Raw genomic sequence first — 109,684 nt, 5'->3', positions numbered from 1 at the left:
ACGATGCGCACATCGGTCTCGCATCGCTGGTTGAGGCGCAAGGCCAGCTCGCCGAAGCGGTCGCCGCGATCGGCGCGGGCTTCGACCTGTTGAAGGAGTACGCCGACTACATCGGGCAGGGCAACGACTCGGCGCCAGGCCAGCACGATGGAGGCGGACAACTGCCCGTCGCGGCGGCGTTCAATCCCCGCAAGTTCCACGCGACCAAGCTCGCGGGCCTGCGTCGGTACAGCGAGGCGGGCACCGCAGAGGGAAGGCTCTATCGCGAGGATGGCGCGCCGCACTCAGACCGTGTACTGCGGGCGCGCCCGCCTGGCTCATCCCCGTTTCCGCCTGCGAGTGTGCGCGAGCGCTACCGGAATACGACACCGAACCGCGGGCATATCGAGGGCGAAGTGGCCGCGGCGATGCACCGTGAGCGGATGCGGGAGACGACGCTCTACCTCAACGCCGAACCCTGCGACAATCTCGGGCGAGGCTGCAAGGAGAACACCCACGCGTTCCTGCCCGAGGGAAGCGTGCTCAACATCTGGGCTGTGAACGACGACGGCTCGCGAGTATTCAAGCGGATCAACGGAACAGGAGATGCGATCGATGGGACGGGCGGTCACGCGGGACCCGGAGCTGATGGCGGAGCTGGTGAGCAAGTACATGGACGAGGCGATGCCGGACCCGGACCTGTATGAGTACGCCCGCGCTCGGGGCGTCGAAGTTCCCGCCGACATCGACCAGCGGGACAAGCGGAGCCTGTTCTCGGTCCGCTTCCCGCCGGGCTCGGACGTCGGCGTGCTCGAATGGGACTGGTGGGCTGACGAACCGGAAGCCCCCGATTCCGACACCACGCGCGACGACCCGACCGGGAGCAGTCCCGACCCCCACGCATCGGCTTAACTCTGGGCGCACGCCTCGGAGCCGACGTTTCATGTCCTCCGCGAGGCCGCCACCGTGACGGCGAGGGCGGCGGCGCCCATCGCGACGCCGATCCAGATCGGGGCGGTGAGTCCCCAGTGGGCGTCGATGGCGAGGCCGCCGAACCAGGCGGAGAGGGCGATGCCGACGTTGAAGGCGGCGGCGTTGACCGAGGAGGCGAGCGAGGGGGCGCCCGCGGCGGCGTCGAGGACGCGGGTCTGGAGGACCGGGACCATCGCGAACCCGGCGGCGCCGAGGACGAAGACCATGATCGCGGCCGGGACCGGCGAGTGGACCGCGAACGCGAAGACGACAAGGGCGGCCGTGGCGGCGGCGAGCGTGCCGTAGAGGGCAGGCATGACGGCGCGGTCCGCGAGCCGCCCGCCGAGGAGGTTCCCGGCGGTGAGGCCCACGCCGAACAGGAGCATCAGCCAAGGGACCGTAGAGGTTTCGAAGCCGGAGACGCGGGTGAGCAGCGGCTCCAGGAAGGTGATCGCGGCATAGGCGGCGCCCCAGCCGAGCATCGTGATCGTCAGGACCAGCCACACCTGCGGGCGGCGGAAGACCGCGAGCTCGCCGCGCAGGCCCTCCCCCTTGTCGTTCGCGCGCGCGGGTACGAACAGGAGGATCGCGGCGAGCGACGCGGCGCCGATGGCGACGATCGCCCAGAACGCGGCGCGCCAGCCGAGCTGCTGGCCGAGGGCGGTGCCGAAGGGCACGCCGACGACGTTGGCGAGCGTCAGGCCGGTCATCATGAGCGCGATGGCGCGCGAGCGCTTCTCGGGCGCGACGAGGCTCGCGGCCATGATCGGGCCGATGCCCATGAACGCACCGTGGCACAGCGCCGAGACGACGCGTCCGGTCATGAGCTGGCCGTAGGTGACCGCGACGGCGGCGAGCACGTTCCCGGCGATGAACAGGGCCATGAGGATCACGAGCATCGTCTTGCGGGGCAGGTTCGCGCCGATCGCGGTCATGATCGGGGCGCCGATCGCGACCGAGGCGGCGTAGCCGGTGACGAGGAGGCCGGCGGTGGAGATCGAGACGTGGAGGTCCTCGCCGAGCGGCCCGAGGAGGCCGACCACGACGAACTCGGTGAGGCCGATGCCGAAGGCGCCCAAGGCGAGCGCGCCGAGGGCGAGGACGCGGCGGCGCTTGGTCTCGCGGTGGGCCGGGCGGGCCGGGGCGGTGGTGGTCGGCACGGGATTCCTTCCGGGGCGGGTGCGCGACCCCGGGGACGAGACGAGGTGTCCCCGGGGCGCCGCCGCCCAGTATTCCCCGCCGCCGGTAATTAGTCCAGTGGTTTGTCCAACCATCTCAAAAACTCACTCAGTACGCATCGAGGCCGGAATGTGCGCGCCGCGCTGAGCAGGGCCGTCGTAGGCTCGGTGCACCGCAGAAGGAGGCACCGCCATCAGCGATTCACCGTTGAACCTGAACGTCGACTGGCACGCGGGCTGGCCCTCGGCCAAGCACGACCCCGCTCCCGAGATCCAGATCCACGCCGCCGAGCCCCGCACGGTCATCATGCGGCAGAACATGTCCGTCAACTTCGAGGCCCCGTTCATGTTCCTGCTCTTCGGGAACGACCGGGCGCTCCTCGTCGACACCGGCGCGACCCCCGAGGCCGTCTACTTCCCCTTGCGCCGCACCGTCGACACGCTCATCGACGCCTTCCTGACCGAGAACCCGAACCCCGATTACGGGCTGGTCGTGGCCCACACGCACGGGCACGGCGACCACAAGGCCGCCGACGCCCAGTTCGCGGACCGCGAGCGCACCACCGTCGTCGGCCCGGACCTCGACGAGGTCGTCGCGCACTACGGCTTCGACGACTGGCCGCTCACCCCGCGGGAGCTCGACCTCGGCGGCCGCACCGTCGACGTCATCCCCGGGCCCGGCCACCACCGCTCGGCCACCGTCTTCTACGACCGGGCGACCCGCGTGCTGCTCACCGGCGACACGTTCTACCCGGGCCGCCTGTACGTGCAGGACTGGGAGGCGTTCGAGAACACAGTGGACAAGCTGGTGGCGTGGTGCGAGGCGCACCCGGTGTCGCACCTGCTCGGCTGCCACGTCGAGATGTCCACGCGCCCAGGCGCCTCCTATCCGCGCGGGTGGACCTACCAGCCCGACGAGGCGCCGCTGCCGATGACCGTCGCGCAGCTCCGCGAGCTCCAGCGGGTCGTCAAGGCGCTCCACGGCGCGCCCGGCGAGCACGTCTTCGACGACTTCGAGGTGTGGTGGAAGGGCGAGTAGCGGGGTCTTAGGACCTGCGGTGCAGGGGGAACCGGGACGCGGGACCGATGGCGGGCGCCGGTCCCGTTCCTAGCCTTGGGCGGGCGCGGACCGACCGGTCCGAGCGGACCCGAGGAGGAGAACATGACCATCCTGGTCACCGGTGCGACGGGCAATGTCGGCCGCCACCTGGTCGAGCGGCTGGCCGCGGCCGGGCATCCGGTGCGGGCGCTCACGCGCGACCCGGCGAAGGCGCGGTTCCCCGCGGGCGTCGAGGCGGTCGCGGGCGACTTCACGGACCTCGTGGGGATGGAGCGGGCGCTCGACGGGGCGACCGGGCTGCACCTGATGACGACGTTCGGGCCGAAGAACGAGACCGTGCCGCACAGCGCGCAGCTCGCGTCGGCCGCGCTCGCGGCCGGGGTGAGGCGGGTGTCGCTGCTGTGGAACGGGTACCGCGGGCCGGTCGAGGAGGCGTTTGCGGCGTTGAACCCGGTGGAGCTCCAGCCCGGCGAGTTCATGTCGAACGCGCTCACGTGGGCCGAGGAGATCCGCGAGCACGGCGCCGTCAGCGAGCCGTTCGCCCACATCGGGCACGCGCCGGTCCACGAGGCCGACATCGCGGCCGTCGCCGCCCTCGCCCTGACCACCGACGACCTTGCGGGGCGGCGGATCCCGCTCACCGGGCCCGGGGTCGTGACGGTGCCCGACCAGGTCGCGTCGATCGCCATCGCGAGCGGCCGCGACATCCGCTTCACCGCGCTCGACGAGGACCAGGGACGCCTGCGGATGCAGGCCCTCGGCTACGACGAGGGCGCCATCGACTACGTCATGGGCTGGCGCGCCGACCCGCCCGAGTGGACGCTGCGCGCCTCCGACACGATCGAGCGCCTCACCGGCCGACCCGCGAGGACCTTCGACGACTGGGCCCGCGAGCACGCCGACGCCTTCCGCTAGCCCCCGGCCGGGACGGCACTTCCCGGTACCGGACGGCGGAGCGGCCCGCAGACATCGGTCTGCGGGCCGCTTTTCTCCTGTCTTCGGTTGCGCTACAGGTTCTTCGCGCTCTGGGCGATGGCGTCGGCGATCGGCGTGGTCGGGCGGCCGATGAGGCGGGACAGGTCGCCGCTGGTGCCGGCGAGGAGGCCGCGCGAGATGGCGTCGTCGATGCCGGCGATGACCGGGGCGAGCGTCGGCGGCAGGCCCACGCTTTCGAGGATGCCACGGTGTGCCTCGGGCGTGACGCGGTTGACCGGGAAGTCCTTGCCGATCACGCGCGAGACCTCGGCCGCGAACTCCTCGAAGGACCAGGCCTCGTCGCCGCTCAGCTCGTACTCGGCGCCCTCGTGGCCCTCGCCGGTGAGCACCGCGACCCCGGCCGCCGCGTAGTCCGCGCGCGCGGCGGACGCGACGCGCGAGCCCTCGGCGGCGCTGGTGAGCAGGCCGCCGTTCGCCACGGACTGGCCGAGCGCCTCGGTGTAGACCTCGTGGTACCAGCCGTTGCGCAGCAGCGCGTACGGGACGCCGGAGTCGATGAGGTACCGCTCGGTGATCTGGTGCTCGCGGGCCAGCTCGAAGTCGGCGGCCGGGCCGCCGAGGACGCTCGTGTACGCCAGGAGCGCCACGCCCGCGGCCTTCGCGGCGTCGATGACCGCCTTGTGCTGCGGCACCCGCTGCCCGACCTCGCTGCCGGAGACGAAGAGGACCCGGTCCCCCTCGCGGAACGCGTCCGCGAGCGAGGCGGGGTCGCTGTAGTCGCCCTTGCGGACCTCCACGCCCAGCTCGCCGAAGCGGGCGGCCTTGGCCGGGTCGCGGACGACGACGGCGATCTGCTCCACGGGGACCTGGTTGACGAGGCCCTCGACCGCGAGGGTCCCGAACTTGCCGGTGGCACCGGTCACGACGTACATGTGCTGCTCCTTCAATGTCGGTTGCGACGATCATTTCACTTTCTAAATGAAAGCACAATCAAAACGAAAGTACTATCGCGGAGGTAACATGAACGGATGACCACCCGGCCCGCCCCGCACGTCCTCAGCGAGTTCGAAGACCTCAGCGACCGCCCCGACCTCGGCGAGTTCCAGGTCCTCGCCGAGGACTGCCCGTCGCGTCCGGTCCTCGACCACGTCACGGGCCGCTGGGGCACGCTCATTGTGCTGTCGCTCCACGACGGCCCGCGGCGGTTCAGCGAGATCCGGCGCGCGGTCGGCGGCATCAACGACAAGGCCCTCGCCCAGGGCCTGCGCCACCTCGAACGCGACGGCCTGGTGCTGCGCGAGCCCTCCGAGGGCTTCCCCTCCCGCGTCGAGTACCGCCTCACCGAGGTCGGCGCCGGCATGGAGGCGCGGCTGCGCGAGATGGTGTCGTACCTGTACGCGAACATGGGCGAGGTCCTCCAGGCCCAGGCCGGGTACGACGCCGCACGCCCCGGGGCCGCGGAAGGCGCAGTGTCCTAACGGTTCGCCCGAACTGCGCGAAACCGCAGGTAGAGCCGGACCGGGCCCCTAGACTCGGGCCATGGCTAGCACGCGGGCCACGTTCCTGGGAGGACTGCGTCCGGCCACGGCAATCCCGCTGTGGGTCCGGCTGCTGCCGCTCGTCGCCCTCTTCGGCGCCTCGTTCTTCATGCTCTTCCGGCCCGACCCGCTCCACGCCGGGATCGCGATGGCCGTCGTCCCCGTGCTCGCCGCGTTCGTGCTCGGCCCGGTCTGGACCGGGTTCATCGCGGCCTTCGCGCTCATCGTCGTGGCCGCCCCGATCCCGGTCGCGCGCCATTTCGAGGCCGACGACATCGTCGTCGTCGGCATCGTCTTCGCCACGGCCGTGGGCATCTCCTGGATCCGCCAGCGCTTCGAGAAGGGCCTGGTCACCGTGCTCTCGGTCTCGGAGGCCGCGCAGCGCGCGGTCCTGCCGGACCTGCCCGAGCGGGTCGGGGACCTCGCGTGCGCGGGGCTGTACCACTCGGCGCAGCAGGGCGCGAGCATCGGCGGGGACCTGTTCGACGTGCGGCCGAGCCCGTACGGGACCCGGCTGATCCTCGGCGACGTGCAGGGGCACGGCCTCGACGTGGTCGGCGCGGCGTCGATGCTCCTGTCGGTGTTCCATGAGGCGATCCTCGACGAGGAGGACCTCGGCGGGGTCGCGTGGCGGATGGAGCGGCGCATCCTGGAGGACGGCGCGCACGGGTACATCCCGGAGCTGTTCGCGTCGGTGCTGCTCGCGGAGTTCTCGGAGGAGTGCGACGAGGTGCGGCTGCTGTCGTGCGGGCATCCGCTGCCGCTGCTGCTGCGCGGGGAGCGGGTCGAGGAGGTGGACCTGAAGACCGCGCCGGTGCTGGGGCTGCGGCTGGCCGAGCCGGTGCGGCACCGCGCCTCGGCGGCGGTGCCGTTCGAGATCGACGCGACGCTGCTGGCGTTCTCCGACGGGCTGGTGGAGGCGCGGGACGCGGACGGGCATTACTACCCGCTGGCGGAGCACCTCGACGGCCTGGTGACGCCGTCGCCGCGGTCGCTGGTGGAGTTCGTGTGGGAGGACGCGTCGCGGTTCGCCTCGCGGATGGACGACGACGTGTCGATCCTGGCGGTGACGCGGGTGTACGGGAGCGGTCCCGCGGACGAGTTTTTCAATCGGTTATACGAAGGGTGTTTACAACCGTTCGGTTCTGTGTGAATATCCAAATGATTCGATTGCGACCCCCCGAAGGAGACGACGATGTCATCCCCCCGTCCCCCGCGTCCGCAGCGCTTGCGCCGCAACGGCTTCCGACGCGGCATCGCCGCCGTCGGCGCCGCCGGGCTCGCGGCGGCGGTCGCCGCGCCGAGCCTGCCGGTGCTCACCGCCAGCGCCGAGGAGGCCGCCGCGGACGCGGTCACGGTCGTCCTCGACCCGTCGTATCAGCAGGCGGCGTTCGAGGGCTGGGGCACCAGCCTCGTGTGGTTCGCGAACGCCACCGGCGGCTACCCCGACGAGATCCGGAACGAGCTGGCGGAGATGGTCTTCGGCGAGGACGGCCTCAACCTGAACATCGCCAGGTACAACATCGGCGGCGGCAACGCCCCGAACATCGACAACGAGTACCTGCGCGGCGGGGCCTCCGCGGTCCCCGGCTGGTGGGCCGCCCCCGAGGGCACCACCCAGGCCGACAAGGACTGGTGGGACCCGGAGAACCCCGAGCACTGGAACTGGGACGCCGACGCGAATCAGCGGTGGTGGATCGACGCGGTCAAGGACGACGTCACCCACTGGGAGGCGTTCTCGAACTCGCCGCCGTACTTCCAGACCGTCTCCGGGTACGTCTCGGGCGGGTTCGACGCGAGCCAGGACCAGATCCGCACCGACACCGTGGACGAGTTCGCGCTCTACCTGACCGAGGTCATGGAGCGCGTCGAGGCCGAGCACGGCATCGAGTTCGACACCGTGGACCCGCTGAACGAGCCGAACACGAACTACTGGGGCACCCAGCTCGGCCCGGACGGCGTGCAGCCCACGGGCGGGCGCCAGGAGGGCGCGCACGCCGGGCCCGAGCTCCAGCAGCTCGTCATCGACGCGCTCGCCGAGCGGCTCTCGGAGTCCGAGCTCGACGCGGTCGTCTCGGCGATGGACGAGACGAACCCGGGCACGTTCGTGCGCAACTGGAACGCGTACACGGAGGAGTCGCGGGCGAACGTCGAGCAGATGAACGTCCACACCTACGGCACGGGCCAGCGCACGAGCGCCCGCGACCTCGCGAAGGCCGCGGACAAGCCGCTGTGGATGAGCGAGGTCGAGGGGTCGTGGACCTCCGGCCAGGACTACACGTCGATGGAGAACGGGATCGGGATCGCCTCGCGGATCACCGACGACCTGCGGGAGCTGGAGCCCACGGCGTGGGTGCTGTGGCAGCCGGTCGAGGACGTCGCGGCGGGCCACAGCTGGGGCTCGATCCAGCTGCCGTTCGACTGCACCGCCGAGGACACGCTGGAGACGTGCCCGATCAAGGTGAACACGAAGTACTACACGATCCAGAACTTCACGCACTACATCGAGCCGGGCGACCACGTGATCGCCACCGACAGCGCGGCGGCGACGGCCGCGGTCGAGGCGGACGGCAGCGGCGCGAACGTGGTGTACACCAACAGCACCGACGCGGACATGGAGATCACGCTCGACCTCTCGAACTTCGAGCGGATCGCGCGCGGCGCCTCGGTGACCCCGGTGGTCACCAGCGCCGACGGCGCGCTCGTCGAGGGCGACGCGGTGCGGGTGCGCGGCGACGAGGCGACGCTGACGGTCCCGGCGAAGTCGGTGACGACGTTCGTGGTCGAGGGCGTCTCGGGCGTCGACTGCGACGCGGCGCTGTTCCAGGACGGGCACGTGTACCGCTTCGACGGCGTGCAGAGCGGCAAGTCGATCGCGCCGAACGCGGACGGCACCGGCATCGTCATCGAGACCGACGATGAGTACGACGGCGAGCAGCTGTGGGAGGTCGAGCGGCTCACCGACGGGTACTCGAACCGCGAGCGGTACGCGATCGTCAACGCGGCCACGGGGGCGCGGCTGGCGATCGGCGACGGGCTCGCGGTGCTGGAATCCGGCGACGGGGAGCCGTCGGAGGCGGCGACGTGGTACCTGTCGACCACCGGCGACGGCACGTACGTGCCCGTGAATGTCGGAACGGGCCTGGTCCTGGACGTGTGGGGCGAGGCGACCGCCGACGGGTCGCCGGTGCAGACGTACACGCCGACCTCGGCGGCCAACCAGCGCTGGGGCGTGGTGGACGAGACCGTGCTGCGGGCGCAGCAGGTGAGCGCGTACACCGTGCCGGGCTTCGTGCCGGTCCTGCCCGAGACGGTGCCGGGCGTGTACCGCGACGGCGCGCGCGGGGCGCTCCCCGTCGAGTGGGACATGCCGCGCGAGTCCACGTGGAACCGGGTGAAGACGGTGACGGTGTTCGGCGAGGCGGTCGACGCGCTCGGGAACACGTTCCGCGCCAAGGCGAAGGTCAGCGTCGACACGTTCTCCGAGACGGCTCCGGCGTCGGCGAAGACCTACCCGGGGTACGTGCCGCCGCTGCCGGAGACGGTGACGGCGCTGGGCGACCACGGGACCGAGGCCGCGGTGCCGGTGACGTGGGAGGAGCCCGCGGAGGGCGCGTTCGACGACTACGGGACCGTGCGGATCGAGGGCACCGCGGTGCTCGTCGACGGCACGGAGCTGCCCGCGGTGGTCGACGTGGAGGTCACCGACCCGGTGGAGGCGAACGCGGCGCTCGCCGACGGGACCGCGATCACCGCGACGTACACCGAGCCGGGCTATTCCACTGCGGCCCTGCGCAACGGGGTCCTCACGGACAAGGCCTGGTCGAACTGGAAGTCCGGGCCGTTCAACACCGAGGACGCGATCACGGTGGAGCTGCCGGAGGCGCGGGACGTGACCCGGGTCGTCTCCTACTTCTGGAGCGACGGCGGCCGTCCGTCCTATGCGGACACGCTGACGGTGCAGTACCGCGACGCCGACGGGAACTGGGTCGACGTGGGCTTCGTCGACGTGCCGACCGACGAGGTCCCGGTGATCGACGTGGAGGTGAATGCGAAGACGTCCGCCGTGCGGGTGGTCATGACCGCCGGTTCCGGCGGGACCGCGGGGTGGATCATCCTGAGCGAGATCGAGGTCTACGCGAAGGCCCCGGCCGCTTAGCGGACGGGTGGGAAACGGGCGGGGCCCGCATCGCAGGTCGGCGATGCGGGCCCCGGCTCGTTCGGGACCGTCAGGCGCCCACGGCGTCCGAGAGCGCGGTCAGGCGGTCGAGCTCGTCCTGCGAGAGGTCGAGTTCCGCGGAGGCGAGGAGCGGGGCGAGCTGGGACAGTTCGCGGGCGCCCGCGATCGGGGCGGCGATGCCGGGGCGGGTGCGGACCCAGGCGAGGGCGACCGTGCCGATGGCGACGCCGCGGTCCTCGGCGATGTCGGCGAGGCCGTCGATGACCGCGAGCCCGGCCGGGTTCAGGTGCTTGGCGGCCGAGCCGCCGCGGACGCTCTGCTCCAGGTCGGCCTCGGTGCGGTACTTGCCGGTGAGGAAGCCGCTCGCGAGCGCGTGGTAGGGGAAGACGCTGAGGTCCTCGGCGACCGCGATGTCGCGCAGGGCCGGCTCGAACGTGGCGCGGCTGACGAGGCTGTACTTGGGCTGCAACGCGACCGGGCGGGCCGCGCCGGTGCGCTCGGCGATGTCGAGCCACTCGCGCAGGCGCTCGGGGCTGTAGTTGGAGACGGCGACGTGCCGGACCTTCCCCTCGGTGACGAGCGCGTCGAACGCGGCGACGGTCTCTTCGAGCGGCGTCTCGGCGTCGTCGAAGTGCGCGTAGTAGACGTCGATCGCCTCAGATTGCAGACGCTGAAGCGAGGCGTCGGCGGCGGCCTTGACGGTCGCGGCCGACAGGCCCTTGAACTCCGGGTGCTGCGAGACCTTCGTGGCGACCATGAGCCGCCCGGGGTGCTTGGCGACCCAGGAGCCGATGACGGTCTCGGACTCCCCGCCGCTGTTGCCGGGGGCCCACGCCGAGTACGAGTCGGCGGTGTCGACGAGGGTGCCGCCCGCGTCGGCGAAGGCGTCGAGGATGCGGTGGGCCTCCGCCTCGTCCGTGGTCCAGCCGAACGTGTTGGTGCCCAGGACGAGCGGGTAGACGTCGATTCCGGTCCTGCCGAGCTTGGTCATGGCGTGCCCTCCGTGGGTCCGTTCCCGGGGCGCGCCGCGCCCCTCCGAATTTCCGAAGCGATCCTTTCACACACCCCGGGAACACCGCACGCGAATACGGACGACTGTGCGGTCCGTCGGCTGCGGCCTAGTTCGCCTGCGTCGTCGGCATGATCGTCAGCCGCTCGATGTTGACGCGGGCGGGCAGCGCGGCCAGATGCGCGACCGCCTCGGCGACGTCGGCGGGTTCGAGGACCTCCATCGTCTTGAACGTCTCGTCGAGCCACGCGGTCGCGTCGGGCTCGGTGACATGGCCCTGGAGCTCGGTGCGGACGATCCCCGGCTCCACGACCGCGACGCGCACGCCCTGCGAGCCGAGCTCGATGCGCAGGTTGCGGGAGTAGTGGGTGACGAACGCCTTGGTGCCGCAGTAGACCTCGAACGTGGGGAACAGGTTCTGCGCCCCGATCGAGGAGGTGTTCACCAGGTCCGCGACGCCCTTGTCGGCGGCGGCCTTGCGCAGCTGCGGCACGAACGCGGCGACGGTGTTGAGGAACCCGCCGATGTTCAGGTCCACCTGCTGATTCCACAGGTCCGTGCGCACGTCCGCGATCTTCGAGGGCAGCATGACACCCGCGTTGTTGAACAGGAGGTCGACGGTGCCGAACCCGGCCTCGATCCGGGCCGCGGCGGCCTGGACCGCCTCGGCGTCGGTGACGTCGACCGGGACGGCGAGCGCGGTGCCGCCGTTCGCTTCGATGCGCCCGGTGAGCGCGGCGAGGCGGTCGGCGCGGCGGGCGAGGACGGCGACCTTCGCGCCCCGCTGGGCGAGCAGCTCGGCGGTGGCCTCGCCGAGGCCGCTGGAGGCCCCGGTGACGACGGCGACGCGGCCCGCAAGGGGCAGAACGGTGTTCACAGTAGACATGTCGTGTTCCTTCGGTGCGTTCGGTTTCCAGGCGGTCCGGCCGCCCTGCAATCGAGTACAGCACCGGAGACGGGCCCGAAGCGCCGCTAGAAATCCCCTCCCGCGACTGGTACCGCCAGTACCAGTCAGGCGCCGCGAAGGGCCGGTCCGGCGGGGCAGAATTGGGGGCATGGACCAGCGCACCGAGATCTCGGACTTCCTGCGGAGCCGCCGCGCCCGCGTGCACCCGCAGGACGCGGGCGTGCCCGACGACGGCCGCGTGCGGCGCGTCCCGGGCCTGCGCCGCGACGAGGTCGCGCGGCTGGCGAACATGAGCGTCGAGTACTACACGCGCCTGGAGCAGGGCCGGGCCGGGAACCCCTCCCCCGAGGTGCTCGACGCGCTCGCCGAGGCGCTGCGCCTCGACCACTCCGAACGCGAGCACCTCAAGGACCTCGCGGGCCGCCGGGCGCCCAGGCGGCGCGGGCCGCTCGCCGCGCAGCGCGTCCGCCCAGGCCTGCTGCTGACGCTCCAGAGCCTCGAATCGGTGCCCGCGTTCATCATCGGCAGGCGCACCGACGTGCTCGCCGTCAACCGGCTCGCGAAGGCCGTCATGACCGACTTCGACGCGCTCCCGGCGAAGCGGCGCAACCTCGCGCGCTGGTACCTGCTCGATCCCGAAGCGCGCGAACGGGTCGTGGACTGGGAGACCGTGGCGCGCGACTCGGTCGCGGTGCTCCGCTTCGACGCCGGGCGCCACCCGGACGACCGCCAGCTCGCCGATCTCGTGGGCGAGCTGACCCTCGGCTGCCCGGAGTTCAGCGGGTGGTGGAACGACCACCAGGTGCTGCGCCGCACCCACGGCCGCAAGGCATACCGGCACCCCGTCGCGGGCGAGATCGAGTTCGCCTACGAGTCGCTCGAATTCCCCGACGACCCCGACCAGACGCTGTGCGTCTACAACGTCGAACCGGACTCGCCCAGTGCGCAGGCGCTGCGCCTGCTCGACTCCTGGACGGCCCCCGCCGCCCCGCACACTGGGCGCTGACCCGGAGACATAGAGTGTGATCTATCACCTCCTTCGCCGGAATTGCCCGCACTGGTTATGATTCACGGCCATGACGTACATCTTCGACGTGTGGACCTGGGGCCGTGAGGGAAACACGCTCGACGGGACGCTCACGAGCCTCATCGGCGATGGCGTCCGGCTCGGCGACGGCCCCGACCGCGGCACCGGGTTCGGGCTCAAACTGCTCATGGACGCCTGGTTCCAGGGTTTCGGCGCCACCGACATCGACCCCGGCACCGCCGCGGAGTTCGCGGAGTGCTTCGAGCTCATCCTCGGCAAGCGCGTGTGGATCGACGACGAGGGCTTCGTGCTCGACCACCGCAGCAAGGAGCCCGTGGTCCCGAAGGTCAACGCCTACAGCGTGTACGAGGGCCAGCTCGACGGCGGCCGGGGCACCTCCGACGGGCACGCGTACCTGCTGACCAAGCCGAGGGGCGAGGAGTTCCGGCGCCGCGCCGACGCCGTCATCGCCTCGTTCGCGGTCGACCCCGAGGCGGACGGCGACCAGGCCGGGTTCACGATCCGCGTCACCGACCCGAAGTACTTGGCGCACATGGCGAGCCATCTGAGCTTCCGGACCTCGTTCACCGGCGCCGAGTGACCCGGAAGGTGGAAATGCGCTCGGACGGCGCCGCGGCCGCCGGTAGCATCCCCGGGATGGACGCCTGGGCATGGGACGAGACGCTCTTCGCGGGCGCCGCCGCGCACTACGGGACCGGCCGGATGCCCTACCCCCCGGGCCTGGCCGACGCCGTGCGCGACGCGCTCGGCCTCGACGGGACCGGGCGGCTCCTCGACGTCGGCTGCGGGCCCGGCTCGCTCACCGTGCTCCTCGCGCCGCTGTTCGCCGAGGCCGTGGGCGTCGACGCCGACCCCGGCATGATCGCCGAGGCGCGGCTCAAGGCGCCGGGGATCGACTGGCGACTCATGCGCGCCGAGGAGCTCCCCGGCGGGCTCGGGACGTTCCGGGTCGTCGCGTTCGCGCAGTCCTTCCACTGGATGGAGCAGGACCTCGTCGCCGAGCGCGTGCGCGGCATGATCTGCCCCGCGGGCGCGTGGGTCCACATCGGAGCGACCACGCACCGCGGCGTCGACACCGCCGAGCCGCTGCCGCTCCCGGCCCCGCCGTGGGACGCGATCGACGACCTCGTGGCCCGCTACCTGGGGCCGGTGCGCCGTGCCGGGCAGGGCCTGCTCCCCCACGGCACCAAGGGGTCCGAGGAGGAGGTCATGGCCCGCGCCGGGTACGCCGGGCCCGAGCGGATCACCGTCGACGAGGGCCGGATCGCCGAGCGGAGCGAGGACGAGATCGTGGCTGCCGTGCTCTCCCTGTCGAGCTCCGCGCCGCACCACTTCGGCGACCGGCTTCCCGTGTTCGAGGCGGACCTGCGCCTGCTGCTGCGGGACGCGGCCCCCGGCGGGCGGTTCGCCGAGCGCATGCGCGGCGTCGAGGCCGTCATCTGGCGGCCGTAGACGCGGCGCGATAGGGTCTCGTCCCATGGCCGAACCCCGAGACGAGACGCGGACCCGGTACGACGAGGTCGCCCAGCTCTACTACGAGACGTTCAAGGACACGCTGCGCGAGCACCCGTTCGACCGCGCGATGATCGACGCGTTCGCCGAGCGCGTCAAGGAGGGCGGCGCGCGGCCCGTGGCCGACATCGGCTGCGGGCCAGGACATATCACCGGATACCTGCACGCCCTCGGACTCGACGCGCAGGGCATCGACCTGTCGCCGGAGATGATCGCGCTCGCGCGCCGCGAGCACCCCGGGATCGCGTTCTCCCTGGGCGACATGAGCGCCCTGGACCTGCCGGACGGCGGCCTCGGCGGCGTGCTGTCGCGGGCTTCGATCATCCACACGCCGCCCGAGAGGATCGGCCCGGTGTTCGCCGAGTTCCATCGGGTCCTCGCGCCCGGCGGGTTCCTGTCGCTCAGCTTCCAGGCCAGCGACCGCACCGACCGGCTCGCGTGGCCCTTCGACCACCGAGTGGCCCCCGCGTGGCAGTGGTCCTACGACCGGGTCGCGGACCTGCTGCGGGACACCGGCTTCGCGGAGGTGGCGCGGCTCGTGGGCGCGCCTGAGGAGGACCCGGTGCGCGGGTTCCACTTCTGCCACCTCGTGATGCGCAAACCCGGCGCCGAGAATCCGTAGGCGCGCTCCCACGCACGGGCAAATCGTGATATTTATTAGTATCGATAGATAAGCCTGTCCGCGGTCGGGTTGGGGTGAAGCGGATCCGAGCAGAGGAGTACCTGCATGGCATCCATGCCAACCCGGCCGCGGCGCCTCGCCGCGGCCGTCGCACTGTCGGCGGCGGTCGCCGCCGCGACGCTGGGGATCGTGGCGGCGGGCCCGGCGCACGCCGTCGGCTGCCAAGCGCTCGACTACAAGGTGGTGAGCGACTGGGGCTCGGGCCACCAGGCCGCCGTCTCGCTCACCGCCGAGGACGGCGCCGTGAACGGCTGGGACATCGAGTTCCAGCTCAAGCCCGGCGCGCAGGTCCAGAGCGCCTGGAACGTCTCCTGGTCCCAGTCCGGCACCACGTTCACCGGCTCCGACGTCGGATGGAACGCCGTCGTCGGCGCCGGGCAGACCCGCGAGCTGTTCGGCCTCGTCGTCTCCGGCTCCGGCGCCTCCCCCACCGCGTTCACGCTCAACGGGGTCGAGTGCGGCACCGTGGAGCAGCCGACGGACACCCCGCGCGAGACGGAGTCGCCCACCGACGACCCGACCGACGATCCGACTGACGACCCGACCGATCCGCCGGACCCGGGCGACTGCCCGGCCGGGGCCGTCTGCGACGGCTTCGAGGACCAGACCGGGACCGTCCCGGGCGGCGCGTGGAGCGTCGGCGCCCAAGACTGCACCGGCACCGGTACCGCCACTGTGGACACTGCGGTGGCGAACGGCGGCGGGAAGTCGGTGCGCGTCGACGGTGGCGCGACCTACTGCAACCACGTGTTCGTGGGCCGCTCGCTCCCCGCCGACGCCGAGTGGTTCCGGGTGTACATGCGGCACACCACGGCCCAGCCGCCGAACCACACGACGATGATCGCCATGCAGGACCGCAGCGACAACAACGCGGACCTGCGGCTGGGCGGCCAGAACTCGAAGCTCCAGTGGAACCGCGAGTCCGACGACGCGACCCTGCCCGCCCAGAGCCCCGCCGGGGTCGCGCTCAGCGCGCCCTTCCCGGTGGACACCTGGGTGTGCGTGGAGTACCAGATCAGCGGCGGCAACCTCGCGACCTGGGTCGACGGCCAGGCCGTCACCGGGCTCACCGTCGACGGCACCCCCACCCACGACGTGGACGAGCAGTGGCTCTCCAAGCCCGGCTGGGACCCCGACCTCGCGGACCTGCGGCTCGGCTGGGAGAGCTACGGGAACGACGCCGACACCGTCTGGTACGACGACGTCGCCTTCGGGCCCACCCGGATCGGCTGCTGAACCGCGCGCCGCCCCGCCGCGAGCGGCGGGGCGGCGCGTTCACCGCTTCCGGAGCCAGGGCGCGAGCTGCGCTGCGCCCCAGGCGGCTTCGACGGCCAGGAACCCCCACAGGAGATCCGGGCCCCCGTGGGCCAGCGCGTAGGCCATCCAGAGGGAGAACAGGACGCGCGCGGCGCCGTCGAACAGGCCGTGGACCCGCTGGGGGCGCAGCAGCCGCAGCAGCGACCACACGACGACGACCGAGCCCATGAGGTTCGCGTACAGCACCTGCATCGGGTCGAGGGCGGGGAACGCGGCGAGGCCGAGTGCGCCGCTGAGCCCGTCCAGACCGGCGTGGACCAGGGCGAGCGTCCACGGCGTGGCGAACCCGGCGGTGACGACGAGGTCGTAGACGGCGCTCGCGCGGACCACGGTGAGGTAGGAGTGCCGTTGCGGCGCGGCGGTGTCGAGGACAGTGGGCATGGAAGTGCTCCGTTCGTTCGGGTCGGGCTACCGTAAACGGTGGAGTGCACTCCAGTGTCAAGTCGCGAGGGAGGGTCCGTGCGGATCGGTGCGTTGTCGGAGCGGTCGGGGCTGAGCCGGGACGCGATCCGGTTCTACGAGAAGATCGGGCTGGTCGAGTCGCACCGGTCGCCGAACGGCTACCGGGACTTCCCCGAGGAGGCCGTGCCGTGGCTCGACTACGTGCGCACGGCGCAGCGCCTCGGATTCACGCTCGCCGAGATCGGCCGGCACGGCGAGGAGCTGCGCGGCGCGCCCGACACGGCGGCGGCGCTCTCGGCGCTGTTCGCCGAGCGGATCTCGGCCGTGGACGCGAAGATCGCGGAGCTGACGGCGCTCCGCGCGGAGTTGGCCGCGCGGGCGGACACCGGGTGCCCGCTGGAGCCGGACCGGGTCAGTCGACCGGGCTTCAAGCGACAGTGAGCACGGTCTTGCCGCGGGAGCGGCCGGCCTTGAGGCGGTCGAGCGCGGCGGCGGCCTCTTCAAGAGGCGCTTCGTGGTCGATGAGGAACCGGATCTGTCCCCTCTGGACCGACTCGGCGAGTGACGCGAGCGTGCCGGGCCGGGCGTTCGCGTAGAGGTTCGAGCCGCGCAGGCCCTTCGCCGCGAAGGCGTCGGCGTCGACGGCGCCGTTGGAGGAGACGATCGCGCCGTTCGGCTTGAGCAGCAGGGCGATCGGCTCGATGTCGGCGGGCCCGGAGACGAGGTCGACGACCGCGTCGATGCCGTCGGGGTGCGCGGCGCGGACCTGGTCGGCGGTGGGGCCCGCGGTGAAGTCGACGGTCTCGGCGGCGCCGAGGTCGCGCAGGAGGGCCGCCGTGTCGGGGTCGGTGGTGGCGATGACGCGGATGCCCTGGGCGGCGGCGAGCTGCACGGCCGCCTGGCCGACGCCGCCGGACGCGCCGTTGACGAGGAGCGTCTGCCCGGGCCCGGCGCCGGTGCCCTCCACGAAGTCGTGTGCGGCGGCCCCGGCGGTGGGGATGGCCGCGGCCGTCGCGAAGTCGAGCTTGTCGGGGAGGCGGGCGAGTTTGGCGGCCTTGGCGACCGCGTACTCGGCGTAGGAGCCGCGGCCGAGCTTCACGTCCATGAACTGCCCGAACACGCGGTCGCCGGGCTCGAAGCGGGCGTCGTCCAGGCCGGGTTCCCCGGCGCTCACGACGGTCCCGGCCCCGTCGGAGCCGAGGACGAGCGGGAACTCGTGGTGCACGGACCCGCGCATGGCGCCCTCGACGACCTTCCAGTCGAAGGGGTTGACGCCCGCGGCCGCGATCTTGACGAGCACCTCCCCCGGGCCGGGTTCGGGGACGGGCAGGTCCGCGAGGGTCGGCTCAGTGTGGAAGTCGGTGGCGACGACGGCGCGCATAAGGGGTCCCTTCGGTCCTGACCGGCGGACGCCCGGCTGCGCCCGGCCTGAATCTACACCGGTGCGTACCCGGAAGAGCCCGATCGGACGCGCCGAGCGCGGAACGCTTTCCACGCAACGGGATCGAGCCGCACTAATCGGGGCGTTTCGCCAGCGCACGGGGGCCTTGTACGCTTCACCGTGGACACGGCACCCCCTCCGCGCCGCGGCCTGCGCGCGGCGCGTCCGCTCCTGCCCTCGACCCCTCCGGAGGTGCTCCATGCGCGCTTGGATGGACCGCGGCATGCTGCGCGGCCGGATCCACGGGCGTTCGCTCCTGGTGCTCGTCGTCGTGGCGGCGCTGGTGTCCGTGGCGGCGGTGTGGCAGTTCGGGGCGCTGCGCGACGAGCACGACCCGGACCTGGCCGAGGCCGACACGCCCGGGGGCCCGCAGTTCACGGCCGCCGCGGAGACGACGAGCGCGAGCGCCCCGGCGTCGGCGCCGGAGTCGCCCGAGTCGTCCGCCGCGTCCCCGAGCGGTGATCCGACGACCTCCGCCGCTGCCGCTACGACTTCGGCGAGCGCGGCGGACGCCGGGCCGGAGTGCACCGCGTCCCTGTCCCTCGACACCGAGTGGTCGTCGTCGATCTCGGTGGCGGTGTCGGTGGCGAACACCGGGGCCGAGCCGATCGACGGCTGGGAGATCCTGCTCGCCCTGGACGGCATGGAGGTGACCGCGGCGTGGGGGCTGGAGCATCTCGAAGGGGACCGCTACGGCGACATCATGTTCAACGCCGTCATCGCGCCCGGCGAGAGCGTCGATCCGAGCTTCTCGGCCGATGTCGAGGACGGCTGGGTGCTGCCCGAGACCGTCCCCTGCACCCCGGCTTGAGGCCCGTCAGGACCCGGTGCGGATCTCGACCTCGTGGAGGACGGGGAAGTTCACGGACTTGGCGATGAAGCAGTCGCGGTTGGCGTCGTGGTGGAGTGCGGCGGCGCGCTCGGCGTCGGCGGGGTCGGCGATGGTGACGACCGGGTGGAGCACGACCTCGGTGAAGCGGCCGCTGTTGCCCTTCTCCTCGGTCATGGTCCCCGCGGCGGCGTCGGTGTAGGCGGTGACGACGATGCGCTCGCGCGCGCACAGCGCGAAGTAGGTGAGCATGTGGCATTCGGAGAGCGCGGCGACGAGCAGCTCCTCGGGGTTCCAGCGCTCCTTCTGGCCGAGGAACGCCGGGTCGGCGCTGCCGCGGATGAGGGGCTTGCCGGGGGCGGTGATGTCGTGGTCGCGTCCGTAGTCGAAGTACTTGGCGGTCCCGTTGCCGGTGTTGCCGGTCCATTCGACGGTGACCTCGTAGTGGTGCTCGCGGCCGCTCATGGCGGGCTCCTTCCGTTGCGGTGAGCCGAATCGTATCCGGGGCGCGGGCGGGCGCGGCGGGTCATCTCCCGGCGAGGACGACGGTCTGGTGGTCCGGGAGCTTGTCCCACCAGTGGTGGTGGCGGCGGTAGACGTCGCTTTCGCGGTCGGCGAGGAGTGCGGCGAGGCTCTTGGCCTCCTCGGCGAGGGCGGCCCAGACGTCGTCGGGGAGGGGGTGGAAGGCGGTGGCCTCGATGGCGCCGTCGACGGTGCGCCAGACGCCTGCGGCGAGGCCGTCGACGAGGAGCATCGGGAGGACGTCGCCGTTGTTGCGGATGAGGGTGGTGCGGTACTCGGGCGGGACGGTGCGGGCGCGGTCGTGGAAGGCGAGGAACACGTTGTCCCACATGGCCATCAGGCGCGGCGGGGCCGGGGTGTCCTCATCGGGGAGCGCGGCGCCGGGCAGGTCGTAGAGGACTTCGCCGTTCGGGCCCTGGTGGAGTTCGAGGTCGAGGGGCACGAGGGCCTTCTTGACGCGGCCGCGCTGGACCATGGCGAACTGGGCGACGTCGGCGACGGAGACGGGCCCGAAGCCTTCGATGTGCCGCAGGATGAGGGCGGCGAGTCCGGCTTCGGCGGCCTCGTCGTCGCGGAGGGCGGGCTTGTCGGGGGCGGCGGTGTACTCGACCTTGTCGGTGAAGCCCCAGGGTCCGGCGCCGGGGGCGCGCAGGAGGGGCGCGTACTGGCGGATGCCGGGCCACACGGCCTTGGCGGTGGCGGCGTCGAGGCGGTCGGCGAGCCAGGCCTCGCATTCGCGGGCGGTGCGGACCTCGCCGGCGGTGAACAGGGCCTCGTAGAGCGCTTCCGACAGCTCGTAGGCCTCGGTGCCGGTGATCCCGGCGGCGGCGATGCGGCCGCCGAGCTTCGCGGCGTACAGGGACGGCTCGGTGGCTTCGCGGAAGGTGCGGTACTCGTCGGCGGCGACGGTGTGCAGGGTCATGCGCACGGGGTTGCCGCGCAGGACCCGGCCCTCCTTGTAGGCGGCGTCGAGGTCGGCGGGGTCGAACCCGGCGACGCGGTTCCACAGGCCGATGTACCCGGAGACGGGCGACTGGGTCTGGAGGGCGACGGCACCGCGCACCGCGGACTCGACGTCGGCCTCGGCGCGGTGCAGGAGGGACTGGCGGTCGAGCGTGGCGCGGTTCAACCGCCGGGTCGTGAGCTGCATGGTCAGAGGCTAGCCGGAGGGACCGACAGGAAAACCTGCGCGCGGTCCGGGACCGGACCCTGGCCGGTCCGGTCCCGCGCGGGGTCACATCGTGGCGACGTAGGCCGAGCAGGAGTCGAGGAGCATCTGGCTGCCCTCCTTGGCCATGTCGTGCTCCTCCTGCGTGGAGCAGGTCTGGGAGATCACGAGGCGGGTACGGCCTTCGCCCAGGTCGGTGAGGTCGAGGCGCATGACCTCTTCGCCGCCGGGGATGTCCATGCCCATGACGAGCAGTTCGTTCTCGACGACCTCGATGTAGCGGCCGGTGATCGGGAACTCCTGGCCGTCGGGGGTCACGACGACCGAGGTGTACTTGCCGCCCGGGGTCGCGTCGAGCTCGACCGAGCCGGGCTTGGAGTAGCTCCACTTCTCGTAGTGGTCGTTCTCGGTCCAGGCCCGCCAGACGGTGGCGACGGGGACGTCGACCTCGCCGGTGAGCGTGTAGGGGAAGCCGGTGGTGTTCTCGTTGGCGGTCATCTCGATCCTCCGTGTTCGGGGTTGTCGGTGTCTGCACGTGTAGACGCGGCGGGCCGCGGGGATTCATCGCCCTCCCCCGGATGTTTCCAGAATTCTGTTCGGCGGGCCGGGGAACGGCGCCGTCGGCGCGGGTCTGGGAGAATCGGCCGATGGACGCCGAACTCACCGTGACCGGATCCGACGACCCCCGTGGGGAACTGGTGCTGCTGCGGAAGTGGCTGAACCGCGACGAGGACTACCGGGGGCGGGTCGACTTCAAACCGGCCGAGCCCCAGGAGGGCGAGCTCGGCGCGGGCACGGACATACTCCTCGCGGCCATCGCCGCGGGGGGCCTGGACGCGCTCGGGCAGACGATCGGCGTGTGGATTCGATCCCGCCGCTCGGAGATCGAGGTCGAGGTGAGCGCCGCCGACGGCTCGCGCGTGCGGATCACCGCGAAGGGCCCGATCGCGAAGTCGGTCGCGAAGCGACTCGACCTGGGAGAGTAGCGGTGCGCCTGCCCGACGGCGCGCGGTCGCGCGCCCTGCTCATCGGCACGACCTCGTACCGGCACCTGAAACGCGTCGAAGCCGCGAGGAACAACGTGGAGGCCATGCGGGAGGCCCTGGCCCGGGACGCCGGGATCACCGGCGGCGACTGCTTGGCGCTGACCGACCCGGACAGCCTGGCCGAGGTCGGCGCGGCCGTGGAGCGGGCCGCGAAGGAGGCCGAGGACCTCCTGCTCGTGTACTACAGCGGGCACGGGCTCGTCGACGACGAGGGCATGCTGCACCTGACGATGACGGGGACGTCCGACGCGCTGCTGCCGTGGAGCGGCATCCCGTTCCGGCTCTTGAACAAGGCGGTCCAGTACTCCCGCGCCGCAATGAAAGTGGTCATCCTCGACACCTGCTACTCGGGCATCGCGATCGAGCCGCTGCTCGGGGACGACCTCACCGGGCAGCTGCGGATCAAGGGCAACTTCACGCTCACCTCCTCCCCCGCGAACTCCCCTTCGTACGCGTTCGAGGGGCTGCGGCACACCGCGTTCACCGAACTGCTGCTCGACGTGCTCAAGGAGGGCGTGGCCGACGCCGGGGAGCTGCTGACGCTCAACGACATCTACAAGGAGCTGCTGCGCCGCACCCACGCGCGCGGCCTCCCCGAGCCGCAGAAGTGCGGCACGCACATCGCCGCCGAGTCGCTCGCGCTGGCACCGAACCGGCACGAGGGCCCGCCGCGGGAGGTCCCGGCCGCAATGCCGGAACCGCCTGTGCGCCAGGCGGTCCCGGCGCCCGCGCCGTCCACGGAGGCGGTGGTCACCGCCGACGAGGTCCGCAGCGTGAAGTTCACGGCCGTGCAGCTCGCCGAGGGCTACGACCAGGACGAGGTGGACGCGTTCCTCGACCGCGTGGTCCTCGCCCTCGTCGAACCCCCGACCGGCCCCCAGCGCCTCACCGCCGACGACGTGCGCTCCTCGATGTTCACCTCCACGCGCCTGCGCGAAGGCTACGAGGTCAAGGAGGTCGACGCGTTCCTCGACCGCATCGAAGCCGAATTCGAACGCCGCCAAGCGGTCGCGGCCCGCAGGCCCTAGGCTTCGAGCGCGGCGACCATGGCGGCGACGCGGGCGCGGACCCGCTCGGGGTCGGCCGCGGGGAGCACCGGCGAGCCGACGACGGCGCGCATGACGCCCATGCCGAGCAGGAGCGCGCCGACGAGCTCGGCGCGCAGCGCCGCGTCCTCGCCGTCGAAGCGGGCGGCCAGGTCCGCGAGGTAGCCGTTGCAGACCTCCTCGTGGAGTCGGGCGCGGACCTCGGGGCGCCCGGCCGAGCGGAGCATGAGCAGCAGCGGGTGCTCGCCGTCGTTCCCGGCGGGGTCGCCGAGGACGACCTCTCGCACGAGCGCGTCGGTGAACTCCACCGGGCCGGCCGCCCGCTCCCCCAGCCCTGCGGGCACCTCGGTGGCGAGGGCCGCGTCGAAGAGGTCCTGCTTGGAACCGAAGTAGCGGAAGATCAGCGTCGCGTCGACTCCGGCGTCGGCGGCGATCTCGCGCACCCCGGTGCCGTCGAAGCCGTGCTCGGCGAAGCGGCGGCGGGCGGCGTCGAGGAGGGCGGAGCGGGTGGCCGCGCGGTCGCGGCGCTTGGGCGCGTTCATGAAGTCAGCATAAGTCATCAGATGTTGACATATCGCGGCGCCCGGTCTAGCCTTGTCATCGATCGATGACTTACGACGAGAGGCGGCACCCCCGTGCGCACCTACCTGATCACCGGCGGCACCGACGGCATGGGCCGCGGCCTGGGCCTGCACTTCCTGGAACGCGGCGACCGCGTCATCGCCGTCGCCAGCGGCGAGGCGAAGGGCCGGGCCTTCACCGAGGCGGCCGCGCGGCTCGGCGCCGCCGACCGGGTCCGCTTCCTGCGGGCGGACCTGAGCACGGTCGCCGGGATGCACGCGGTCACCGCCGAGATCGAGTCCTCAGTGGATTCCTTGGACGGGGTGGTGTTCGCGACGCAGCGGTTCCAGCAGCGGCGCGTCCTCACCGCCGACGGACTGGAGTACACGTTCGCGCTGTCCTACCTGAGCCGCTTCGTGATCGGCCACGGCCTCGTACCGCTCCTCGACCGCGCGGAGGCGCCCGTGGTCTTCAACCTCGGTGCGCCCGGCGGGTTCCCCGGGCGGATCTTCTGGGACGACATCTCGTTCGAGCGCGAGCCGTACAAGGGCATGAAGGCCGCGACGCAGGCGTCCCGCTCCATCGACCTCCTCGCCGTCGACTTCCCGCGGCGCCACCCGGACACGCGCGCCAAGTACGTCGTCTACAACCCGATGTTCGTCAAGACCGGCATGGCCGACCCGCTCCCCCAGCCGAAGCGGGCCTTCACCAACGCCATGGCCGCCCTCTTCGCCCAGCGCGTCGCGAAGGCGATCGTCCCCATGGCCGCCCTCATCGACGGCCCGCCCGCCGCCCCCGTCACCGCCTGGCGCCGCACCACTCCGCTCCCCTTGACCGGCAAGGACTTCGACCCGGACGCAGCGGACCGCCTCCACCGGCTCACCGGGAAGATCCTGGAGCGGGTGGAGGCGGCGGGGGAATTGGGCTAGTCGACGAGGGCGTCGAGGTCGATGGCGTTCTTGACGGCGTCGAGGCGGCGGGTGGACTCGTCGGGGTCGACCTTCTGGCGGTCGATGTGGGCGAGTTCCTGGTTGGCCTCGGCGAAGGGGCGCATGCGGCGCTCGTAGCGGGCGAAGGCCAGCGCGTGGTCGGCGGTGCGGCCGAGTTCGAAAGCGAGGACGTATGCGCCGACGAGGGCGAGGCTGGTGCCCTGCCCGGAGAGCGGGGCGGCGCAGTGGGCGGCGTCGCCGAGGAGGACGGTGCGGCCCGCGGACCAGGCGTCCATCTTGATCTGCGCCATGGAGTCGAAGTAGAAGTCGTCGGCGGTGCGCATGCGCTCCAGGAACTCCGGGACCTTCCAGCCGAACCCGGCGAGGTGCTCGGCGACGAGGGCCTTCTGGGCCTCGGTGTCGCGGTAGTCGTACTCGATGGGCCCGGCGCCGAAGCCGAGGAAGATCCGCAGCTCGCGGTTGTCGCGGACGGTCATGACCGCGCCGCCGTTCACGCCGTCGTTGAACCAGGTCTGCCAGCGGTCGAGGCCCAGGAAGTTGTCCTGGCTGAAGACCGACAGGTAGGTGCCGAGGTGGTGGATGTAGTCGGCTTCGGGGCCGAAGGCGATGCGGCGGGTGTTGGAGTGGAGGCCGTCGGCGCCCACGACGAGGTCGAAGCGGCGCGCATCGGCGTGCTCGAACTCGACGGTGACGCCGTCGGCGGCGTCGCGGATGGCGGTGATGGAGTCGCCGTAGAGGTACTCGACGCCGTCGAGCTTCGCGTGGACGAGGTCGACGAGGTCTTCGCGGAGGATCTCGATGTCCTCGGAGTCGAGGGCGCCGGAGGAGAGCGCGAACTCCTCGGACCGCATGAGCTCGTTGCCTTCCGGGTCGAGGACGTTCATGCCCTTGGATTCGTTCTTGAGGGCGCGGGCGTCGGGTTCGAGGCCCATGCGGCGCAGGACGGTGAGGGCGGCGCCGCGGACGTCGACGGCCTGGCCGCCGCGGCGCAGGGCCGGGGCGCGCTCGACGACGACGGGGGTGAGGCCCTGCTCGCGGAGCCAGTAGGCGAGGGCGGTGCCGGCGACGGAGGAGCCTGAGATGAGGACGGTGGTCACGGTGTTCTCCTGGGATACGTTGTACTGCGTTGTCTGGGACCACCGTAGAAAATTGGGCCCTGACCTGCAAATACACTCCAAATCTGCCCTAGGACAGCAGGGTCGCGGGAGGCCGGTGCGCACTAGGATCTGTCGTAGGACAGCACGAGGGAGGGGCCGCCGTGGCCGCAACGATCGAACCGCCGTACGCCCGCATCGCCGCGGAGCTGAGCAGGCGCATCGCCGACCGGGAGCTGCTGCCGGGCGACAAGGTGCCGTCCACGCGGCAGGTGGCCCAAGAATTTGGCGTGGCGCTCGCCACAGCAACGAAGGCGCTGGACGTGCTGCGGACGGAGGGCCTGGTCGTGACCCGGCCGCGGTCGGGGACGGTGGTGGCGCCGCGGCGCGGGGCGAAGGCGGGCGAGCCCGCGGCGGAGCTGACGCGGGCGCGCGTGGTCGAGGAGGCCGTGGCGATCGCCGACGTCGAAGGGCTGGAGGCGGTCTCGATGCGCGCGGTGGCGGGGCGGTGCGGGGTGGCGCCGATGTCCTTGTACCGCTTCGTGGAGGACAAGGAGCAGCTGGTGGAGCTCATGGGCGACACGATGTACGGCTCCCGCGAGTTCACTGTGGACGAATCTGATCCGTGGCGCGCGCAGGTCGAGTCGATCGCGCGGGAGCTGTGGCGCCTGCACCGCGCGCACCCGTGGCTCGGCCGCATCCAGCCGCTGACCCGGCCACTGCCACTGCCGGGGATCATCCGGCTCGGGGACCGGCTCCTCGGCGCGCTCGAAGGGCTCGACCTGCCGCCGAAGCTGCACTTCGACGTGCACGTGCTGCTCTACACGCACGTCGTGGGCCTGGCGATGAACGTCGAGCGCGAGGACGAGGCGGTCTCGCTCACCGGCGTCTCCTCCGAGGAGTGGACCGACCTCCAGTACCTGCCGAAGTTCGGCGACGACGCGTTCATGTCGTCGGTGCCCCACTTCGCCAAGCTCTTCGGACCCACCGGGTCCATGTCGGACGGTTACGATATGGACCTCGACGACCTCTTCGAGCTCGGCCTCGGCGTGATCCTCGACGGCGTGGAGGCCCTGGCGGCCCGGCTGAAGTAGCGCTTGCAGTTGATTACTCGAACTCGTATACTCGAAAACGAGTAATCGATTCGAGGAGGTCGCATGTCCGGCAGACGCGGCAACCTGACGGCGCTCGCGGTGCTCTCCGTGGCGGCGTCGAAACCCATGCACCCCTACGAGATGGGCCAGGCCATCCGCGGGTGGGGCAAGGACCGCGACATGAAGGTCAAGTGGGGCTCGCTCTACTCGGTCGTCGCGGCCCTCGAAAAACGCGGCCTCCTGGAGGCCGCCGGCACCGCCCGCGAGGGCAACCGGCCCGAGCGCACCGTCTACCGCATCACCGCCGAGGGCCGCGCCGAGCTCGCCGACTGGACCCGCGAGCTCCTCGCCACCGTCGACGGCGACCACACCCGGTTCCGCGCCGGCCTGTCCGTCGCCGTCGTCCTCCCGCCCGACGAGGTGGTCGAGCTGCTGCGCGGGCGCCTGCGGGCCCTGGAGACCGGGCTCGCCGCCGACGAAGGCGAGCTCCACCGGCACAAGGGGACCGTGCCGCGCATGTTCCTCATCGAGGACGAGTACGCCCTCGCCACCGCCCGCGCCGAGATCAAGTGGATCTACGCCCTCATCGCGGACATCGCCACCGGGACCTTCGCCGACCTCGACAAGTGGCGGTCCTTCCACGAGCACGGCGGCCTCGACGGCGGCGCCGCCTCCGCGTGGGAGCACGCCGAGCAGCACGCCGCCGACTCCTCCAGCACCCCTTCCTGAGCCCCTGCAAGGAGACCACCATGACGACGAGAGCAAGGACCGCCGCGGTCATCGGCGGCGGCGTGGCCGGGCCGGTCACCGCCGCGGCCCTGGTGAAGGCCGGAATCGAGGCCACCGTCTACGAGTCGTACCCCGGACGGCCCGAGGGGGTCGGCGGCACGCTCGCGCTGGCCGCGAACGGCAAGCGGGCGCTGGAGATCATCGGCGCCGACGAGGGCATCGCCGCGATCGGCGACCCCGTCTCGGCCCAGAACCTGACGATCGGGAAGCGCCACCGCTTCACCGTCCCGCAGCTCGGCGACGTCGGGCCGATGTGGACGCTGCACCGGGCGGACCTGCACCGGGTCCTCCACGAGCGGGCCGAGGCCATGGGCGTCAAGTTCGTGTTCGGCAAGCACCTCGAAGCGATCCGCGATGACGGGGACGGCGCGACCGCCGTGTTCGGCGACGGGACCGAGGCCGGCGCCGACGTGATCGTGGGCGCCGACGGCGTCCACTCCGCGGTCCGGCGCCTCGTCGGCGCCGCCAACCCGGGCCCGAAGTACACCGGGATGATCTCGTTCGAGGCCGTGTCGGAGCACGAGGTCCCGGTGGGGCCCGAGGTCATGACGTTCGCGTTCGGCAAGCGCGCGTACTACCTGTACTGGCGCCTGCCGCAGGGCGGCACGCGGTGGGGCGTGAACCTGCCGTTCGTCGACCCCCTGCCCGCCAAGGCGCTCCGCGAGACCTCCGATGAGGACTGGATGGCGCGGCTGCTGAAGATCTACGCCGACGACGACCCCGGGGCGGAGCTGCTGCGGCGCACGCCCGCCGAGCGGCTGCTGTGCCACGGTCCCCTGTGGATCATGCCGAGCGTGCCGGTGTGGCACCGCGGTCGCACGGTCCTGGTGGGCGACAGCGTGCACGCGCCGTCGAACAGCTCCGGGCAGGGGGCCTCGCTCGCCATCGAGAGCGGGATCGAGCTCGCGAGGTGCCTGCGGGACCTCCCGGTGCCCGAGGCGTTCGCCGCCTACGAGCGGCTGCGTCGGCCCCGCGTCGAAAGCATCGCCGCGAACGCCGCGAAGATCAACCGCGCCAAGGCGCCCGGCGCGTTCGCGCAGGCGGTCATGCCGCTCATGATGCCGCTGATGTTCAAGACCGCGATGGACCCGGAGAAGACCCTCGGGCCGATCCAGCGCCACCGCATCGACTGGGACGCGCCCGCCGCTGCAGGGGTATAACGGTTCCACCTACGAGGCATCGGGAGTCCCCATGACCGATCTGCACGCCGTCCTCGGCGCGACCGGCGCCATCGGCAGTGCCGTGGCCGACGAGCTGCGGGCCCGCGGCCACCGGGTCCGCGCCGTCAGCCGCCATGGCGGCGGCACCGACGGGCTCGCCGCCGACGTCACCACTCCCGAGGGCGCGGCCGCCGCATGTGAAGGGGCCGCCGTCATCTACCAGTGCGCGCAGCCGCCCTACGCGAAGTGGCCCGAGGAGTTCCCCGGGTTCACCGACGCGGTCCTCAGCGCCGTCGAGCGGTCCGGGTCCCGCCTCGTCATGGCCGACAACCTGTACATGTACGGGCCCGTCAAGGGCCCCATGGGAGAAGACCTCCCGTACGCGGCGACGAACCCGAAGGGCCGGGCCCGCGCCAAGGTCGCCGAGATGATCCTCGCCGCGCACCGCGAGGGCCGCGTGCGCGCGGCCCTCGGCCGCGCCTCCGACTACTTCGGGCCCCGCGGCCTCAACACCATCCTCGGGCCGACGGTCTTCGCCGCGGCGGCGGCCGGGAAGACCGCCCGCTGGGTCGGCGACCCCGACGTGCTCCACACCGTGTCCTACCTGCCCGACATCGCCACCGGGCTCGTCACCCTCGGGGAGCGCCCCGAGGCCGACGGGCGGGCCTGGCACCTGCCGGTGCTCACCGCGCCGACCGGGACGGAGTTCCTCGACATGGTGTGGGACGCCGCGGGCGGGCCGGGCCGGAGCGCCGCGCTGCGCCGCGGCATGCAGCTGGCCCTGGGCCTGGTCAACCCGGTCGTCAGGGAGCTCGGCGAGACCTGGTACCAGCGCGACCGCGACTGGGTCGTGGACGACACCGCGTTCCGCGCCGCGTTCGGCGAGCCGCGCCTGACCCCGCACGAGGAGGCGATCGCCGCGACCCTCGCGTGGTTCCGCGGGCGGGCCTGATTTCGCGAAAAGAGAACGACCGGGCACCGGGGCTTCGTACACTGCGCACATTTCCGTCTTCAATGGAGGCACCATGACGCAGGAATACGGGCAGGGCGGCGCTCCGGCGAGGGCGCCCCGGGAGATGAACGGGCTCGCCATCGCGGCGTTCGTCCTCGCGATCGTGGGCTGGTGCAGCCCGATCGGCATCCTCGGGCTGATCCTCGGCTACGTCGCCAAGGGCCAGATCACGCGCCGCAACAACTCCGGCGAGGGCCTCGCGCGGGCCGCGATCATCCTCGGGTGGATCTCGATCATCGCGTTCATCCTCCTCATCGTCCTGGGCATCGTGGGCGGCGTCTTCGCGAACTGGGACGAGTGGCGCCACGACTGGAACGAGCAGTACAACTAGCGGCTTCGGGCGGGGCCGCGGCCCCGCCCGATTTCCCCGATCCCCCGCCGCCGCCCCGGCCGTCGCCTACGCTTCGGGGCCATGGCATCCAACAGGACGAAAAGGACAGTGCTCGCGTTCACGGCGAGCGCGTTCGCCGCGGCGGCGGTCCTCATGGCGACCCCGGCCGCCGCGGCCGAGACCCCCGGGTTCAGGGCCGACCAGATCGCGCAGACCGCACCGGCCGACATCGGGCTCCAGGCGGGCGTCAAGGAGCGGATCGCCCACGACGACGCCGCGTTCATCAAGGTCCGCTTCGACGATGTGGCACTCGGCGCGCGCGACACGATCACCGTGGCGCGCCCGGACGGGGGCGAGTCCCGCGAGTACGGCCCGGCCGACGTCGCCGACGGCGGCCTGTGGGCGCTCTCGGTCGAAGGGGACGCCGCCGAGGTCGTGCTCAACGACCTGCCCGACGGGACGGAGGCCGCCGCGCGCGTCGCCGAGTACTCGCGGGGCCTGAACGACGCGGAACTCGACGCGCGGCCCGCCGCCGACGAGCCGTCCCCAGAGAGCATCTGCGGGAAGGACGACTCGCGCAGCGCGCCCTGCTACCGCGACTCCGAGCCGCTCATGTACGACGCGGCGCAGTCCGTCGCCAGGCTCATCATCGACGGCGAGTCGTACTGCACCGGCTGGAAGGCCGGGTACAACCGGTTCCTGACGAACAACCACTGCTTCAGCTCCGGGTCCGAGGCGCGGAGCACCGAGGTCCAGTTCGGGTTCGAGTGCGTCGAGTGCGGCGAGCCCGAGACGCGGGACCCGATCAAGGTGAGCGGCGCGAGCGTCCTCGCCACGGACTACACGCTCGACTTCACGCTGTTCACCGTGGACGACCCCGAAGCTGTGGCGGACCTGCCGGCCCTGCCGATCGCGACCGGCGGCGCCAGCGAGAACGAGAAGGTCTTCATCCCCGGCCACCCGGCCGGGAAGCCGAAGCGCATCGCCGCCGACAGCTCCTCGGAGCAGCAGGGCTCGCGCTGCCAGGTCCTCGACCCGGCGGTGCACGGGCGCGGCTGGAACACCGACCTCGACTACCTGTGCGACACCGAGGGCGGGTCCTCCGGCTCGCCGGTGATCGACCGGTCCACCGGGGAGGTCGTGGGCCTGCACCACCTCGGCGGCTGCCCGAACCAGGCGGTCCGCATGGACCGGGTGTGGCCGTACATCCGCGGGTACCTCGCGGACGACTACGCGTAGCGCATTTGAACGCGCGGGCGGCGGGGCACTCCCCCGCCGCCCGTTCCGTTTCCCGGCGCGGCACGTTTGCGCTGGTTATGGTGAGGATCAGTCGATGTGGAGGTTCCCGTGAGCGAGACGCCGACCGAAGAGCCCGCGGCCGTCGAGAAGGACGGCGGGTCCGGAGGCGGCGCGTGGCGTGTCGTGAGGTGGATCGTGGCGATGCTCGCGTGCCTGCTCGCCGTCGTCGCCGTGACCGGCGCGGTCGCCGCGTACTACGCGCGCCTGGAGCTGCTGACCACCGACCGGTTCGTGGAGCGCACCGACGTGATCGCCGAGGACGAGCAGGTGCAGGCCGCCATCGCCGAGCGCGTCACCGCCGAGATCGCGAACGCCATCGACGTCGACGCGATCACCCAGCAGGCCTCCGGCTGGGCCGGGGTCGAGGACCCGCCCGCGTACGTCAAGGACCTCATCGCCTCCGCGGCCGAGAGCCTCCGCGCCTACATCGAGACCGAGGTGAACGAGTTCGTGGCGAGCCCGGGGTTCCTCAAGGTGTGGGACGCGGCCGTCACGGAGGCGCACTCCTCGCTCGTGTCGGCCCTCGAAGGCGACAACGCCGGTTCGCTCGTCGCCGACGGGAACACGCTCACCCTGGACCTGGGTCGCGTCGTCGAGGTCGTCAAGGAGCGCTTGGCGGAGAACGACTTCGCGTACGCGGCCGACATCCCCGCGATCGACGCGCAGTACGTGCTCGTCGACTCCGACCAGGTGCCCGAGCTCCAGGAGCGCACCGACCAGCTCAAGTGGGCGGCCACGTGGCTGCCGTGGATCGCGTTGGCGCTCTTGATCATCGCCGTCGTGGTGGCGCCGCGGCGGTGGGTGGCGGCGCTCGTCGTGGGCCTGCTCGCCGCGATCCTCGCCGGGACGGCGCTGTTCGCGCTGTCGCAGGTGCGCGAGGAGTTCATCAGGCAGGCCGGGGACGCGTCGTTCGCGCCGCTCACGTACGACGCGTTCACCTCGGGCCTCAAGGGCTCCTACCTGGTGATGCTCATCGCGGCGATCGTCGTCGTGGTCGCCTCGGTCGCGGCGATGGTGCTGCGGCGCGAACGCGCGCAAGCGGAGGCGTTAACCGCGCGAGGTCGCGCCCGCGCCGGGCGGCCGCGCCGACCGCGCGCTTGACGGTGTCGTCGACGGCCGCGGCGTTCAGGACGTCCAGTGCGGCCGCCGTGGTCCCGCCGGGCGTGGTGATGTCGTCGAGGATCTCGGCCGCGGGCCGGTCGCTCGACTGCAAGTGCAGGCAGGCGCCGAGGAGCATCTGGTCGACCATGACGCGCGCGGCGTGCGGGTCCATGCCGCCGTCCACGGCCGCGGTGGTCATCGCGTCGGCGAGGTAGAACAGGAACGCCGGGCCCGAGCCGCCCACGGCGGTGATGAGGTCCATCATCGGCTCCTCGACGGTGACCGTGACCCCGACGCGGTCGAACAGGTCCTCGATCTCCGTCAGGTCGGTCCCGTCGGGGGCGGTCAGCGCGGTCGCGGCCTCGCGGGCGCGCGCGGCCACGTTCGTCATGGCGCGCACCGTGGTCACGCCCTCGGGCAGCCGCGCGGCGATGCGCCGCAGCGGCACGCCCGCGGCGAGCGACACGACCACCGCGTCCCCTTCGAGGACCGGCGCGATCTCGTCGAGCACCCCTTCGACGGCCCCGGGCCGCACCGCGACGAGCACCACGTCCGCTTCGGTCGCCGCGCTCGCGTTGTCGGTGCCCACCTCGATCCCGTACGCGTCGGCGAGCACCGCGGCCCGCTCGGCGGGCTGCGCGGTCGCCCAGATCTGCGCGGGCGGCATCCCCGATTCGAGCAGCCCGATGAGCACGGCCTCCCCGAGACTCCCCACGCCGAGTATCGCGATGTCCATGACGCACCTCCTCCCAGAGCCGAAATCTAACGGCCCCGCCCCACCACCCTCAGCGTTTCGGACGAATAGGCCCTAACCGCAGCGCCGCCGCCATCGCGGTGAGCCAGCGCTCGGTCGCGCGGGTCTGGAGGGCCCGGGCGACGGGCGCGGCCAGGCGGCTCGCGAACGTGCCGGGCACCGAGAACGAGCGGACAGTGAACCTCGTGCGGTCGCCGACCGCTTCGAGCAGGAACGCGGCCTCGCCGCGCTCGGGGTGGCCCGGGAGCGAACCGTACCCGAAGCCGGTGACCTCGGCCGTCTCCTCGGCCCACACGACGCGGCACGGGATTCGCATCACTCCGGCGAAGCGGAGCCTGACGTCGACGCCGACCGCGGCGCGCGGCCCGGTCGCCTCCGGGTGCAGGCCGCAGCGCTCGTGCAGGCCCCAGGTCATGAGGATCTCGGCGGGGCGGGCGAGCGGCGCGTCGAGCACCGCCGTGCGTTCGAGGTGGCGGTAGCCGGGCGGGAGCGGACCGGCGCGGGTGGCGCCGGTCTCGGGGTAGGTCAGGTCCATTGGGGTTCCGTTCGGGGGTTGGGGGCCTCGAAGAGGACGTGGTCGCGCAGGCGGCCGGTGGCGAGGGAGTAGCAGGGGGTGAGGCCGAGGCGGCGGAAGCCGTTGCGGGACAGGACTTTCTGGGAGGCGAAGTTGTCGGGGAGGGTCTCGGCGCGGAGCTGGTCGAGGAGGAGCTCGTCGAAGGCGACGGCCTTCGCCTGGCGCACGGCCTCGGTGGCGATGCCGCGGCCGGTCTCGGCCGCGGCGACCCAGTAGCCGACCGAGCAGGTGCGGATGTAGGGGCCCTGGACGATCGTGTTGAGCAGCAGCCCGCCGACGGGCCGCCCCCGGTCGAGGATCACATAGGAGCGGCCGGTGCCCGCGAGGGTCCGGGCCTGCGCCGCCTCGATCGAGTCGCGCACGCCCGCGAGCGTGTACGAGGCGTCGTCCTCGTCGGGCTCCCAGCGGGAGAGCAGGTCGCGGCTGGCGGCGCGGAGTGCGGCGACGGCCTCGGCGTCCTCCGGGGCGATGGGCCGGAGGCTGATCGCAGGCGCCGCCGGCGGCCGTTCGAGCATGGTCCCCCCTGTTCCGGTCGGTCCCGACCGGTCGAGCGTAGTCCCCTCGCCGCGGAGGCGTCGCGCCCTTCGGAGAGCCGCCGCGTGGGCCGCGTCCAGCGCTGCACGGCACCGGCCGCGTGGAAGCCGCGTCCTACGATGGCGGGAATGCCGTGTGCGACTGCGACCGAAGCGCATGTGAATGACCGGCAGCGGAAACCGAGGAGCCCTGATGTCCCGATCCGGCGATATCAACACGCCCGTCGCACTGCTCGCCCTCGCCTTCGTCGTCATCTACATCGCCGTGATGGCCTACCGCGCGAGAGGCGGGTCCCGGAGGCGCCGCAAGCGCGACCGGTGACCGGCGGCTCGCCGCAACGAGGGCCGCACCCGTACGGGTGCGGCCCTCGGCGTCTCCCCCGACGCGGCGCGACCTTCGGAGCGGGCGGCGCTACTTCGGTATCGGATCTGGCGCGGAGCGTTGGACGGGCGGCGGCGGGCGGATAGGTTCGGGCGATGGCGGAAGAGCGGCGCGGGGCGCGCGGGTGGGCGGCGGACACGGCGCTGTTCGCGCTCGGCGTGTTCGCGTGGCTGTACATCAGCGGCGACCGGATGCGGCTCGGGCTGCCGTCGCCGCCGTGGCTGTTCGAGGCCGACCAGCTCGCGGGAATCGTGGGGCTCGGGCTGCTGTGGCTGCGGCGCCGGTGGCCCGTGCAGGCCGGGCTCGCGGCCGCGGTGCTGTCGTCGTTCTCGGAGACGATCGCGTTCCCGCTGGTGGTGCTGCTGTACGCGGTGACCGTGCGGCGGCCGCTCAAGACCGCGGCGTGGGTGTTCGGGGCGGCGTTCGCCGCGGCCGGGGTGTACTCGCTGCTGCGCCCGCAGGAGCTGGGCGTCCTCGGGAACCTCCTGTTCGCGGTCGTCCTGTACGGCGGCATCGCGGGCTGGGGCATGGTCACACGGTACCGGAACGCGCTGCGGGCGCGCGCCGCCGAGCAGGAGCGCGACGAGCGCGAACGCGCCCGCCAGCGCGCCCGGGAGGAGCTGGCGCGGGAGCTGCACGACCTGCTGGGGCACCGGCTGTCGCTGCTGAGCCTGCACGCGGGGGCGATGGAGTACCGGTCGGACCTGTCGCCGGAGGAGCTGCGGGGCGCGGCGGGCGTGGTGCGGGAGCAGTCGCATCTGGCGATGCGGGACCTGCGGGAGGTGATCGCGGTGCTGCGGGCGCCGATCGGGGAGCTGCCGCAGCCGTCGATGGCGGACCTGCGGGCGCTCGTGGAGGAGGCGCGGCCGGGGTCGCGGATCGCGTTCTCCGCGACCGCGGAGGGGGAGGCGCCGGAGCGGTCGGGGCGCACGGCGTACCGGGTGGTGCAGGAGGCGCTGACGAACGCGCGCAAGCACGCCGAGGGCGCGGCGGTCGAGGTCGCGGTGTCGGGCGGGCCCGGCGAGGGGCTCGCGGTGGCGGTGGTGAACGGGCCGGGGCGCGACACCGGGCCCGGGTCGGGGCACGGGCTGATCGGCCTGGAGGAGCGGATCGCGCTCGCGGGCGGTCGGCTCGAATACGGGCCGGTCGGTGACGGGGGCTGGCGGGTGCGGGCGTGGCTACCCTGGACGGCATGAGCGAGCGCGTGAAGGTCCTGGTCGTGGACGACGACCCGCTGGTGCGGGCGGGCCTGCGGCTGATCCTCGGCGGGGCCGGGGACGTCGAGGTGGTCGGCGAGGCCGGGTCGGGCGCGGAGGTCCCGGCGCTGGTGGCCGAGGCGCGGCCGGACGTGGTGCTCATGGACCTGCACATGCCGGGAGTGGACGGGCTGGCGGCGACGGAGCGGCTGCGGGCCGTCCCGGGCGCACCGGAGGTGCTGGTGCTCACGGCGTTCGAGGCGGACGGGCATGTGCGGCGGGCGCTGCGGGCGGGCGCGGGCGGGTTCCTGCTGAAGGACACGCCGCCTGCGGAGATCGTGGCGGCGGTGCGGCGGGTGGCGGCCGGGGAGCCGGTGCTGTCGCCGGAAGTGACGCGGCGGCTCATCGATCTGGCGGTCGGGGGCGTCGACGACCGGCGGGGTCCGGCGCGGGAGCGGTTGCGGACGTTGAACAACCGGGAGTCGGAGGTGGCCGCGGAGGTGGGCCGGGGCCGGTCGAACGCGGAGATCGCGGCGGCGCTGCACCTGAGCGTGCCGACGGTGAAGACGCACGTGTCGGCGGCGCTGGCGAAGCTGGGGCTGAACAACCGGGTGCAGCTGGCGCTGCTGGTCAGCGACGCCGGGCTGGTGGACTGAGGCCGCCTCTCGAACCGCTTCTTCCAACCGTTGGAAAATCGCTTCCGGTTCGTGATGGTCGGCGCGTAGGGTGCCTGTCGTTGCCGAAAAGCAGCCGCAGCACCAGTTGAAAGGCGCCGCCGCATGGCACGCTTCACTCCCCCGCGCGACCCCGGCGGGCCCCTCGCGCACCCGAACGACGCCGCCGCGGTCATCGGGTGGCTCTTCAAGTCGCAGTGGCGCACCCTCCTGGCGAGCACGCTCGTGTCGTTCGCGTTCCTGGGCTGCCAGCAGTTCGTGCCGTACGTGGTCGGCAGGGCGATCGACGAGGGCCTCGTCGGCGGCGACCGCGCGGCCCTGTACTGGTGGTCGGGCGCGCTGGCGGTGTGCATCGGGATCGCGACGGTCACGGGCGTCGCGAGCTTCGTGTACATGATGTACAACCAGATGGACTCGGACTTCCGGATCCAGCGGCGCCTGGTGGACACCGTCGTCGCGGTCGGCGCGAAGCTCAGGAGCCGGGCCGACGCGGGCGAGCTGGTGGCGATCTCCGCGGCCGACGCGAACTCGCTCGCGGCGCTGTCGATGATGTTCGGGCGCTTGGCGTCCGCGCTGCTGGCGTTCGCGCTCGCGCTCACCATCCTGGCCGGGATGTCGTGGTGGTTCGTGCTCGCGGTGGGCGTGGGCGTCCCGGCGATGTTCGCGTCGCTGCGGCCGCTGTTCTTCCGGCTCGAAGCGCGCGGGCGCGAGCTGCGGTCGCGGATCGGCGAGCAGACCGGGATCGGCACGGATGCCGTTGCGGGCCTGCGGGTCCTGCGCGGCATCGGCGGCGAGGCGCACTTCAGCGCCCGCTACCGGGCCGCGTCGCGGGCGTCGATGGAGGCGGGGATCAGAGTCCGGCGCACGGTCGCGTTCCTGGAGCTGGCGCGCCTCGCGCTGCCGGGGACGCTGCTGGTCGTCGTGCTGTGGCTCGGCGCGGTGCTGACGCTGGAGGGGACGGTCACGGCCGGGGAGTTCGTGGCCCTGTTCGGGTACCTCATCGCGCTGACCAGGCCGCTGGGGTACACGATCCAGGGCGTCGACGCGTTCACGCGGGCCGTGGTGGCCTCCTCGCGGTTCCGGCGGCTCCAGGACGAGCACCCCGAGCCGTCCACCGGGAGCGGGACGCCTTGGCCCGCAGGGGAAGTGCTGGAAGACCCGGTGAGCGGGGCGCGGATCGAGCCGGGCCTGACGACCGGGATCGCCACCGCCGACGGCCTCGGCGCGACCGGGGTCCTCGACCGGCTCGGCGGGTACGGCGACGAGACCGCGCGCATCGGCTCGGTCCCGCTGGCGGCCTTCGACACCGCGGAGGTGCGCACCCGCGTCCACCTCATGGAGGCCCGCGCGCAGCTGTTCAGCGGGCCGCTGCGCGACCAGCTCGACGTGAACGGGAAGCGCACAGACGCCGACATCATGCGGGCCCTGCACACCGCGTCCGCAGTGGACATCGTGGGCGTCGACCCGTCGCTCCTGGAGAGCGACGAGGTGCCCGCCGGCGGCTACGACCTCGCCACCGTCGCGGGCGAGCGCGGCCGGAACTTCTCAGGCGGCGAGCGCCAGCGCCTCATCCTCGCGCGGGCGCTCCTGGCCGACCCGGAGATCCTCATCCTCGACGACCCGGCCAGCGCGTGCGACGCGCAGACCGAGGCGCGCATCGCCGAACGCCTTGCGAAGCATAGGAAAGGACGGACGACGGTGATCGTCACGAACGCGCCGCAGCTGCTGGCCGTGTGCGACAGGGTGACCTTCCTAGGCGAGGAGGTCACCACGGGGACGCACGCCGAGCTCATGGCGCGCCCCGACTACCGGGCGGCGGTCGCCCGGTGAGCGCGCTGCCGATCGCCTCCCCGGCCGAGACCCGCGCGTACCTGCGGCTCCTCATCGGGCGCCACCGCGCCCGCTTCGTCCTCATCGTCGCGCTCGTGATCGCGGCGGCCCTGGCGGGCATGTCGACGCCGTACATCGTCGGCGGCATGACCGACGCGTTCGCCGCGTGGGCGCGCGGCGGCGACGGCGACCCCGGCGCGGACCTGGTCTGGCAGATCCCGCTGATCCTCGTCTCGCTGCTCGCGCAGGCGGTCCTGACGTGGGCGTCGTACCGGAACCTCGCGGTCCTGTCGGAGCGGATCGTGGCCGACGTGCGCGAGGAGTTCATGGAGCGCACGCTCGCGCTCCCGCCCGCGCAGGTCGAGGCCGCCGGGACCGGGGAGCTGCTGTCGCGCACGAGCCTCGACATCGGGCAGGTGCAGCACTCGCTGGTGCAGGCCGCGCCGCAGTTCTTCACCGGGTTCGTGACAGTCGCGGTCTACGTGGCGGGGGCCTTCTGGGTCTCGCCGGTGCTCGGGGCCGCGATCCTGGTCGCCGTGCCACCCATCGTGATCGTGATGCGCTGGTACTTCAGGCGGGCGTTCCGGATCTTCCACGCCGTGCAGGCCGCGCGGGCGGACCTGACGTCGGCGGTGGCCGAGACCATCGACGGCGTCAAGACCGTCGAGGCGCTCGGCTGGCAGCGGCGGCGCATCGCGCACACCGACAAGGCGATCGACAAGCTGCTGGGCGCGCAGATGGACTCGATGCGCCTGCGCGGCAGGCTGTTCCCGGTGCTCGACTTCTCGGCGTTCCTGCCGTGCCTGACCACGCTGCTCCTCGGCGGCATCCTGACCGCGAACGGGCAGTTGACGATCGCGCAGACGACCACCGTGGTGCTCATCATGCAGATGGCCGTGGCGCCGTCGATCGAGATGATCCTGTCGCTCGAATGGGTCCAGAACGGCAGCATCTCCCTCGCGCGGCTCATCGGGGTGCGCGGGGAGCAGGCGGCGGCCGGGACGGCCGAGCCGCAGCGGGACGCGGACGAGATCGTCGAGCTCAAGGGCGTCACCTTCGGGTACGACCCCCAGAAGCCGGTGCTCAAGGACGTGGACCTGGCGCTGCGGCGCGGCGAACGGCTCGCGCTCGTCGGCCCCACCGGCGCCGGGAAGTCCACATTGGCGCGGATCATGGCAGGGATCCACCGGCCCGACGGCGGGGCCGTGCGCATCGGCGGGGCCGAGGCCGACGGGATCGGCGAGACCGCCCTGCGGCGCTTCGTGATCCTCGCGACCCAGGAGTACCACCTGTTCAACGACACGCTCGCGTCGAACCTGCGCCTCGGCGCACCCGGCGCGAGCGACGAGCAGCTGCGGGAGGCCCTCGCGGTCGTCGGCGCGGGGAGCCTGCCCGAGCGGCTCGCCGAGGGCCTGGACACGAAGGTCGGCGGGCGCGACCACGCGCTCACCCCGGCCGAGGTGCAGCAGGTGGCGCTCGCGCGCGTGATCCTCGCGGCCCCGGAGGTCATCGTCCTCGACGAGGCCACCTCGATGCTCAGCCCCAACGCGGCCAGCGACATCGAGCAGGGCCTCAACCGGATCCTGAAGGGCCGCACCGTGGTCAGCATCGCGCACCGGCTGAACACCGCGCACGACGCCGACCGCGTGGCCGTCGTCGAGCGGGGCCGGATCACCGAGCTCGGCTCCCACGACGAGCTGATCGCCGCGGGCGGGTCGTACGCGGCGCTGTGGCGGCGGTGGCACGGCTGAGGCTTGGACGCAGGCCACGGGTGGATCACGGGATGCACACTGGCAGACTGCTGGCACCGACGAACTCCGACATGACGGAAGCCCCATGACCGACACCGACGCACTGCGCAAGCGCCTCAACGAGATCCGATGGCAGCTCCGGGGCGAGGCCCGCCTGGCCGCCCTGGAGGAGCACCTCGTCGCCGTCGAGGCCGACGGCGACCGGCCCCTCCTCAACTCCGTCCTCGCGGCCCTGGTCGACTGCTACGAGTACTCGGCCGACTCGACGCGGCTCCTCGTCCCCTACGCGCGGCTCCTGCACGAGCTCGACACCGCGCCCGAGCACTTCGACGCCGCGCTCCTGCGCTCGGTGTACTGGCAGTTCAAGTGGATCGTGTACAAGCTGCGCGACCACCCCGACGTACCGCTGGCGTCCGTGGAGGACGCCCTCGTGCAGTTCCGCACCCGCTACGCCGAGGCCGGGCACTCCCTGCACCCGTACTACGAGGCCGAGCACTGGGTGGCCTACCACCTCGGCGACGACGAGCGGGCCGCCCGCGCCGCCGAGCTGGTGCGCACCACCGAGCCCGACGACATGAGCGACTGCGAGGCGTGCCGCGTCAACGACATCGGCGACATGGCCGCGTGCGCCGGGGACGACGAGGCCGCGGTGGCCGCGTGGGCCCCGCTCCTCGAAGGCGACCTGCACTGCGCACACGAGCCGCACAACACGCTCGCCGACTCGCTGCTGCCGCTCGCGCGCCTCGGCCGCCTCGACGCCGCCCGCGCCAACCACCACCACGGGTACCGCATCAGCCGCGACAAGGACGACATGCTCGGCTACATCGCCCGGCACCTGCGGTTCTGCGCACTCACCGGCAACGAGGCCCGCGGGATCGAGATCCTCGCGGCCGACCGCCGCGCCTACGGCATGCCGCTGGAGCCGTCCGTGCGCCTCCAATGGCTCGAAGGCGTCCAGGCCCTCGCCGGGGCCCTGCGCGCCCGCGGCATGGGTGAGACGCTGCTCGCCGGGCCCGAGGACCGGGACTGGACCGCCGACGACCTGCACGCCTGGGCCGACGCCGAACGGCGCGCGATGTGCGCCCGCTACGACCGCCGCAACGGCTCCACCGTCCACTCCGACCGGTCGCAGGCCCGCGTCGAACCGGCCGAGCCGTACCCGTACGTCCCGTTGGGGCTCAAGGCGCTCCCGCAGGCCGCACCGCCCGCCGCACCCGAGGAGGCCGAGGCTGTGTCCCTTGAGGACGCGCTCGTGCGGGCCCGTGCGGGCGTCGAGGACGTCGCCGAGGACCGCGTGCAGCGGTGGCTCGCCGTCGCCCGCATCGCCGAAGCCCAAGGGGCGCAACTCGACCCGTCCGACGAGGCCGAAGTGCTCCTCGCCAAGGCCGACCCGGACGGCGCCCTCGAAGCCGCCCAGGACCTCGCCGCGCTCGCCGCGAACCTCTTCGCCGAGGCCGGGCAGCCCGGGCGCGCGCTCCTGTGCCGCATCGCCAAGGCCGCGTGGGCGCTCCAGGTCGAGCCCGCCGCGTTCCGCGCGGCCGCGCCCGCACTGCTCGCCGAAGCCGACGCCCTCGCCGCGGCCGCGCCCGACGGTCCCGTCCACGTCGACGCCGTCCGCGCGCGGGCCCAGGTCCTCATGGCGCAGCTCCAGGCCGGACTCATGCTCGGCGAGCGGCCCGGACCGGACCTCGCCGCCGCGTTCGCGGCAGCGGACGCCGACCTCGCGGCCCTGGCCCCGAACCGGCGCGCGCTCCTCGTGCGCACCCAGCTCGCCCGGATGCTCCCCGAGTTCGAGACCGGGTTCGAAGGCCGCGTCGAGGCGCTGCGCGACGCCTTCGAGCTGGCCTGCGCCAACGGGTTCCGCTTCGAGACGTTCATCGGCGCGTTCCAGTACGGCGCCATGCTCAACCAGGCCGGGCGCCTCGCCGAGGCGCTCGCCGTCGCCGAGACCGGCCTCGCCGCCGTCAAGCACGACGACCCGCCGTTCCCCGTGGCCGCGCTCAACCTCACCGCCACCGAGTGCTCGATCAACCTCGGCGACGCGCGCACCGCCGAGCACTACGCCGTCCAGGCTGCCCACTGGTACGACCGCGCGGGCGAGACCGGCTGCGCGGGCGTGGCCCGGCACCTCCTCGGCAAGGCCCTCGCGATGCAGGACCGCAGCGCCGAAGCCGTGGTCATCCTCGAAGCGGCCCTAGAGGACCTGCCCGCCATGCACGAGGACGAGCACTGGCGCCTCCTCGACGCCCGCAGCCTCCTCGCCGAGCACAGCCAGCGCGCCTTCGACGCCCCCGCCGGGCTCACGCACATCCTGGAGGCCCTGCGGCTCATGGACGGCGGGCTCGCGCACCCCAACCCCGCGTTCTACGCCCAATCGGCGCACCTCGCGGGCGAACTGCTCGAACGCACCGGCGAGGCCAAGTCCGCGGTCGACGCGTACGGGCGGTCCGCGGCCGCGTGGCGCGAGCTGGGGTCCCTCTCGGCCGCCGCGAACCCGGTGCGCGCGGCCCTGTGGGCGCGCCTGCGCACCGACGACGCGGACCTGGGGGCGGCGCTGGACGAGATGCTCGCGCTCGCAAGGGAGCTCGAAGCGGACTGGCGCGACGAGGGCCACCACGAGCGGTACCGGGAGTCGTGCCGCGACGAGTACGCGAAGACGCTCCTTCAGGAGGCGCGCATGCGCGGCAACGAGAAGGAGGAGACCGAGGAGCAGTGGGCGGCGCGGCTGCTGGAGGTCGGCGCGGCGGTGCTCGACGTCGCCGAGGACGGGGAGTTCCTGGTCGACGCGGCCGTGCAGGCCGCGCACACGATGATCGCCGCCCATGAGGCGAACGGCGACTTCGCGGGGGCGCAGGCCGTCGCGGACCGGGTCCTGCACCGGCTCGGCGCCGAGCACGAGGGGCAGGCGAACTCGCTGAACGGGCACCTCGCGAACGTCAAGGAGCGCTTCGAGGACGCCGAAGACGACGAGGCCGACGAAGACGCGGCATAGCGGCGGCGCGGGCGCTCCGGTGCCGGGCCGGACCCGGAGGAGCGCCCGCGCCGTCATTTGCGCGGGAGCGTCTCTGCGAAGGCGATGCCCCGGTCGATCCAGGTGCGCAGGTCCACGTCGGAGGCGCAGATGTCGTCGCCCAGGCGGATCCAGCCGGTCACGGTGCGCCCGCCCATGACCATCGGCTCGGCGCCGTCCTCGGCGAGGAGGTCTTCATAGTCGTCCCTGGCGACGCGGACCATCGCGCCGCCCTGCCCGAGGACGGCCGCGGCCATGTTGCCGTGGACCATCCATCCGAGCCCGCCGAACATCTTCCGCTCGAACACGTACGGCCGGTTGTCGAAGACGTCGCGGATCCGCTCCGCCAGCCCCTCGTCGTATGCCATCGGGCAATCGTGCCACCGGGGTCCGACACCGGGCGGCGTCCCGCTGGCTTACGCTTGCGCCGACGGAGGAGGAAGCCGATGGCGCGCGCGTCGCGGACGCAGGAGGTGGTCGAGCGGGTGCTCGACGCCATCATCGACGGCACCATCGCGACCGGCGCGGCGCTCCCTCCGGAAGGCGTGCTCGCCGAGGAGCTGGAGGTCTCGCGGCTGACGCTGCGCGAGGCGGTGCGGCTGCTCCAGGCGCAGGGCGTCATCGTGCAGGTCCCCGGGCGGCGGCACCGGGTGGCGCCGGTCGCGCAGTGGACGGGCCTGGAGGCGGTCGTGCGGCACGCGCGCAGCGCCGGGGAGCGCGAGCGGTCCTCGCTGGAACTGCTCGAAGTGCGCATGATGATCGAGACCGGGGCGGCCCAGCTCGCGGCCGTCCGCCGCAGCGACCGGGACGTGGACGCGATGCGCCGCGAGATCGATCGGATGCGCGCGGCCCACGCGCGCACCGACGTGGCGGGGTTCGTCGAGGCGGACCTGGAGTTCCACGAGGCGGTGCTGCGGGCCGCGAACAACCGCATCCTGGTGGCGGCGCTGCTGCCGCTGACCGCGATGCTCGCGGACACGCGCAGCGAGACGAGCGCGGTGTCCGACATCCGCGAGCACGCCATCGCCGAGCACGAGTCGGTGGCCGCGGCGATCGAGTCGGGCGACCCGGTGGCGGCGCGCGACGCGATGGCGAGCCACATGGAGCAGACCAGGGGCGACCTGGTCGAATACGTGCACGGCAGGCGCTGACCGCGCGCCGGTTTGACAATCCCGGATTCGGCGGGGCATGATGGCCGTCCCGGGTTATCAGATATCTGATATCTGATGGCCGGGATCCGTAGGACCCGCGAACATAGGAGTTCCCGTGCGCGCCGAGACGCTGCTCGCCACCGTGCCCGAAGCCGCCCAGGCAGCCGCCGCCGACGTGCGCGCCGAGGCCGACCCCGACGCCGTGCTCGTCGTCCTCGACGACGACCCGACCGGGACGCAGTCCGTCGCGGGCCTGCCCGTCCTCACCGCGTGGGAGGCCGCGGACCTCGACTGGGCGCTCGCGACCGGGGCCCCCGCGGTCTACGTCCTCACCAACACCCGCTCCCTCGCCCCCGCCGAAGCGGCGCAGCGCAACCGCGAGGTCGTCGCCGTCGCCCTGGCCGCGGCCGGGCGGGCCGGGAAGCGGCTCACGTTCGTGTCCCGCTCCGACTCGACGCTCCGCGGGCACTTCCCGCTGGAGACCGACGTGCTCACCGAGGCGATCACCGCGCACGGCGGCGCCGCCCCCGCGTTCACGCTGCTCGTGCCCGCGTTCCCCGACGCCGGGCGGATCACCGTCGACGGCGTCCACTACTGGGTCGTCGACGGCGAGGCCACGCCCGTGGGCGAGACGCCGTTCGCGCAGGACGCCACGTTCGGGTTCCGCAGCTCCGACCTGCGGGAATGGGTCGAGGAGAAGACCTCCGGGCGCATCTCCAAGGCAGACGTCGCGGTCCTCGCGATCGGGACGATCCGCCGCGGGCCGGACGCGGTCGCGGCGTTCCTGCGAGGTCTGAAGGCCGAGACGGTCGTCGCGGTGGACGTCGTGGACGAGACCGACATGCGGGTGGTCGCCATCGCGCTGCACCGGCTCGAACGCGAAGGACTCGCCGCGCTGCTGCGCGTCGGCCCGCCGTACGTGCGCGCCCACATCGGGCAGGACATCGCCGAGCCGGTCACCCGGGCGCAGCTCGACCTCGCCGACGACCGCGGCGGGCTCGTCGTCGTCGGCAGCCATGTGCCGCTCACGACTGCGCAGCTCGACCGGCTCCGCGAGGACCGGCCCGGGACCGCGACCATCGAACTCGACGTCCGCAGCCTCATCGACGACCGGCGCGAGGCGCATCTGGCCGAACGGGCCGAGGCGACCGCCGCGGCGCTCGCGCACGGCACCGTCGTCGTCCACACCACGCGCGAGCTCGTGACCGGCCGCGACGGCGAGGAGAGCCTCGACATCGCCCGGAAGGTCTCCAGCGGCGTCGTGGACCTCGTCGCCCGCGTGCTGGCGCTCGCGCCGCCGCGGTTCGTGGTCGCCAAGGGCGGCATCACCTCCAGCGACACCGCCACCGAGGGGCTGGGCATCCGGCGCGCCACCGTCGTCGGCCCGATGCTCCCGGGCATCGTCTCCCTGTGGCGGCCCGAGGCCGGGCCCGCCGTCGGCATCCCCTACATCGTCTTCGCGGGCAACGTCGGCGAGGCCGACTCGCTCGCGCAGGTCGTCGGCACGCTGGCGCCGCTTGCAAGCCAGCCATGAAACCCAGTGCCGACTGACACCGTCCCCAGATTGGAAGAACACACAATGGACAGCAACGTCGCTGTGATCGGCCTCGGCGCGATGGGCCTGCCCATGGCCGCGCGCCTGGCCGAGCGCTTCACGGTGCGCGGCTTCGACATCGCGCCCGAACGGCTCGCGCTCGCGGCCGAACGCGGGGTCGCGCCCGCGGCCACCGCGGCCGAGGCCGCCGCCGGGGCCGGGGCGGTGCTCGTCGCCGTCCGCACCGGCGAGCAGCTCGACGACCTCCTCTTCGGCGCGAACGGCCTCGCCGGGCACCTCGCGCCCGGCGCCGTCGTGATCCTCACGAGCACCGTGGGGACCGACGGGATCGCCGCCACGGCCGCGCGGCTCGCCGAGCACGGCGCGCGCCTGGTGGACGCGCCGCTCTCCGGCGGCCCGGTCCGCGCGGGCGAGGGCGACCTGCTCATCGTCGTGGGCGCCGAACCCGAAGCGCTGCAACAGGCCCGGCCCGTACTGGAGCAGCTCGCCTCGACGCTCACCGTCGTCGGCGACAAGGCCGGGGACGGCCAGGCGCTCAAGACCGTCAACCAGCTCCTGTGCGGCGTCCACATCGCGGCCGCCGCCGAGGCGCTCGCGCTCGCCGACGCGCTCGGCCTCGACCGGGAGCGGACCCTCGCGGCGCTCACCGCCGGGGCCGCCGACTCGTTCATGCTCGGCAACCGCGGCCCGCGCGCCCTCCAGGCCTACGACGACGGCGGCGCCGAAGTGCTCAGCCGCCTCGACATCTTCGTGAAGGACCTCGGGATCGTCGGCCGCGCCGCCCGGAACGCGCACCTCGCCGCGCCCGTGGCCGCCGCCGCCGAGCAGCTGTTCCTCCTCGGCGAGGCCCAGGGCCTCGGCGCGCTCGACGACTCCGCAGTCATCCGCGTCGTCGCCCCCGAGCGCCGCGACGGCAAGGGGGCGTAGGCGATGGGCTACACGCTGCCGCTCCCGGCGCTCATCGCGGTCGGCCTCGCCGGCATCGCGCTGCTGCTGCTCCTCATCATCAGGTTCAAGGTCCAGTCGTTCTACGCGATCATCCTGACCTCGATCGTCGTCGGCGTCGCCGCGGGCCTCCCGCTGACCACGATCGCCGCCACCGACACCGAGCCCGAGCGGCTCGGCGTCGTCCAGGCGATCATCGCGGGCGTCGGCGGGACCCTCGGGTCCGTCGCCGTGCTCGTCGCGCTCGGATCGATGCTCGGGAAGATCATCGAGATCTCCGGCGGCGCGGAATCGCTCGCGGGCAAGTTCACGAGCTGGCTGGGCCCCAAGCGGGTCGCCGTCGCGCTCACCGCGGCCGCGGCGATCCTCGCGATCCCGGTGTTCTTCGACGCCGGGTTCATCATCCTCGTCCCGATCATCTACGCGTTCGCGAAGGCCGCCGGGGTCAACCCGATCAAGTTCGGCCTGCCGGTCGCGGGCATCATGCTCGCGGTGCACGTCGCGGTCCCGCCGCACCCGGGCATCGTCGGCGGCGCCGCGGTCCTCGGCGCGGACGTCGGGTGGATCACCATCCTGTCGCTGCTCATCTCGATCCCGCTCGCCGTCGCCGCGTACTTCCTCGGCAAGTGGTTCAACCTGCGCGAGTTCGCGATGATCCCCGCCGCCAAGGAGATGTTCGACGCCTTCGGCACCGAGGACGGCCCTCGGAACGGGACCCTCGCCGACGGCGAGAAGGCCCCGAGCGCCTGGACGATCCTCGGGATCATCGTGCTCCCCTTGGCGCTCATCATGGTCGGCACCACGATCGCCCCGATGTTCCCGGCCGGGAGCACCTGGAACGGCGTCCTCGCGATGGTCGGCCAGCCGATCTTCGCGCTCGTCGTCGCCATCGCCGCCGCGATGTTCGCGCTCGGCGTGCGCCGCGGCTGGTCCGCCGCGAAGCTCGGCGAGGTCATGGAGTCCGCCCTCCCGGCCGCGGCCGTGATCATCCTCGTCACCGGCGCGGGCGGCGGCTTCGGCCGCATCCTCACCGAGACCGGCATCGGGGGCGCCGTCGCCGAGACGCTCGCCGACGCGGGCATCCCGGTCCTGCTGGCCGCGTTCCTCATGTCGCTCATCATGCGCGCCGCGCAGGGGTCGGCGACCGTGGCGATCACGACGACCGCGGGCCTGCTGCTGCCGACGGTCCAGGCCATGGGGTCCGACTCGGTGCACCTCGCGCTCGTCGCGCTCGCGATCGGCTACGGCGCGCTGGGCCTGAGCCACGTGAACGACTCCGGATTCTGGATCGTCACGCGTTACCTCGGACTGTCCGTCAAGGACGGCCTGCGGGTGTGGACGCCGATGACGACGGTGCTCGGCCTGCTCGGCTTCGGCTTCGTCGCGGCGCTCTACGCGCTCATCCCGGCCGGCTGACCCGCGCGCCGACGGGCCGGACTCCACGGGGGTCCGGCCCGTCGGCGTTCACGCGGCGGTGCGGAACCGGTTGCGGTACTCGGTGGGGGTGGTGCCGAGCTGGCGGCGGAACGCCCGGATGAGCGTGTCGACCGTGTTGAAGCCGCACGCGGTCGCGATGCGGTCGAGGGTGTCGTCGCCGCCTTCGAGGCGGTGCCGGGCGGCCTCGACGCGCGCGGCCTCCACGTACGCGGCGGGCGTGCGGCCCAGCTCGGCCTTGAAGACGCGGGTGAGCTGGCGCTCCGACAGGTGCGCGAGGCGGGCGAGGTCGCCGATCGCGAGCGGGTCGGCGAGGTGCCCGGCGATGTGGTGACGCAGGTCCTCGACGCGGCGGGTCGTGGAGACCGGTTCGAGGGGCACGCTGAACTGGCTCTGGCCGCTGGGCCGCTTGAGGTACATGACGAGCTGGCGGGCGACGCGCAGGGCCGCGGCCTCCCCGTGGTCCTCGGCGACCAGCGCGAGGGTGAGGTCGAGGCAGGCGGTGATGCCCGCGCCGGTCCACACGCGGCCGTCGCGGATGAAGATCGGGTCGGCGTCGACCTCGACGGCGGGGTGCTCGGCGGCGAGCTGGGCCGCGGTGGACCAGTGGGTGGTGGCGCGGCGGCCGTCGAGGAGCCCGGCGTCGGCGAGGATGTGCGCGCCGACGCAGACCGACGCGATGCGGGCGGTGCGGGAGGCGAGGGCCTTCACGCGGGCGACGACCTCGGGGTCGGCGGCGGCGCGCAGTCGCCCGTCGGGGCCGGGTTCGACGCGGCCGGGGACGATGAGCGTGTCGATCGGGCCCGAGAGGGCGTCGAACGTGGTGTCGGGGAGGACGCGGACGCCCGCGAAGGTGGTGACGGGCGCGTCGGTCTCGGCCGCGAGGACCACGCGGTAGTCCGCCGTGTCGCCGAGTTCGCGCTTCAGGAGCGCGAACACCTCGGGCGGGCCGGTGACGTCGAGGAGGTCGACGCCGTCGAAGAGCACGATGACGACGAGGCGCTGGTTCACCGGCCCGACGCTACCAGGGGCATGTCCGGATCTGCAAGTTGCTCGACATTGCGGACATGCTCCGTCGGTCGTAGCGTGGAGCCGGGCCGCCGGACGGCGGCCGGAACCAGAGGAGGAAACCCATGGGCGCCATCACGTTGCGCGAGGTCATCGGCCTGGACCGGACCCCGGCGAAGCTGTCGGACTCGACGCTGGTGCTGATCGACTACCAGAACACCTACACCCGCGGCGTCATGGAGCTGGAGGGCTGGGAGCCCGCGCTCGACGCCGCCGCGGACCTGCTCGCGCGGGCCCGCCGGGCCGGGACCAGAGTCGTCCACGTCGTGAACGACGGCGGCCCCGGACCGTACGACTACAGCGCCGAGATTGGGCAGATCCATCCGAAGGTCGCGCCGATCGAAGGCGAGGAGATCGTGGTCAAGACCGCCCCGGACGCGTTCGTGGGCACCGGGCTCGGTGATCTCGTGGGCGCCGCCGGGAAGACGGACCTGGTGGTCGCCGGGTTCATGACGCACATGTGCGTGGCGTTCACCGCGCAGGGCGCGTTCCTGCGCGGCGACCGGCCCACCGTGGTCGCCGACGCGTGCGCGACCCGGCCGCTGGGCAGCGCCGTCGGCGAGGCGTCCGCCAAGGAGCTGCACACCGCGGCGCTCGCCACCGTGGCGGACCTCTACGGCGTCGTCGTCGCGACCGCCGACGACCTGGGCTAGGCCTGCTCCCACGCGAAGCCGTCGGGGTCGGTGAAGGACCCGCCGGTGCCGCCGATGGCGATGCGGTGCGAGCCGGAGCCCTCGGGGTCGACGAACGCGGTCTTCTTGAACGCCTTGCGCGGGTAGAGCGCGAACTTGACCTGACCGTCGCCCGCGGCGAACTCGGTGTACTTGCCGCCGTAGCTCTTCTCCACGACCAGGCCGTGGTCCACATAGAACCGTTTGGAGGCCTTCATGTCGGCGGTGCCCAGGAGCAGCACGACGTCGGTGTACTGCTTCTCCGCCGGCGCGGTGTCCTTCTTCGAGGAGGACGCGAACTTCAGGACCGTGCCGTCAGGGGCGCGCAGGACCCCGCCGTAGCCCCAGAAGGACTTCTCGGCGGCCTTGACCACGGTGGCCCCGGCGTCGATCGCGGCCTGGAACAGCAGGTCCACGTTCGCGGGCTGCGCGGCGATGAAGTCGAGCGTGAAGCCGCGGAAGCCGGAACTCGGCGCGTCGGAGGCGCGGAACTTGAGCGGGACGCCGGGCCCGAAGGCGGTCGTGTAGAAGTCCTCGGCGGCCTTCGGGTCGGCGGCCTCGATGGTGATCTGTTCGATGTAGGTCATGCTCAAAGGCTATTTCCGGGACGGGCCCCCGCGCTTCTCGATTCGTGATCGCTTCGGGGGCCCGCCCCGGGAGGGGCTCAGGTGACGACGCGGAACGTCGCGTCCGCCCGTTCCGTCGCCGTCGAGACCGGGTCGAGCCGCAGCAGGTAGTCGTAGTGCCTGATGTACCGCGTCGGGTAGTTGTACGAGGTGAACGAGCTCCACGAGGAGTCCGCCAGCCCCGCGACGCGGTTGAAGGTGGCGTCGGCGCTGAACTGGGACGTCGCCTCGCGCGGGGCGAGCACGAAGTCGTAGTTGAAGTGCCGCAGGAAGTACCCGGGGTAGTTCACCGATTCGAACGAGACCGCGCTGGAGGACGCCAGGCCCGGGACCAGCCGGAACTGCGCGTCGGCGGCCGGGCTGACCCCGGCGTCGATGCGCACGTCGAAGTTCGAGTGGCGCACGTACCGGTCCTGGAAGTTGTAGGACTGGAGCCGGTTGAACACGGGCGCCTGGTAGCGGTTCAGGACCCGGGTCTTCTCCGCAGCAGTGATGTTGAGGACGAAGCCGTGGCGCTTCAGGTTCGCGCCCAGGCTGTACCCCGAGGTGGTGCGGTAGCCGGAGACGGCAGCGGGGTTGGTGGTGAGCACGGGCATGTACCCGCGGCCCGTGGCGTACTGGTCGAGCCACAGCGCCCATTCGGTGCGGTCGTTGAACTTCGCCCACATGGGGCCCTCGACGCCGCCGCCGGTGAGGTTCGCGAGGTCGCCCAGGCGCGTCCACGTGCCGGTGAGGGAGTTCGCGCCCTCGATGACGATCTGCGTGGTCTTGGAGGCGCGGTAGTAGCGGTAGCCGCCGGTCGACGCGGGGACCTCGACGATCTGCGTGTCGATGAGCCCCTCGTTCCCCGCGAGGTTGATGTAGACCTGCGGGGTGGTGATGGTGCGGAAGTCGGTGGTGCGGGCGCTCCAGATGCGGTGCTTCTTGACGCCGTTGAGGGTCGAGTTGGTGGCCCAGTAGAGGAGGTAGTTCCCGGCCGCGGCGTCCCAGATCGCCTCGGGGGCCCAGGCGTTCCCGGCGTCCCCGATGGAGTTCGCGACGCCGAGGAGCCACGGGGCGGACCAGTTGACGAGGTCGGTGGACTCCCACACGACGAGGTTGCGGCTGCCGCGGTTGGCGGCGTCGTCCCAGGAGGTGCCCGAGCCGATGCGCAGGTCGGTGGCGACGATCCAGTACCGGTTCCCGGCCTGGTTGCGGATGAGCACGGGGTCGCGCACGCCCTGGGTGCCGATCGGGCTGCGCAGCACGATCTGGCTCCGGTTGAGGTCGGTCCAGTTGAGGCCGTTGTCGCTGGCGGCGAGGTAGATCTGCTCGCCGCCGGCGCCTTCGCCGATGAAGTGGACCATGAGGTAGCCGGTGTAGGCGGTCTGGGCCGCAGCGGCGCCGGGGAGCGCTGCGGCGAGCGGCACCGCGGCGGCCGCGGTGAGCAGTCCGCGGCGGCTGAGCCGCGCGGAAGGCGATGAGGACATGGCCACTCCAATAAGGTGACAGGCAGCCGGAACAGATGATGTGAAGGCTAACATCAACACATTGAGACAGTCAACATCATCTATTTAGTTGACTCTCGGAGGAGCCCCGCCCGTGACATTCGTCAAGGGAAGGTCGTGACGGGCGGTCGAGGCGCCGGGGCCCGTTCGAAGCGAAGCTCTATGCATGAGCAACACGAGCACTCCTCCGGCGGTCGCCCTCGGCGGCCTGCGGAAGCACTACGGCGACGTCGCCGCCGTCGACGGCATCGACCTGGAGATCCGCCCCGGCGAGGTCGTGGCCCTCCTGGGCCCCAACGGCGCCGGGAAGTCCACCGCCATCGACATGATCCTCGGCCTCACGACGCCCGACGCCGGGAGCGTCGCGGTCTTCGGCCGCTCCCCCGCCGAGGCCGTGCGCGAAGGCGCCATCGGGGCGATGCTCCAGAACGGCACGCTCCTCGACGACCTCACCGTCGCCGAGACCGTGCGCCTCGTCGCCTCCCTGCACCGCAAGCCGATCCCCGTCGAGCGGGCCCTGCGCCGCGCCGGGTGCGAGGACCTCGCCGCCCGCCGCGCCAACCGCCTCTCCGGCGGCCAGGCGCAGCGCGTGCGCTTCGCCATCGCGCTCGTCTCCGACCCCGCGCTCCTCGTCCTCGACGAGCCCACCGCCGCCATGGACCCGGCCACGCGCCGCGACTTCTGGAAGGCCATGTACGAGGACACCGCGGGCGGGCGCACCGTCCTGTTCGCCACCCACTACCTCGAAGAGGCCGAGGAGTACGCCGACCGCGTGGTTCTCATGAACGGCGGCCGCATCGCCGCCGACGGCACGGTCGCCGAGGTCAGGGCCGTCGCGGGCGGGCGCACCATCCGCGCCGCCGTCCCCGGCGCCGACGCCGCGGCGCTCCTGGCGCTGCCCGCGGTCACCGCGTGCGAGCTGCGCGACGGCCGCGCCCGGATCGCCACCGCCGACTCCGACGCCACCCTGCGGGCGCTCCTCGCCGCCCATCCCGGCGCGCGCGACATCGAGATCGCCGCCGCCGGGCTCGAATCCGCCTTCCTCTCCCTCATCAGCGACTAAGGAGCCTGCGATGAACCCGACCTACACGCGCCTGGAGATCGTGCGGATGCTCCGCAACCCGCGCTTCCTGATCTTCGCGTTCTTCTTCCCGGTCCTGCTGTTCCTGTTGCAGGCCAATGTGTTCGTCACCGGATCCGGCCCTGAGAAGGCTTCGGCGGTCGCCGTGATCATGGTGAACATGATCGCGTTCGGGGCCGTGTTCGCGGCCATGAACAACGGCGCGCGCCTCGCGGTCGAGCGCGCCGCGGGCTGGCAGCGGCAGCTGCGGCTCACCCCGCTGTCGGGCCGCGGCTACATGTTCGGCAAGGGCCTCACCGGGATGCTCCTGGCCCTGCCGGTGGTCGTCGCGATCCCGCTGCTCGCCGTCATCGCCGAAGGCGTGCGCCTCGACGGCGGCGAATGGACCCGGATCATCCTCGGCATCTGGGTCGGCGCGGTCCCGTTCGTGCTGCTGGGCCTGCTCATCGGGCAGCTCGTCACCCCCGACACGCTCCAGCCGGTGAACATGGGCGTCTCGCTGGCGATGGGGTTCCTCGGCGGCCTGTGGATCCCGGTGGACGCCATGCCGGGCTGGCTCCAGACCGTCTCGCCGTTCCTGCCGAGCTACTGGCTCACGCAGATCGGGCGCGGCGCGGTCACGACCGACCTGACGCGGAGCCTGGGCCTGTCGGTCGCGGTGCTCGCGGCCTGGGCGATCGTGCTGGGCGCCCTCGTGGTCTGGCGGTACCGTAAGGACTCGGCCCGGGCCTGACCGGGGAAGACGTGGAGAGGCGAGGGCCCGTGCGACAGTCGAACGGGACCGGCGAGGGCTGGTGGAGCGGCAGCGCCACCGGCCCGTTCGCCGGGCGCGGCAACTACCGGTGGCTGCTGCTGGCCGGAGTCTTCCTGGCGCCGTTCGTGATCCCGGTGGTCATGAACGCCGCCGGGGACGCGGACTGGGCGGTCGTCGCGGTCGTCCTGGCCTACGCGGCCTGCTACGCGGTGTTCCCGTGGGCGGTGTCGACGGGCCGCATGTGGCAGCGGGTCGGCTTCGGCGCGGTGATCCTCGCGCTCGGGTGGACGCTGTTCGCGGGGCTCGACACGGGCGGCGTCTACGGCCTGCTGTACGCGATCATCCCGATCGCGATGGGCCTGCCGCTCGGCTGGATGCTCGTCCTCGACGGCGGCACGGTCCTCGCGCTGGGGATCATCGAAGCGGCGGGCGCGCACGTGGGCGGCGGATTCACCTACAGCGACCTGTGGGCGATGTTCGGGATCACCACCACGCTGTTCTTCGTGGTGCGGCTCATCAGGACCGTGCGGAGCCTGCGGGCCGCGAACGAGCAGATCGCGGCGCTCGCGGTCGGCGCCGAGCGCGAGCGGCTCGCGCGGGACCTCCACGACATCCTCGGCCACAGCCTGACCACGATCACCGTCAAGGCCGGGGCCGCGCGGCGGCTCCTGGAGACCGGGCAGGGCGAGGCGCGCGCGATCGACGAGATCCGCGACGTCGAGGCGCTGTCCCGGGCGGCGTTGTCGGACGTGCGCGCTACGGTCTCGGAGTACCGGGAGGTGTCCCTCGCGGGCGAGCTTGCCGGGGCTCGCGCCGCACTGCGGGCCGCCGACATCGACGCCGACCTGCCGCGCGCGGTGGACGATGTCGACCCGGCGCACCAGGCCGTGTTCGGGTACGTGGTCCGCGAGGCGGTGACGAACGCGATCCGCCACTCGGGCGCGTCCCGAGTGACGGTGACGCTGGGCCGCAACTGGATCCGCGTCGCCGACGACGGCCGCGGCGGGGGCGACGGCGCCCCGGGGACGGGCCTGCGCGGCCTGTCCGAGCGGCTCGCCGCCGTCGGCGGCGTGCTCGACGCCGGTCCGGACCCGGACGGCGGTTTCACCGTGAAGGCGGAGGTCCGATGATCCGGGTACTGCTGGCCGACGACCAGGCTATGGTGCGCGGCGCGCTCGCGACCGTGCTCGGGCTGGAGCCCGACATCGAAGTGGTCGCGCAGGTCGGGTCCGGGGACGAGGTCCTCGACGCGGCGGCGCGCACCGCGCCCGACGTGGCGCTCCTCGACGTGCAGATGCCCGGCAAGGACGGCCTCGCGGTCGCCGCGGAACTGCGCCGGGCCCGGCCCGGGTGCCGGATCATCATCTGCACCACCTTCGGGCGGCCCGGATATCTGGCGCGCGCGATGACCGCGGGCGCGGTCGGCTTCGTCGTCAAGGACGCGCCGCCCGAGCAGCTCGTGGAGGCCGTCCGCAGGGTCCACAGCGGACTTCGCGTGGTCGACCCGGCGCTCGCCGCCGAGTCCCTCGCCACCGGGGAGGGCCCGCTGACCGCCCGCGAGCGCGAGGCCCTGCGCCTCGCGCTCGACGGCGGCACCGTCGCCGACATGGCCGCCGCGCTCCACCTCACCGAGGGCACCGTGCGGAACCACTTGTCCACGGCGATCGGCAAACTCGGTGCGAGGAACCGCGCAGAGGCGGCGAGGTTGGCTGATGAGCGGGGCTGGCTCTAAGGACTCGAATCCCGAACCCGCTGATTAAGAGTCAGCTGTTCTGCCATTCGAGCCCGCGAAGCGCGCCGGAGTCGTCCCCACGACCCGCTTGAAATGCCGCGTCAGGTGCGACTGGTCGTAGAAGCCGGTGGCCGCCGCGACCGCGGGCGCCGGGAGGCCGTCGAGGAGGAGGCGCCGGGCGCGGTCGACGCGGCGAGTCACGAGGTACTGGTGCGGGGCGATCCCGAACTCGGTGCTGAAGGCCCGCACCAGATGTACGGGGTGGGCGTGCAGCTCCCCCGCCGCCTCCCGCAGGCTCATCCCGGCGGCGAGGCGGCGTTCGAGGAGGTCGCGCAGGCGGTGCGCGAGCCGCCGGTCCCGTACCGGGGCCGCGACCGGCTCCCGGCCGAGGAGGTGACGGCGCAGCCGGTCGGCGACGAGCGCCACGCGGCTCTCGGCCTCCAGTTCGTCGCCGGGCCCGCGCAGCGACTCGTGGAGGCGGTGAACGGCTTGGCGCAGCGGCGGATCGGCGATCTCGGGGCCGTCAACGGCACGGCCGATGAGGGCCGCGTCCAAGAGGGTGTCGTCGAGGTACAGGACCCGCTTGCGGAACCCGTGCGGCGTCGCCGACTGGCCGTCGTGCGGGACCTGCGGCGGCAGCAGCGTCACGAAGCCGCGGAGGGCGCCGTGCTCGTGCCGGTCGAGGTCGTAGCGGACCGCGCCCTCGTCGATGATGAGAAGCGTCCATGTGTCGTGGACGTGCATCGGGTAGGCGTGGTCGGTGAAGTGCGCGTGGAACGCCTCCGCGACCCCGGCCACGGCCGGGCGCCACGCCCTGACCTCGGGAACCGCCACGCTAAGAACGTACAAGACGCCGCGGCCCGGCGCTCCGTAGCGTTGCCCGCATGGAACCTGAGACCGCGCCCGTCCGCTTCGACACCAAGATCGCGGTGCTCCTCCGCGACGACCTCGCCGTCTGGCAGCGGCTGAACGTCACGGCGTTCCTCGTCAGCGGCCTGGGCACCGCCGAGCCGGAGGTGGTCGGCGAGGCGTACGAGGACGCCGACGCGAACGAGTACCTGCCGATGTTCCGCCAGCCCGTGATGGTCCTGGAGGGGACCGCGGCGCAGCTCACCGGCGCGCACGCGAAGGCGCTCGCGCGCGGGATGCGCTTGTCGCTGTTCACCACCGAGCTGTTCGCGACCGGCCACGACGGCGACAACCGCGCCGCCGTCCGCGCCGTCCCGGCGGCGAAGCTCGACCTCGCCGGGATCGGCGTGTACGGGCCGAAGAACGCGGTCGACCGGGTCGTCAAGGGCGCGCGGATGCACCCGTGAGCGGTCCCGGGCGGGCGGACCCGCCCGGGACCATCGGTCACTCGCCCCAGTCCGCAGCGGCCCGGCGGCGCCGGACCATCACGAAGCCGAGGACGCCGAGGACCGCGGCTCCGGCGAGCGCCGCGGTGAGCGCGGCGCCGGTGGTCGGGAGCTTCCCGCCGCCTTCGCCGGGGGCCTCCACGTCCTCCACGAACTCGGCGATCCCCCAGTTGGCGTTGGTGTTCCACGACAGGCCGGTCGGGTCGTACCAGGTGTGAACCGCGGTGCGGGCCCCGTCGGTGCCGTCGTTGACCTGGAGTTCCAGGCCGTGCTCGGTGCCGACCGCGGCCTGCTCGGGCGCCATGGCGACCGCGACCTCCACGACGTACCCCGTGTCGGTCACGGCTGCGGCACTGGTGAGCTCACCGGCGTCGGGTCCGTTGCCGCCCACCGAGACCGCGTTGGTGAAGCTGACGCGGTACTGGCCGTCGGCGGGGCCGTAGCCGCCCTCCTTCGTGTTGCCGGGATTGAGGAAGACCTCCACCGAGTCCTGCTCCCAGGGGTTGGCGCTGGCCTCGTCCAGGGACGGGTCGGCGACCTCGAAGAGGGCGTAGAGCCCCGCTTCGTCCCACAGGAGCGAGACGTCGGCCGTGGCGCCGTCGGCGGCGCCTTCGATGACGACTTCGGTTGCGACCGTGGAGGCTTCGTCCCACACTGCGTCGCGTTCGCCGTCGATAGCGGGCGCGGCGTCCGCGAGGGGCACCTGCACGCGGGCGTACTCGGGCTCCTCCTCGTCGGGGATCTCGGGCAGGACGCTCGGGTCGACGATCCCCCAGTAGGCCCACTTCGATTGCAGCGCATCGGTGAACAGCAGCGGGCTCTCCAGCGGCCGGGTCTCGGAGCGGAGCCAGGAGCGGCCGTCGTGGAGGCCCCAGACGGTGACCGACTCCAGGAGTTCGGCGTGCTCGCGGTACATGGCGAACAGGTCGCGGAAGTAGTGGCCCTGCTCGATGAGGCGGGCCTCCAGCTGCGGGAACTCCTCGTCCGGGCCGGGCGCGCCGATCGCCACGTCGAGTTCGGTGACGGCTTGCAGCACACCGAGGTCGGCGAACTTGAGGAGGCTGTCCTCGATCTGGGTGATGGAGGTGTTCAGGTTGATGTGGGTCTGGTGGCCCACGCCGTCGACCGGGACGCCGGCGTCGAGCATGTCGGCGACGAGGTTGTAGAGGTTGTCGCGCTTGCCGGGGTTCTCGGTGCCGTAGTCGTTGATGAAGAGCTTGACGTCGGTGGCGCCGACGGCGTCGAACTGCTCGCGGGCGATGCGGAACGCCTCGTAGACGTACTCGGGGCCGTCGAAGATCTCGTACCAGCGGCTGTGGCGGTAGACCTCGGCGTTGTTGTCGCTGATGACCTCGTTCACGACGTCCCAGGCCTGGACGCGGTCGCCGTAGTGCGCGGCGAGCGCGCCGATGTGTGCTTCGAGGCGGTCGATCATGATCTGCCGGTCCTCGTCGGAGTTCCCAAGGGGCTCACCGGCGTTCGGGTGGCCTTCGGGGTACTCGAACCACCATTCGGGGACCTGGCTGGTGTGCCACAGGAACGTGTGCCCGTAGATCTCCATGCCGTTCGCCTCGGCGTAGTCGACGAGCTCGTCGGCGGCGCTGAAGCTGAACTCGCCCTCGGTCGGCTGGATCGCGTCGGGCTTCATGTGGTTCTCGGCGGTGATCTGGCTGAAGTGCTTGCTGAGCAGCTGGCCGGAGTCGCCGGTGATGTCGCGGGGGTCGACGGCGGCGCCGATGCGGAAGTCGTCGGCGAGGACGTCCTTGAGGTTCGGGATGTCGGGCTCGATGCCGGGCGGCTCCAGCTCGGTGACGGTGAAGTCGTCGATCCAGTAGGAGGCGTCCACTGTAGGCGACTCGACGTAGAACGTGAGCGCCGTTGCGGGGGAGGCGATGCTGTACTCGCCGCTGAGCACGGTCCAGTCGCCGCCCGCGGGGGCCTGGTAGACGACGCTGTCGTACGAGGTGCCGTCGGCGGTCTCGCGCTGCACGGTGGCGGTGAGGGCGTCGCCCGCGCTGCCGTCGGCGAAGCGCACGGACACGGCGATCTCGTACACGCCGCCGGGGGCGATGACGCCGGTCAGGTCGACCGAGGGGCCGTGCCAGTCGGCGCTGCGCCCGGTGGTGAGCAGCGCGCCGTCCTCGACGGCGAGGGTGACGGGACCGCGCGGGGCCCAGTCGCCGACCGTGCCGTCCTCGAAGTCGGAGGCGTAGACGACGTCGTCCTGGGCGGCGGCGGGAGGGGCGAACGCGAGGGCGGCGACGGGCAGGAGCAGGGCTCCCGCCGCGAGCGCGGGCAGCCGTCGGCGCCGTTCGCGTGCTTGATGAGTCATGGGTTGCAGGCTCCATCGCGGAGGAGGGATACGAGGTCTCCGAAAGTTCCGGGGATTTCATGAAACTTTCAGGTGAGGGTGCCGCCATCGTATGTGCGACTTCGACCTCTGTCAATCTCCGGGCCTGCTCATGCGACGGTGAGGGCCTCCCGGGCGCGCAGGCGGCGGTCGATGAGGAAGACCGCGAGGAGCGTGACGGCGATGATCGCGGCGAGGCCGAGGCGGTCGACCGCGTTGTGCGCCATGATGACCATGCCTCCGGCGCTGTGCGCGACGAGCGCGCCGCCGATGAGGGCGAGCGTGTGCCGGTCGGTCCACCGCCGCGAGTCGGTCCAGCGCAGCAGGGTCCGGTAGCCCCAGGCGATCCCGGCCGTCGCGACCGCGAGCGGCAGGAGGACCCACAGGCCCTCCGTGAACGCCGGTTGCTGGGCCCCGAACGCCGGGAACGTCAGGGCGAAGAACGCCAGGGTCGCGAGTCCGGCGGCGAGGGCGAGGCCCAGGAGGCTCGGGACGGGGGCGTCGGTGACGGGCCGGTCCGGCGCGGGCACCGCGGTGAGTGCGAGGACGCCGACGACGAGGACCACTGCGAGGCAGCCGATCACGAACGGCAGGGGCGCCTGGTAGCCGGGGTCCTCCGAGGGCGGCACGGAGACGCGGAGGACGAGCACGCCGAGGGCCATGACGATCGCGGTCGAGGTCAACCCGAAGCGGCCCATGTAGGGGCGGTCCCGGTGTGAGGGGAACAGCAACCGGGTCAACGCGATCGGGATCGCAACGGTGAAGACCGCGTGGTAGCCCGTGTTGGCGAACCAGTAGGGCACGTTGAACCCGAGGATGCGCGCGCCCCAGTCTGCGGCGTCGTACAGGTGCGGACTCGTCAAGGCCTGCAAGCCGATGCCGTCTTCGAGGAGTTCGTAGCAGACGGCGAGGAGCAGGATGGTGGGCCAGCCGCGGCCGCGCCGGACCGCCAGCTCGCGGATGAGCAGGACGCCCGCGCCGTAGATCGGGATCCACAGCAGCACCAGCCACGCCATGCGGACCGGGGTGGACCCGAGCGCGAGCTCGGCGATGAGCGGGGTGATCGCGACGAGCGTCCAGGCGGCCTTGCGGCAGTACCGGGCCGCACCCTTGCTCTCGTCCGACATGACTCCTCCTGTCCGCCCCATCTGAAGCTTATCACTGATAAACATGAACGAGAACGAGGTTATCATCGATAAGCATGCGCGGGCGAGGGCCCGCCCACGGACCCCGAAGGCGAGGTCGGACAGGGTGCCGCACCCACGACAACTGGAACGCTCGGCGATCATCGACGCGACGCTCGCCGTCCTCGACGAGCGGGGCCTCGACGCGCTGTCGCTCCATGCCATCGCGAAGCACCTCGGCGTGCGCCAGCCCGCGCTCTACCACCACTTCCCCAGCAAGGCCGCGCTCCTCGACGCGGCCGCCGAGGAGGTCCTCGACCGCCGCCACACCGAGCGCCTCCCCCGCGAGGGCGACACCTGGCAGGAATTCCTGGGCCGCAACGCACGGAGCCTGCGCGCCGCGCTCCTCGCCGTCCGCGACGGCGCCCGCCTCATCGCGGCCACCGGCCCCCGCACGCCCGACCCCGCGACCACCCTCGCCCGCATCGACCTGTTCGAACGCCACGGCATCGCCCCGGTGGACGCGGTCCTCGCCTCGATCGCCGTGAGCCGCTATGTCATCGGCTGCGTCCTCGAAGAGCAGTCGGCCCCCGCCGCACCCCCCGCCGACCCCTCCCCCGGCACCGAGCGCCTCCGGTCGATCGCCGCCGCCCTGTCGAGCCTCACCCCCGACCGCGAATTCGATACGGGCCTCGAAGCCCTGATCCGCGGCCTCGAACCCTGACGTGCCGTCCCGGTTCAGCGGGCGCGGCGGACGAGGGCGAGGCCGATGAGGGTGAGGACGGCGAGGGCGATCGCGAAGTCGTCGATGGCGGCGCCGAGCCCGACGGCGTCGGAGAGGTACCCGAGCGCCAGCGAGAGGCCCCCGGCGAGGGCGTAGATGCTGATGTTGAAGGCGGCGTTGGCTTCGGCGAGCGCGGTCTGCGGGACGGCGCGGTTGAGCATCGAGAGGCCGCCGAGGAACGCGAGGCCCTGGGCGGCCCCGGCGAAGACCGCGGCGAGGAGCAGGACCGCGGGCGCGGCGGTCGCGACGGCGGCGATGAGCGCGGCCGCGCAGGCGATCGTGGCGGCCCCGGCGGTGAGCATCAGGCCCGGCACCGTCAGGTGCTTGAGCAGGACCTGCGCGAGGATCGAAGCGCTGAACGCTAGGGCCGCAACGGCTCCGGCGACGATCCGGTTGTCGGTGCCGAGCTGCTCGGTGAGCAGCGAGGGCGCGAGCGAGAGCATGAACGAGGTGGTCGCGAGCGCGGGTCCGGCGACGGCGACGGCCGCGAGGAGGCGGCGCCGGGAGTCGGCGGGGACGCGCGGGACGCGGACCCAGCCGCCGGCGGCGGCCCGCTCGGGGCGGCCGAGCGGCATCCGCGCCACGACCGCGATCGCGGTGAGCAGCAGGGCGATCTGGATCCAGAAGACCGTCGAGGTGGGCCCGGGGAGCGTCTCGGAGAGCAGGCCGCCCCACAGCGGGCCGAGGCCGGTGCCGACGGCGACGCCGACGGAGCCGAGGAGCGCGGCGAGGCGGCGGCGCCCGTCCCCGGCGAGGTCGGTGACGGCCGCGGTCCCGGCCGAGACCATCGCGCCGGTCGCGGCCCCGGCGAGCACCCGGCCGACCGACAGCGCGAGCACGCCTTGGGCGGTGGCGAACAGGACCGCGGCGACGACGCCGAGTCCGAGGGCGGGGAGCAGGACCGCCTTGCGTCCCAGGCGGTCCGAGGCGGTGCCGGAGACCAGGAGCGAGGCGGCCATGCCGACCATGTACCAGCAGAAGACCGCGGTGAGCGTGCCTTTGGAGAAGCCGAACTCGGCCTGCCAGACGACGTAGAGCGGCGCGGCGGCGTTCGCGAGCATGAAGATCGAGGCGATGGGCCAGGCGGCGAGCCAGGTCCAGGACGCGCTGGGGCCGCGGACGGCGGCGGGCGGGGCGGTGAGCTGCGAGACCACGGCGGGACTCCTTCGATTGTACGAGTAAACTCGAACTAGTTCGAATAGAGTCGAACATAAAACCGTAGTACGATGCAACTCGTACTAGCGGACCGTGAGACACGACACCTGGAGCCGACATGCCCGAACCCGCCGTCGCCGACCCGGCCACCGGGCTGCTCCCCGAGCCCGCGCGCGACGAGCTGCGCCTGGAACACGTGCTCAGCGCCCTCAGCGACCCGCTGCGCCTGAGCATCGTCCAGGCCTACCTCCGCGACGCCGGGGGCGAGGAGCGCGCCTGCGGCTGGTTCAAGATCGACCGCCCCAAGTCCACCCGGACCCACCACTGGAAGGTCCTCCGCGAATCCGGCGTCGTCCGCCAGCGCCAGGTCGGCCTGGAGCGGCGCAACACCGTCCGCGAAGCCGATCTCGACGCCCGCTTCCCCGGCCTCCTCGACCTCGTCAGGGCCTGGCGGCCCGCGGACTGAAACCGCCGCGGCCGACACTCGTGGAGTGTCGGCCGCGGCGGTCGCGTCAGCGGAGGTCGCCGAGGATCGCGTCGAGCGTCGCGAAGTCCACAGCCGGCGCCTCGGCGCCGTCGGCGGACTCGACGCCGACGCCGATCAGCCAGCCGTCGAGGGGGCTGTACGCCAAGGAGGTCAGGACGGATCGTCCGTCCTCTATGGTCCGGTGGACCGAGACGGCGCCGGTCCCGTCCGGGCCGGTCTCGCACTCGGCGTCCCCGCATTGCGCGGCGGCCTCGGCGGCGGCTTCGGGGTCGTCGCCCGGGTCGCCGAGGTGCTCGGCCTGGAAGGAGAGCCGGACGGTCTCGCCCGTGGGGAGTTCGGCCGTGATGAACAGGATGTGGGTCGCCTTGGCGCCGTAGACCGGTCCGCCGTAGGTCGCGATGTCGGGGTGCAGGCGGACGAGCACGGCGCCGTCGGTGTCGGCCGTCGCGCCGGGGACGGCCGCCTCGACGGCGTCCGCCAGATCGGCGGCGAGGTTGTCCACAGTGGGCTGTTCGAGCTCGGGCGCCTCCTGGCCCACCGGGATCGTCGCGGCGAGGGCGGCGATCTGGTCGGCGGTGGGGACGTCGCGGTCGGACGCGAAGCGGAGCGAGAGCGTCAGGGAGACGACCATGTCGTCGTCGCGGAAGAGGAAGACGCCGACGCTCGGGTAGTCGATCGAGCCGCCGGACTCGGTGTCCGGGTTCGCGAAGTCGGAGCGGACGCCTTCGATCAGGAGCACCCGGCCGGCCGGGGTGTCCTCCCAGGAGCAGGTGAGGCCCTCGTTGTAGGTGCACTCCTCGTCTTCCATCTGGGCCTCGTAGTCGACGCCGCCGGTGTCCCAGACGGCCGCGCCGATCCGGGCCCAGTCTGAGGCGGTGCCGCCGAACGCCACCGACTCCTCCAGCATGTAGAGGCCCTGGTCGTCGCTGTAGTAGAACCCGTCGTAGTCCGGCCGGGTGGTCAGGCAGCCGCCCAGCGGCGCCGCGCCCAGCTCCGCGAGCCCGGCGTACAGCGCCTGGTTGTAGGCGGCCGCGGCCTGCCGCTGCTCCTCCGACTGGCCGTCGGGGATCGGGCAGTCGCTCCCGTCGGACCGCGCGAGCCGCTCCAGGAAGCCGTCGTCGGCGGCGAGCGCCGGGAGGTCCGAGGGGGCCGCGCCGCCCGCCGCGATCGGGTCCTCGCCGCCGAGCGCCATCGGGATGCCCACGGCCGCGGCCAGTCCCAGCACCACCGCCGCACCCCCCGCGGCCACCGCCGCGATCCGCTTGCGCCGGGCCGCGTCGCGCCGGCCCGCCAGGAGGATCGCCCGCGGGTCCACCTCGTCGGCGACGACCGGCCCGGAGGCGGCCTTCGCCAGCAGCTGCTGCACGTCCTGTTCGTTCATCGCTTGCTCCCCTGGTCCGCGAGGCTCGACGCCCCGTAGTGCTCGCGGAGCGTCTTGAGGCCCCGCGCGGTGTTGCTCTTGACGGTGCCGCTGCTGCACCGCATGATCCGCGCGGTCTCCTCGACCGAGCGGTCCTCCCAGAACCGCAGCACGAGCGTGGCTCGCTGCCGCAGCGGCAGCCGGGCGAGGATCGCCGCGGCCTCGGCCCGGTCGTCGTCCTCCGCGACGTCCCCCGGCGGCTCGGGCGGGTCGGCGAACGCGTGCTCGCGGCGGAACCAGCCGCGGCGGGTCTGGTCGATCAGCGCGTTGGTGAGGATCCGGCGCGCGTAGGCGTCGACCGTCTCGCGGCGGATCCGGTTCCACGCGCCGTACAGCTTGATGAGCGAGGTCTGCACGGCGTCCTCGGCACGATGCCAGTCGCCGCAGGTCAGGTAGGCCGTCCGCAGGAGCGCCTCGCGGCTGTCCACCACGTACTCGCAGAACAGGGCCTCGGATTCGGGGGTCATGGGTAGCCTTTCGTCGCTTCCTCTACGGATCGGACCCTGTCCGAGGTTGCATTGCCGGCAACCGCGCCGATCGGGCGGCGGGCGTGCGGGGCCGAGTCCGATAGGGCCGGAGGCGGAGCTTGCTACCGTACCGGGAACTTCTTCATGTTCTGGACGGTGCGCATATGGACGGACGAACCCCGGCGGCCGGTCCCGTCCGCACGCGGTTCCGGGTCCTCGGCCCGGTCGAGATCCTGCGGGACGGGAACGCGCTGGGCCCCACCACGGCGCAGCTGCGGTGCGTCCTGGCCCTGCTCCTCCTCGACCTCGGCCGCGCGGTCACCGCCGAGCGCCTCATCGCCGCGCTCTGGCCCGCCGGGCCGCCCGCCTCCGCGCTCAACACCGTCCGCGTCTACGTGACCCGCCTGCGGCGCCTCCTCGCCGGGGACCCCGCGGTCGCCCTCGCGACGGTCGGCCGGGGCTGGCGGCTCGACTGCGATCCGGCGCAAGTGGACCTGTACCGCTTCCGCGACCTCGTCAGCAGGGCCCGCCGCGGCGAGGCCCCCGGAACCGGCCCGCTCCTCGACGAGGCGCTGCGGCTGTGGCGGGGCCCGGCCCTCGCCGACATCGCCGGGGACGAATGGCGCGAGGGCCTCCGGACCGGGCTCGAAGAGGAGCGGCTGGCGGCGCTCGAAGACCGGCTCGCGCACGACATCGCCGCGGGCGCGGCGCGCGACGTGGTCCCCGAGCTGGCCGCGCTCGTCGCCGACCACCCGGTGCGCGAACGTCCCGCGCAGCTCCTCATGGCGGCGCTCGGCGCCTCCGGCCGCACCGCCGAAGCCCTTGCGCTGTACCGGAAGACGCGGCAGTTTCTGGTCGACGAGCTCGGCGTCGAACCCGGCCCCGGACTCCAGCGGGAGCACCGCAGGCTCCTCGGCCGCTCGCGGGAGGAGGCCGCGCGCCTCGACCGCCCGGTGCCGCACCAGCTCCCCGCCGACATCGCGGGCTTCACCGGCCGCGCCGAGGAGCTGGCGCGCCTCGACCACGACGCGGGCCCGGTCGCGGTCGTCACCGGCATCCCCGGCTCGGGCAAGACCACCCTGGCCGTCCACTGGGCCCACCGCGCCGCGGGCGACTTCCCCGACGGGAACCTCTGGGCGGACCTGCGCGGCTTCGACCCCGCCGGACGCGCGCTCGACCCGGGGGTCGTGCTCGGCGTCTTCCTCGACGCCCTCGGCGTCCCGCCCGCGCAGGTCCCCGCGAGCGCCGAAGCCCGGTCCGCGCTGTACCGGAGCCTGCTCGCCGAGCGGCGGATGCTCGTCGTGCTCGACAACGCCCGCGACGAGGACCAGGTCCGCCCGCTCCTGCCGGGCACCGACGCCTGCCGCGTCCTCATCACCGCGCGCACCAGCCTGGCCGGCCTCGTCGCACGGCACGGCCTCCGCCCCGTCGCCCTCGACGTCCTCGGCCGCGGCGACGCCCGCGACCTCCTGGCCGAGCGCATCGGCGCGCGCCGCGCCGACGCCGAACCCGAAGCGGTGGCCCGCATCATCGACCGGTGCGCCCGGCTGCCGCTGGCGCTCGCCGTCGTGGCGGCAAGGGCCGCAGGCATTCCCGGCGCGCCCCTGGACGGGCTCGCGGACGAGCTGGAGGCCGGGACCGCGCCGCTCGACGGCTTCGCGTTCGCCGACGACTCCAGTATGGACCTGCGATCGGCGTTCGCCTGCTCGTACCGCGCGCTGAGCCCGGCCGCGGCGCGCACGTTCCGCCTCCTTGGACTCCACTGGGGACCGGACTTCACCGCCGAAGCGACAGCGGCCCTGACCGGCGAGCCGCCCGCCGCGGCCCGCCTGGCCCTCGGCGAACTCGTGCGCCTGGGACTGGCGGGCGAGTTCAGGTCCGGCCGGTTCCGCCTCCACGACCTGCTGGCCGCGTACGCCGCCGAACTGGCCGCCGCCGAAGACGGGGAGGCCGCCCGCCGCGACGCCGTCGAGCGCCTGCTCGACCGGCTGCTGCGCTCGGCCGACACTGCGGCGGCGGCGATCACGCCGTTCCCGCTCGCCGACGACGGCGACCACGCCTCCGGGGCCGCCCTCGCCGCGCCCGAGCGGCGCGAGCGGGCCGCGGCGTGGTTCGAATCCGAGCGCGCGGTCCTGCTCGGCGCCGTCGAGGAGGCGTTCAAGCAGGAGTTCCACACGCACGCATGGCAGCTGGCGCGCAGCCTGGAGACCTACCTGCGCCGCCAGAACTCGGCCGCCGAACGGGAGGCCGTGCACCGCACCGCATTGCGCGCCGCCGAGTTCGCGAACAGCGTCCCCGGCCTGGCCTCGGCGCACCTGGGCCTGGGCATGGTCCAGTCCAACCACGGCGACAAGGCCGAAGCCCGCAAGCACCTGGAACAAGCCCTGGCGCACTTCGGGACCGCCGGGGACTGGAACGGGCAGGCCGACACCTGTCTGGTGCTGTGCGTCCTCGACGGCGCCGCCGGGGAATTCGCCGCCACATTGGAGCACGCGGTCCGCGGCCTGGATCTGTATGCGCGCGCGGGAAACACCGCCGGGCGCATCCGCGCGCTGAACAACATCGGGTTCTGCCACGCCCGCCTCGGCGATCCCGCGGCCGCCCGCGACCACTGTCTCGCCGCACTGGACCTCGCGGTCGGCATCGGCGACACGATCGGCGAGGCGAACGTCCTCGACAGCCTCGGCACCATCGAAGCCCAGCTCGGCGAGTACGCCCGGTCGGTCGAACACCTCAGTCGCGCAGTCGAACTCGGCAGCGAGGCCGGGGAGCGGAACTTCACGGCCGCGGCGCTGACCAGCCTGGGCGAGACCCACGCCGCCGCAGGCCAGACGGGCGAGGCCCGCGCCGCCTGGCAGCGCGCCGCCGAGATCTTCGACGAACTCGGCCACCCCGGCGCCGCGGCCGTGCGGGCCCGCCTCGCCGGCAGCTGATTAATCGCCGGTCAAACCCGGGTCAAACGGCAGGCCCGAGACTGTGCGGATGATCAAACGCATTGCAGCAGTGCTGGGTTCGCTCGTGATGGCCTTCACGGCCGCCGCAGCGGTCGCGTCCCCCGCCGCCGCGGACGTCTCGGCGGCCGCGTTCGAGACGAACTACGCGGTCGACGCGGACTGGAGCGACAGCCCGGCGACGGACTGCGCCTGGGACGACCGCGGGTACTGGTACATCGACGGCGACGCCTGCATCCAGCCCGACGGCGACGACATCTGGGTCGCGGACCAGAACTCCAACGGCTACGGCGTGGCCGTGTGGTGGTCCGAACCGGTCTCCGGCCGCGAAGGCATGTGCGTCGACGCCCTCGGCACCGCGAAAGGCTGGGTGAAGTGCAACAAGGACTGGGCCGACGGCCGCACCCTCTACTGGTCCTTCATGTACGACTCGCCGGAAGGCTGGAAGTTCGAGGCCGAGACCTTCAAGACCGTCATCTGACGGGCACCGCCCCCGATCCGAGAGGACTTTCTCTGATGCGCAAACGCATTGCGGCGCTCCTCGCCGCGCTCGCCGTCTCCCTGCTCGCCGGACTCGGCACCGCCGTTCCGGCCGCCGCCGTGGAGTACGAGTTCAACACGGCGAAGGACATCGACTGGTACTCCGCCACAAGGGACTGCTACTCCAACACCAACCTGAGCGCCTGCGTCCAGCCGGTCGGCGACGACATCTGGGTCCTGGACAAGAAGGACGACGGCTACCCGATCCAGATCACCTGGTGGGACGGCAACGGCTCGCGCGCGGGCTACTGCTACGACAACCTCGGCCCCTCCAAGGCCTGGACCTACTGCAACAAGGACTGGACCGAGGGACACGAGATCCTCTGGTACGCCGAATGGTACGACGACGGCCAGTGGTGGTCCGGCCCCACGCAGCTCACCGTCGTCTGACAGACGAGTCACGGACGAGGCCCTCCAGGCCGCACGGCGGACACCGCCGGGAGCACCACGGCCTGGAGGGCCTTCCGCTTGCGCCGCAAGCCGTCGAACGGGTCAGGCGAGCTGCGGCAGGACGCGCTCGCCGAACGCGTCGATGAAGCGCTCCTGGTCGGTGCCGACCTGGTGGACGTAGATGCGGGAGAAGCCCAGTTCCGCGTACGAGGCCAGCGCGGCGGCGTGCCGGTCGAGGTCGGCGGAGACGAGGACGCCCGGTTCGAGGGCGGCGGCCGGGACGTGGGCGCAGGCGGCGTCGAACTGCTCGGGCAGCTCCAGCTCCTGGTTGAGCTCGGCGGGGAGCGCCACGAACCGCCACTGGTCGAGCGCCTGGCCGCGGGCCCGGTCCTCGTCGGGGTCCCAGGAGACGTGGACTTGCAGGTGGCGCGGCTTGCCTTCGCCTCCGCCCTCGTGGAAGGCGCCGATGATCTCGCGCAGGTGCGCGTCGGGGGCGTTGACGGTGATGAGCCCGTCGGCCCAGGCGGCGACCTCGCGCGCGGTCCCGGGCGAGAGGGCGGCGGCGAACAGCGGCGGCGGGGCCGCCGGGCGCGTGTGGAGGCGGGCGGCGCGCACGGTGACGCGGCCGTCGTGGTCGACGGTCTCGCCGTCGAGGAGGCGGCGGATGATGTCCGCGCATTCGGCTAGGCGCGCATTGCGTTCGCTCTTGCGCGGCCACACGGCGCCGGTGATGTGCTCGTTCAGGGCCTGGCCGCTGCCGAGCGCGGGCGTGAACCTCCCGGGGTAGAGCTCCTCGACGGTGGCGATGGCCTGCGCCGTGACCGCGGGGTGGTAGCGGTACCCGGGGGCGGTCACGACGCCGAAGGGGACGCTCGTGGCGGCCATGGCGGCGCCGAGCCAGGTCCAGGCGAACCCGGATTCGTCCTGTCCGGTGCTCCAGGGCGCGAAGTGGTCCGAGGAGAGCACGGCCGCGAACCCGGCGGCCTCGGCCGCGGCCGCCGCGGCGACCAGGCGCGAGGGCGGGAACTGCTCGTGCGAGGCGTGGTATCCGATCTCCACCGGGGGCTCCTCACTTGAAGACGTGCGCCCGCGGGCGCATCCAGCGGTAGCCGTAGGGGCCGACCTTGAAGACCGGCGGGTCGTCCCCGTCGCGGGGGTACTCGCGGTCGGTGAGGACGTCGACGAGGTCGTCCAGGTCCTCGTCGGGAATGCGGACCTCGACGTCGGCGTCGGCGAGGTTGACGAGCGTGACGACCGATCCGTCCTCGCCGTCGTCGTGCCGGAGGGCGACCACGGAGGGGCACCCGGTGTCGAGGACGCGGTGGCGGCCGTAGCCGATCTCGGTGAGGCCCAAGCGGGTCCGCACGAGGTCGCCGACGCGCGCGAGGAGGCCTCCGCCGGGGCTGCGGTGCTGGTCGTAGACGTTGACCTCCTCGTAGCCGAAGGGGCCTTCCCGCACGGGCTCCGCGACGAGCCGGTCCTTCGGCGCGGAGGAGAAGCCGCCGTTCTCGTCGGAGGTCCACTGCATGGGGATGCGCACGCTCAGGCGCTCGCGCCGGGACAGGTCGTCGCCCATGCCGATCTCGTCGCCGTACTGGAGGACCGGCGTGCCCGGAAGCGACAGGAGCAGGGCGTGGGCGGCGGCGAGGCGGGCGGGGTCGCCGCCGAGCATCGGGGCGACGCGGCGGCGGATGCCGCGGCCGTAGGCGCGCATGTCCTCCTCGGGTGCGAAGGCCCGCATGGTCTCCTCGCGTTCGGCCTCGGTGAGCCGTTCGAGGTCGAGTTCGTCGTGGTTGCGCAGCCAGTTCGCGAACTGGCTGCGGCGCGGGGTCGGCGGGAGCTCGCCGAGCGCCTTGTGGACGGGCGCGGCCTCGCCGCGGGCGAGGGCGAGCCAGACGTGGTTGTTGAGCCAGAAGTTGAGCAGCATGGTGAGGCCCTCGCCGTCGAGGAAGTAGTCCTCGTACTCCTCCAAGGGGACGTCGACCTCGCCGACGAGCACGGCCTCGGGGTGGCGCAGGGACACGAACTCGCGCAGTTCGCGCAGGAAGTCCGCGGCGTCCTCGAACCCGGCGGGGGCTCCTGCCTGGCTGACCATGTAGGGCACGGCGTCGACGCGGAAGCCCGAGACGCCGAGGCGCAGCCAGAACGCCATGATGCGGCGGATCTCCTTGCGCACCTCGGGGTTGGCGGTGTTGAGGTCGGGCTCGTGGGCGTAGAACATGTGCCGGTAGTACTGACCGGCCTCCTCGTCCCAGGTCCAGACGCCGTCCTCCACGGTGGGGAAGACGGATTCGAGGCCGTCGTCGGGCGGCTCGTCGGCCCAGACGTAGTAGTCGCGGTACGGCGAGTCGGGGTCGGACCTGGCCTCCTGGAACCACGGGTGCTGGTCGGAGGTGTGCTGCACGACCAGGTCGAACAGGACCCTGATACCTGCCTCTTCGGCTTCCTCCAGGAGCTCGACGACGTCGGGGACGGTGCCGAGCCGCGGGTCGACCGAGAGGTGGTCGGTGATGTCGTAGCCGCCGTCCTTGAACGGCGAAGGGTAGAACGGCAGGATCCACACACAGGTGGCGCCCAGGCCGCGCAGGTGGTCGAGCCGCCGTGTGAGGCCCTGGATGTCGCCCCACCCGTCCCCGTTCGCGTCGCGGAACAGGGCCGGGTCCACGGCGTAGACGACGGCGTTCCGGTACCAGAGCGGCTGCACGGCGCCTCCTTCGCGTTCGCGGTCCTCTTCGGTCACCGTCTTGTGCCCGCCGGGGCGCGCCCCGAAACCCGCCGCCGACCGGGCCGCACGCGGGCGCGTGCGTGAGTACGACGGGTCCGGCAGGGGTACCCGGTTCTCATGGACGAGCACGAGGGCGCCCTCGGCGGCGCCATGGCGTCGTACTGGATGGCCTCCGCGCCCGGCCCGGCGCGTCCCATGCTCCAAAAGGACGCCGAGGCCGACATCGCGGTCGTCGGCGGCGGGATCGCCGGGCTGTGCACCGCGCGCGAACTCGCGCTCGCGGGACGGTCGGTCGTGCTGGTGGAGGCCGACCGGGTCGCCGCGGGCGTCACCGGCCACACCACGGCGAAGCTCTCCGCTCAGCACGGGCTGGTCTACGCGCAGCTGAGCGACGCGTTCGGCGCCGACGCGGCCCGCGACTACGCGGCGGCGCAGACCGAGGCGATCGAGCACGTCCGCCTCACCGCCGAGGACCTGGGCGTCGACTGCGACCTGGAGACCGCGGCCTCGTTCGTCTACGACGAGCGCGACTCGGAGACCGAGTCCCTGAAGCGGGAGGCCGAGGCCGCCCGCGACGCCGGGCTGGACGCCGCGTTCACCACCGAGACGGGGCTGCCGTTCCCCGTCGCGGGCGCGGTCCGGGTCGAGGGGCAGGCCCAGTTCCATCCCCGCAAGTTCCTGCTGGCCGTCGCCGAGGACCTCCTCGCCCGCGGCGGCCGCGTCTTCGAGGGCTCCCGCGTCGTCGACGTCGCCACTGAGGACGGCGGCCACCGGCTCACCGTCGGAGGAGGTGCGGCGGTCCGGTGCCGCGAGGCCGTCATCGCCACGCACTACCCGGTCGTCAACCGGGCGCGGCTCCTCTCCCGGCTCAAGCCGCGGCGCGAACTCGTCCTGGCCGCGCCCGTCCCAGCGGACGCCGACCCCGGCGGCATGTACCTCACCACGGCCGACGACACGCGGTCGGTGCGCACCGCCCCGCTGCCGGACGGGCGGCGGCTCCTCATCGTCACCGGGGAGGCGTTCACGCCGGGCGAGCCGGGCGTGGGCGAACGGTACCGCGCACTCGCGGCCTGGACCGCGGACCGCTTCGGCGCCAAGGACATCGCCTACCGCTGGGCCGCGCAGGACAACGGCACGCCCGACCGCGTCCCCTACATCGGACGGATGCCCGGCGGCGACGGGCTCTACGTCGCCTGCGGGTTCGGCGGCTGGGGCATGAGCAACGGCATGGCCGCCGCGCGCCTGATCACCGGGCTCGCCACCGGCGCGCCGCCCGCGTGGGCGGGCCTGTTCGACCCCTCGCGCCTCCACATCGTGAAGGAGGCCGGGCCGATCGCCGCCAACCAGAAGACCGTGATGGCGCACCTCGTCGGCGACCGCCTCGGCCACGCCCCCGTCGCCTCCGCCGACGAGCTCGACCCCGGCCAGGGCGCGGTCATCCGCGTCGACGGCCGCCTGCGCGCCGTCTACCGCGACGACGCCGGCGACCTCCACACGCGGTCGGCCGCCTGCACCCACATGGGCTGCGTCGTCGGCTTCAACGACGCCGAACGCACCTGGGAGTGCCCGTGCCACGGCTCCCGCTTCGACACCGACGGCGCCGTCCTCCAGGGCCCGGCGACCGCGCCCCTCCGCGACGAGTCGGTCTGACATGGCACCGCGATGGCCCGGCGCCGCCCCGCCCGAGGACGCCGGCATCGACCGGCTCCGCCGGGCCGCCCGCTCCTGCGAAGGCTGCGACCTGTACCGCGACGCCACCCAGACCGTCTTCGGCGACGGCCCCGACGACGCCCGCCTCCTCATGGTCGGCGAACAGCCCGGCGACACCGAGGACCGCGAAGGCGAGCCCTTCGTCGGCCCCGCGGGACGCCTCCTGGACCGGGCCCTGGAAGCCGCCGGCATCGACCGCTCCCAGGTCTACGTCACCAACGCCGTCAAGCACTTCAAGTTCACCCGCGCCGAACACGGCAACCGCCGCCTCCACAAGAAGCCCTCCCGCGGCGAGACCCTCGCCTGCCGGCCCTGGCTCCTCGCCGAACTCGACGCCGTCCGCCCCGACCTCGTGGTCGCCCTCGGCGCCACCGCCGCCCAATCCCTCCAGGGCCCCGAATTCCGCGTCACCACCCAACGCGGCCGCCTCCTCGACCTCGACATCGAAGGCGCCCCGAAGCCCTACCGCTTCCTCGCCACCGTCCACCCCTCCGCGGTGATCCGCCTCAGCGGCGACGAACGCGAGGAAGCCCTGGCCCGCTTCACCGCCGACCTCCGCAAGGCCGCCGACGCCATCGCTCGATCGCGCTAGCCCTCGTCGGCGAGCTCCGCAGCCCACCGCCGCGACCACTCGATGACCGGCCCGAGCGCTTCGCGGGCATCGTGCCCGAGCGAGGTCAGGGCATAACCGCCGTCGTCCAGCACCTCGACGATCCGAACCTCTTGCAGCTCCACAAGCCGCTGCCGCAGCACACTGGACGACATGTCGTCGCAGCGCCGCTGGAGCAGCCGGAAGCCGAGCGGCTCCTCCCCCAGCTCCCAGATGATCCGCAGCGTCCACCTGCGCCCGAACAGGTCCAGCGCCGCCATCAACGACCGCCCCGTGGTGGACCCGCGGACCGGCCGCCCCGGCCTGGGCGTGGACGACGCGTTCATGACCCTCCGCCGACTCTTGTGCTTCTGATTCCGAAGCACTAGTATCGCACATCGCACCACCGCTTCGAAATCCGAAGCACTCATCCCGAGACAGGAGCGTTCCATGCCCAAGGGCTACTGGGTCAGCGTCTACCCCGCCATCGAAGACCCCGAGAAGCTGACGGCCTACAACGAACTCGCAGGCATAGCCGTCAAAGCCGCAGGCGGCCGCGTCCTCGCCGGCATCGGCAGCCGAGTCGTCGCCCATGAGGCCGGCATCCCCGAACGCGTCGTCCTCATCGAATTCGACACCTTCGAACAGGCGGTCGCCGCATACGAGAGCCCGGCCTACCGGACAGCCCTGGCCGAACTCCCCGACGGCTTCAAACGCGACTTCCGCATCACCGAAAGCCTCACCTGACCGAGGCCGACAGAACGCGGGCAGAGGCGGAAGCAGCTCAGCCCATCGACTTGAGCGCTTCTACCCGACGGTCCCCTGCTGGCGGGCAAGGGTGCGCTGCGGAGCACGGCCGAGGACGGCTCGCCTTCCGGATCGGGCTCGGGGTCCTGGCTCATCCTCGGAGCGATCGTCTTCGCCGCGATCTGGTCCCGCTTCTTCAAGCGCGGCCCGCTCGAATACCTGCTCAACCTCACCACCAAACCGGCCGAGTGCATCAAGTAGCGAATCCGAGGGCGCCGAACCGGCCCCGGCCGGAGGCTGGTTCGGCGACCCCGACAGCCGCTCGCTGCGGACCTCACGACGGGGGCGCTAGTTCCAGTGCACCCGCAGTCGGTCCCGGTGCCCGAGGCGTTCGATCGTGATCCGCAGGAGGTCGCGGAGGCCGACGAGCGAGGGGACGTCGTCGGCGATGGCGATGAGCGACAACGTGTCCGGACCGCAGCCGACGAGTCCCTCGCCGCCGCTGAAGCTGAGGCGGTACCCGCCGGGGAGAGGTTCGACGTCGGCCTTGTCGCCGAGTCGCTGGGCGAGCAGGTCGGCGTACCGGCCCGCGAGACGGGTGGCGATCACCGCCCTCGATGAGAGGACCGCGCCGTTCTCGCCGCGGAGAGCCGCAGGTGCAGGTATCTTGGCCATGGTGCGCTGCTCCTTGTCCGCGTTGCGGTTCGGGTGCGGCCGGTCGCCGGTGGCGACCGGCCGCTGCGGTGTCAGGCCGCGCAGGTGATCGCCGCGTCGGCCCAGTCCGCGGCCAGGATGCGGAAGCCGCCTCCGCCGCCGACGGCCTCGGCGACCAGCTCGACAGTGCTCGCGCCGGCCAGGTCGGCCGTCAGCGCCTGGGCCGCATCGGCATTCGTGAGTTCACCGCTGGCGGCGGCCTCCTCGCCGTCCACGAGCACCGAGAAGACCACGGCGCCTTCGCCGCGGCTGGAGTCGTCGAAGCCGACGACTGCATTGAACGCGGTGCAGCGGCCGCCGAGGTAGACCTCGACCGAGCTGGGCGCCCCGGCGCCCAGGCCCTTGTCGTAGACGGTGCCGCGAATGGTGATCGGCCCGCCGTCGCCCTCGGCGGTGAAGCCCACGGCGGTGTCGCGTTCGACCGGGCCGATCTGGTTGACCGAGGAGAGCCATTCCAGGTCGCTCACATAGGAAGTACCCGCCGGCGGCGGTTCGGCGACGCGGGCGGTGAGCGTCAGCTCCCGTTCGACCGCCTTGCCGTTCGAGCGGTAGGCGACGGTCACGGCGAACTCGTACGTCCCCGGCTCGGCGCCGTCGGGGACGGTCGTCTCCCAAGCGGTCGTGAGGGTCTTGCCGCTGCGGAGGGTCCGGGCGCTCGTGCCGGTCGTCGCTTCGACGTCCCAGTCCTCGGGGCCGTCGACCTCGACGGAGACGTGCTGGACGGTGCCGGAGCCGAGGTTGGTCGCGGTCGCGTCGAGCACGGCGTCCTCACCGGCCTCGACGACGCCGAGGTCGGTGCCGCCGACCTCGACGGCCGCGGGCGCGGCCGGGGAGGGGCGGGTCGAGACGCGGTAGACGACGGTGCCGTGCGCGGGCACCGTGGCGGCGATCGTCCCGGTCGTCGTCGCCGTCTCGTGCTCCCACAGGTCGCGCAGCGCGTAGGAGCCGCGGTGAGGCAGCCCGACCTCGTCGGCCGACGTCGCGATCCGCTGGGCCGCACCGGTCTCGTTGAACAGGGCGACCGCATAGCTGCCGTCGGCGAGCTGCTTCTTCAGCACCCACCGGCCGTCCTCGGAGGACACGACCGCAGCCTGCTGCCCGAGGCGGTCCTGGTCGACGGCGATGACCTCGTCATTGCCGAGGATCTCGTACGTCGCGTCCGTGGCGTCGCGCAGGTCGGTGCCGATCAGCAGCGGCGCGGCCATCATGGCCCAGAGGCTGAAATGGCTGCGGTACTCGGTGTCGGTCATGCCGCCGTTGCCGATCTGGAGCATGTCCGGGTCGTTCCAGCCCCCGGGCCCGGCGTACTCGGCGAGCTCCACGTTCTCCTTGAAGATCGACAGCATGCTGGCGTAGGTGTCGCTGATGTCGAACGTGGTGCGCCACAGGTCGCCGCCGACCTCGGCGGCCCAGCCGGTCCACGGCTCGTTGTCGCCCCATTCGCAGATGCTGTAGACGATGTCGCGGCCGGTCGCCTCCAGCGCCTCGCCCATCGCGCCGTAGCGCTCCTCGGCCGGCACGCCCTGGTTGTTGCAGTTGTCGTACTTGAGGTAGTCCACGCCCCAGTCGGCGAACTGCTGCGCGTCGCCCGCCTCGTGGCCGAGCGACCCGGGCATCTCCCCCGAGCACGTGCGCGTCCCGGCACTGGTGTAGACGCCGAACTTCAGGCCCCTGTCGTGGATGTAGTCGGCCAGGGCCTCGAACCCGGAGGGGAAGCGCTCGGCGTCGACCACGAGCTTGCCGTCGGCGTCGCGGTCGTACTCGGCCCAGCAGTCGTCGAGGTTGATGTACTCGTAGCCGGCCTCTTTCAGTCCCTTCTCGACGAAGAGATCGGCCATGCCCATGATCATCTCCTCGTTGAAGTCCTCGCCGCAGCCGGTGGCGTTCCAGTTGTTGAACCCCATCGGCGGCGTGTCGGCGGCGGTCTCCTCCTGGCCGCCGCCACCGTGACCGGGCTTCGCGACCGCGGGCGCCGCGCCCAGCAGGACCACCGCTACCGCGACGGCGGCCAGCGCGGCGGTCCTGGCGCGGCGGGGTTCGAGGGGAAGGGGTAGGGGTCTCATCGCTGCCTCCTTGCAGACGTCGACCGCATGCCATCGACAGACATGCACATTTATCGACGTTAGAACACGGTGAGACGTGTTGGAAAGTGTGAAAGCGTTCGCTTGAGCCGACCCTGAGCAAACTCCGAGCAGACTCTGAGGTTCGCCGACCGCCGCCTGGATCAGCGACCGGGATCGGCGTTCCGGAACCAGTCGAGGGTCGCGGCGACACCGTCCTCATGGGAGGTGACCCGGACCGGGCCGAACGTGTCCCGGAACGCGGAGTCGTCCGCGACGAACGGGCGGTCGCGCTGGTACCAGGTCTCCCCCATCTCGCGGACGATCGGGCTGAACAGGCCGATGAGGCGCTGCATCCCGCGCCCGAGACCGGCTGACCTGCCCCCGGTTCCGGCCGTCTCCCTGACCAGGTCGAGGAATTCGCGGCCGGTGACCGGCATGGCGGCGGGCAGGTGCCAGGCGCGCCCGTCGGCCTCGTCGCGTTCGCCGAGGGTGACCAGGGCGGCGGCGACGTCGGGCAGGTAGGCGACGGTGTGCGGCTGGTCCAGGTCGCCGAGCCAGCGGGCGGTCCCGCCGCGCAGCGCGGCGGTGAAGACGGTCGGCCCGAAGACGGTGTTGAGACCGCCGGGTCCGTAGTAGTCGGAGGCGCGGCCGAAGGTCGCGCGGATCCGCCCGGCCTCGTGGGATTCGAGGATCATCCGGTCCACCGCGGCGCGGGCCCTGCCCTTGGGGAAGTCGGCGGCGTGCGGCATGTCCTCGGTCATGGGCCGGTCGACCGGTCCGTAGACGTAGAGGTTGTCGGCCATGACCAGCTTCGCTCCGGCGGCCTCGACACCGGCCAGGACGGTCTCGGTGAGGCCCGTGAACTCCGCGGCCCACCGGCCGTAGGGCGGTTGGGCGCACTGGTAGACGACGGAAGCCCCCTCGCAGGCGGCGACGGCCCCTTCGGCAGTGGTGATGTCGGCGCGGAGCTCTTCGGCCCCGCCGCCCCCGTTGCGGCTGACGGTGCGGACGCGATGCCCGCGGGCGGTCAGCTCGGCGGTCACGGCCCGGCCGACGCCTCCGGTCGCTCCGAGCACGACGTGCAGTTCTGACATGACGGACTCCTCAGTTTGATAACGCTGTTATGTAACAACGTTACGCTATGATGGTCCGCATGGCAAGACCCCGGAACCGCGACTACGACGAACTGCGCCGAGCACTGATCGACGCCGCAGGACGCGTCCTGAGCACTGAAGGCCCTGCGGCGCTGAGCACCAGGCGCGTCGCCCAGCTGGCCGGGGTCTCGACCACCGCGGTCTACAGCCTCTTCGGCGACAAGGGCGGACTGGTCCGCGAAATGTTCCTGGCCGGGTTCGCCCGCTTGGCGGACGCGTTCGCGAAGATCCCCGCCACGGAGGACCCGGTCGTCGACCTGCGCGCCCTGGGCCGCGCCTACCGCGAGAACGCGCTCACCAACCCCCACCTGTACGAGCTGATGTTCGGCAGGCCGGTCCCGGAGTTCCGACCCGACGAAGCGGCCTCGGCGGAGATCCGGCCGACCTTCGACGCACTGGTCGCGGCGGTGGACCGGTGCATCGACGAGGGCGCGTTCGCCCCGGCGGACCCGTACGAGGTCGCGGTGGGCCTCAACGGCCTCGTCCACGGCATGTGCAGCCTGGAACTGCGAGGCGCACTAGGCGACCGAACCGAGGCCGACCGCCTCTGGGACCGTGCCCTTGAGACGATGCTCAAGGGACTGTCAGCCTGATCCCCCAGGCGACGTTCCCCAGCCCAAGGAACCGCATGCGAACTGCGGTTTTGAGTCGGGACGACAGGATTTGAACCTGCGACCCCTCGCTCCCAAAGCGAGTGCGCTACCAAGCTGCGCCACGTCCCGGTTTGGCCGCTGCGCGGCCTTCGCAAGGGTACAGCACTTCGGCGCGGGAGCGCTGCTCGGTATTCGGGGTGGGGTGGTGGGGGTTGACCTGGGGCGGGAGGTCAGATGGTGGGGGCGGCGGGGCCGTTGAGGAGGCGTTTTGCCAGCTTGGCGACGATCATCCAGACGAGGAGGACGAGGGGGAGGCTGAGCAGGCCGAAGAGGACGACGAGGGGGATGAAGGCGCCCCAGTCGCCGGCGCCCGCGGCCCAGGCGCGGGGTTCGGAGTAGCCGGTGAAGAGCGTGGAGCGGCCGGGCATGAAGTGGGCTTCCACTTGCTGGCCCTCCTCGCAGCGGCCCTCGACTTCGATGCGGGCGTCGGTGGCGGGGCCGCCGTCGTCGGGGGTGAAGGTGCCCCGGCAGACCTGTTCGTCGCTCGTGTCGACGGCCGACTCCACGGTGGCGGTGCCGGGGGTTCCAGCGGTGCCGTGGGACGCCTTGTAGCCGTCGATCAAGGCCATGGTGTTGGCGTACAGCGCAAGGGGGAACATGGCGAGCATGAGGACGGACACCGCGAGGAGCAGCGCGACGAGTGCGGGGTGGGGACGCTTGGAGTCGTCGCCCATGGTCGGCTCCCGAAAGTAGGTCGGAACGGTCCGTCACAGGATGCACCGGCGGGGCAAGCACGTGGTCGGAGGGTCACGCGGATTTCGCCGGAATCGCGGCAACGCACGCGAGTCGGGCACGCGTAATTGGTGCGGCCGGGGCGAGGCGCCCCGGCATCCCCACGAAAGGACGACATCGTGCCGAACACGAACGAGCCGTTGGGAACCCGGATCCGCCGCGTGCTGGCGGCGGGCGGTGCGCTGACGGCTGCCGCCACAGCGGCCGCGGTCATGCCGGGGCAGGCGGCGGTCGCCGCGCCGGAGGAGGACGCGTGCGTGCTCCAGGAGCTCCCGATGCCGGAGGACAAGTACTTCAGCATCGTCACGGGCATGAGCGGCGACGGGTCCGTGGTCGCCTACCGGGCCTACCCGGCCGGGCTGGAGACCTACGAGCGCTACCCGTACCTGTACGAGGACGGCGAGGTCACCGAGGTCCCGATGCCCGGCGAGGACCAGTCGCTCAGCGGCGTGAACGAGGACGGGGTCGCGGTCGGCTCGGCCTGGGTCGACGGCGGCATCCGGCCCTACGTCTACGAGGACGGCGTGCTCTCCGAGCTGGCCGCGAACGACGGCGGCGCCGCCAACGACATCAACGACGACGGCGACATCGTCGGCATGAACGGCCAGGACGTGATCGTGCCGGTGGTCTGGCGCGAAGGCGAGGTCAAGCCCGAGGCGCTCCCGCTCCCGGAGGGCGCGAGCAGCGGCAGCGCCAACGCCATCGACGACGAGGGAAACATCGCCGGGGGCGTCAACTACGACGACGGGACGCACGCGCCGTACGTGTGGCACGCCGACGGGACCGGCGAGGAGCTGGCGCTGCCCGACTGGGTCGACCCCGCCGCGGTGATGGCCTTCTACACCAACGACATCGCGGGCGAATGGGCCGTCGGCTACCTGCTCACGACCGAGGAGGAGAACGCGGTCCGCTGGAACCTGGAGGACGGCACCGTCGAGGTGCTGAAGCTCAACTACGCCCCGGCGGTCAACGAGGACGGGCTCACGGGCGGCGCGAGAGACCCGGAGGCCGCGGTCGTGGACGCGGACAGCGACCTCACGTTCCTGCCGGGCCTGGTCGATCCGGCCCAGAACTGGTTCGGGGACATGGTCTCCGCGGTGAGCGAGGACGGGGACCGGCTGGCGGGCCAGGTGTTCGCCGGTGAGGACGAGGGCGGGAACCACATCCTGAAGGCCGTGCTCTGGGAGTGCGGTTAGTGATGAAAGGGGCCGGGCCCGCGGCGGGCCCGGCCCTCAGTCGTCCCCGTCGCCGCAGCGGCGGTGGGCGCACAGGATCGGGTGGAGCAGGTGGGCGAGGTCGTGCTGCCCCGCGACGGGGCGGGCGAACTCCAGGCGCATCCACCTGCGCCGCTCGGCGGAGTCGGGGCCCGGGTTGAGGTCGAGGACGATGCCGTAGCGGTCGAGGCGCATGGCCTGCGGCGAGCCGTGCGCGAAGGCCGCGGGGTCGTCGAGGAGGCGGCGCAGGTAGTCCTCCAGCTGGGGCAGGTGGTGGTCGGCGAGGTCGTGGAGGAGGTCCTGCTCGCATTCGTGGAGCGGGTCGGGCTCGGCGGCGGCGTACGCGGCGGGGTCGAGGATCTCGGTGGCGCCGCCGCGGTTGAGGGTGATGCGCGACGGTTCGAGGCGGTGGATCGCGACGCGGTCGCCGGTGTCGGAGCCGACGTCGAAGAGGTCGGCGTCGGCGCTCGACGCCGCGTATTCGAGGACGGCCGAACGGGTCTCGCGGGCGGGCACCTGGTGCAGGGTGCCGACGATGCGGACGCGGCCGAGGCTGGGGGCGCCGAGTCGGGGCGGCACGTCGTCGACGGTGAGCGACAGGCAGACCGGGCCGTCGGAGCGGGCGAGGCGGGCCGCGAGCTCCTCCCCCGCAGGGGCGAGGAGCAGCGGGCGCCCGAGGCGGTCGGCGGCGTGGCGGATGCCTGCGACGGGGAGGCCGCCGAGGTGGCCGTCATCGAAGCGCACGAGGCCGGGCAGCCGTCCGCGGGCCAGGGTGCGGGCCGTCTCCGCAGCCGATGGGCGCATGGCGCCTCCTTCCGTCGGGACCGTGAGGTCGAAGCCGTGAAGTTAGCTGAGCCTACATGAAGTTAGGCTCGCCTAACAAGCACCTCCGGGGAGAACCGGCCACATGGCTGAAGCGCCCGGACCGCGGCCGCGGCGAGGATTGCCGTATGGACACCACCCCACCCCTCCAAGCCCGCCACCGTCGCGAGTGGATGATCGCCGCCGGGCTCATCCTCCTCGCGCTCGTCCCCTCGATCGCCGGGGCGTTCCGCATCGGCGAGATCGCCTCGGGCGCACCGGAGACCGACGCGAACGCCCGGTTCATGCAGATGCCGCTGCCGGTCGTCATGCACATCCTCGGCGCGCTCGTGTACGCGATCGTCGGCGCGTTCCAGTTCCTGCCGAGCCTGCGCCGCAGGCGCAACGGCTGGCACCGCTTCGCCGGGCGGTACCTCCTCGTGCCGGCCGGAATCGTCGTCGCGTCCACAGGGCTGTGGATGACCGCCTTCTACGACGTGCCGCCCACCGACAGCGGCCCGGTCGCCTTCTCGCGGTATGTGGTCGGCACTCTCATGCTCGCCTTCATCGGCCTGGGGATCGCCGCCATCGCACGCCGCGACTACGTCGCGCACGGCTCGTGGATGATCCGCGCGTACGCGCTCGGCATGGGCGCGGGCACGCAGGTCCTCACCTCGGGCCCGGCGCTCATCGTCTTCGGCGAGCCGGACGCGCTCATGCGGCTCGTGCAGATGGACGCCGGGTGGATCATCAACGCGCTCGTCGCGGAATGGGTCGTCGCCCGCCGCCGCCGGGCGCTGCGGCTCGAAGCGGTCCCGGCGTGAACCGTCTGCGGCGCATCGCGATCGGCGCGTGGGCGCGGCCCCGCGCCGCCGGAGGCGAGGGCCCCAGGGCCCGGGACGCGATCCTGATCGCGGGCGTGGCCCTCGTGTCCGTGTTCGAGGGCGCGGTGCGGCCCGACCTCGAATGGCCGCTCGCAACCGTGCTGGTGACGATCGCGATCCTCCCGGTGCTGCTGTGGCGCCGGTCCGCGCCGCTGGCGAGCGTCGCGGTCATGACGGCGTCCACGTCGGCCTTCGCGCTCGCGCACCGCATCGCGGGGATCGAGCCGAACGCGCTGGTGGCGACGTTCGCGTTCCTCACGGTCCCGTACGCCGTGTTCCGCTGGGGCGCAGGACGGGACCGGGTCGTCGGCGCCGTAGTCGTGACGGCCGGGTTCGTGTTCACGAGCCTCCTCGGGAGCGACCCGGTGGCCGACCTCATCGCCGCGGTGGCGTTCATGGGCGGCGCCTGCCTCATCGGGGCGCTACGGCGCGAGCGCGTCGAATCCCGCGCCCGACAGGCGGACTCGGTGCGCTCGCGGGAGCGGGAGGCGCTCGCGCGGGACCTGCACGACACGGTCGCGCACCACGTCTCGGCGATCGTCATCCGCGCGCAGGTCGCGTCCGCGGACCCGGCGCAGGTCGCGGAGTCGCTGCGGGTCATCGAATCCGAGGCGCAGGCGGTGCTCGCGGACATGCGCTCGCTCGTGCGCACGCTCCGCGCCCCGGCGGGCCTCGCGCCGACGCCGGGCCTGGAGGAGCTGGCGCGCCTCGCCGACCCGGGGCCGCCGCCGGTGGACGTGCGGATCGACGCGCCCGTGGCGATCCCGAGCATCGTCGCCTCGACGCTGTTCCGGATCGCGCAGGAGGGCGTCACCAACGCGCGCAGGCACTCCCGGGGAGCGAAGGGGATCGAGGTAGTGGTCGAAGTGGACGATGCGGCGGCGCTGGTCACCGTCGCCGACGACGGCGCGCCGCCGCGCCCGGCCTCGGGCGACGGCCACGGGCTGCAAGGGATGGCGGAGCGCGCGGCGCTCCTCGGCGGCGAGACGAGCGCCGGGCCGGGACCCGACGGCGGCTGGACGCTGCGCGCGTCGGTCCCGCTGCGGGGTGCGGCATGATCCGGGTGCTCGTCGCCGACGACCAGGAGCCCGTGCGCACCGGCCTGCGGCTCCTGCTCCAGTCGCTGCCCGATGTGGACGTGGTCGGCGAGGCCGCCGACGGCGTCGAGGCGGTGCGGCTCGCGCAGGCGCTGCGCCCCGACGTGGCGCTCCTCGACATCAGGATGCCGGGGCTCAACGGGATCGAGGCGACCTCGCTGCTCGCCGGGGAGCGGATCGCCGAGCCGATCGCGGTCGTCGTCATCACCACGTTCGACCTCGACGAGTACGTGCACGGCGCGCTCCGCGCGGGCGCCAAGGGATTCCTGCTCAAGGAGTCGGGCCCGCAGCTCATCGGCGAGGCCGTGCGCGCCGCCGCGAACGGCGACGCGCTCATCTCCCCGCAGGTCACCGCCCGGCTCCTCGGCGAGTTCTCGCGCCCCGCGAAGCAGGTGCGGCAGCCGAGCCCGCCGCTCACGGCGCGGGAGGAGGAGGTCCTCGCGCTGCTCGCGACGGGCCTGACGAACACCGAGATCGGCGAGCGGCTCTACCTCTCGCTCGGGACGGTGAAGACCCACATCGCAGGCGTCCTCGCGAAGCTCGGCGTGCGCAACCGGGTCGAGGCGGCGATGTGGGCCTACGAGACGGGCCGCGTCCCCTAAGACAGCGGCTCGCCGGTCTCCAGGAGCGACTTCAGGCTCGACAGGAGCGCGGGCCAGCCCTCGGAGACCATCTCGCGGGCGGTGCTCCCGTCGGGGAAGCCGTCGTGGACGACCGTGAGCTTGACGGCGTCACCGGCGGGTTCGAGCTCGAAGCGGACCTTCGAGCGCGGCTCGGCGGCGAGCTTCGCGAGCACGTCCTCGGCGACGCCGGCGCGCGCGGCCCATTCGGGCGTGAACGTGTGCCACGTGTACGACAGGCGCCGCGGCGGGTCGTATTCGAGGACCTCCTGGCCCGGCGCCGCGGTGGTCGCGCCGCCCTCGGCCCACGCCATCGGCGAGCCGGGCGTCCAGTCGGTGTCGAACGCGACTCCCCAGTACCGGGTCGTGAACTCGGGTTCGGTCAGCGCTTGCCACAGCCGTTCCGGCGTGGTCCTGACGTGCGTGACGTAGACGAAGTCGTTGCTGCTCATTGCCCCTCCAGCGCGGTCGACCGCAGCAGCGTACCGGCGGCGCTCGGCCCGCTGGCCCGTTCCGCTGAATCGAGCTACCCTGGAGGCGGACGCGGCCCCTGGTCGACGCCCCGGACGAGTTCGCCGTACCCGGTCACGACAAGACGGCGGAGCAGATATCAGCGCTCGTCTTGGAGGTGCCGCCATGGCATGGGTCGTCCTCATTCTCTCCGGAATCCTCGAAACCGTCTGGGCCGCCGCGCTCGGGGCCTCGTCGGGCCTCTCGAAGCTGCGGCCGAGCCTGCTGTTCTTCGTCGCGCTCGCCGGGTCGATGGCCGGGCTGGCCTACGCCATGCGCAGCATCCCGATCGGCACCGGCTACGCGGTGTGGGTCGGCATCGGGGCGGTCGGGACCGCCGTGTACGGCATGGCCGTCCTCGGCGAACCCGCGACCGTCCCGCGGATGCTGTGCCTGCTCCTCATCGTCGCGGGCGTGATGGGACTGAAGTTCCTGCACTAGGGCGGCGTCAGAACGCGGCGTCGATCGTCGGGGCCGCGAACGCGGTCAGGGCGAAGGCCGCGGCGAGCAGGCCGAGGCCGATGCCGCGGGTGCGGCGCGGGCCGAGCGGCAGGGCGGCGATCACCAGCAGGACGATGGCGATCAGGTAGAACAGGGCTTGGAACGCGGCCATGGAGGGCTCCTCACGTCAGGGCCGACCGGGGTGTCGGCCTGCGACGGAGGTACCCGAAATGGATCGATGAACACCGATTCCCGACCGTGCTTTTCGGAGTGTGGGGGCGGACCGCCCGGAGCGCCGTTCCGGGCCCGGGAACGGCGAAGGGAGGGGGCCCATCGCTCCTTCCCACTTCAGTTTATACAACGACTCCCGCGCCGCCGGGTGCATCGGGGTGCGCAAATGCCCTCTGACCTGCTGCACAATATGCATCCTGACCACGAGACGGGAGCCGGGAATGCGATTTCTGATGACGACCTTCGGGTCGCGCGGGGACGTCGAGCCGATCGCGGGGCTGGCCGCGGCGCTGCGCGCGCAGGGCGCCGAGGCGGTGGTGTGCGCGCCGCCGGACGAGGAGTTCGCGCAGCTCCTCGGCGGGCTCGGCGTCGAGCTGGTGCCGATGGGGGCGCCGGTGCGCCCGCAGATCAGCGGGCCGAAACCGCCGTCGACGGCCGACGCGCCCCGGCGCGCATACGGGCTCGTCGAGGCCCAGTACACCGCGGTCGCGGCCGCGGGCGAGGGCTGCGACGCCGTCCTCGGGACCGGCCTGCCGCCGGTCGGGGCGAGGCTCGCGGCGGAGCGGCTCGGGACGCGGTTCGTGTACGCGGGCTTCGTCCCCGGCGTGCTGCCGTCGCCCCACGTGCGCCCGCACGGCCGACCCGGGAAGCCGTTCCCCGAGGGCGAGACCGACAACCTCAAGCTGTGGGAGGTCGACCGCGAGAACCTCCACGCCCTGTACGGGCCGCCGCTGAACGAGCGCCGTGCCGAACTCGGCATGAAACCCGTCGCCGACGTGCGCACCTACCTGCTCGACCACCGCCCCTGGCTCGCCACCGACCCGGAGCTGGGCCCGTGGACGCCCGCGCCGGGCTACGAGGTCGAACACACCGGCGCGTGGTTCGCGCCCGACGACCGGCCGCTCCCCGCGGACCTGGAGGCGTTCCTCGACGCGGGCGAAGCCCCCGTGTACGTGGGCTTCGGGTCGATGCCGTTCCAGTCGGGCCGGGACGCGGCCGAAGCGGCCGTCGCGGCGATCCGCGACCAGGGCCGCCGGGTGATCGTCTCGCGCGGCTGGGCCGACCTGGCGCCCGACGGCGGGGACGACGCCTTCGCCGTGGGCGAGGCCAACCACCGCAGGCTCTTCGCGCGCGTCGCCGCCGTGGTCCACCACGGCGGGGCCGGGACCACCCACAAGGCCGCGCTCGCGGGCGCGCCGCAGGTCGTGGTGCCGCAGATCGCCGACCAGCCGTACTGGGCCGGGCGCGTCGCCGCGCTCGGCGTCGGTGCGGCCCATGACGGTCCGAACCCGACGTACGAATCGATGACCGCGGCGCTCCGCATCGCCCTGGCGCCCGAGACGAAAGAGCGTGCCGCTGCACTCGCCGGACGCATCCGCACCGACGGCGCCGAGCGCGCCGCGCGCCTCCTCATCGAAGGGAACTGAATTGACGAGTCCGTTCGCGCTCCCCGACCGCCTTGCGGCCAAAGCCGATCCGGCGCTCATCGCCGACGACGAGCGGCACTTCGCCGCCATCGCGGCGAGCCTGGAGGCGTCCATCGCGGACCTGTCCGCGCGCCTGGAGGAGACGCTCAAGGCCGAGGGCGGGTCGGGCCAGTACGACGGCCAGCACGCCGCCGACCGCGACCGCGACATCCACCGGCTGACGAACCGGCTCCAGACCTTGCGCCGGTACGGCCTGGATCTGTGCCTCGGCAAGGCCGTCGACAACGCGGGCGACACCGTCTACATCGGGCGGATCGGCCTCACCGACGGGCAGGGCCGGCGCCTCCTCGTGGACTGGCGCTCCCCCGCGGCCGAGCCGTTCTTCGGTGCGACGCACGGCGATCCGATGGGCCTGGAGAGCCGCCGCCGCTACCGCTGGACCGGCGACCGGATCACCGACTACTGGGACGAGGTCTTCACCGCCGACGGGTTCACCGGCCACGCCGCCGCGCTCGACGACCAGTCCGCGTTCATCGCCAGCCTCGGCACCGAGCGCTCCGACCGAATGCGCGACGTCCTGGGCACCATCCAGGCCGACCAGGACGCGATCATCCGCGCCGGGTCGGGCGGCGCGCTCGTCGTAGACGGCGGCCCCGGCACCGGCAAGACCGTCGTCGCGCTCCACCGCGCCGCCTACCTGCTGTACTCCGATCCGCGCCTGGGCCACCACCGCGGCGACGTGCTCGTGGTCGGCCCCTCGGAGCCGTACCTCGCGTACGTCTCCGACGTGCTCCCCAGCCTCGGCGAGGAGGGCGTCCAGACCTGCACGCTGCGCGACCTCGTGCCCGGCGGCGCCGACGCCGCGGCCGAGACCGACCCGGAGGTCGCACGGCTCAAGGCGAGCGCGGACCTCGTGCGCGCCATCGAGCCCGCCGCCCGCCGGTACGAGCAGCCGCCGAAGCGCGGCCTGCGCGTCGAGACCAACTGGGGCGACGTGTACCTCAGCGCCGCCGACTGGGCCGACGCGTTCGCCGCGGCCGAGTCGGGGATCGCGCACAACGAAGCGCGCGACCAGGTCTGGCAGGAGCTCGCCGAGATCGTGCTGGCGAAGCTCCCCGACGACGCCGACGTCTCCGAGGACCTGCTGCGCCGGTCCCTCGCCCGCAACCGCGAGCTCCTGGCCGCGTTCGACAAGGCCTGGCCGGTCATCGAGCCCGCCGACCTCGTCGCCGCGTTCTGGGCCTCCCCGGAATTCCTCGCCTGGTGCGCCCCGCACCTCAGCGACGACGAAGTGCAACGGCTGCAACGCAAGGACCCGTTCGCGTGGACCGCGTCCGACCTGCCGCTGCTCGACGCCGCCCGCCGCCGCCTCGGCGACCCCGAGGCCTCCCGCAACGCCCGCCGCCGCGAGGCCGAGATCGCCTCCGAGCGCGAGGTCATCGACAAGGTCGTGGAGGACCTCCTCGAAGCGGGCGACGGGAACGTCGAGGAGATGATCCTCCTCAAGGGACTCGACCTCCAGGACGCCCTGGTCCACTACGAGGACCTGGAGACCGCCGCCCCCGACCTGCTCGCGGGCCCGTTCGCGCACGTCGTGGTGGACGAGGCGCAGGAGCTGACCGACGCCGAGTGGCAGATGCTGCTCCAGCGCTGCCCGTCGCGGTCGTTCACGATCGTCGGCGACCGCGCCCAGGCCCGCCACGGGTTCACCGAGTCGTGGACCGAGCGCTTGGAACGGGTCGGCATGGGCCGCATCGATATCAGCTCGCTGAGCATCAACTACCGCACGCCCGAGGAGGTCATGGCCGAGGCAGAACGCGTCATCCGGGAGGCGCTCCCCGACGCGAACGTGCCGACCTCGGTGCGCCGCAGCGGCATTCCCGTGACGCACGGCCCGCTCGCGGACCTCGACGCGATCCTGGAGGAGTGGCTCGCGGCGCACGCCGACGGCACCGCGTGCGTCATCGGCGCTGCGGACTTCACGCCGCCGCCGCGCGTCCGCTCGCTCACGCCCGAGCTGTCGAAGGGCCTCGAATTCGACCTCGTGGTCCTCGTGAACCCGGACGGGTTCGGCACCGGCATCGAAGGGGCCGTGGACCGGTACGTGGGGATGACCCGCGCGACAGGGAGGCTCGCGGTCCTCACCAGCTGACCGGTTCGGCGATTCGCGTGCGGCGATGAATCCGGTGATCCAGTCTCGTCCTATCCCCAGGAACCCTGATCCACGAGGAGACGACATGACCGATCCGAAGACGCACACGCTGGACGCGCCCGGCGCCGAGCTGTACTACGACGTGCGGGAGGGCGAGACGGCGAACGCGCCGACGCTGCTGGTCATCGGCTCGCCGATGGCCGCGGCCGGGTTCGTCACGCTCGCCTCGCACTTCCCGGACCGCCGCGTGGTCACCTACGACCCGCGCGGGTCCGAGCGCAGCCGCCGCACCGACGGCGCCGCCGAGTCCACGCCCGAGGAGCACGCCGACGACCTGCACCGGGTCATCGCGGCCGTCGGCGGGCCCGTCGACGTGTTCGCCTCCAGCGGCGGCGCCGTCAACGCGCTCGCGCTCGTGGCGAAGCACCCCGAGCAGGTGCGGACCCTCGTCGCGCACGAGCCGCCCGCCGCCAGCGCCCTCCCCGACCGCGAGACGGCCCTGGCCGTCATGCGCGACATCCAGGACACCTACAAGACCTCGGGCTTCGGCCCGGCCATGGCGAAGTTCATCGCCGTCGTCATGTACGACGGCGAGCTCACCCCGGCCTACCTCGACGGGCCCGCGCCCGACCCGGCGGCGTTCGGCCTCCCGACCGAGGACGACGGCACCCGCGACGACGCGCTGGTGGGCCAGAACATCGTCACCTGCGGCGCCTACGAGCACGACTACAAGGCGCTCCGGGCCGCCCCGACCCGCATCGTCATCGCGGTCGGCGCCGAGTCCGGCGAGACCCTCGCCGCCCGCGGCGGCCGGGCCGTCGCCGAGCGCATCGGCGTCGAGCCGACGGTGATGCCCGGCGACCACGGCGCGTTCCTCGGCGGCGAGTACGGCCAGACCGGGAAGCCCGACGAGTTCGCCGCCGCGCTGCGGGAGGTCCTCTCGGCGTAGGCGAAACCGACACGGGGACCGCCGGGACGCCGGCGGTCCCCGCTTCGTCTTCGACCGTGCTGATCCATGGGCAGGCCCTAGACTGGCGCCCATGGCACGAGCGTGGAGCGTCCGGTGCCCGGCTGGCTGAGCGCAGGCGGGTGGGGCCTGCTCGCTGGCGGCGCGCTCGTCGCGGGCGCGCTCGTCGGGTACCTGGTCCGCGTGCCGCAGACGGTGATCGCGGCGGTGATGGCGTTCGGGTCCGGCGTGCTCATGTCGGCGGTCGCGTTCGACCTCATCGCCGACGCGAACGAGCGCGGCGGCCTCGTCCCGACCGCGCTCGGCGCCGTCGCCGGGGCGCTCGCCTACACGCTCGCCAACGTGGTCCTCGCGCGCCGCGGCGCGCGCCACCGCAAGCGCTCGGGCGCCCAGCAGGCCAACGAGTCCGACCAGCCGGGGTCGGGCACCGCCATCGCGCTCGGGGCGCTGCTCGACGGCATCCCGGAGTCGATCGTCATCGGCACGAGCCTCCTCGGCGGCGGGCCGGTGAGCGCCGCGACCGTGGTCGCCGTGTTCGTCAGCAACGTCCCCGAAGGACTCTCCAGCGCGGCGGGCATGCGGAGGGCCGGGCGCGGGCGCGCCTACGTGTTCGGGCTGTGGACACTGATCGCCCTCGCCAGCGGCCTGGCCGCCGCGGCGGGGTACGCGTTCCTCGGGGACGCCCCCGCGACGCTGCTCGCGGCGATCACCGCGCTCGCGGGCGGCGCGATCCTATCGATGATCGCCGACACGATGATCCCGGAGGCGTTCGAGGACGCCCGGTTGTGGACGGGGCTGATCGCGGTCCTCGGCTTCCTGGCCGCGTTCGCGATCGCCCAGTGGTTAGCGGGCGTGGGCCTCGTTGTAGCGGGCGACGACGCCGTCGGGGAGCTTGCCGCGGGACTTGACGGGCAGGTCGTTCTCCTCGGCCCAGCGGCGGATGTCGCGGTTGCGGTCGCGGTCGTCGCGGGTGGGGACGCGGGGCGCGCGGGCCGGGACGGCGCGCGCCACGTGGTAGCGGCCCAGCTCGGTCCCGAACTCGCGGTAGGCGGTCAGGCGGTCGCGGAGCTCGTCGGCGTGGGCGCCGGAGAGGTCCACGCTGTACAGATAGCCGTCGATACCGAACTCGACCGACTCGGCCGCTTCGCTCCCGTCGATGTCGTCGAACAACGTGACCACGGTCTTCTTCGCCACGGCTTCGCCTTCCTAACAGGATTGTGACCAGTGCCGGTGCGCATTGGAGCGCAGCAGTTCCGCACATACTAGCGAAACCGTCCTCCCTGTCGGCTGACGCGGGCCCCGCGTGTGGGCCCGCCCGGCCGGGCCCTACTCCAGGCGCAGCGCCGCGGCGGGGCACAGCTGCACCGCTTCGGCCACTTCGGTGTCGCAGTCCTCGGCCTCGTCGGCGAGGAGGACGACGCGGCCGTCCTCGTCGTTCTGGTCGAAGTACTCGGGCGCGGTCAGCGCGCACATGCCCGACCCGGCGCACTGCTCGGTGTCGGCGACGATCCTCACCACGGCCGTTCTCCGTTCCCTCGACTGCTGCATATATGGAGACTATACGTATATGCGGGACGGCGGGTCAAGCGGGGAGGACGAGCGTGTTCCGCCAGCCGCCTTCAGGGGTCGGGGCCCAGGTCAGCGTGCCGCCGAGGAGGGCCGCGCGCTGCTGGAGGCCGAGGAGGCCGTGCCGGGAGCTCGGCAAGACGACCGGAGTGCGGGTCGGCGCGGTGTTCGCGATCGTCACGGTGACCGCCCCGTCGGCGTGGGCCAGCGCGATGTCGGCGCGGGCGCCCGGGGCGTGCTTGCGCACGTTGGTGAGCGACTCCTGGACGGTCCGGTAGATCGCCCGCTCCTTCGGCGGGTCCAGGTCGGGCAGGGCGCCGATGCGAAGGGCCGCTTCGATGCCGCTGTTGCCGACGAGGTCGCCGAGCTGCGCGAGGGTCGGCTGCGGGGCGAGCCCGGTGGGGCCGCCGCCTCCGGCGCGGAGCACGTTCACCATGTGCCGCAGCTCGTCCAGGGTCCGCACGCTGAGCCTGCGGATCGTCCCGGCCGCGTCCTTGGCCTCGGGGTCGGCGGTGCTCACCTGGAGCGCCCCGGCCCGCACGGCGATGAGCGAGACCTGGTGGGAGACGACGTCGTGCATCTCGCGGGCGAGCTGGGCGCGTTCTTCGGCGAGCACTTTCTGCGTCGCCATGAGCTGTTCGTGCTCGCGGGCCTCGGTGATCTCCTCCAGGCGCGCCGACAGTTCGCGGCGGACCTGCACGAGCTGCCCGAGGAACGCCGCGGCGGCGGCCGGGGCCAGCGCGTAGGCGATGCTCGCGAGCCACCACGAGTCGGCGAACAGGTCGGCCGGGCCCGATTCGAGCGGCCAGATCATGCACATCGCGAGGACCACCGACCCGACGGCGAGGAGCCAGCGCCGGTGGGTGGCGGCGGCGAGCGTGTACAGGGCGATGAGGGGCGCGGCGGCCTCGCCCATGAAGTAGGCGGTCGGGAGGGTCAGCGCGAACACGGCGAGCGGGAAGCGGCGGCGGAACGCGAGGGCGGCCACGCCGATCGCGGTCGTCGCCATCTCGAAGGTGAGCGGCGGCCACCACCAGTACGTGAACCACAGGTCGGCGGCGGCGACGGCCACGAGGACCGCGTCCGTCGTCCACGGGCGCCAGCGGCGCTTCACCGGTCGCCCCGCAGGAGCCCGGCCCGCTCGGCGACGAGCGCGGCCTGGACGCGGCCGTTGACCTTGAGCTTGGTGAGGATGGCGCTGACGTGGTCCTTGACGGTGCCGACGCCGAGGTAGAGCCGGGCGGCGATGTCGCCGTTGGAGAGTCCTTCGGCGAGGAGCACGAGGATCTCGCGTTCGCGGGCGGAGAGGCGCTCGACGGCCGCGGAGGACCGGGTGCGGCCCGCGAGGTAGCCGTCGACGACGGTGGAGGTGACCTTCGGGGAGAGGACGACGCCGTCGGCGGCGAGGGTGCGGACCTGCACGGCGAGGTGCTCGGGGTCGGTGTCCTTGAGGAGGAACCCGGCGGCGCCCATGCGGAGCGCGGCGGCGACGTACTCGTCGGTGTCGAAGGTGGTGAGCATGGCGACGACGGGCGGCGCGGGGAGCGCGCGGAGGCGTTCGAGGACGGTGAGGCCGTCGACGTCCGGCATGCGGATGTCGAGGAGGACCACGTCGGGGTGGAGGCGGGCGGTCTCGGCGAGGGCCTGGCGGCCGGAGACGGCGGCGACGACCTCGATGTCCCCGGCGGCGTCGAGGATGTGCTGGAAGCCGGTGCGGATGAGGGCTTCGTCGTCGACGACCAGTACCCGGATCATGCGGCCTCCTCTGTTTCGGTCCACGATTCGTAGCACGCGCGCGCCACTCCCCGCGCGTGCGGCGCACTCCGGGTGTGCGCGTTCTCGCAGCCCGCGGTCGCGGCAGGGTCCGGGGTCCCCGCCGATCGGCGGGGGCGGAACGGCCGGGCGGCGGGACGGCCCCGTCCCGGCGGCGGGCGCGGTCCCGCGCATCGAGGGATGGGAACGGCCCCCGGCCCGCCGCACCCTGGCTGCATGACTGACACCATTGCATTGCGGGCGAAAGAACCGGGGCCGCAGGACCCCGCGCTCGCGCCGCCGCCGGACCGGGGCGCGTCGATCGGGCGCATCGTCGGCCTCGACGCCGCCCGCGCCGTCGCCGTCTTCGGCATGTACTACTCGCACGTGGGGCCGTGGTCCGACGAGTTCGGGACGTGGAAGTCCTTCCTCATGGACCTCCCCCACGGCCGCTCGTCGGCGCTGTTCGCGACGCTCGCCGGGCTGTCGCTCGTGCTCATCGCGGGCGGCTCGGAGCCGAAGACGGGCCGGCCGCTGCGCCAGGCCGTCGTCAAGATCGCGATCCGCGCGGTGCTGCTGCTGGCGCTGGGCACGTGGCTCACCAGCACCGGGACGTCGATCGTGGTGATCCTCGCGTTCTACGGCCTGTACTTCCTGCTCGCGCTCCCGTTCATCAAGCTGCGCGCGCGGACCCTTGCGATCCTCGCGGCCGTGTGCGGCCTCGGCGGACCGATCCTGGTGCAGCTCATGTGGACCGCCACCTGGACCGAGGGCTTCGACGCGCACGACCCGCTCGTGCGGTGGGGCGGGGACGGCCTGCTGTCGCTGCTGCTCACGGGCACCTACCCGGCGATGGCATGGATGGCGTACATCTTCACGGGTATGGCGCTGGGGCGCTTGGACTTCGCGCACAAGGCCGTCCGGGTGCGGCTCGCGGTCATCGGTCCGGCGCTGGGCCTGCTCGGCTACGGGGGCTCGTGGCTGGTCGGGAAGTTCATGCCCCAGACCGCGACGGGGTTCGACGACGAGTCGTATGCGGCCTTCGACAAGGCGTGGAAGGAGGCGGTCGGCAGCGCCGACACCGACTCGTGGACCGACGAGCAGTGGAAGGCGTTCGACGAGGAGCACGCCTCGCTCTGGGACAAGCTCCCCGCCGGCGACACGGGCGGCACGGGGTCGGGCGTCGACTGGGCGGCCCTGACGGGCGCCTCGCCGCACTCGGGCACCCCGTTCGAGCTCGCAGGGAACATCGGCGTCGCGATCAGCGTCATCGTCGGGCTCGTCGCGCTGCTGGCCTACTGCGGCGCCGTGAGCAAGTGGTCCCGCCGCGTCCTCGCGCCGCTCATCGCGGTCGGATCGATGTCGCTGACGGTGTACGTGGCGCACATCGCGGGCGTCTGGTTCCTCGTGGACCATCCCGCGGACGGGGTCGGCTACGAGACCGGCTGGCGCATGTGGGCGGTGTTCTGCGTCGCCGCGATGCTGTTCGCGCTCATCTGGAAGCGGCTGCTCAAGCGCGGCCCGCTCGAATGGGCGATGACGCTCGCGACGAAGCCTGCGAAGTTCGTGAGATAGGACGGTCGGCGGGGGCCGGTGCGGCGGCCCCCGCCGACCTGTCCAGGGTCAGCGATCCGGGTTCGGAGCGGGACGGCTCCTAGTTCAGACCGGCGGCGATGGCGTTGACCAGCTGGCCGTTGCTGGTGTCGCCGGAGAGCTCCCAGGAGAACGCGCCGCCGAGGCCCTGGCCGTCGAGCCAGGCCGTCTTCGTCGCGATCGTCGCCGGGGTGTCGTAGGACCACCACTCGTTGCCGCACTTGGCGTAAGCGGTGCCCGCGATCGTTCCCGTCGCGGGGCATTCGTTCACGAGGACCTTGTAGTCCTCGATGCCGGCCTCGTAGGTGCCCGGGGCCGCGCCGGTGGCGGAGCCGCCCGGCGCCGCCTGCGTGACGCCCGTCCAGCCGCGGCCGTAGAAGCCGAAGCCGAGCAGCAGCTTCGAGGACGGGACGCCGAGCGACTTGAGCTTGGCGATCGCCGTCGAGGCGTCGAATCCGGCGATGGGCTGGCCGCTGTAGGAGTTCAGCGGCGAGTGGGGCGCGGTGGGTCCGTCGGCGTCCCAGGCGCCGAAGTAGTCGTAGGTCATCACCTGGTAGTAGTCGACGTACTGGGCGGCCGTGCCATACCCGCCGAGGTCGATCTTGCCGCCGGAGGTCCCGTCGGCGGTGATCGCGGCGGTCACGAGCTCGTTCCCGAACTTCGAGCGCAGCGCGCTCATCAGGTTCGTGAACGCTTGCGTCCCACTGGAGTCGCAGGTGAGGCCGCAGGCGTTCGGGTACTCCCAGTCGATGTCGATGCCGTCGAACAGGCCGTCCCAGCGGGCGTCGTGCAGCAGGTTGTAGCAGGACTGGGCGAAGGCCGCCGGGTTCTGCGCGGCCTGGCCGAAGCCGCCGGAGTAGGTCCAGCCGCCGAAGGACCAGACGATCTTGATGTGCGGGTACATCTCCTTGAGCTTGAGGAGCTGGTTGAAGTTGCCGCGCAGGGGCTGGTCCCAGGTGTCGGCGACGCCGTCGACGGACTGGTCCGCGGTGTACGCCTTGTCGATCGCCGCGTACGAGTCGTCCAGGGTGCACTGGCCGTTCTTGACGTTGCCGAAGGCGTAGTTGATGTGGGTGAGGTCCTCGGCCGAGCCGGAGGACACGATGTTCTTCACGTGGTAGTTGCGGCCGTAGACGCCCCACTCGGTGAAGTACGCGGCGTTGATGTCGCCGCCGGTGCCGGGTTCACCGGTCGGTTCCTCGGTGGGCTCCTGGCTGGTGGGGTTCGCGCTGGTCGTCGGGTCGGTGCCGCCGCCGCAGGCTTCGAGGGTCTGCCAGACGCCCCATTCGCCGGTGGTGCCGGGCTCCTCGTTGGTGGTCCACCACTTGGCCTTGTAGTTGTAGCCCTCGTGGCTGACGAGGTCGCCGCCGACGTAGACCTCCGAGGCGGCCCACGGCTCGTTGCAGGTCACGGCGGCGTTGGCGGTGAAGGGATTCGCGACGGTGTAGATCAGACCGGTCGTGAGCAGGGCCAGGGCCGCGCTCGCGACGGCGATGAACCGTCGGGTCCTCAGTCGTCTCAATGTTCCTCCCAAAAGTAAAGAGACTTAACTGATAGGTATCTTTATTTTTATGGGAGGGCCTGTCGAAAGTCAAGCATTCGGATTGAAAAATTTCAATGGCGGCTTTGCTACCGAAATGGGAGCGCGGCCGCGGCGCGCACGGACCGTCACCATTGGCTCGACGTTTTCGTTTTGCGGGGCACCGCTATGGTGTTCGTTGAAGGCAGGCAGGGCCGGAGGGGCGGATCCGCCGCGCAAGGGCATCGTTCGCGATGCGGCGCACGGCGGGTCCGCCCCTCGCCGCTTCACCATTGCGATTCACGGACATCGATCCGTAACAGCCAGCCGTTGCGTTTGAAACCTCGGAAGAGTAGGAAGCACACGATCGCCATCGCCGCCAGCGCGAGCGGATACCCGACGGTCCAGTGCAACTCCGGCATCACCTTGAAGTTCATGCCGTAGATCCCGGAGATGATCGTCGGCGCGATCGCGATCGCCGCCCACGCCGAGATCTTCTTCGTGTCCTCGTTCTGCCACGTCCCGATCTGCCCCTGGTGCGCGGTGAGGACGGTCGTCAGGAGGCTCATGCACGTCTCCACCGAGGCGTCCACGCGGATGAGGTGCCCGGCAACCTCCCCGAAGCCGGAGCGGTCGAACAGCGGCGCGCCCGAGCGGCCCTGTCGCACCGAGTGCGCGAAGGTGATCAGGGGCCGCACCGCGTTCTGGAACTCCAGGGTCTCGCGGATGAGGAAGTAGATCTCCTGGTTGCGGTCGATGCGCTGCCCGGAGAAGACATCGCGCTCCAGGTCGGCGACGTCGTCGGTGAGGTCTTCGACGGCGTCGTCGTAGTGCTCCACGACGGCGTCGAACAGGGCGTGGACGACCGCGGCGAGCCCGCCGGAGCGGAACTTCGCATCCCGGAGCCGTTCGCGCACATGGGGAACGGGGTCCACGACGCCGCGGCGCAAGGTGACCAGGGACCGGCCGTCGGTGAAGATCGCGAGGTCCCCGGTCTCGACCTGCCGCGTGGCCTCGATGTACCAGACGGTCTTGACGAGCAGCAGCGCCGCGTCGTCGACGATCTCCACTTTGGGGCGGGGGTGGACGGCGGCGGCGGGGTAGGTCCCGAAGCGGTCCATGCCGAGCGCGGCGAGCGCTTCGGGCAGGGCGCCGGCGTCGTCGGCGGCAAACTCGACCCACGCGAACGCCCCGTCGGCGCCCGCGTCGGCCTTAAGCTGATCGCCGCCTCCGCGGCGGTCCTCGGCGCCGTCGGCCGTGACCACGGTGTAGTCGATCATCCGCTCCCCCGTTCCGCCTGGCGGTTCGAGTGTAAGCCGCCCAGGACGATCCGTTGCGCGGCTTCGTGGGCGCGGCGGGTGAGGCGGCGGTACTCGTTGAGGAACCGCTCGGTGTCCTCGCCGAACCCGAGGGTCTGCGCGAGCGCGGCGAGTTCGGGGCCCGAGCGCGGCAGGTCGTCGCGGGGGACGCCGCGCGCGAGCGTCATGTCGTTGCGCACCCGCGAGACGAACAGCCACGCCTCGCGCAGCGACAGCAGGTCGGCGGCGTTGAGGTGCCCGGCCGCGGCCGCGGCTTCGAGGGCCGGGACGGTGCGGGTGGTGCGCATCGCGGGGTCGTCGCCGTGCTCCAGTTGCAGCAGCTGCGCGGTCCACTCGATGTCGACGAGGCCGCCGCGGCCGAGTTTGGTGTGGCCGTTGGGGTCCGCGCCCCGCGGGAGGCGTTCGGAGTCGACGCGGGCCTTGACGCGGCGGAACTCGGTGCGCTCGGCCTCGGTGAGCCCGCCGGGGCGGTACCTGACGCCGTCGGCGAACTCGGTCCACAGTGCGGCGAGCGCCTCGTCCCCGGCGACGGGCCGGGCGCGCAGGAGCGCCTGGCGCTCCCACAGGCGGGCCCGGTCGGCGTAGTAGCGGCGGTATGCGGCGAAGCTCGGCGCGAGCGCGCCGCCCTTGCCTTCGGGCCGCAGGTCGAGGTCGAGGACCAGCGGCGGGTCGGCGGTGGGCGCGGCGAGGAGGGTCCGCACGGTGCCGACGATCTTCGCGGCGGCCTTGCGCTGGGCGTCGTCGGCGCCGTCGTGGACGAACACGACGTCCGCATCGGACCCGAACCCGGTCTCGCGGCCGCCGAGGCGCCCCATGCCGACGACGAGCATCGGCGGGGCGTCGTCGAGCCCGCGCGCGCCGATCTCCAGGGCCGCTTCGAGCACGGCGTCGGTGAGGTCCGAGAGGGCGAGGCCCACGTCCTGGTCGTCGATGATCCCGAGCAGGTCGGCGGCGGCGATGCGGATGAGCTCGCGGCGCCGGATCGAGCGGACGGCGCCGATCGCGGCGGTCGCGTCCGCGTGCCGCGCGGCGGCCTGGCGCATCCCGAGCGCCAGCTCCTCGCGCGGGCGCGGCGTCAGGTCCGCGTTGTCGGAGAGGTACCGGAGCGACTGCGGCACATGGAGGAGCAGCGACGTGAAGTACCGGGAGGTGCCGAGCAGGCGCGCGAGCCGGACCGCGGCGGGCCCGCCGTCGCGCAGCAGGCGCAGGTACCAGGGGGTCGAGCCGAGCTTGTCGGAGACCTGCCGGTAGGCGAGGAGCCCGCGGTCGGGCTCGGGCGAGTCGGCGAGCTCGTGGAGGACGACCGGCAGGAGGGCCTTCTGCACTGTGGCAGTGCGGGAGACGCCCGCGGTGAGCTTCTTGATGTGGGTGAGCGCGCTCGCGGGGTCGTTGAAGCCGAGGACGGCGAGGCGCCCGGCGGCCTCGGCCTCGCTCATGCGCAGCTCGGCGGTGGACACGCGCGTGACGGCGTCCAGGAGGGGCTTGTAGAGGAGCTTCTCGTGGAGGCGCCGCGCGGTCGTGGCGTGCGCGCGCCAGGCGGCGAGGAAGCCCTCGTCGGTCTTGTAGCCGAGGGTGCGGGCGAGGTGGTGGAGCGGCTCGCCGCCATCGGGCACGCGGTGGGTGCGCAGGAGCCGCTGGAGCTGGAGCCGGTGCTCGACGGTGCGCAGGAAGACGTACGTCTCGGCGAGGTCCTCGCCGTCGCGCCGCGCCAGGTACCCGCCCGCGACGAGCACGTCGAGGGCCTCCAGTGTGGACCGCACGCGGAGGGCCGGGTCGCCGCGGCCGTGGACGAGTTGCAGGAGCTGGACGGCGAACTCGATGTCGCGCAGGCCGCCCGGGCCGAGCTTGATCTCGTACTTGCGCTCGGCGGCCGGCACGGAGTCGACGACCTTGCGGCGCATGTCGCGGATGTCGGCGACCACGCCGGGCCGGTCGGCCGCGCCCCAGATGAACGGCTGCACGGCCGCGAGCCATTCGAGCCCCAGCTCCAGGTCCCCCGCGGCGGGCCGGGCCTTGAGGAGCGCCTGGAACTCCCAGGTGCGGGCCCAGTCCTTGAGGTACGCGGTGTACGCCTCGACGGTGCGCACCAGCGCGCCCGAGCGGCCCTCGGGCCGCAGCCCGGCGTCGACGGGCCACGTCGCGGGGCCCACGACCTGGATCAGCCGCGCGGCCTGGCGGGTGGCGAGCGCGAGGTCCCCTTCGGCGACGAACACGACGTCCACGTCGGACACGTAGTTCAGTTCTTCCGCGCCGGTCTTGCCCATGGCGATCACGGCGAGCCGGGTGTCCCCCGGATGCTCTTCACGGGCCAGTTCGAGCCCGCGGGCCAGGACCGCGTCGGCGAGGCGGGAGAGGGCGTCGGAGGTGGCCCGCAGATCGGTGCGGCCGGTGAGGTCGGCGGCGGCGATGCGGAGCAGGTTCTCCTTCCAGGCGGTGTTGAGCTGGAAGGGCCCTGCTGCGCGCAGGCGCGCGAACCCGGCGTCCTCGTCCTCGGTGAGCGCGGGCTCGGACTCGGGGTGGGCGCGCAGGAACTCGGCCAGCGCGTTGCTGGCCGCGACGACCGCGAGGCGCGCCTCGTCCGCGTCCACCGCGTGCTCGCTCTCAGACGTCAAGGAGGGGCAGCGCCTTCTTCTCGCCCGCGGCGACCTTCGCGAACCGCTGGAGGATGGGCTTCCACGTGTGGACGATGTGCTCGTCGACCTCGGCGGCCTTGGCGAGCGCGGCTTCATCGAAGCCGCCGAAGCCCGCGAGCTGCTCGGGCGTGAACTCGAAGTGCGACTGGACGCCCCAGGCGCTGTCGCGGATGCGGAAGACCTCAAGGGTCCCTTGGGGGGACGCGGCCAGCAGGGTCGCGTCCTCGGGGAGCTCGACGAGCTCCTGGCGGCGCCAGCGGATCACGTCGATGGTCATGGGCGCGGGCCCGAAGATGAGGTCGCGTCCGGCGGCGTCGCGCTTGGCGAGCATCCGCGGGCCGTTCGGGGCGTCGTGGTCCTCGACGCGCCCGCCGAACGCGGCGGCGAGGAGGCGGGAGGAGGAGCAGATCGCGAGGAGCGGCGTCTGGTCGGCGACCGCGGTGGCGAGGAGCCCGGTGAGCTCGTCGCTCCAGTCCTTCCCGCGGCCGCCCCCGAGCGCGATGAGGGCCTCGTGCCCCCCGGCCGAGTTCGGCACGGCCTCACCGAGGTGGGGCCGCACCGTGTCGAGCTCCATGCCGGCCTCGGCCAGCCATGCGGCGGCCCGCCCGAGGCCCTGCTCCGGATCGTTCTCGATGACGAGTGCGGTGGTCACTCCCCCATGCTAATCGGTCGCCCGATCCACGGGATAGTGCTCCTTCGTCACGAGCGGTGGCGCAGGCCGCCGCTCCGGGGAGCGGCGGCGCAGCGGTGCTCAGAGGTTGATGTAGCGCTTCCGCTCGAAGGCGGTCACCTGGGTGCGGTAGTCCTCCCACTCCTGGCGCTTGTTCTTCAGGAAGTAGTCGAAGACGTGCTCGCCGAGGACTTCGGCGACGAGCTCGGAGGACTCCATCTTGTCGAGGGCCTCGACGAGGTTGCCGGGGAGGGGCTGGTAGCCGGCGGCGACGCGTTCGGCGCTGGTGAGCGCGGAGACGTCGTCCTCGGTGCCCGCGGGCAGCTCGTAGCCCTCTTCGATGCCCTTGAGGCCCGCGCCGAGGAGGACGGCGTAGGCGAGGTACGGGTTCGTCGCGGAGTCGAGGGAGCGGATCTCGACGCGGGCCGAGTTCGGCTTGCCGTAGACGGGGACGCGCACGAGCGCGGACCGGTTGGCCTTGCCCCAGGAGACGTACGAGGGCGCCTCGGAGATCTGGCCGGGCTGGGCGCTGGAGTAGAGGCGCTTGTAGGAGTTGACCCACTGGTTGGTGATCGCGGTGAACTCGGGCGCGTGGCGCAGGAGCCCGGCGATGAAGGCCTTGGCGGTCTTGGAGAGCCGCTGCTCGTCGCCCGGGTCGTGGAAGGCGTTGTCCTCGCCCTCGAAGAGCGACAGGTGCGAGTGCATGCCGGAGCCGGGCTGCGTGTTGTACGGCTTGGGCATGAAGGACGCGGTGACGCCGTTGGTCATCGCGACTTCCTTGACGATGTGCCGGAACGTCATGATGTTGTCGGCGGTGGTCAGCGCGTCGGCGTAGCGGAGGTCGATCTCCTGCTGGCCGGGGGCGACCTCGTGGTGGGAGAACTCGACCGAGATGCCGACCCGCTCCAGGGCGAGGATGGCCTGGCGGCGGAAGTCGCGGGCCACGGAGTGGGTGGTGTGGTCGAAGTAGCCGCCGTCGTCGACGGGCTCGGGCTTCGCGCCGGTCTCCGGGAAGATGTCCTTGAACAGGAAGAACTCGATCTCGGGGTGCACGTAGAACGTGAACCCGCGGTCGGCGGCCTTCGAGAGGGCCCGGCGCAGCACGTGGCGCGGATCGGCCCAGGAGGGGGCGCCCTCGGGCGTGAGGATGTCGCAGAACATGCGCGCGGACTCGCCGATGCCGCGGCCCTCGAACGGGAAGACCTGGAACGTGGTCGGGTCGGGCATGGCGACCATGTCGGACTCGTACACGCGGGCGAAGCCCTCGATGGCGGAGCCGTCGAAGCCGATGCCCTCCTCGAACGCGGACTCCAGCTCGGCCGGCGCCACGCTCACGGACTTGAGCGTGCCGAGGACGTCCGTGAACCACAGCCGCACGAAGCGGATGTCGCGTTCTTCGAGCGTGCGAAGCACGAACTCCTTCTGCCGTTCCATGGCTGGTCTCCTCTGGTCCTGGGGCGGCAATTGTCTCACCTGATTATGTCCTCGAAGTTAACCCGTCCAGGCCGACTCCAAAACGTGAGAGGAGGTACATTCGGGAGCGTGTTCGCAGGTGAGATCCAGAAATTGTGGCGTTATCCGGTCAAGGGGCTCAGGGGGGAGCCCTTGACGTCGGCGGTCGTCGACGCGGCCGGGATGGCGGGCGACCGGCGCCTCGGCGTGTACGAGCCCGGCACGGACAAGGCGGTGTGGGGCGGCAGCCACCCGAAGCTGATGGGGTGGGAGGCCGCGTTCCCGGCGCAGTGCGGCACCGCCGACTCGTCGGCGGGCGACCCGGTGCTCTACGAGGCGGGCGGCGCGGCCTGGGGCCTCGACGACGCGGGCCTGCCCGCGCGCCTCGCCGAGACGATCGACGCGAAGAAGGGCGTCGAGATCCGGCCGACCAAGGGCAGCGGGGAGCGCATCCTCGTCGTCTTCGAAGCGAGCCTGAAGGCGCTGAGCGAGCGGATGGGCCGCGAGATCGAGGCGGCGCGGTTCCGCCCGAACGTGATCGCCTCGGCCGACCTGGAGCCCTTCGCCGAGTACAAGATCCCGATCGGCACGCCGATCCGCCTGGGCGACAACGAGTTCGTGCTCCACAAGCCGTGCGAGCGGTGCGTCCTGCCGAGCTGGACCCCCGACGGGTCCAACGAGCGGGACAAGGAGCTGCACCGCGCGATCATCAACGAGCTGGACAACCACTTCGGGCTGTACCTGAAGACCCCCGAGCGCGCGATCATCCGCGTGGGCGACAAGATCGCCGCCTGAAATCCCCCCGTGAAGACGTAGGACGCCCTGAGCCGGGGATCGGTCGGCTCAGGGCGCAACCCCAGCATAAACGCCGGGTGCGACATGCTGGGTTCACGAGCCCGTGACGCGCGTGACCCTCACGTGTACGCGCTCGACTTCAGCGGCTCAGCGACCCTCGGTCGCCCAGCGGTGGATAAACGGGTACAGGTCCTCCACGGAGCGTCCGGTGGCGGTCGCGCGCGGCCACGGGCGGCCGTAGTGGTCGATGTAGGCGGTCGGGCAGCCGCGGTCGGCGGCGGGGGCGAGGTCGTTGACGGGGATGTCGCCGACGCTGAGGATCTGCTCGGGCTTGCGGTCCTCCAGCAGGTCGTCGAGCATCCGCTCCAGGCCCACGGGCTTGGCGGCGTCGCCGACGACGGAGTCGAAGAGTCCGTCGAGGCCGAGCCGGTCGAGCACGGGTTCGAGGGTCGCCTCGGGAGCGTTGGTCACGAGTCGGATCTCGACCGAGCGCGGCAGGCTGAAGATGAACTCCGCGAAGCGCACGGGCCCCCAGACCTTGAACTCGCCCGCGGCCATGCGCTCCCGGGTGGCCTCGTACGCGGCGGCGCGGACCGCGTCGGGGACGCCGAACTCGCCCGCGAGGCGGCGCACGGCGTTGTCGGCATCGTAGGCGTCGAATGTGGACGCGGTGGTGGGCTTGCCCGCGACGAACGCGGCGTGGGCGGCGAGGAAGGCGCGTTCGTCCTCGGGTTCGAGTTCGGCCGCGACGAGGCGGGCGTAATGGGTGGCGTGCTCGGAGCCGAGCCGCACGGTGCCGTCGTAGTCGAAGAGCAGGATGGCGTCGTTCACGTACGGAAACGCTACGCGATGCCCGGCTCGAACCCCTAGGGCCGGGCGCGGATGCGAGTCGCAAGCTTCGTCACACGCGCCCGGCGGGGACTCCTATTCGAAGCCGTGCTCCTTCGCGGGGAACTCGCCCGCGCGCACCTCGTCGGCGTAGGCCTTCACGGCGTCCTGGAGGACGGTGGCCAGGTCGGCGTAGCGCTTGACGAAGCGCGGCGGCTTGCCGCGCCGCAGCCCGGCCATGTCCTGCCACACGAGGACCTGCGCGTCGGTCTCGGACCCGGCGCCGATGCCCACGGTCGGGATCGGGAGCTGCTTGGTGATCTCGGCGGCGACCGAGGAGGTCACCATCTCCAGGACCACCGCGAACGCCCCGGCCTCGGCGACGGCGTGCGCGTCGGCCTCGATCTCCGCGGCCTGGGCGTCGCGGCCCTGGACGCGGTAGCCGCCGAGCGTGTGCTCGCTCTGCGGCGTGAACCCGATGTGCCCCATGACGGGGATGCCCGCGCCGGTGAGGGCCCGGATCTGCGCGGCCATGCGGCGCCCGCCTTCGAGCTTGACGGCGTGCGCGCCGGCCTTCATGAACCTGACGGCGGTCTCCAGGGCCTGCGCGGGACCGGCTTCATAGGAGCCGAACGGCAGGTCGGCGACGATCAGGGTGCGGTGGGTCGAGCGGGCGACGGCCGCGACCAGCGGCAGCAGCTCCTCGACCGATACCTGGAGGGTGGTGTCGTAGCCGTAGACGTTGTTCGCGGCGGAGTCGCCGATGAGCAGCGCCGGGATGCCGGCCTCGTCGAAGAGGGCGGCCGTGTACTGGTCGTAGGACGTGAGCATCGCCCACTTCTCACCGCGCTCCTTGGCTTCGATGAGGTGGCGGGTGCGGACCCGCTTGACGGTCTTGCCCGGCCCGTACAGGCTCGGGATCTCGTCGGCGTTCGATGCTTCCGAATTCGATGCTGTGCCGTTAAAGGACGTCGTCATCGTCGTGCTCCAGAATCTCCTCGTGGCCGGCTCGCCGGTCCCCGGGTGGTTACTGGACAAAACTAACGCTCATCGATATCTATGTCACGCGTCCGCAATGCCGATGTGACAAATCACCCCGGGGCGGGGCCCCGGGGTGCGCTGTCACTTCCCGCGACCGGGCTTCCCTCTGAACTGATTGGTGATCGGCAGGCGCCGGTCCTTCCCGAAGGACTTGATCGTGATCTTGGTGCCCGGCGCCGACTGGCGCCGCTTGTACTCGGCGCCGTCGACCAGGCCGGTGATCCGCTCGACCACGTCGGCCGGGTAGCCCTGGCCGAGGAGGTCCTCGCGTCCCGAGTCGCTGTCGACGTACCCGGCGAGGATGCCGTCGAGGATCTCGTAGTCGGGCAGCGAGTCGGTGTCCTTCTGGTCGGGCCGCAGCTCGGCGCTCGGGGGCTTGAGGATCGTGTTCTCCGGGATCGGCTCGGTCTCGCCGAGGCTGCGGGCCTTCTCGTTGCGCCAGGTCGCGAGCTCGTAGACGAGGGTCTTGTAGACGTCCTTGATCGGCGCGAACCCGCCGACGGCGTCACCGTAGATCGTCGAGTACCCCACCGCGTACTCGCTCTTGTTGCCAGGCGCGAGCACCAGGTGCCCGTGCTGGTTCGACAGGGCCATGAGGAGCGTGCCGCGCACGCGCGCCTGGAGGTTCTCCACCGCGAGCCCCGAGAGCGCGATCTGCGAGACGTACGCGTCGACCATCGGCTGGATCGGCTCCACCGAGTAGTGCAGGCCGCAGCGCTCGGCCAGGTCGGCGGCGTCGTCCACCGAGTGCTGCGACGAGTACTGACTCGGCATCGCCACGACGTGGACCTTGTCGGCGCCGATCGCGTCGCGCGCCAGGACCGCGGTGAGCGCGGAGTCGATGCCGCCGGAGAGCCCGAAGACCACCGACTTGAACCCGTTCTTGCGCACGTAGTCGCCCAGGCCCAGGCGCAGGGCCTCCCAGATCTCCTCCAGGCGGTCGAGCTCGGGCGCGAACGGCGGCTCGATGCGGGTCTCGACCGCGGCGGGTTCCTCGGAGAGGACGTGCAGCACGGTGCTCATCTCGGTCGCGGAGTGGTTCGCGAGGTCGCCTTCGCCCGCGGCCGCCAGTTCGAGGTCGGCGACCAGCAGTTCGGAGCCGAAGCGGCGGCCCGAGGCGAGGAGCCTCCCGTCGGCGGCGGTGATGAACGAGCCGCCGTCGAAGACCAGCTCGTCCTGGCCGCCCACGATGTTCAGGTACGCGATCGGCGCCCCGGCCTCGGCGGCCCGCTGCTCGACGATCGCGCGGCGCCGCTCCTGCTTGCCCTGCTCGTACGGGGAGGCGTTCACGTTGACCACCAGGCCCGCGCGGGCCTGCGCGGCGGCGGCGATCGGGACCCCGCCCCACACGTCCTCGCAGATGGTGAAGGCCACGTCGACGCCGCCGATGCGCGCGAGGTGCAGTTCGTGGCCGGGCACGAAGTACCGCTCCTCGTCGAAGACGCCGTAGTTAGGGAAGTGACGCTTGTAGTAGCGGAACAGGACCTTGCCGTCCTGGATCAGCGCCAGCGCATTGCGGATGCCGCGCCCGCCGACCGCGCCGATGTTCGCGGGCACGGACCCGTCGGCGTCCAGGTATCCGACGGCGACGGGCAGCGCGCCGTTCCCGTCGGCGGCGATCTCCTCGGCGAGGCGCGCGAGGCGCTCGCGGCTGGCCTCCACGAAGGAGTGGCGCAGGGCAAGGTCCTCGACCGGGTAGCCGGTGAGGGACTGCTCGCCGGTGGCGAGCAGGTGCGCGCCCGCGGCGGTGGCCGCGGTCGCCGCGCTGCGGATGAGTTCGGCGTTGCGGTCGAGGTCGCCCACGACGGGGTTGTCCTGGGCGAGGGCGATACGAAGCGTCGGCATGCGCCTATTCTTCCGCGCTTCCGTGCCTTACGTCATGTGACTTGCGCGAAGTCCAGTTTTTAGGAGAGCGAGCGGTAGAGGAGGATGCCGGAGAGCACGAGCCCGTAGACGACGATCGCGATGCGCAGCGGCCGTTCGGGGATGCGCTGGAAGACGCGGGCGCCGATGTAGCCGCCGATGAACGTGGCGGGCACGAGGACGGCGATGGCGAGCCAGTCGACGTCGGCCCAGATGCCGTACATGACGCTGGTGACGACGCCGACGATCGTGGTGCAGAAGTTCTTGAGCGCGCCGACCTTCGCGAGCTTCTCGGAGACGCTCATGGCGATGACGGCCATGAGGATGAGGCCGAGCGCGGCGTTGAAGTAGGAGCCGTAGAGGCATCCGGCGAAGACCCCGGCGTGCAGGGCGAGGGCGTGGGGCTGGCGGCCGCCGTTGAGGGCGGTGACCTTGCGGTTGATCCACGGGCCGACCGCCATGAGGACCGTCGCGGCGAGGACCAGGTAGGGGACGATCGCCTCGAACACCGAGTGCGGGGTGTTCAGCAGCAGGAGCGCGCCGCACACGGAGGCCGCGAGGGCGGTGGGGATGAGCAGGAGCGCGCGGCGCTTCTGGGGGCGGAGGTTCTCGCGGGAGCCGACGGCCGCGGCGGCGTAGGCGGGGGCGACGGCGATGCCGTTGGTGGCGTTGGCCTGGAGGGCGGGCACGCCGACGGCCATCAGCGTGGGGTAGGTGATGAGCGACCCGCCTCCGGCGACGGCGTTGAGCCCGCCGCCGAGGAGGCCCGCGGCCACCAGCAGGGAGACCTGGAGCAGATTCATGGCCGGGTCAGCGTACGCTTGACCGCTGGAACGAGATGGCCAGGCGGCCGCGGCAGTGACGGGAGACCATTGCTGTCGAGGAACGTCCGGGCTCCACAGGGCAGGGTGGTCGCTAACGGCGACCCGGGGTGACCCGCGGGACAGTGCCACAGAAAGCAGACCGCCAGTGTTCGCGCTGGTAAGGGTGAAACGGTGGTGTAAGAGACCACCAGCGCCGCCGGTGACGGCGGCGGCTCGGTAAACCCCACCCGGAGCAAGGTCAAGAGGCGCCGCGAGGCGCTGCGCGAAGGCCACAGGGCGGCCCGCCCGAACCCGCAGGGGTGCCTTCGCGGGTAGACCGCTTGAGCGCGCCGGCAACGGTGCGCCTAGATGGATGGCCGCTCAATGACAGAACCCGGCGTATCGGCCATCTCGTTCCAACCCATGAATGCAAGAGAGGGTGGCTACCTGCTAGAACACAGGCAACCACCCTCCATGTTGGATCAACCGTCGCTTTCCGGGGCGCGCTTGGGGCGCGGAGCCTCCCACGCGTCATCGAGGAGCTTTCTAGCCCGCTGTCTGCTGTTCGGCATCAGGTGTCCGTAGACACGGAGCGTGAAGCCCGGGTCCTTGTGACCGAGGTAGTCGGCCAAGCCCCGCGGGTTCCCACCGTTTTCGAGGTACGTCGCGGCGAAGAAGTACCGCAACGCATGGAACCCGGTGGCTTGCTCAGGCTCGAATGCGGTCTTCGATGTCCCCCGCTTCCAGCCGCCCGGGTTCGTCATGAACGTGCTCCGATGGATCGGGAACCCCTTCGTCGTCGTGAACACCAGCTTGACCGTCACCAGCTCACCGCCTGGTTCCATCCACGGCAAGGTGACATCAACGGGCGGAAATTGCTCCATGTGCTCACGGAGCGCCTGAGCGGTGAAACGCGGCAGCGGGCCCTTGCGAACCGAGTTGTGCTTAGGCGGGGCAAACAGCCGCTTCCCGCCTGCGAACTTCACCTGTCGGCGGATCTCGATTTCCTCGTCGTCCCACAAGATATCGTCCACGGCGAGCCCGAAGACCTCTCCGATCCGATGCCCACATCCGGCCCCGACCAGGACCATCGCACGGTATCGCGGCAACAGGTTGTCATGTACCGAGTCCACCTGGTCACGGTTCCAAGGCGTCACCTGCCGTTGCGGCGCCCGCGGCTTCTGAAGGCTCCGGGCCTGGCACGGGTTCGTCCGAATCAGCCGGTCGTCCACGGCCGCCTCAAACATCGAGTTCACGTAGACGAACAGCACGGCCTTGGTTGACTCCTCTAGCGGCAGCTCTCCAAGCCATGTCCGAATGGTGCTGGTCAACACCGCTTCGAGCGGCCTTCCCTCGAACTGCGGAATGAAGTGCTTCCCGAGGATCTGCCGCACTTTCTCTTTAGTGGCGATGTCACCTCCGAGACCTTTCAGCCATTCCTTGGCGAAAGCGGCGGTATCGGTCTTACCCGCATCCGGATCGATGTAGGTTCCGGCTTTCAGCTCCGCCTTGACCTCATCGATCTTCGCGTCCGCATCGCCCTTCTTGTCGTAGGACTTCGAGCACCACTTGCCACTCATGTCAGTCCAGCGGGCACGGTACCGTTCGCCTTTCCCGTACCGTTCGGTCTTGACGCGCTTGCGCTTGCCGTCCTCGTAAACGGCCTTCCACCAGCGGTCTTCTACGTAGGCGCGCATTAGGCCACCTCCCCGCCGCACTCTTTGAACCAGCGGACGACGTGCTGTGGGCTGTAGCGAAGATGCTTGCCCATGCGAGCAGCCCGAGGGCCGGTCTTGTTCTTGCGCCAGGTCCGCAGCGTCTCCACGGGCAGTTTGAGGAAGGCGGCGGTTTCCTCGATGGTCCAGAGCGGTTCCATTAGCGCACCTCCTGACGGTTTCTGTTGTGGCGGTTGAGTTTTCGTTCGAGCAGAGTCTCTGCGATGGCGGCGGCGTACTCGCGTTCGGCGTCGGTGTCGTGGCCGAAGCCGACCGCTTCCCAGTCGTTGACGACGAGCACGTCGGCCTC

105 protein-coding genes, 1 tRNA gene, 1 other RNA gene, 3 pseudogenes and 1 riboswitch (1 of these 111 cut by a window edge) are annotated in these 109,684 nt (G+C 72.3%); of the genes and pseudogenes, 61 read left to right on the top strand and 49 right to left on the bottom strand.

Annotation, left to right across the window (positions count from 1 at the left end; genetic code table 11):
- On the top strand, positions 1-686 hold the 3' portion of the coding sequence (locus tag B0I28_RS24925; protein WP_106366569.1) for a DddA-like double-stranded DNA deaminase toxin. It extends 130 nt beyond the left edge of the window; 686 of the gene's 816 nt are visible here — the last part of the coding sequence; the start codon falls outside the window, past its left edge; it ends in the stop codon at positions 684-686.
- Entirely contained in the window at positions 640-891 is a 252-nt protein-coding gene (locus B0I28_RS24920; RefSeq protein ID WP_181245956.1) for a hypothetical protein, read from the top strand. Before B0I28_RS24925 ends, B0I28_RS24920 begins: the two co-directional genes overlap by 47 nt.
- Before the next feature lie 29 nt (positions 892-920).
- Here the strand turns inward: B0I28_RS24920 and B0I28_RS24915 are convergent, their stop codons facing one another.
- Positions 921-2,111, bottom strand: a complete 1,191-nt coding sequence (locus tag B0I28_RS24915; protein WP_245889103.1) for an MFS transporter — start codon at positions 2,109-2,111, stop codon at positions 921-923.
- A 226-nt stretch (positions 2,112-2,337) separates the two neighbouring features.
- Between B0I28_RS24915 and B0I28_RS24910 the strand changes: the two genes are divergently transcribed.
- Together B0I28_RS24910 and B0I28_RS24905 are read left to right on the top strand one after the other, a co-directional pair.
- Positions 2,338-3,168, top strand: coding sequence for an MBL fold metallo-hydrolase (locus tag B0I28_RS24910; RefSeq protein ID WP_245889102.1), 831 nt, complete (start codon positions 2,338-2,340; stop codon positions 3,166-3,168).
- A 123-nt stretch (positions 3,169-3,291) separates the two neighbouring features.
- Positions 3,292-4,104, top strand: coding sequence for an SDR family oxidoreductase (locus B0I28_RS24905; protein ID WP_106366565.1), 813 nt, complete (start codon positions 3,292-3,294; stop codon positions 4,102-4,104).
- Between the two features lie 92 nt (positions 4,105-4,196).
- Here the strand turns inward: B0I28_RS24905 and B0I28_RS24900 are convergent, their stop codons facing one another.
- A complete protein-coding gene (locus tag B0I28_RS24900; RefSeq protein ID WP_106366564.1) occupies positions 4,197-5,057 on the bottom strand; it encodes an SDR family oxidoreductase in 861 nt (286 codons plus the stop codon).
- A gap of 96 nt (positions 5,058-5,153) precedes the next feature.
- On the opposite strand from B0I28_RS24900, the gene B0I28_RS24895 reads away from it, so the two are divergent.
- From B0I28_RS24895 to B0I28_RS24885, 3 genes are all read left to right on the top strand, one after another.
- Positions 5,154-5,603, top strand: a complete 450-nt coding sequence (locus B0I28_RS24895; protein ID WP_106366563.1) for a winged helix-turn-helix transcriptional regulator — start codon at positions 5,154-5,156, stop codon at positions 5,601-5,603.
- A gap of 61 nt (positions 5,604-5,664) precedes the next feature.
- Positions 5,665-6,816, top strand: coding sequence for a PP2C family protein-serine/threonine phosphatase (locus B0I28_RS24890; RefSeq protein WP_106366562.1), 1,152 nt, complete (start codon positions 5,665-5,667; stop codon positions 6,814-6,816).
- A gap of 42 nt (positions 6,817-6,858) precedes the next feature.
- Complete coding sequence (locus B0I28_RS24885) at positions 6,859-9,822, top strand: glycoside hydrolase (protein WP_106366561.1); 2,964 nt, start codon at positions 6,859-6,861, stop codon at positions 9,820-9,822.
- A gap of 70 nt (positions 9,823-9,892) precedes the next feature.
- Here B0I28_RS24885 and B0I28_RS24880 read toward each other — a convergent pair whose 3' ends face one another.
- Positions 9,893-10,834: an aldo/keto reductase gene (locus B0I28_RS24880; RefSeq protein ID WP_106366560.1), complete on the bottom strand. Its 942-nt coding sequence runs from the start codon at positions 10,832-10,834 to the stop codon at positions 9,893-9,895.
- Positions 10,835-10,961: 127 nt separating this feature from the next.
- On the bottom strand, positions 10,962-11,738 hold the full coding sequence (locus B0I28_RS24875; RefSeq protein WP_106366559.1) for an SDR family oxidoreductase: 777 nt from the start codon (positions 11,736-11,738) through the stop codon (positions 10,962-10,964).
- A 169-nt stretch (positions 11,739-11,907) separates the two neighbouring features.
- Here B0I28_RS24875 and B0I28_RS24870 point away from each other — a divergent pair, with 169 nt between their 5' ends.
- The 5 genes from B0I28_RS24870 (at position 11,908) to B0I28_RS24850 (ending at position 16,237) form a co-directional block, all read left to right on the top strand.
- Positions 11,908-12,765, top strand: coding sequence for a helix-turn-helix transcriptional regulator (locus B0I28_RS24870; RefSeq protein ID WP_106366558.1), 858 nt, complete (start codon positions 11,908-11,910; stop codon positions 12,763-12,765).
- A 70-nt stretch (positions 12,766-12,835) separates the two neighbouring features.
- The gene (locus tag B0I28_RS24865) at positions 12,836-13,387 is read left to right on the top strand and encodes a hypothetical protein (RefSeq protein ID WP_106366557.1); all 552 of its coding nucleotides are present in this window, start codon (positions 12,836-12,838) and stop codon (positions 13,385-13,387) included.
- A 56-nt stretch (positions 13,388-13,443) separates the two neighbouring features.
- Positions 13,444-14,259, top strand: coding sequence for a class I SAM-dependent methyltransferase (locus tag B0I28_RS24860; RefSeq protein WP_106366616.1), 816 nt, complete (start codon positions 13,444-13,446; stop codon positions 14,257-14,259).
- Positions 14,260-14,284: 25 nt separating this feature from the next.
- Positions 14,285-14,941, top strand: a complete 657-nt coding sequence (locus tag B0I28_RS24855) for a class I SAM-dependent DNA methyltransferase (protein ID WP_106366556.1) — start codon at positions 14,285-14,287, stop codon at positions 14,939-14,941.
- A gap of 105 nt (positions 14,942-15,046) precedes the next feature.
- Complete coding sequence (locus B0I28_RS24850) at positions 15,047-16,237, top strand: cellulose binding domain-containing protein (RefSeq protein WP_219926978.1); 1,191 nt, start codon at positions 15,047-15,049, stop codon at positions 16,235-16,237.
- A 39-nt stretch (positions 16,238-16,276) separates the two neighbouring features.
- On the opposite strand, the gene B0I28_RS24845 is transcribed toward B0I28_RS24850, so the two are convergent.
- Positions 16,277-16,699, bottom strand: a complete 423-nt coding sequence (locus B0I28_RS24845) for a hypothetical protein (RefSeq protein ID WP_106366555.1) — start codon at positions 16,697-16,699, stop codon at positions 16,277-16,279.
- Positions 16,700-16,777: 78 nt separating this feature from the next.
- Between B0I28_RS24845 and B0I28_RS24840 the strand changes: the two genes are divergently transcribed.
- Positions 16,778-17,161 (top strand): MerR family transcriptional regulator, encoded by a 384-nt coding sequence (locus tag B0I28_RS24840; protein ID WP_106366554.1) that lies wholly within the window; start codon positions 16,778-16,780, stop codon positions 17,159-17,161.
- Here the strand turns inward: B0I28_RS24840 and B0I28_RS24835 are convergent.
- On the bottom strand, positions 17,148-18,101 hold the full coding sequence (locus B0I28_RS24835) for an NADP-dependent oxidoreductase (protein WP_106366553.1): 954 nt from the start codon (positions 18,099-18,101) through the stop codon (positions 17,148-17,150). The genes B0I28_RS24840 and B0I28_RS24835 overlap by 14 nt on opposite strands.
- Before the next feature lie 259 nt (positions 18,102-18,360).
- Between B0I28_RS24835 and B0I28_RS24830 the strand changes: the two genes are divergently transcribed.
- Complete coding sequence (locus tag B0I28_RS24830; protein ID WP_106366552.1) at positions 18,361-18,972, top strand: cellulose binding domain-containing protein; 612 nt, start codon at positions 18,361-18,363, stop codon at positions 18,970-18,972.
- A 6-nt stretch (positions 18,973-18,978) separates the two neighbouring features.
- Here B0I28_RS24830 and B0I28_RS24825 read toward each other — a convergent pair whose 3' ends face one another.
- The 3 genes from B0I28_RS24825 to B0I28_RS24815 all read right to left on the bottom strand — a co-directional run bounded on the left by B0I28_RS24825 (position 18,979) and on the right by B0I28_RS24815 (position 21,178).
- Complete coding sequence (locus B0I28_RS24825) at positions 18,979-19,455, bottom strand: OsmC family protein (protein ID WP_106366551.1); 477 nt, start codon at positions 19,453-19,455, stop codon at positions 18,979-18,981.
- 61 nt (positions 19,456-19,516) lie between these two features.
- The gene (locus B0I28_RS24820; protein WP_106366550.1) at positions 19,517-20,662 is read right to left on the bottom strand and encodes a winged helix DNA-binding domain-containing protein; all 1,146 of its coding nucleotides are present in this window, start codon (positions 20,660-20,662) and stop codon (positions 19,517-19,519) included.
- Positions 20,663-20,746: 84 nt separating this feature from the next.
- Positions 20,747-21,178, bottom strand: coding sequence for an SRPBCC family protein (locus B0I28_RS24815; RefSeq protein WP_106366549.1), 432 nt, complete (start codon positions 21,176-21,178; stop codon positions 20,747-20,749).
- A gap of 149 nt (positions 21,179-21,327) precedes the next feature.
- On the opposite strand from B0I28_RS24815, the gene B0I28_RS27520 reads away from it, so the two are divergent.
- Together B0I28_RS27520 and B0I28_RS28385 are read left to right on the top strand one after the other, a co-directional pair.
- Positions 21,328-21,666, top strand: a complete 339-nt coding sequence (locus tag B0I28_RS27520; RefSeq protein WP_181245955.1) for an effector-associated constant component EACC1 — start codon at positions 21,328-21,330, stop codon at positions 21,664-21,666.
- 2 nt (positions 21,667-21,668) lie between these two features.
- Complete coding sequence (locus B0I28_RS28385; protein WP_181245954.1) at positions 21,669-22,754, top strand: caspase, EACC1-associated type; 1,086 nt, start codon at positions 21,669-21,671, stop codon at positions 22,752-22,754.
- Here the strand turns inward: B0I28_RS28385 and B0I28_RS24805 are convergent.
- Positions 22,751-23,314, bottom strand: a complete 564-nt coding sequence (locus B0I28_RS24805; RefSeq protein ID WP_106366547.1) for a TetR/AcrR family transcriptional regulator — start codon at positions 23,312-23,314, stop codon at positions 22,751-22,753. The two genes, B0I28_RS28385 and B0I28_RS24805, sit on opposite strands and share 4 nt — an antisense overlap.
- Before the next feature lie 93 nt (positions 23,315-23,407).
- Between B0I28_RS24805 and B0I28_RS24800 the strand changes: the two genes are divergently transcribed.
- Positions 23,408-24,262 carry an SDR family NAD(P)-dependent oxidoreductase gene (locus B0I28_RS24800; RefSeq protein ID WP_106366546.1) on the top strand — a complete coding sequence of 285 codons (855 nt, stop codon included), beginning with the start codon at positions 23,408-23,410 and terminating at the stop codon, positions 24,260-24,262.
- Here the strand turns inward: B0I28_RS24800 and B0I28_RS24795 are convergent.
- Positions 24,259-25,380, bottom strand: a complete 1,122-nt coding sequence (locus B0I28_RS24795; protein ID WP_106366545.1) for an FAD-dependent monooxygenase — start codon at positions 25,378-25,380, stop codon at positions 24,259-24,261. The two genes, B0I28_RS24800 and B0I28_RS24795, sit on opposite strands and share 4 nt — an antisense overlap.
- A 161-nt stretch (positions 25,381-25,541) precedes the next feature.
- On the opposite strand from B0I28_RS24795, the gene B0I28_RS24790 reads away from it, so the two are divergent.
- The 6 genes from B0I28_RS24790 to B0I28_RS24765 all read left to right on the top strand — a co-directional run bounded on the left by B0I28_RS24790 (position 25,542) and on the right by B0I28_RS24765 (position 31,002).
- Positions 25,542-26,471: a GntR family transcriptional regulator gene (locus tag B0I28_RS24790; protein ID WP_106366544.1), complete on the top strand. Its 930-nt coding sequence runs from the start codon at positions 25,542-25,544 to the stop codon at positions 26,469-26,471.
- A gap of 63 nt (positions 26,472-26,534) precedes the next feature.
- A complete protein-coding gene (locus B0I28_RS24785) occupies positions 26,535-27,200 on the top strand; it encodes a PadR family transcriptional regulator (protein WP_106366543.1) in 666 nt (221 codons plus the stop codon).
- A gap of 20 nt (positions 27,201-27,220) precedes the next feature.
- Positions 27,221-28,420 (top strand): FAD-dependent oxidoreductase, encoded by a 1,200-nt coding sequence (locus B0I28_RS24780; RefSeq protein WP_106366542.1) that lies wholly within the window; start codon positions 27,221-27,223, stop codon positions 28,418-28,420.
- Between the two features lie 31 nt (positions 28,421-28,451).
- Positions 28,452-29,372 (top strand): NAD-dependent epimerase/dehydratase family protein, encoded by a 921-nt coding sequence (locus B0I28_RS24775; RefSeq protein WP_106366541.1) that lies wholly within the window; start codon positions 28,452-28,454, stop codon positions 29,370-29,372.
- A gap of 73 nt (positions 29,373-29,445) precedes the next feature.
- The gene (locus tag B0I28_RS24770) at positions 29,446-29,763 is read left to right on the top strand and encodes a DUF4190 domain-containing protein (RefSeq protein WP_106366540.1); all 318 of its coding nucleotides are present in this window, start codon (positions 29,446-29,448) and stop codon (positions 29,761-29,763) included.
- 81 nt (positions 29,764-29,844) lie between these two features.
- A complete protein-coding gene (locus B0I28_RS24765) occupies positions 29,845-31,002 on the top strand; it encodes a trypsin-like serine peptidase (protein ID WP_146148232.1) in 1,158 nt (385 codons plus the stop codon).
- 1,030 nt (positions 31,003-32,032) lie between these two features.
- On the opposite strand, the gene proC is transcribed toward B0I28_RS24765, so the two are convergent.
- Genes proC through B0I28_RS24740 form a run of 3 tightly spaced genes read right to left on the bottom strand, consistent with a single transcriptional unit; the run spans position 32,033 to position 34,006 of the window.
- Positions 32,033-32,899, bottom strand: coding sequence for a pyrroline-5-carboxylate reductase (gene proC / locus B0I28_RS24750; RefSeq protein WP_219926977.1), 867 nt, complete (start codon positions 32,897-32,899; stop codon positions 32,033-32,035).
- 49 nt (positions 32,900-32,948) lie between these two features.
- Positions 32,949-33,452, bottom strand: coding sequence for a DUF1990 domain-containing protein (locus tag B0I28_RS24745; RefSeq protein WP_106366536.1), 504 nt, complete (start codon positions 33,450-33,452; stop codon positions 32,949-32,951).
- Positions 33,443-34,006 carry a GNAT family N-acetyltransferase gene (locus B0I28_RS24740; protein WP_181245953.1) on the bottom strand — a complete coding sequence of 188 codons (564 nt, stop codon included), beginning with the start codon at positions 34,004-34,006 and terminating at the stop codon, positions 33,443-33,445. The genes B0I28_RS24745 and B0I28_RS24740 overlap by 10 nt, the downstream gene beginning before the upstream one ends.
- Before the next feature lie 211 nt (positions 34,007-34,217).
- Between B0I28_RS24740 and B0I28_RS28380 the strand changes: the two genes are divergently transcribed.
- From B0I28_RS28380 to B0I28_RS27515, 6 genes are all read left to right on the top strand, one after another.
- Positions 34,218-34,346, top strand: a complete 129-nt coding sequence (locus tag B0I28_RS28380) for a hypothetical protein (RefSeq protein WP_281260956.1) — start codon at positions 34,218-34,220, stop codon at positions 34,344-34,346.
- 155 nt (positions 34,347-34,501) lie between these two features.
- Entirely contained in the window at positions 34,502-35,602 is a 1,101-nt protein-coding gene (locus tag B0I28_RS24735) for a sensor histidine kinase (protein ID WP_106366534.1), read from the top strand.
- Positions 35,599-36,258 carry a response regulator transcription factor gene (locus tag B0I28_RS24730; RefSeq protein WP_106366533.1) on the top strand — a complete coding sequence of 220 codons (660 nt, stop codon included), beginning with the start codon at positions 35,599-35,601 and terminating at the stop codon, positions 36,256-36,258. The genes B0I28_RS24735 and B0I28_RS24730 overlap by 4 nt, the downstream gene beginning before the upstream one ends.
- Before the next feature lie 123 nt (positions 36,259-36,381).
- Entirely contained in the window at positions 36,382-38,106 is a 1,725-nt protein-coding gene (locus B0I28_RS24725; protein WP_106366532.1) for an ABC transporter transmembrane domain-containing protein, read from the top strand.
- Positions 38,103-39,857, top strand: a complete 1,755-nt coding sequence (locus B0I28_RS24720; RefSeq protein ID WP_106366531.1) for an ABC transporter ATP-binding protein — start codon at positions 38,103-38,105, stop codon at positions 39,855-39,857. Before B0I28_RS24725 ends, B0I28_RS24720 begins: the two co-directional genes overlap by 4 nt.
- Positions 39,858-39,942: 85 nt before the next feature.
- Positions 39,943-42,849, top strand: a complete 2,907-nt coding sequence (locus B0I28_RS27515; RefSeq protein WP_181245952.1) for a hypothetical protein — start codon at positions 39,943-39,945, stop codon at positions 42,847-42,849.
- A gap of 53 nt (positions 42,850-42,902) precedes the next feature.
- On the opposite strand, the gene B0I28_RS24710 is transcribed toward B0I28_RS27515, so the two are convergent.
- Entirely contained in the window at positions 42,903-43,235 is a 333-nt protein-coding gene (locus B0I28_RS24710) for a TfoX/Sxy family protein (protein ID WP_106366530.1), read from the bottom strand.
- A 78-nt stretch (positions 43,236-43,313) separates the two neighbouring features.
- Here B0I28_RS24710 and B0I28_RS24705 point away from each other — a divergent pair, with 78 nt between their 5' ends.
- The 4 genes from B0I28_RS24705 to B0I28_RS24690 all read left to right on the top strand — a co-directional run bounded on the left by B0I28_RS24705 (position 43,314) and on the right by B0I28_RS24690 (position 47,934).
- Complete coding sequence (locus B0I28_RS24705; RefSeq protein ID WP_106366529.1) at positions 43,314-44,018, top strand: FadR/GntR family transcriptional regulator; 705 nt, start codon at positions 43,314-43,316, stop codon at positions 44,016-44,018.
- Positions 44,019-44,133: 115 nt separating this feature from the next.
- Positions 44,134-45,552 carry a four-carbon acid sugar kinase family protein gene (locus tag B0I28_RS24700; RefSeq protein ID WP_106366528.1) on the top strand — a complete coding sequence of 473 codons (1,419 nt, stop codon included), beginning with the start codon at positions 44,134-44,136 and terminating at the stop codon, positions 45,550-45,552.
- 45 nt (positions 45,553-45,597) lie between these two features.
- Complete coding sequence (locus tag B0I28_RS24695) at positions 45,598-46,500, top strand: NAD(P)-dependent oxidoreductase (protein WP_106366527.1); 903 nt, start codon at positions 45,598-45,600, stop codon at positions 46,498-46,500.
- Between the two features lie 3 nt (positions 46,501-46,503).
- Complete coding sequence (locus B0I28_RS24690) at positions 46,504-47,934, top strand: GntP family transporter (RefSeq protein WP_181245951.1); 1,431 nt, start codon at positions 46,504-46,506, stop codon at positions 47,932-47,934.
- 48 nt (positions 47,935-47,982) lie between these two features.
- Here B0I28_RS24690 and B0I28_RS24685 read toward each other — a convergent pair whose 3' ends face one another.
- Entirely contained in the window at positions 47,983-48,963 is a 981-nt protein-coding gene (locus B0I28_RS24685; protein WP_106366526.1) for a GlxA family transcriptional regulator, read from the bottom strand.
- 122 nt (positions 48,964-49,085) lie between these two features.
- Here B0I28_RS24685 and B0I28_RS24680 point away from each other — a divergent pair, with 122 nt between their 5' ends.
- The gene (locus B0I28_RS24680; protein WP_106366525.1) at positions 49,086-49,673 is read left to right on the top strand and encodes an isochorismatase family protein; all 588 of its coding nucleotides are present in this window, start codon (positions 49,086-49,088) and stop codon (positions 49,671-49,673) included.
- Here B0I28_RS24680 and B0I28_RS24675 read toward each other — a convergent pair.
- Together B0I28_RS24675 and B0I28_RS24670 are read right to left on the bottom strand one after the other, a co-directional pair.
- Complete coding sequence (locus tag B0I28_RS24675; RefSeq protein ID WP_106366524.1) at positions 49,670-50,278, bottom strand: VOC family protein; 609 nt, start codon at positions 50,276-50,278, stop codon at positions 49,670-49,672. The two genes, B0I28_RS24680 and B0I28_RS24675, sit on opposite strands and share 4 nt — an antisense overlap.
- Positions 50,279-50,355: 77 nt before the next feature.
- A complete protein-coding gene (locus B0I28_RS24670; RefSeq protein ID WP_106366523.1) occupies positions 50,356-51,786 on the bottom strand; it encodes a glycoside hydrolase family 43 protein in 1,431 nt (476 codons plus the stop codon).
- Positions 51,787-51,970: 184 nt separating this feature from the next.
- Between B0I28_RS24670 and B0I28_RS24665 the strand changes: the two genes are divergently transcribed.
- The 4 genes from B0I28_RS24665 to B0I28_RS24650 are packed head-to-tail and all read left to right on the top strand — an operon-like array spanning position 51,971 to position 55,371.
- Positions 51,971-52,867, top strand: coding sequence for an ABC transporter ATP-binding protein (locus B0I28_RS24665; protein ID WP_106366522.1), 897 nt, complete (start codon positions 51,971-51,973; stop codon positions 52,865-52,867).
- Between the two features lie 10 nt (positions 52,868-52,877).
- The gene (locus B0I28_RS24660; protein ID WP_106366521.1) at positions 52,878-53,618 is read left to right on the top strand and encodes an ABC transporter permease; all 741 of its coding nucleotides are present in this window, start codon (positions 52,878-52,880) and stop codon (positions 53,616-53,618) included.
- Between the two features lie 29 nt (positions 53,619-53,647).
- On the top strand, positions 53,648-54,769 hold the full coding sequence (locus B0I28_RS24655) for a sensor histidine kinase (protein WP_219926976.1): 1,122 nt from the start codon (positions 53,648-53,650) through the stop codon (positions 54,767-54,769).
- Entirely contained in the window at positions 54,766-55,371 is a 606-nt protein-coding gene (locus B0I28_RS24650; protein WP_106366520.1) for a response regulator transcription factor, read from the top strand. Before B0I28_RS24655 ends, B0I28_RS24650 begins: the two co-directional genes overlap by 4 nt.
- 24 nt (positions 55,372-55,395) lie before the next feature.
- On the opposite strand, the gene B0I28_RS24645 is transcribed toward B0I28_RS24650, so the two are convergent.
- Positions 55,396-56,205 (bottom strand): AraC family transcriptional regulator, encoded by an 810-nt coding sequence (locus B0I28_RS24645; protein ID WP_245889101.1) that lies wholly within the window; start codon positions 56,203-56,205, stop codon positions 55,396-55,398.
- A gap of 50 nt (positions 56,206-56,255) precedes the next feature.
- Between B0I28_RS24645 and B0I28_RS24640 the strand changes: the two genes are divergently transcribed.
- The gene (locus tag B0I28_RS24640; protein ID WP_106366518.1) at positions 56,256-56,687 is read left to right on the top strand and encodes a DUF2000 domain-containing protein; all 432 of its coding nucleotides are present in this window, start codon (positions 56,256-56,258) and stop codon (positions 56,685-56,687) included.
- Between the two features lie 37 nt (positions 56,688-56,724).
- On the opposite strand, the gene B0I28_RS24635 is transcribed toward B0I28_RS24640, so the two are convergent.
- A complete protein-coding gene (locus B0I28_RS24635) occupies positions 56,725-59,058 on the bottom strand; it encodes an endo-1,4-beta-xylanase (protein ID WP_106366517.1) in 2,334 nt (777 codons plus the stop codon).
- 128 nt (positions 59,059-59,186) lie between these two features.
- The gene (locus B0I28_RS24630; RefSeq protein ID WP_106366516.1) at positions 59,187-60,203 is read right to left on the bottom strand and encodes a hypothetical protein; all 1,017 of its coding nucleotides are present in this window, start codon (positions 60,201-60,203) and stop codon (positions 59,187-59,189) included.
- 124 nt (positions 60,204-60,327) lie between these two features.
- Between B0I28_RS24630 and B0I28_RS24625 the strand changes: the two genes are divergently transcribed.
- Positions 60,328-60,924: a TetR family transcriptional regulator gene (locus tag B0I28_RS24625; RefSeq protein WP_181245950.1), complete on the top strand. Its 597-nt coding sequence runs from the start codon at positions 60,328-60,330 to the stop codon at positions 60,922-60,924.
- Positions 60,925-60,938: 14 nt separating this feature from the next.
- On the opposite strand, the gene B0I28_RS24620 is transcribed toward B0I28_RS24625, so the two are convergent.
- Positions 60,939-62,138, bottom strand: coding sequence for an MFS transporter (locus B0I28_RS24620; protein ID WP_219926975.1), 1,200 nt, complete (start codon positions 62,136-62,138; stop codon positions 60,939-60,941).
- Between the two features lie 119 nt (positions 62,139-62,257).
- Here B0I28_RS24620 and B0I28_RS24615 point away from each other — a divergent pair, with 119 nt between their 5' ends.
- Positions 62,258-62,605, top strand: coding sequence for an ArsR/SmtB family transcription factor (locus B0I28_RS24615; RefSeq protein WP_106366514.1), 348 nt, complete (start codon positions 62,258-62,260; stop codon positions 62,603-62,605).
- Between the two features lie 46 nt (positions 62,606-62,651).
- Here the strand turns inward: B0I28_RS24615 and B0I28_RS24610 are convergent, their stop codons facing one another.
- Together B0I28_RS24610 and B0I28_RS24605 are read right to left on the bottom strand one after the other, a co-directional pair.
- The gene (locus B0I28_RS24610; RefSeq protein ID WP_106366513.1) at positions 62,652-64,007 is read right to left on the bottom strand and encodes a hypothetical protein; all 1,356 of its coding nucleotides are present in this window, start codon (positions 64,005-64,007) and stop codon (positions 62,652-62,654) included.
- Positions 64,004-64,513, bottom strand: a complete 510-nt coding sequence (locus tag B0I28_RS24605; protein WP_106366512.1) for a SigE family RNA polymerase sigma factor — start codon at positions 64,511-64,513, stop codon at positions 64,004-64,006. The genes B0I28_RS24610 and B0I28_RS24605 overlap by 4 nt, the downstream gene beginning before the upstream one ends.
- 164 nt (positions 64,514-64,677) lie before the next feature.
- Here B0I28_RS24605 and B0I28_RS24600 point away from each other — a divergent pair, with 164 nt between their 5' ends.
- From B0I28_RS24600 to B0I28_RS24590, 3 genes are read left to right on the top strand one after another with little or no spacing between them, the layout of a single operon-like run.
- Complete coding sequence (locus tag B0I28_RS24600; protein WP_106366511.1) at positions 64,678-67,446, top strand: AfsR/SARP family transcriptional regulator; 2,769 nt, start codon at positions 64,678-64,680, stop codon at positions 67,444-67,446.
- 49 nt (positions 67,447-67,495) lie between these two features.
- Positions 67,496-67,945 (top strand): hypothetical protein, encoded by a 450-nt coding sequence (locus B0I28_RS24595; protein WP_146148231.1) that lies wholly within the window; start codon positions 67,496-67,498, stop codon positions 67,943-67,945.
- A 35-nt stretch (positions 67,946-67,980) separates the two neighbouring features.
- Positions 67,981-68,394 (top strand): hypothetical protein, encoded by a 414-nt coding sequence (locus B0I28_RS24590; RefSeq protein ID WP_106366509.1) that lies wholly within the window; start codon positions 67,981-67,983, stop codon positions 68,392-68,394.
- 102 nt (positions 68,395-68,496) lie between these two features.
- Here the strand turns inward: B0I28_RS24590 and B0I28_RS24585 are convergent, their stop codons facing one another.
- On the bottom strand, positions 68,497-69,453 hold the full coding sequence (locus B0I28_RS24585; protein WP_106366508.1) for a TIGR03885 family FMN-dependent LLM class oxidoreductase: 957 nt from the start codon (positions 69,451-69,453) through the stop codon (positions 68,497-68,499).
- A 10-nt stretch (positions 69,454-69,463) separates the two neighbouring features.
- Positions 69,464-71,098, bottom strand: coding sequence for an alpha-amylase family protein (locus B0I28_RS24580; RefSeq protein ID WP_106366507.1), 1,635 nt, complete (start codon positions 71,096-71,098; stop codon positions 69,464-69,466).
- A 138-nt stretch (positions 71,099-71,236) separates the two neighbouring features.
- On the opposite strand from B0I28_RS24580, the gene B0I28_RS24575 reads away from it, so the two are divergent.
- Together B0I28_RS24575 and B0I28_RS24570 are read left to right on the top strand one after the other, a co-directional pair.
- On the top strand, positions 71,237-72,769 hold the full coding sequence (locus tag B0I28_RS24575; protein WP_106366506.1) for an FAD-dependent oxidoreductase: 1,533 nt from the start codon (positions 71,237-71,239) through the stop codon (positions 72,767-72,769).
- 1 nt (position 72,770) lies between these two features.
- Positions 72,771-73,421, top strand: coding sequence for a UdgX family uracil-DNA binding protein (locus B0I28_RS24570; protein WP_106366505.1), 651 nt, complete (start codon positions 72,771-72,773; stop codon positions 73,419-73,421).
- On the opposite strand, the gene B0I28_RS24565 is transcribed toward B0I28_RS24570, so the two are convergent.
- Positions 73,418-73,765 (bottom strand): winged helix-turn-helix transcriptional regulator, encoded by a 348-nt coding sequence (locus B0I28_RS24565; RefSeq protein WP_106366504.1) that lies wholly within the window; start codon positions 73,763-73,765, stop codon positions 73,418-73,420. The genes B0I28_RS24570 and B0I28_RS24565 overlap by 4 nt on opposite strands.
- 103 nt (positions 73,766-73,868) lie before the next feature.
- Here B0I28_RS24565 and B0I28_RS24560 point away from each other — a divergent pair, with 103 nt between their 5' ends.
- The gene (locus tag B0I28_RS24560; protein WP_106366503.1) at positions 73,869-74,165 is read left to right on the top strand and encodes a DUF1330 domain-containing protein; all 297 of its coding nucleotides are present in this window, start codon (positions 73,869-73,871) and stop codon (positions 74,163-74,165) included.
- 126 nt (positions 74,166-74,291) lie between these two features.
- Positions 74,292-74,426, top strand: a pseudogene (locus B0I28_RS28700) (DUF418 domain-containing protein); the annotation flags it as partial.
- Between the two features lie 87 nt (positions 74,427-74,513).
- On the opposite strand, the gene B0I28_RS24555 reads toward B0I28_RS28700, so the two are convergent.
- The 3 genes from B0I28_RS24555 to B0I28_RS24545 form a co-directional block, all read right to left on the bottom strand.
- On the bottom strand, positions 74,514-74,840 hold the full coding sequence (locus B0I28_RS24555) for a DUF2218 domain-containing protein (protein ID WP_106366502.1): 327 nt from the start codon (positions 74,838-74,840) through the stop codon (positions 74,514-74,516).
- Positions 74,841-74,911: 71 nt separating this feature from the next.
- Positions 74,912-76,942, bottom strand: a complete 2,031-nt coding sequence (locus tag B0I28_RS24550) for an NPCBM/NEW2 domain-containing protein (protein WP_106366501.1) — start codon at positions 76,940-76,942, stop codon at positions 74,912-74,914.
- 161 nt (positions 76,943-77,103) lie between these two features.
- Positions 77,104-78,036, bottom strand: coding sequence for an NAD-dependent epimerase/dehydratase family protein (locus tag B0I28_RS24545; protein WP_106366500.1), 933 nt, complete (start codon positions 78,034-78,036; stop codon positions 77,104-77,106).
- 59 nt (positions 78,037-78,095) lie between these two features.
- Between B0I28_RS24545 and B0I28_RS24540 the strand changes: the two genes are divergently transcribed.
- Complete coding sequence (locus tag B0I28_RS24540) at positions 78,096-78,689, top strand: TetR/AcrR family transcriptional regulator (RefSeq protein WP_181245949.1); 594 nt, start codon at positions 78,096-78,098, stop codon at positions 78,687-78,689.
- Positions 78,690-78,744: 55 nt separating this feature from the next.
- Here the strand turns inward: B0I28_RS24540 and B0I28_RS24535 are convergent.
- Both B0I28_RS24535 and B0I28_RS24530 read right to left on the bottom strand, forming a co-directional pair.
- Positions 78,745-78,818 (bottom strand) — tRNA-Pro (locus B0I28_RS24535).
- A 101-nt stretch (positions 78,819-78,919) separates the two neighbouring features.
- A complete protein-coding gene (locus tag B0I28_RS24530; protein WP_106366498.1) occupies positions 78,920-79,423 on the bottom strand; it encodes a hypothetical protein in 504 nt (167 codons plus the stop codon).
- A 177-nt stretch (positions 79,424-79,600) separates the two neighbouring features.
- Between B0I28_RS24530 and B0I28_RS27510 the strand changes: the two genes are divergently transcribed.
- The gene (locus B0I28_RS27510; RefSeq protein ID WP_181245948.1) at positions 79,601-80,677 is read left to right on the top strand and encodes a hypothetical protein; all 1,077 of its coding nucleotides are present in this window, start codon (positions 79,601-79,603) and stop codon (positions 80,675-80,677) included.
- A gap of 36 nt (positions 80,678-80,713) precedes the next feature.
- Here B0I28_RS27510 and B0I28_RS24520 read toward each other — a convergent pair whose 3' ends face one another.
- Complete coding sequence (locus B0I28_RS24520) at positions 80,714-81,499, bottom strand: DUF2470 domain-containing protein (RefSeq protein WP_106366497.1); 786 nt, start codon at positions 81,497-81,499, stop codon at positions 80,714-80,716.
- 146 nt (positions 81,500-81,645) lie between these two features.
- Between B0I28_RS24520 and B0I28_RS24515 the strand changes: the two genes are divergently transcribed.
- From B0I28_RS24515 to B0I28_RS24505, 3 genes are read left to right on the top strand one after another with little or no spacing between them, the layout of a single operon-like run.
- Positions 81,646-82,320, top strand: a complete 675-nt coding sequence (locus B0I28_RS24515) for a DUF2306 domain-containing protein (protein WP_106366496.1) — start codon at positions 81,646-81,648, stop codon at positions 82,318-82,320.
- Positions 82,317-83,438, top strand: a complete 1,122-nt coding sequence (locus B0I28_RS24510; RefSeq protein ID WP_181245947.1) for a sensor histidine kinase — start codon at positions 82,317-82,319, stop codon at positions 83,436-83,438. Before B0I28_RS24515 ends, B0I28_RS24510 begins: the two co-directional genes overlap by 4 nt.
- A complete protein-coding gene (locus B0I28_RS24505; RefSeq protein ID WP_106366494.1) occupies positions 83,435-84,079 on the top strand; it encodes a response regulator in 645 nt (214 codons plus the stop codon). Before B0I28_RS24510 ends, B0I28_RS24505 begins: the two co-directional genes overlap by 4 nt.
- On the opposite strand, the pseudogene B0I28_RS24500 reads toward B0I28_RS24505, so the two are convergent.
- A pseudogene (locus B0I28_RS24500) lies at positions 84,076-84,591 on the bottom strand (SRPBCC family protein); the annotation flags it as partial. The gene B0I28_RS24505 and the pseudogene B0I28_RS24500 sit on opposite strands and share 4 nt — an antisense overlap.
- A gap of 45 nt (positions 84,592-84,636) precedes the next feature.
- A riboswitch (guanidine-III (ykkC-III) riboswitch) is annotated at positions 84,637-84,702 on the top strand.
- 31 nt (positions 84,703-84,733) lie between these two features.
- On the opposite strand from B0I28_RS24500, the gene B0I28_RS24495 reads away from it, so the two are divergent.
- Positions 84,734-85,048 carry a DMT family transporter gene (locus tag B0I28_RS24495; RefSeq protein ID WP_106366492.1) on the top strand — a complete coding sequence of 105 codons (315 nt, stop codon included), beginning with the start codon at positions 84,734-84,736 and terminating at the stop codon, positions 85,046-85,048.
- 7 nt (positions 85,049-85,055) lie between these two features.
- Here the strand turns inward: B0I28_RS24495 and B0I28_RS27505 are convergent, their stop codons facing one another.
- Complete coding sequence (locus tag B0I28_RS27505) at positions 85,056-85,220, bottom strand: hypothetical protein (protein WP_181245946.1); 165 nt, start codon at positions 85,218-85,220, stop codon at positions 85,056-85,058.
- A 280-nt stretch (positions 85,221-85,500) separates the two neighbouring features.
- On the opposite strand from B0I28_RS27505, the gene B0I28_RS24490 reads away from it, so the two are divergent.
- The 4 genes and pseudogenes from B0I28_RS24490 to B0I28_RS28140 form a co-directional block, all read left to right on the top strand.
- Complete coding sequence (locus tag B0I28_RS24490; RefSeq protein ID WP_106366491.1) at positions 85,501-86,706, top strand: glycosyltransferase; 1,206 nt, start codon at positions 85,501-85,503, stop codon at positions 86,704-86,706.
- Between the two features lies 1 nt (position 86,707).
- The gene (helR, locus tag B0I28_RS24485; RefSeq protein ID WP_106366490.1) at positions 86,708-88,858 is read left to right on the top strand and encodes an RNA polymerase recycling motor ATPase HelR; all 2,151 of its coding nucleotides are present in this window, start codon (positions 86,708-86,710) and stop codon (positions 88,856-88,858) included.
- 85 nt (positions 88,859-88,943) lie between these two features.
- Entirely contained in the window at positions 88,944-89,807 is an 864-nt protein-coding gene (locus B0I28_RS24480) for an alpha/beta fold hydrolase (protein WP_106366489.1), read from the top strand.
- A gap of 114 nt (positions 89,808-89,921) precedes the next feature.
- Positions 89,922-90,662, top strand: a pseudogene (locus B0I28_RS28140) (ZIP family metal transporter); the annotation flags it as partial.
- A gap of 489 nt (positions 90,663-91,151) precedes the next feature.
- On the opposite strand, the gene B0I28_RS24465 reads toward B0I28_RS28140, so the two are convergent.
- The 3 genes from B0I28_RS24465 to B0I28_RS24455 are packed head-to-tail and all read right to left on the bottom strand — an operon-like array spanning position 91,152 to position 93,146.
- The gene (locus tag B0I28_RS24465; RefSeq protein ID WP_245889098.1) at positions 91,152-91,373 is read right to left on the bottom strand and encodes a ferredoxin; all 222 of its coding nucleotides are present in this window, start codon (positions 91,371-91,373) and stop codon (positions 91,152-91,154) included.
- A gap of 34 nt (positions 91,374-91,407) precedes the next feature.
- Positions 91,408-92,505, bottom strand: a complete 1,098-nt coding sequence (locus B0I28_RS24460; RefSeq protein WP_219926972.1) for a sensor histidine kinase — start codon at positions 92,503-92,505, stop codon at positions 91,408-91,410.
- Entirely contained in the window at positions 92,502-93,146 is a 645-nt protein-coding gene (locus B0I28_RS24455; RefSeq protein WP_106366488.1) for a response regulator, read from the bottom strand. Before B0I28_RS24455 ends, B0I28_RS24460 begins: the two co-directional genes overlap by 4 nt.
- A gap of 234 nt (positions 93,147-93,380) precedes the next feature.
- Here B0I28_RS24455 and B0I28_RS24450 point away from each other — a divergent pair, with 234 nt between their 5' ends.
- Positions 93,381-94,718: a DUF418 domain-containing protein gene (locus tag B0I28_RS24450; protein WP_106366487.1), complete on the top strand. Its 1,338-nt coding sequence runs from the start codon at positions 93,381-93,383 to the stop codon at positions 94,716-94,718.
- A 79-nt stretch (positions 94,719-94,797) separates the two neighbouring features.
- Here the strand turns inward: B0I28_RS24450 and B0I28_RS24445 are convergent, their stop codons facing one another.
- The 5 genes from B0I28_RS24445 to glnA all read right to left on the bottom strand — a co-directional run bounded on the left by B0I28_RS24445 (position 94,798) and on the right by glnA (position 102,311).
- Positions 94,798-96,258 carry a glycosyl hydrolase family 18 protein gene (locus tag B0I28_RS24445; RefSeq protein ID WP_219926971.1) on the bottom strand — a complete coding sequence of 487 codons (1,461 nt, stop codon included), beginning with the start codon at positions 96,256-96,258 and terminating at the stop codon, positions 94,798-94,800.
- A gap of 284 nt (positions 96,259-96,542) precedes the next feature.
- Positions 96,543-97,535: a CorA family divalent cation transporter gene (locus tag B0I28_RS24440; RefSeq protein WP_106366485.1), complete on the bottom strand. Its 993-nt coding sequence runs from the start codon at positions 97,533-97,535 to the stop codon at positions 96,543-96,545.
- Complete coding sequence (locus B0I28_RS24435) at positions 97,532-100,186, bottom strand: bifunctional [glutamine synthetase] adenylyltransferase/[glutamine synthetase]-adenylyl-L-tyrosine phosphorylase (RefSeq protein ID WP_245889097.1); 2,655 nt, start codon at positions 100,184-100,186, stop codon at positions 97,532-97,534. Before B0I28_RS24435 ends, B0I28_RS24440 begins: the two co-directional genes overlap by 4 nt.
- Positions 100,176-100,859 (bottom strand): type 1 glutamine amidotransferase, encoded by a 684-nt coding sequence (locus B0I28_RS28135; protein WP_106366483.1) that lies wholly within the window; start codon positions 100,857-100,859, stop codon positions 100,176-100,178. Before B0I28_RS28135 ends, B0I28_RS24435 begins: the two co-directional genes overlap by 11 nt.
- Positions 100,860-100,958: 99 nt before the next feature.
- Positions 100,959-102,311 (bottom strand): type I glutamate--ammonia ligase, encoded by a 1,353-nt coding sequence (gene glnA, locus B0I28_RS24425; RefSeq protein ID WP_106366482.1) that lies wholly within the window; start codon positions 102,309-102,311, stop codon positions 100,959-100,961.
- 108 nt (positions 102,312-102,419) lie between these two features.
- Between glnA and B0I28_RS24420 the strand changes: the two genes are divergently transcribed.
- Positions 102,420-103,124 carry an MOSC domain-containing protein gene (locus tag B0I28_RS24420; RefSeq protein WP_181245945.1) on the top strand — a complete coding sequence of 235 codons (705 nt, stop codon included), beginning with the start codon at positions 102,420-102,422 and terminating at the stop codon, positions 103,122-103,124.
- Positions 103,125-103,271: 147 nt separating this feature from the next.
- Here the strand turns inward: B0I28_RS24420 and B0I28_RS24415 are convergent, their stop codons facing one another.
- From B0I28_RS24415 to B0I28_RS24400, 4 genes are all read right to left on the bottom strand, one after another.
- The gene (locus B0I28_RS24415; protein WP_106366480.1) at positions 103,272-103,955 is read right to left on the bottom strand and encodes an HAD family hydrolase; all 684 of its coding nucleotides are present in this window, start codon (positions 103,953-103,955) and stop codon (positions 103,272-103,274) included.
- Between the two features lie 93 nt (positions 103,956-104,048).
- A complete protein-coding gene (gene panB, locus B0I28_RS24410) occupies positions 104,049-104,930 on the bottom strand; it encodes a 3-methyl-2-oxobutanoate hydroxymethyltransferase (RefSeq protein WP_106366479.1) in 882 nt (293 codons plus the stop codon).
- A 144-nt stretch (positions 104,931-105,074) separates the two neighbouring features.
- Positions 105,075-106,838: an NAD+ synthase gene (locus B0I28_RS24405; protein WP_106366478.1), complete on the bottom strand. Its 1,764-nt coding sequence runs from the start codon at positions 106,836-106,838 to the stop codon at positions 105,075-105,077.
- Between the two features lie 59 nt (positions 106,839-106,897).
- Entirely contained in the window at positions 106,898-107,659 is a 762-nt protein-coding gene (locus tag B0I28_RS24400) for a sulfite exporter TauE/SafE family protein (protein WP_106366477.1), read from the bottom strand.
- A 31-nt stretch (positions 107,660-107,690) separates the two neighbouring features.
- On the opposite strand from B0I28_RS24400, the gene rnpB reads away from it, so the two are divergent.
- Positions 107,691-108,077: RNase P RNA component class A (gene rnpB, locus B0I28_RS24395), an RNA gene on the top strand.
- Between the two features lie 64 nt (positions 108,078-108,141).
- Here rnpB and B0I28_RS24390 read toward each other — a convergent pair.
- Both B0I28_RS24390 and B0I28_RS24385 read right to left on the bottom strand, forming a co-directional pair.
- Positions 108,142-109,356 (bottom strand): tyrosine-type recombinase/integrase, encoded by a 1,215-nt coding sequence (locus tag B0I28_RS24390; protein ID WP_106366476.1) that lies wholly within the window; start codon positions 109,354-109,356, stop codon positions 108,142-108,144.
- A complete protein-coding gene (locus B0I28_RS24385; RefSeq protein WP_106366475.1) occupies positions 109,356-109,535 on the bottom strand; it encodes a helix-turn-helix domain-containing protein in 180 nt (59 codons plus the stop codon). Before B0I28_RS24385 ends, B0I28_RS24390 begins: the two co-directional genes overlap by 1 nt.
- Positions 109,536-109,684 lie beyond the last annotated feature (149 nt).

It is taken from the genome of Glycomyces artemisiae, assembly GCF_003002955.1.
GTDB classification, from domain to species: domain Bacteria; phylum Actinomycetota; class Actinomycetes; order Mycobacteriales; family Micromonosporaceae; genus Glycomyces; species Glycomyces artemisiae.
Note: the sequence above shows the minus strand (reverse complement) of the source record. Positions and strands in the feature narration are given on the sequence as shown.

Excerpts from the sequence above, each read along its gene's own strand:
- B0I28_RS24905 (WP_106366565.1), top strand. The coding sequence starts at position 3,292 with ATGACCATCCTGGTCACCGGTGCGACGGGCAATGTCGGCCGCCACCTG.
- B0I28_RS24900 (WP_106366564.1), bottom strand. The coding sequence starts at position 5,057 with ATGTACGTCGTGACCGGTGCCACCGGCAAGTTCGGGACCCTCGCGGTC.
- B0I28_RS24895 (WP_106366563.1), top strand. The coding sequence starts at position 5,154 with ATGACCACCCGGCCCGCCCCGCACGTCCTCAGCGAGTTCGAAGACCTC.
- B0I28_RS24890 (WP_106366562.1), top strand. The coding sequence starts at position 5,665 with ATGGCTAGCACGCGGGCCACGTTCCTGGGAGGACTGCGTCCGGCCACG.
- B0I28_RS24885 (WP_106366561.1), top strand. The coding sequence starts at position 6,859 with ATGTCATCCCCCCGTCCCCCGCGTCCGCAGCGCTTGCGCCGCAACGGC.
- B0I28_RS24880 (WP_106366560.1), bottom strand. The coding sequence starts at position 10,834 with ATGACCAAGCTCGGCAGGACCGGAATCGACGTCTACCCGCTCGTCCTG.
- B0I28_RS24875 (WP_106366559.1), bottom strand. The coding sequence starts at position 11,738 with ATGTCTACTGTGAACACCGTTCTGCCCCTTGCGGGCCGCGTCGCCGTC.
- B0I28_RS24870 (WP_106366558.1), top strand. The coding sequence starts at position 11,908 with ATGGACCAGCGCACCGAGATCTCGGACTTCCTGCGGAGCCGCCGCGCC.
- B0I28_RS24865 (WP_106366557.1), top strand. The coding sequence starts at position 12,836 with ATGACGTACATCTTCGACGTGTGGACCTGGGGCCGTGAGGGAAACACG.
- B0I28_RS24860 (WP_106366616.1), top strand. The coding sequence starts at position 13,444 with ATGGACGCCTGGGCATGGGACGAGACGCTCTTCGCGGGCGCCGCCGCG.
- B0I28_RS24855 (WP_106366556.1), top strand. The coding sequence starts at position 14,285 with ATGGCCGAACCCCGAGACGAGACGCGGACCCGGTACGACGAGGTCGCC.
- B0I28_RS24850 (WP_219926978.1), top strand. The coding sequence starts at position 15,047 with ATGGCATCCATGCCAACCCGGCCGCGGCGCCTCGCCGCGGCCGTCGCA.
- B0I28_RS24845 (WP_106366555.1), bottom strand. The coding sequence starts at position 16,699 with ATGCCCACTGTCCTCGACACCGCCGCGCCGCAACGGCACTCCTACCTC.
- B0I28_RS24835 (WP_106366553.1), bottom strand. The coding sequence starts at position 18,101 with ATGCGCGCCGTCGTCGCCACCGACTTCCACACTGAGCCGACCCTCGCG.
- B0I28_RS24830 (WP_106366552.1), top strand. The coding sequence starts at position 18,361 with ATGCGCGCTTGGATGGACCGCGGCATGCTGCGCGGCCGGATCCACGGG.
- B0I28_RS24825 (WP_106366551.1), bottom strand. The coding sequence starts at position 19,455 with ATGAGCGGCCGCGAGCACCACTACGAGGTCACCGTCGAATGGACCGGC.
- B0I28_RS24820 (WP_106366550.1), bottom strand. The coding sequence starts at position 20,662 with ATGCAGCTCACGACCCGGCGGTTGAACCGCGCCACGCTCGACCGCCAG.
- B0I28_RS24815 (WP_106366549.1), bottom strand. The coding sequence starts at position 21,178 with ATGACCGCCAACGAGAACACCACCGGCTTCCCCTACACGCTCACCGGC.
- B0I28_RS27520 (WP_181245955.1), top strand. The coding sequence starts at position 21,328 with ATGGACGCCGAACTCACCGTGACCGGATCCGACGACCCCCGTGGGGAA.
- B0I28_RS24805 (WP_106366547.1), bottom strand. The coding sequence starts at position 23,314 with ATGAACGCGCCCAAGCGCCGCGACCGCGCGGCCACCCGCTCCGCCCTC.
- B0I28_RS24785 (WP_106366543.1), top strand. The coding sequence starts at position 26,535 with ATGTCCGGCAGACGCGGCAACCTGACGGCGCTCGCGGTGCTCTCCGTG.
- B0I28_RS24780 (WP_106366542.1), top strand. The coding sequence starts at position 27,221 with ATGACGACGAGAGCAAGGACCGCCGCGGTCATCGGCGGCGGCGTGGCC.
- B0I28_RS24775 (WP_106366541.1), top strand. The coding sequence starts at position 28,452 with ATGACCGATCTGCACGCCGTCCTCGGCGCGACCGGCGCCATCGGCAGT.
- B0I28_RS24770 (WP_106366540.1), top strand. The coding sequence starts at position 29,446 with ATGACGCAGGAATACGGGCAGGGCGGCGCTCCGGCGAGGGCGCCCCGG.
- B0I28_RS24765 (WP_146148232.1), top strand. The coding sequence starts at position 29,845 with ATGGCATCCAACAGGACGAAAAGGACAGTGCTCGCGTTCACGGCGAGC.
- proC (WP_219926977.1), bottom strand. The coding sequence starts at position 32,899 with ATGGACATCGCGATACTCGGCGTGGGGAGTCTCGGGGAGGCCGTGCTC.
- B0I28_RS24745 (WP_106366536.1), bottom strand. The coding sequence starts at position 33,452 with ATGGACCTGACCTACCCCGAGACCGGCGCCACCCGCGCCGGTCCGCTC.
- B0I28_RS24740 (WP_181245953.1), bottom strand. The coding sequence starts at position 34,006 with ATGCTCGAACGGCCGCCGGCGGCGCCTGCGATCAGCCTCCGGCCCATC.
- B0I28_RS28380 (WP_281260956.1), top strand. The coding sequence starts at position 34,218 with ATGTCCCGATCCGGCGATATCAACACGCCCGTCGCACTGCTCGCCCTC.
- B0I28_RS24735 (WP_106366534.1), top strand. The coding sequence starts at position 34,502 with ATGGCGGAAGAGCGGCGCGGGGCGCGCGGGTGGGCGGCGGACACGGCG.
- B0I28_RS24730 (WP_106366533.1), top strand. The coding sequence starts at position 35,599 with ATGAGCGAGCGCGTGAAGGTCCTGGTCGTGGACGACGACCCGCTGGTG.
- B0I28_RS24725 (WP_106366532.1), top strand. The coding sequence starts at position 36,382 with ATGGCACGCTTCACTCCCCCGCGCGACCCCGGCGGGCCCCTCGCGCAC.
- B0I28_RS27515 (WP_181245952.1), top strand. The coding sequence starts at position 39,943 with ATGACCGACACCGACGCACTGCGCAAGCGCCTCAACGAGATCCGATGG.
- B0I28_RS24710 (WP_106366530.1), bottom strand. The coding sequence starts at position 43,235 with ATGGCATACGACGAGGGGCTGGCGGAGCGGATCCGCGACGTCTTCGAC.
- B0I28_RS24705 (WP_106366529.1), top strand. The coding sequence starts at position 43,314 with ATGGCGCGCGCGTCGCGGACGCAGGAGGTGGTCGAGCGGGTGCTCGAC.
- B0I28_RS24695 (WP_106366527.1), top strand. The coding sequence starts at position 45,598 with ATGGACAGCAACGTCGCTGTGATCGGCCTCGGCGCGATGGGCCTGCCC.
- B0I28_RS24690 (WP_181245951.1), top strand. The coding sequence starts at position 46,504 with ATGGGCTACACGCTGCCGCTCCCGGCGCTCATCGCGGTCGGCCTCGCC.
- B0I28_RS24680 (WP_106366525.1), top strand. The coding sequence starts at position 49,086 with ATGGGCGCCATCACGTTGCGCGAGGTCATCGGCCTGGACCGGACCCCG.
- B0I28_RS24675 (WP_106366524.1), bottom strand. The coding sequence starts at position 50,278 with ATGACCTACATCGAACAGATCACCATCGAGGCCGCCGACCCGAAGGCC.
- B0I28_RS24670 (WP_106366523.1), bottom strand. The coding sequence starts at position 51,786 with ATGTCCTCATCGCCTTCCGCGCGGCTCAGCCGCCGCGGACTGCTCACC.
- B0I28_RS24665 (WP_106366522.1), top strand. The coding sequence starts at position 51,971 with ATGAGCAACACGAGCACTCCTCCGGCGGTCGCCCTCGGCGGCCTGCGG.
- B0I28_RS24660 (WP_106366521.1), top strand. The coding sequence starts at position 52,878 with ATGAACCCGACCTACACGCGCCTGGAGATCGTGCGGATGCTCCGCAAC.
- B0I28_RS24650 (WP_106366520.1), top strand. The coding sequence starts at position 54,766 with ATGATCCGGGTACTGCTGGCCGACGACCAGGCTATGGTGCGCGGCGCG.
- B0I28_RS24640 (WP_106366518.1), top strand. The coding sequence starts at position 56,256 with ATGGAACCTGAGACCGCGCCCGTCCGCTTCGACACCAAGATCGCGGTG.
- B0I28_RS24635 (WP_106366517.1), bottom strand. The coding sequence starts at position 59,058 with ATGACTCATCAAGCACGCGAACGGCGCCGACGGCTGCCCGCGCTCGCG.
- B0I28_RS24630 (WP_106366516.1), bottom strand. The coding sequence starts at position 60,203 with ATGTCGGACGAGAGCAAGGGTGCGGCCCGGTACTGCCGCAAGGCCGCC.
- B0I28_RS24615 (WP_106366514.1), top strand. The coding sequence starts at position 62,258 with ATGCCCGAACCCGCCGTCGCCGACCCGGCCACCGGGCTGCTCCCCGAG.
- B0I28_RS24610 (WP_106366513.1), bottom strand. The coding sequence starts at position 64,007 with ATGAACGAACAGGACGTGCAGCAGCTGCTGGCGAAGGCCGCCTCCGGG.
- B0I28_RS24605 (WP_106366512.1), bottom strand. The coding sequence starts at position 64,513 with ATGACCCCCGAATCCGAGGCCCTGTTCTGCGAGTACGTGGTGGACAGC.
- B0I28_RS24600 (WP_106366511.1), top strand. The coding sequence starts at position 64,678 with ATGGACGGACGAACCCCGGCGGCCGGTCCCGTCCGCACGCGGTTCCGG.
- B0I28_RS24595 (WP_146148231.1), top strand. The coding sequence starts at position 67,496 with ATGATCAAACGCATTGCAGCAGTGCTGGGTTCGCTCGTGATGGCCTTC.
- B0I28_RS24590 (WP_106366509.1), top strand. The coding sequence starts at position 67,981 with ATGCGCAAACGCATTGCGGCGCTCCTCGCCGCGCTCGCCGTCTCCCTG.
- B0I28_RS24575 (WP_106366506.1), top strand. The coding sequence starts at position 71,237 with ATGGACGAGCACGAGGGCGCCCTCGGCGGCGCCATGGCGTCGTACTGG.
- B0I28_RS24570 (WP_106366505.1), top strand. The coding sequence starts at position 72,771 with ATGGCACCGCGATGGCCCGGCGCCGCCCCGCCCGAGGACGCCGGCATC.
- B0I28_RS24565 (WP_106366504.1), bottom strand. The coding sequence starts at position 73,765 with ATGAACGCGTCGTCCACGCCCAGGCCGGGGCGGCCGGTCCGCGGGTCC.
- B0I28_RS24560 (WP_106366503.1), top strand. The coding sequence starts at position 73,869 with ATGCCCAAGGGCTACTGGGTCAGCGTCTACCCCGCCATCGAAGACCCC.
- B0I28_RS24555 (WP_106366502.1), bottom strand. The coding sequence starts at position 74,840 with ATGGCCAAGATACCTGCACCTGCGGCTCTCCGCGGCGAGAACGGCGCG.
- B0I28_RS24550 (WP_106366501.1), bottom strand. The coding sequence starts at position 76,942 with ATGAGACCCCTACCCCTTCCCCTCGAACCCCGCCGCGCCAGGACCGCC.
- B0I28_RS24545 (WP_106366500.1), bottom strand. The coding sequence starts at position 78,036 with ATGTCAGAACTGCACGTCGTGCTCGGAGCGACCGGAGGCGTCGGCCGG.
- B0I28_RS24540 (WP_181245949.1), top strand. The coding sequence starts at position 78,096 with ATGGCAAGACCCCGGAACCGCGACTACGACGAACTGCGCCGAGCACTG.
- B0I28_RS24530 (WP_106366498.1), bottom strand. The coding sequence starts at position 79,423 with ATGGGCGACGACTCCAAGCGTCCCCACCCCGCACTCGTCGCGCTGCTC.
- B0I28_RS24520 (WP_106366497.1), bottom strand. The coding sequence starts at position 81,499 with ATGCGCCCATCGGCTGCGGAGACGGCCCGCACCCTGGCCCGCGGACGG.
- B0I28_RS24515 (WP_106366496.1), top strand. The coding sequence starts at position 81,646 with ATGGACACCACCCCACCCCTCCAAGCCCGCCACCGTCGCGAGTGGATG.
- B0I28_RS24505 (WP_106366494.1), top strand. The coding sequence starts at position 83,435 with ATGATCCGGGTGCTCGTCGCCGACGACCAGGAGCCCGTGCGCACCGGC.
- B0I28_RS24495 (WP_106366492.1), top strand. The coding sequence starts at position 84,734 with ATGGCATGGGTCGTCCTCATTCTCTCCGGAATCCTCGAAACCGTCTGG.
- B0I28_RS27505 (WP_181245946.1), bottom strand. The coding sequence starts at position 85,220 with ATGGCCGCGTTCCAAGCCCTGTTCTACCTGATCGCCATCGTCCTGCTG.
- B0I28_RS24490 (WP_106366491.1), top strand. The coding sequence starts at position 85,501 with ATGCGATTTCTGATGACGACCTTCGGGTCGCGCGGGGACGTCGAGCCG.
- B0I28_RS24480 (WP_106366489.1), top strand. The coding sequence starts at position 88,944 with ATGACCGATCCGAAGACGCACACGCTGGACGCGCCCGGCGCCGAGCTG.
- B0I28_RS24465 (WP_245889098.1), bottom strand. The coding sequence starts at position 91,373 with ATGCAGCAGTCGAGGGAACGGAGAACGGCCGTGGTGAGGATCGTCGCC.
- B0I28_RS24455 (WP_106366488.1), bottom strand. The coding sequence starts at position 93,146 with ATGATCCGGGTACTGGTCGTCGACGACGAAGCCCTCATCCGCACCGGC.
- B0I28_RS24450 (WP_106366487.1), top strand. The coding sequence starts at position 93,381 with ATGACTGACACCATTGCATTGCGGGCGAAAGAACCGGGGCCGCAGGAC.
- B0I28_RS24440 (WP_106366485.1), bottom strand. The coding sequence starts at position 97,535 with ATGATCGACTACACCGTGGTCACGGCCGACGGCGCCGAGGACCGCCGC.
- glnA (WP_106366482.1), bottom strand. The coding sequence starts at position 102,311 with ATGGAACGGCAGAAGGAGTTCGTGCTTCGCACGCTCGAAGAACGCGAC.
- panB (WP_106366479.1), bottom strand. The coding sequence starts at position 104,930 with ATGACGACGTCCTTTAACGGCACAGCATCGAATTCGGAAGCATCGAAC.
- B0I28_RS24405 (WP_106366478.1), bottom strand. The coding sequence starts at position 106,838 with ATGCCGACGCTTCGTATCGCCCTCGCCCAGGACAACCCCGTCGTGGGC.
- B0I28_RS24400 (WP_106366477.1), bottom strand. The coding sequence starts at position 107,659 with ATGAATCTGCTCCAGGTCTCCCTGCTGGTGGCCGCGGGCCTCCTCGGC.
- B0I28_RS24390 (WP_106366476.1), bottom strand. The coding sequence starts at position 109,356 with ATGCGCGCCTACGTAGAAGACCGCTGGTGGAAGGCCGTTTACGAGGAC.
- B0I28_RS24385 (WP_106366475.1), bottom strand. The coding sequence starts at position 109,535 with ATGGAACCGCTCTGGACCATCGAGGAAACCGCCGCCTTCCTCAAACTG.